At 53.2% G+C, this 115,343-nt stretch carries 90 protein-coding genes (1 of these 90 running past the window's edge); 51 read left to right on the top strand and 39 right to left on the bottom strand.

The features are described from left to right. Positions 1-1,673 carry the final stretch of a hypothetical protein gene (locus tag B036_RS0102085; protein ID WP_026231595.1) on the top strand. It extends 1,876 nt beyond the left edge of the window, so the window shows 1,673 of its 3,549 coding nt (coding positions 1,877-3,549); its start codon lies beyond the left edge, outside the window; its stop codon occupies positions 1,671-1,673. 359 nt (positions 1,674-2,032) lie between these two features. Here the strand turns inward: B036_RS0102085 and B036_RS0102080 are convergent, their stop codons facing one another. Beyond that, on the bottom strand, positions 2,033-3,100 hold the full coding sequence (locus B036_RS0102080; protein WP_020567027.1) for a lysylphosphatidylglycerol synthase transmembrane domain-containing protein: 1,068 nt from the start codon (positions 3,098-3,100) through the stop codon (positions 2,033-2,035). 226 nt (positions 3,101-3,326) lie between these two features. Between B036_RS0102080 and B036_RS27700 the strand changes: the two genes are divergently transcribed. From B036_RS27700 to B036_RS0102045, 6 genes are all read left to right on the top strand, one after another. Beyond that, on the top strand, positions 3,327-6,185 hold the full coding sequence (locus B036_RS27700) for a DEAD/DEAH box helicase family protein (protein WP_020567025.1): 2,859 nt from the start codon (positions 3,327-3,329) through the stop codon (positions 6,183-6,185). Between the two features lie 107 nt (positions 6,186-6,292). Then, positions 6,293-6,823 (top strand): hypothetical protein, encoded by a 531-nt coding sequence (locus B036_RS0102065; protein WP_020567024.1) that lies wholly within the window; start codon positions 6,293-6,295, stop codon positions 6,821-6,823. Positions 6,824-6,825: 2 nt separating this feature from the next. After that, positions 6,826-7,434, top strand: a complete 609-nt coding sequence (locus B036_RS0102060) for a DUF3592 domain-containing protein (protein WP_020567023.1) — start codon at positions 6,826-6,828, stop codon at positions 7,432-7,434. Positions 7,435-7,441: 7 nt separating this feature from the next. Next, positions 7,442-8,113 (top strand): hypothetical protein, encoded by a 672-nt coding sequence (locus B036_RS0102055; RefSeq protein ID WP_020567022.1) that lies wholly within the window; start codon positions 7,442-7,444, stop codon positions 8,111-8,113. A 416-nt stretch (positions 8,114-8,529) separates the two neighbouring features. Further along, positions 8,530-10,854, top strand: coding sequence for an acyl-CoA dehydrogenase family protein (locus B036_RS0102050; RefSeq protein WP_044101585.1), 2,325 nt, complete (start codon positions 8,530-8,532; stop codon positions 10,852-10,854). 213 nt (positions 10,855-11,067) lie between these two features. Further along, positions 11,068-11,808, top strand: coding sequence for a LytR/AlgR family response regulator transcription factor (locus B036_RS0102045; RefSeq protein WP_044101625.1), 741 nt, complete (start codon positions 11,068-11,070; stop codon positions 11,806-11,808). Positions 11,809-11,813: 5 nt separating this feature from the next. Here B036_RS0102045 and B036_RS0102040 read toward each other — a convergent pair whose 3' ends face one another. Next, entirely contained in the window at positions 11,814-12,170 is a 357-nt protein-coding gene (locus tag B036_RS0102040) for a hypothetical protein (protein WP_020567019.1), read from the bottom strand. Between the two features lie 53 nt (positions 12,171-12,223). After that, positions 12,224-12,796, bottom strand: a complete 573-nt coding sequence (locus tag B036_RS0102035; protein WP_020567018.1) for a class I SAM-dependent methyltransferase — start codon at positions 12,794-12,796, stop codon at positions 12,224-12,226. 347 nt (positions 12,797-13,143) lie between these two features. Between B036_RS0102035 and B036_RS0102030 the strand changes: the two genes are divergently transcribed. Next, a complete protein-coding gene (locus B036_RS0102030; protein ID WP_020567017.1) occupies positions 13,144-13,812 on the top strand; it encodes a hypothetical protein in 669 nt (222 codons plus the stop codon). 101 nt (positions 13,813-13,913) lie between these two features. Here B036_RS0102030 and B036_RS0102025 read toward each other — a convergent pair whose 3' ends face one another. Next, on the bottom strand, positions 13,914-14,510 hold the full coding sequence (locus B036_RS0102025) for a YdeI/OmpD-associated family protein (RefSeq protein ID WP_020567016.1): 597 nt from the start codon (positions 14,508-14,510) through the stop codon (positions 13,914-13,916). Between the two features lie 219 nt (positions 14,511-14,729). Between B036_RS0102025 and B036_RS0102020 the strand changes: the two genes are divergently transcribed. Next, the gene (locus B036_RS0102020) at positions 14,730-15,425 is read left to right on the top strand and encodes a sulfotransferase (RefSeq protein ID WP_020567015.1); all 696 of its coding nucleotides are present in this window, start codon (positions 14,730-14,732) and stop codon (positions 15,423-15,425) included. Between the two features lie 287 nt (positions 15,426-15,712). On the opposite strand, the gene icd is transcribed toward B036_RS0102020, so the two are convergent. Further along, positions 15,713-16,942 carry an NADP-dependent isocitrate dehydrogenase gene (icd, locus tag B036_RS0102015; protein ID WP_020567014.1) on the bottom strand — a complete coding sequence of 410 codons (1,230 nt, stop codon included), beginning with the start codon at positions 16,940-16,942 and terminating at the stop codon, positions 15,713-15,715. Positions 16,943-17,270: 328 nt separating this feature from the next. On the opposite strand from icd, the gene B036_RS0102010 reads away from it, so the two are divergent. The 3 genes from B036_RS0102010 (at position 17,271) to B036_RS0102000 (ending at position 20,525) form a co-directional block, all read left to right on the top strand. Further along, positions 17,271-17,864: a hypothetical protein gene (locus B036_RS0102010; protein WP_026231592.1), complete on the top strand. Its 594-nt coding sequence runs from the start codon at positions 17,271-17,273 to the stop codon at positions 17,862-17,864. Between the two features lie 130 nt (positions 17,865-17,994). Beyond that, a complete protein-coding gene (locus B036_RS0102005; protein WP_020567012.1) occupies positions 17,995-19,026 on the top strand; it encodes an AI-2E family transporter in 1,032 nt (343 codons plus the stop codon). Between the two features lie 314 nt (positions 19,027-19,340). Further along, on the top strand, positions 19,341-20,525 hold the full coding sequence (locus tag B036_RS0102000; RefSeq protein ID WP_026231591.1) for a sensor histidine kinase: 1,185 nt from the start codon (positions 19,341-19,343) through the stop codon (positions 20,523-20,525). An 826-nt stretch (positions 20,526-21,351) separates the two neighbouring features. On the opposite strand, the gene B036_RS0101995 is transcribed toward B036_RS0102000, so the two are convergent. The 6 genes from B036_RS0101995 to B036_RS0101970 all read right to left on the bottom strand — a co-directional run bounded on the left by B036_RS0101995 (position 21,352) and on the right by B036_RS0101970 (position 28,020). Beyond that, positions 21,352-21,801, bottom strand: a complete 450-nt coding sequence (locus B036_RS0101995; RefSeq protein WP_020567010.1) for a nucleoside deaminase — start codon at positions 21,799-21,801, stop codon at positions 21,352-21,354. Beyond that, a complete protein-coding gene (locus B036_RS0101990) occupies positions 21,794-22,750 on the bottom strand; it encodes a glycosyltransferase family 2 protein (RefSeq protein ID WP_020567009.1) in 957 nt (318 codons plus the stop codon). The genes B036_RS0101995 and B036_RS0101990 overlap by 8 nt, the downstream gene beginning before the upstream one ends. A gap of 60 nt (positions 22,751-22,810) precedes the next feature. Beyond that, the gene (locus B036_RS0101985) at positions 22,811-24,076 is read right to left on the bottom strand and encodes a dihydroorotase (RefSeq protein ID WP_020567008.1); all 1,266 of its coding nucleotides are present in this window, start codon (positions 24,074-24,076) and stop codon (positions 22,811-22,813) included. A 364-nt stretch (positions 24,077-24,440) separates the two neighbouring features. Further along, entirely contained in the window at positions 24,441-25,958 is a 1,518-nt protein-coding gene (locus tag B036_RS0101980) for a S8 family serine peptidase (RefSeq protein WP_020567007.1), read from the bottom strand. 606 nt (positions 25,959-26,564) lie between these two features. Further along, positions 26,565-27,152 (bottom strand): guanylate kinase, encoded by a 588-nt coding sequence (gmk, locus tag B036_RS0101975; protein WP_020567006.1) that lies wholly within the window; start codon positions 27,150-27,152, stop codon positions 26,565-26,567. Further along, positions 27,142-28,020, bottom strand: coding sequence for a YicC/YloC family endoribonuclease (locus tag B036_RS0101970; protein ID WP_020567005.1), 879 nt, complete (start codon positions 28,018-28,020; stop codon positions 27,142-27,144). Before B036_RS0101970 ends, gmk begins: the two co-directional genes overlap by 11 nt. Positions 28,021-28,516: 496 nt before the next feature. On the opposite strand from B036_RS0101970, the gene B036_RS0101965 reads away from it, so the two are divergent. The 3 genes from B036_RS0101965 to B036_RS0101950 all read left to right on the top strand — a co-directional run bounded on the left by B036_RS0101965 (position 28,517) and on the right by B036_RS0101950 (position 31,903). Then, on the top strand, positions 28,517-28,828 hold the full coding sequence (locus tag B036_RS0101965; protein WP_020567004.1) for an HU family DNA-binding protein: 312 nt from the start codon (positions 28,517-28,519) through the stop codon (positions 28,826-28,828). Continuing rightward, the gene (locus B036_RS0101960) at positions 28,828-29,613 is read left to right on the top strand and encodes a tetratricopeptide repeat protein (RefSeq protein WP_020567003.1); all 786 of its coding nucleotides are present in this window, start codon (positions 28,828-28,830) and stop codon (positions 29,611-29,613) included. Before B036_RS0101965 ends, B036_RS0101960 begins: the two co-directional genes overlap by 1 nt. Positions 29,614-30,355: 742 nt before the next feature. Next, on the top strand, positions 30,356-31,903 hold the full coding sequence (locus tag B036_RS0101950) for an Rne/Rng family ribonuclease (protein ID WP_020567001.1): 1,548 nt from the start codon (positions 30,356-30,358) through the stop codon (positions 31,901-31,903). Between the two features lie 284 nt (positions 31,904-32,187). On the opposite strand, the gene mscL is transcribed toward B036_RS0101950, so the two are convergent. From mscL to B036_RS0101925, 5 genes are all read right to left on the bottom strand, one after another. Continuing rightward, positions 32,188-32,598: a large conductance mechanosensitive channel protein MscL gene (mscL, locus tag B036_RS0101945; RefSeq protein WP_020567000.1), complete on the bottom strand. Its 411-nt coding sequence runs from the start codon at positions 32,596-32,598 to the stop codon at positions 32,188-32,190. Positions 32,599-32,734: 136 nt separating this feature from the next. Continuing rightward, complete coding sequence (locus B036_RS0101940) at positions 32,735-33,175, bottom strand: DUF4293 domain-containing protein (RefSeq protein WP_020566999.1); 441 nt, start codon at positions 33,173-33,175, stop codon at positions 32,735-32,737. Positions 33,176-33,265: 90 nt separating this feature from the next. Continuing rightward, the gene (locus tag B036_RS0101935; RefSeq protein ID WP_020566998.1) at positions 33,266-34,045 is read right to left on the bottom strand and encodes a hypothetical protein; all 780 of its coding nucleotides are present in this window, start codon (positions 34,043-34,045) and stop codon (positions 33,266-33,268) included. Positions 34,046-34,129: 84 nt separating this feature from the next. Beyond that, a complete protein-coding gene (locus B036_RS27695; RefSeq protein ID WP_052333901.1) occupies positions 34,130-35,068 on the bottom strand; it encodes an alpha-E domain-containing protein in 939 nt (312 codons plus the stop codon). Between the two features lie 105 nt (positions 35,069-35,173). Beyond that, the gene (locus B036_RS0101925) at positions 35,174-36,739 is read right to left on the bottom strand and encodes a circularly permuted type 2 ATP-grasp protein (RefSeq protein WP_020566996.1); all 1,566 of its coding nucleotides are present in this window, start codon (positions 36,737-36,739) and stop codon (positions 35,174-35,176) included. Between the two features lie 294 nt (positions 36,740-37,033). On the opposite strand from B036_RS0101925, the gene B036_RS0101920 reads away from it, so the two are divergent. Then, entirely contained in the window at positions 37,034-40,390 is a 3,357-nt protein-coding gene (locus tag B036_RS0101920; protein ID WP_157471997.1) for a transglutaminase family protein, read from the top strand. Between the two features lie 186 nt (positions 40,391-40,576). Then, on the top strand, positions 40,577-41,767 hold the full coding sequence (locus B036_RS0101915; RefSeq protein ID WP_020566994.1) for an acetyl-CoA C-acyltransferase: 1,191 nt from the start codon (positions 40,577-40,579) through the stop codon (positions 41,765-41,767). 99 nt (positions 41,768-41,866) lie between these two features. On the opposite strand, the gene B036_RS0101910 is transcribed toward B036_RS0101915, so the two are convergent. From B036_RS0101910 to aroQ, 5 genes are all read right to left on the bottom strand, one after another. Beyond that, positions 41,867-43,477 (bottom strand): cellulose synthase family protein, encoded by a 1,611-nt coding sequence (locus B036_RS0101910; RefSeq protein WP_020566993.1) that lies wholly within the window; start codon positions 43,475-43,477, stop codon positions 41,867-41,869. 4 nt (positions 43,478-43,481) lie between these two features. Next, positions 43,482-44,186, bottom strand: coding sequence for a glycosyltransferase family 2 protein (locus tag B036_RS0101905; protein ID WP_020566992.1), 705 nt, complete (start codon positions 44,184-44,186; stop codon positions 43,482-43,484). Between the two features lie 297 nt (positions 44,187-44,483). Continuing rightward, a complete protein-coding gene (gene fabG / locus B036_RS0101900; protein ID WP_020566991.1) occupies positions 44,484-45,221 on the bottom strand; it encodes a 3-oxoacyl-[acyl-carrier-protein] reductase in 738 nt (245 codons plus the stop codon). Between the two features lie 155 nt (positions 45,222-45,376). Further along, complete coding sequence (locus B036_RS0101895) at positions 45,377-46,150, bottom strand: Bax inhibitor-1/YccA family protein (RefSeq protein ID WP_020566990.1); 774 nt, start codon at positions 46,148-46,150, stop codon at positions 45,377-45,379. Between the two features lie 89 nt (positions 46,151-46,239). Beyond that, positions 46,240-46,662: a type II 3-dehydroquinate dehydratase gene (aroQ, locus tag B036_RS0101890; RefSeq protein ID WP_020566989.1), complete on the bottom strand. Its 423-nt coding sequence runs from the start codon at positions 46,660-46,662 to the stop codon at positions 46,240-46,242. A gap of 187 nt (positions 46,663-46,849) precedes the next feature. Here aroQ and B036_RS0101880 point away from each other — a divergent pair, with 187 nt between their 5' ends. The 3 genes from B036_RS0101880 (at position 46,850) to B036_RS0101870 (ending at position 50,469) form a co-directional block, all read left to right on the top strand. Beyond that, complete coding sequence (locus tag B036_RS0101880; protein ID WP_020566988.1) at positions 46,850-48,298, top strand: oligosaccharide flippase family protein; 1,449 nt, start codon at positions 46,850-46,852, stop codon at positions 48,296-48,298. A 178-nt stretch (positions 48,299-48,476) separates the two neighbouring features. Continuing rightward, a complete protein-coding gene (gene hemH, locus B036_RS0101875; RefSeq protein WP_020566987.1) occupies positions 48,477-49,616 on the top strand; it encodes a ferrochelatase in 1,140 nt (379 codons plus the stop codon). A 178-nt stretch (positions 49,617-49,794) separates the two neighbouring features. Then, complete coding sequence (locus B036_RS0101870) at positions 49,795-50,469, top strand: hypothetical protein (protein ID WP_026231589.1); 675 nt, start codon at positions 49,795-49,797, stop codon at positions 50,467-50,469. A 60-nt stretch (positions 50,470-50,529) separates the two neighbouring features. Here the strand turns inward: B036_RS0101870 and B036_RS0101865 are convergent, their stop codons facing one another. Continuing rightward, entirely contained in the window at positions 50,530-50,727 is a 198-nt protein-coding gene (locus B036_RS0101865) for a hypothetical protein (RefSeq protein ID WP_020566985.1), read from the bottom strand. A gap of 150 nt (positions 50,728-50,877) precedes the next feature. Between B036_RS0101865 and B036_RS0101860 the strand changes: the two genes are divergently transcribed. From B036_RS0101860 to B036_RS0101840, 5 genes are all read left to right on the top strand, one after another. Continuing rightward, positions 50,878-51,759, top strand: a complete 882-nt coding sequence (locus B036_RS0101860; protein WP_020566984.1) for a glycosyltransferase family 2 protein — start codon at positions 50,878-50,880, stop codon at positions 51,757-51,759. 25 nt (positions 51,760-51,784) lie between these two features. Beyond that, complete coding sequence (locus B036_RS0101855) at positions 51,785-53,236, top strand: hypothetical protein (protein ID WP_020566983.1); 1,452 nt, start codon at positions 51,785-51,787, stop codon at positions 53,234-53,236. Next, on the top strand, positions 53,236-54,633 hold the full coding sequence (locus tag B036_RS0101850) for an aromatic amino acid lyase (RefSeq protein ID WP_020566982.1): 1,398 nt from the start codon (positions 53,236-53,238) through the stop codon (positions 54,631-54,633). The genes B036_RS0101855 and B036_RS0101850 overlap by 1 nt, the downstream gene beginning before the upstream one ends. 116 nt (positions 54,634-54,749) lie before the next feature. After that, complete coding sequence (locus B036_RS0101845; RefSeq protein WP_020566981.1) at positions 54,750-55,397, top strand: hypothetical protein; 648 nt, start codon at positions 54,750-54,752, stop codon at positions 55,395-55,397. A gap of 45 nt (positions 55,398-55,442) precedes the next feature. Continuing rightward, complete coding sequence (locus B036_RS0101840) at positions 55,443-56,090, top strand: hypothetical protein (RefSeq protein ID WP_020566980.1); 648 nt, start codon at positions 55,443-55,445, stop codon at positions 56,088-56,090. Between the two features lie 60 nt (positions 56,091-56,150). Here B036_RS0101840 and ligA read toward each other — a convergent pair whose 3' ends face one another. The 4 genes from ligA to serS form a co-directional block, all read right to left on the bottom strand. Further along, positions 56,151-58,277, bottom strand: a complete 2,127-nt coding sequence (gene ligA, locus B036_RS0101835; RefSeq protein ID WP_020566979.1) for an NAD-dependent DNA ligase LigA — start codon at positions 58,275-58,277, stop codon at positions 56,151-56,153. Positions 58,278-58,299: 22 nt separating this feature from the next. Then, positions 58,300-58,863, bottom strand: a complete 564-nt coding sequence (gene frr / locus B036_RS0101830) for a ribosome recycling factor (RefSeq protein WP_020566978.1) — start codon at positions 58,861-58,863, stop codon at positions 58,300-58,302. Positions 58,864-59,028: 165 nt separating this feature from the next. Next, positions 59,029-59,727 carry a zinc metallopeptidase gene (locus tag B036_RS0101825; RefSeq protein WP_020566977.1) on the bottom strand — a complete coding sequence of 233 codons (699 nt, stop codon included), beginning with the start codon at positions 59,725-59,727 and terminating at the stop codon, positions 59,029-59,031. A 68-nt stretch (positions 59,728-59,795) separates the two neighbouring features. Then, positions 59,796-61,076 (bottom strand): serine--tRNA ligase, encoded by a 1,281-nt coding sequence (gene serS / locus B036_RS0101820; RefSeq protein ID WP_020566976.1) that lies wholly within the window; start codon positions 61,074-61,076, stop codon positions 59,796-59,798. A 779-nt stretch (positions 61,077-61,855) separates the two neighbouring features. Here serS and rho point away from each other — a divergent pair. The 7 genes from rho to B036_RS0101785 all read left to right on the top strand — a co-directional run bounded on the left by rho (position 61,856) and on the right by B036_RS0101785 (position 71,621). Beyond that, positions 61,856-64,021 (top strand): transcription termination factor Rho, encoded by a 2,166-nt coding sequence (gene rho, locus B036_RS0101815; protein ID WP_020566975.1) that lies wholly within the window; start codon positions 61,856-61,858, stop codon positions 64,019-64,021. 430 nt (positions 64,022-64,451) lie between these two features. Continuing rightward, positions 64,452-65,096 carry an MBL fold metallo-hydrolase gene (locus tag B036_RS0101810; RefSeq protein WP_020566974.1) on the top strand — a complete coding sequence of 215 codons (645 nt, stop codon included), beginning with the start codon at positions 64,452-64,454 and terminating at the stop codon, positions 65,094-65,096. A 110-nt stretch (positions 65,097-65,206) separates the two neighbouring features. Continuing rightward, entirely contained in the window at positions 65,207-66,451 is a 1,245-nt protein-coding gene (locus tag B036_RS0101805; protein WP_044101581.1) for an efflux RND transporter periplasmic adaptor subunit, read from the top strand. A 28-nt stretch (positions 66,452-66,479) separates the two neighbouring features. Further along, positions 66,480-67,166, top strand: coding sequence for an ABC transporter ATP-binding protein (locus B036_RS0101800; RefSeq protein WP_026231587.1), 687 nt, complete (start codon positions 66,480-66,482; stop codon positions 67,164-67,166). A gap of 101 nt (positions 67,167-67,267) precedes the next feature. Continuing rightward, complete coding sequence (locus tag B036_RS0101795) at positions 67,268-67,618, top strand: PadR family transcriptional regulator (RefSeq protein WP_020566971.1); 351 nt, start codon at positions 67,268-67,270, stop codon at positions 67,616-67,618. An 18-nt stretch (positions 67,619-67,636) separates the two neighbouring features. Continuing rightward, the gene (locus B036_RS0101790; protein ID WP_020566970.1) at positions 67,637-70,306 is read left to right on the top strand and encodes an FtsX-like permease family protein; all 2,670 of its coding nucleotides are present in this window, start codon (positions 67,637-67,639) and stop codon (positions 70,304-70,306) included. Between the two features lie 112 nt (positions 70,307-70,418). Then, positions 70,419-71,621: a murein hydrolase activator EnvC family protein gene (locus tag B036_RS0101785; protein WP_157471996.1), complete on the top strand. Its 1,203-nt coding sequence runs from the start codon at positions 70,419-70,421 to the stop codon at positions 71,619-71,621. A 19-nt stretch (positions 71,622-71,640) separates the two neighbouring features. Here B036_RS0101785 and B036_RS33365 read toward each other — a convergent pair whose 3' ends face one another. Continuing rightward, positions 71,641-71,886, bottom strand: coding sequence for a hypothetical protein (locus tag B036_RS33365; RefSeq protein WP_020566968.1), 246 nt, complete (start codon positions 71,884-71,886; stop codon positions 71,641-71,643). Between the two features lie 65 nt (positions 71,887-71,951). Further along, positions 71,952-72,626, bottom strand: coding sequence for a polysaccharide deacetylase family protein (locus tag B036_RS27690; protein WP_020566967.1), 675 nt, complete (start codon positions 72,624-72,626; stop codon positions 71,952-71,954). Between the two features lie 343 nt (positions 72,627-72,969). Between B036_RS27690 and gltX the strand changes: the two genes are divergently transcribed. Continuing rightward, positions 72,970-74,511 (top strand): glutamate--tRNA ligase, encoded by a 1,542-nt coding sequence (gene gltX / locus B036_RS0101770; protein ID WP_020566966.1) that lies wholly within the window; start codon positions 72,970-72,972, stop codon positions 74,509-74,511. Positions 74,512-74,656: 145 nt separating this feature from the next. On the opposite strand, the gene B036_RS27685 is transcribed toward gltX, so the two are convergent. Together B036_RS27685 and B036_RS33850 are read right to left on the bottom strand one after the other, a co-directional pair. Next, positions 74,657-77,020 carry a DUF5682 family protein gene (locus B036_RS27685; RefSeq protein ID WP_020566965.1) on the bottom strand — a complete coding sequence of 788 codons (2,364 nt, stop codon included), beginning with the start codon at positions 77,018-77,020 and terminating at the stop codon, positions 74,657-74,659. Positions 77,021-77,050: 30 nt separating this feature from the next. Continuing rightward, entirely contained in the window at positions 77,051-77,227 is a 177-nt protein-coding gene (locus B036_RS33850; RefSeq protein ID WP_020566964.1) for a hypothetical protein, read from the bottom strand. 230 nt (positions 77,228-77,457) lie between these two features. Here B036_RS33850 and B036_RS0101760 point away from each other — a divergent pair, with 230 nt between their 5' ends. Continuing rightward, a complete protein-coding gene (locus B036_RS0101760; RefSeq protein WP_020566963.1) occupies positions 77,458-77,964 on the top strand; it encodes an isopentenyl transferase family protein in 507 nt (168 codons plus the stop codon). Between the two features lie 182 nt (positions 77,965-78,146). On the opposite strand, the gene B036_RS0101755 is transcribed toward B036_RS0101760, so the two are convergent. Together B036_RS0101755 and B036_RS0101750 are read right to left on the bottom strand one after the other, a co-directional pair. Further along, a complete protein-coding gene (locus B036_RS0101755) occupies positions 78,147-79,493 on the bottom strand; it encodes a hydroxymethylglutaryl-CoA reductase (protein WP_020566962.1) in 1,347 nt (448 codons plus the stop codon). Next, the gene (locus B036_RS0101750; RefSeq protein WP_020566961.1) at positions 79,490-80,575 is read right to left on the bottom strand and encodes a beta/alpha barrel domain-containing protein; all 1,086 of its coding nucleotides are present in this window, start codon (positions 80,573-80,575) and stop codon (positions 79,490-79,492) included. Before B036_RS0101750 ends, B036_RS0101755 begins: the two co-directional genes overlap by 4 nt. A gap of 665 nt (positions 80,576-81,240) precedes the next feature. Between B036_RS0101750 and B036_RS0101745 the strand changes: the two genes are divergently transcribed. Beyond that, positions 81,241-81,879 (top strand): SPOR domain-containing protein, encoded by a 639-nt coding sequence (locus tag B036_RS0101745; RefSeq protein ID WP_020566960.1) that lies wholly within the window; start codon positions 81,241-81,243, stop codon positions 81,877-81,879. An 11-nt stretch (positions 81,880-81,890) separates the two neighbouring features. On the opposite strand, the gene B036_RS0101740 is transcribed toward B036_RS0101745, so the two are convergent. The 4 genes from B036_RS0101740 to B036_RS0101725 all read right to left on the bottom strand — a co-directional run bounded on the left by B036_RS0101740 (position 81,891) and on the right by B036_RS0101725 (position 90,254). Beyond that, positions 81,891-82,181: a rhodanese-like domain-containing protein gene (locus B036_RS0101740; protein ID WP_020566959.1), complete on the bottom strand. Its 291-nt coding sequence runs from the start codon at positions 82,179-82,181 to the stop codon at positions 81,891-81,893. Positions 82,182-82,327: 146 nt separating this feature from the next. Then, a complete protein-coding gene (locus tag B036_RS0101735) occupies positions 82,328-84,820 on the bottom strand; it encodes a T9SS type A sorting domain-containing protein (protein WP_020566958.1) in 2,493 nt (830 codons plus the stop codon). Positions 84,821-85,346: 526 nt separating this feature from the next. Next, on the bottom strand, positions 85,347-89,300 hold the full coding sequence (locus B036_RS27680) for a PASTA domain-containing protein (protein ID WP_020566957.1): 3,954 nt from the start codon (positions 89,298-89,300) through the stop codon (positions 85,347-85,349). Between the two features lie 507 nt (positions 89,301-89,807). Next, complete coding sequence (locus B036_RS0101725) at positions 89,808-90,254, bottom strand: DIP1984 family protein (RefSeq protein WP_020566956.1); 447 nt, start codon at positions 90,252-90,254, stop codon at positions 89,808-89,810. A 414-nt stretch (positions 90,255-90,668) separates the two neighbouring features. On the opposite strand from B036_RS0101725, the gene B036_RS0101720 reads away from it, so the two are divergent. Then, positions 90,669-91,331, top strand: a complete 663-nt coding sequence (locus B036_RS0101720) for a hypothetical protein (RefSeq protein WP_020566955.1) — start codon at positions 90,669-90,671, stop codon at positions 91,329-91,331. A gap of 48 nt (positions 91,332-91,379) precedes the next feature. Continuing rightward, on the top strand, positions 91,380-92,378 hold the full coding sequence (locus tag B036_RS31510; RefSeq protein ID WP_020566954.1) for a T9SS type A sorting domain-containing protein: 999 nt from the start codon (positions 91,380-91,382) through the stop codon (positions 92,376-92,378). A 5-nt stretch (positions 92,379-92,383) separates the two neighbouring features. On the opposite strand, the gene B036_RS0101710 is transcribed toward B036_RS31510, so the two are convergent. Then, positions 92,384-93,778, bottom strand: coding sequence for a sulfatase family protein (locus tag B036_RS0101710; protein WP_020566953.1), 1,395 nt, complete (start codon positions 93,776-93,778; stop codon positions 92,384-92,386). 357 nt (positions 93,779-94,135) lie between these two features. On the opposite strand from B036_RS0101710, the gene B036_RS0101705 reads away from it, so the two are divergent. The 11 genes from B036_RS0101705 (at position 94,136) to B036_RS0101650 (ending at position 106,443) form a co-directional block, all read left to right on the top strand. Next, on the top strand, positions 94,136-95,575 hold the full coding sequence (locus B036_RS0101705) for a DUF1800 domain-containing protein (RefSeq protein ID WP_020566952.1): 1,440 nt from the start codon (positions 94,136-94,138) through the stop codon (positions 95,573-95,575). A gap of 12 nt (positions 95,576-95,587) precedes the next feature. Further along, on the top strand, positions 95,588-97,225 hold the full coding sequence (locus tag B036_RS27670; RefSeq protein ID WP_020566951.1) for a DUF1501 domain-containing protein: 1,638 nt from the start codon (positions 95,588-95,590) through the stop codon (positions 97,223-97,225). Between the two features lie 135 nt (positions 97,226-97,360). Continuing rightward, a complete protein-coding gene (locus B036_RS0101695; RefSeq protein ID WP_211217359.1) occupies positions 97,361-98,038 on the top strand; it encodes a DNA-3-methyladenine glycosylase family protein in 678 nt (225 codons plus the stop codon). 578 nt (positions 98,039-98,616) lie between these two features. Next, a complete protein-coding gene (locus B036_RS0101685) occupies positions 98,617-99,297 on the top strand; it encodes a TlpA family protein disulfide reductase (protein ID WP_020566948.1) in 681 nt (226 codons plus the stop codon). Between the two features lie 15 nt (positions 99,298-99,312). Beyond that, positions 99,313-99,852 carry a hypothetical protein gene (locus B036_RS0101680; RefSeq protein ID WP_020566947.1) on the top strand — a complete coding sequence of 180 codons (540 nt, stop codon included), beginning with the start codon at positions 99,313-99,315 and terminating at the stop codon, positions 99,850-99,852. A gap of 203 nt (positions 99,853-100,055) precedes the next feature. After that, positions 100,056-100,922, top strand: coding sequence for a phosphatase PAP2 family protein (locus B036_RS31505; RefSeq protein WP_020566946.1), 867 nt, complete (start codon positions 100,056-100,058; stop codon positions 100,920-100,922). 289 nt (positions 100,923-101,211) lie between these two features. Then, positions 101,212-102,240, top strand: coding sequence for a hypothetical protein (locus B036_RS0101670; RefSeq protein WP_020566945.1), 1,029 nt, complete (start codon positions 101,212-101,214; stop codon positions 102,238-102,240). Positions 102,241-102,365: 125 nt separating this feature from the next. Beyond that, a complete protein-coding gene (cysS, locus tag B036_RS0101665) occupies positions 102,366-103,859 on the top strand; it encodes a cysteine--tRNA ligase (protein WP_020566944.1) in 1,494 nt (497 codons plus the stop codon). Between the two features lie 56 nt (positions 103,860-103,915). Then, positions 103,916-104,365, top strand: coding sequence for a hypothetical protein (locus B036_RS0101660; RefSeq protein WP_020566943.1), 450 nt, complete (start codon positions 103,916-103,918; stop codon positions 104,363-104,365). A gap of 285 nt (positions 104,366-104,650) precedes the next feature. Continuing rightward, positions 104,651-104,917: a hypothetical protein gene (locus B036_RS0101655; protein WP_020566942.1), complete on the top strand. Its 267-nt coding sequence runs from the start codon at positions 104,651-104,653 to the stop codon at positions 104,915-104,917. A gap of 92 nt (positions 104,918-105,009) precedes the next feature. Continuing rightward, positions 105,010-106,443: an NADP-dependent isocitrate dehydrogenase gene (locus B036_RS0101650; protein WP_020566941.1), complete on the top strand. Its 1,434-nt coding sequence runs from the start codon at positions 105,010-105,012 to the stop codon at positions 106,441-106,443. Positions 106,444-106,553: 110 nt separating this feature from the next. Here B036_RS0101650 and rsgA read toward each other — a convergent pair whose 3' ends face one another. Beyond that, positions 106,554-107,528 (bottom strand): ribosome small subunit-dependent GTPase A, encoded by a 975-nt coding sequence (gene rsgA / locus B036_RS0101645; RefSeq protein ID WP_020566940.1) that lies wholly within the window; start codon positions 107,526-107,528, stop codon positions 106,554-106,556. 446 nt (positions 107,529-107,974) lie between these two features. After that, a complete protein-coding gene (locus B036_RS0101640) occupies positions 107,975-111,406 on the bottom strand; it encodes a DUF7133 domain-containing protein (RefSeq protein WP_020566939.1) in 3,432 nt (1,143 codons plus the stop codon). A gap of 471 nt (positions 111,407-111,877) precedes the next feature. On the opposite strand from B036_RS0101640, the gene B036_RS0101635 reads away from it, so the two are divergent. The 3 genes from B036_RS0101635 (at position 111,878) to B036_RS0101620 (ending at position 115,063) form a co-directional block, all read left to right on the top strand. Then, on the top strand, positions 111,878-112,378 hold the full coding sequence (locus B036_RS0101635) for a hypothetical protein (protein ID WP_020566938.1): 501 nt from the start codon (positions 111,878-111,880) through the stop codon (positions 112,376-112,378). Between the two features lie 1,091 nt (positions 112,379-113,469). After that, complete coding sequence (locus B036_RS0101625; protein WP_026231579.1) at positions 113,470-114,456, top strand: YHYH protein; 987 nt, start codon at positions 113,470-113,472, stop codon at positions 114,454-114,456. Next, the gene (locus tag B036_RS0101620) at positions 114,449-115,063 is read left to right on the top strand and encodes a hypothetical protein (RefSeq protein WP_157471995.1); all 615 of its coding nucleotides are present in this window, start codon (positions 114,449-114,451) and stop codon (positions 115,061-115,063) included. Before B036_RS0101625 ends, B036_RS0101620 begins: the two co-directional genes overlap by 8 nt. Positions 115,064-115,343 lie beyond the last annotated feature (280 nt).

Below are 115,343 nucleotides of genomic sequence, written 5' to 3'. Positions count from 1 at the left end.
GAGGGTTTGTATTTTTCTTCATCTACGGAATGTTCTCGGGGAAGTTCCTGTCAAGCTCCTTTTTGCAAAACCTGAACCCGCTGAATATCTACTTGTTGCTGATCAACGGGTTCATCGCCATGCTACTAATCATAGGTCGGTTTATGCTGCTACGAGACCTCAGCATACAGCACGCCTTTTACAGCGAACCGGGGAATAAGGGGAAGAAGTACGACACCATCAGCGTGATGAATTTTTTCCGTGGCGTGGCTGTGGTTGCCCTCGTGCTGGCACTTGCCTACTACGGCAACAGCTACCACGAAGTCTCTTACCGGGCAGAAATGAAAGAGGATGGCAAAGTAAGCCTCGTCGATTACACCGCTGATTTCCTGGACAGGCTGGAGGCAAAGCCCGGTGACCGGGAACCCATCCTCCTCCTTGCCGCCGACGGCGGCGGCCTAAAAGCCTGTTACTGGACCATGCTCCAGCTGTACCAACTCGATTCCATGGGCTTGTTCGACGACAACGTCTACCTGCTCAGCGGAGCCAGCGGCGGCAACATGGGCCTGTCGATGTACACCTACCTGAAGGGACAGCAAAAGCCCCTTCCAGAGATTCGCGCGGCCATAGAAAAAATTGGTGCCACCAACTTTCTGAGTGGTGATTTTACCGGCCTGGTTGCCCGTTTCCCCGTCAATTTCGTCCCCAACTTGCCAGGGTGGGGAGCCAGGGATCTGGAAGACCGGGCCGAGGCAATGGCCCGCGCTTATTTTAACATTGTCGGGGGTAAAACCGGGCCTTATTCTTACGACGAAATCCGGGAGCAACCCTACGCCCACCTGTGGCAGAAGGTCAACTACCAGTTGCCGTTATTCATCAGTAATACCACCCGGGCCGAAGACGGGATGCGGGGTGTCATCCACCCCTTGTCCAACACCGACCTTATGCCGGGGATGGTGGACCTGACCGCCCGGGGAAATGAAGCCATCTCCTTCCCCGACGCGGCTTTCCTGGCCAACCGGTTCCCGATCATGAGCCCCGCCGGCCGGATCGAAGGGCGGGGCCATTTCGTCGATGCTGGTAATGCCGATAATTCGGGCATCAGCACCATCATGCATGTGCTGAATTATATGAAGGCAAATGCCATCTCTCCCGGCCAACCTGGAGACACCGTTTACCAACGCTTCTTCAACGACCACCCGGTCATCATGATCGGCGTCCGGAACGACATCGCCCGCTTCGTCCGGGACCAGTTCCTGACGCAGAAGGACGCGCTGAACCGGAATTTCTACCGTTCTGAATTAAGCGCGAACTCTAACGCCGCCATCAACTCCGGCGTTAGCGGTGTCCCGAACTCCTGGGATGATTACCTCCGCAGCGACGTACCGAAGAAGCTTGGTCTCGTGGAGGAGTATCACGTTATTGATCTGCCCTTCCGCCTCGATGAAACGAACGTTCACCTTGCGCTGGGCGGGGAACTCAATGACCGGGCGCTTAGCAGGAAAGTTGAGGCCATTAACCGGAAAGTCGAGGCTACCCTCGGGTGCGTGGAGGGCGAAGGTTGCTTCGCCGTAGCGCCGCCTTTAGGCCGGCTGATGGCCCGCCCCTCGGTGGAGTATATGCGGCTGATGGTTAAGTATCCGGATAATTGGAGGGTGTTTAAGGGGTTGGAGGAGAAGATTAATTTGAAATAAATGAATCCTGCACCGGGTTTCGTAAATCAAGGGGAAGCCTGTAGTGGCGGGNNTTNCCCCCGCCACTTTGGGCCGGTGAAATCCGCCGTTCGCGAAGCGAACGAATAAAGGGTTCTGCCGATACGAACGGGGGCAAGCCCCGTCCGTACGGAATAAGTCAGGACATTTCTGAAGAGATTCATTAGGTTGCTGCAATCTGCAAATTCATGAGTTACAGGTGCTGGTTAGCCCATACTCTGTTCCTTTTACCTTGCTCCGCACCCGCGTCCCCGCCCAAAAATGTAAAGCCGTTTGAAGAATATAGATGGTGACTACCTCCGAACGAAGTGAGCTCCCCCTCGCGGCAGCAACTCACCAACTCACTCCCTCTCCAAGTCACTAGGAGTATACCCCCGATTCAACCAAGGTAATAACAGCAAAGCCGCCGCCCCAATCAGCACATTACACCCAATGTTGATGGTGAAAAAGCCGATGTTGGCCCAGCTGAAGGCGTTCAGCGAAGAGATGCCGTAGAGCTGCAGGGCCTCGCCGGTCAGAAAGTGGTAGGTGCCCATGCCGCCCGGACTCGGGATGACGATTCCCCACCCGCCGGCGGTAAAGGTGACCAGGGCGGCCTCCAGGCTCAGGCCCGCCGTTGGGCTGAACGCCAGGATGATGAAGTAGGTCATCAGAATGTACATCGCCCAGATGTTGACGCTGTGAACGAGGAACATCGGCGTATTGTCTACTTTGAAAGCCGTCTGCATACCCTCACCGAATCCCTTCAGGACGCCGATCACTTTTTGCCCGATGGCGCTGCCCATAATGCGTGCGCGCTGCCACCATGCCAGGGTGATTACGGTGATGCCGGCCACTACGCCGATAATCGCCAGGGTTTGCAGGGTATCGACTTTGTCGCCAAGGTCCACCAATTCCAGTGCTTTATTCCACAGTTTTTCCCGGCCGAGAAGCAGGGCTATCCCCGTAATGATCATCAGCATGATGACGTCGATCGTTCGCCCCACCACGATGGTGCCGACCACCCGCTCGAGGCTGATTTTTTCGTAGCGCGACATCGTCGCCGCCCGGACTACTTCCCCGATGCGGGGAAAGCCAAGGTTAGCAAAGTAGGCCAGGTTAATGGTCAGAAAGGCGTTGATGAGGCGGGGGGTATTCCCGAAAGTCCGCAGCATCATGTTCCAGCGAATGGCCCGGCTGAGGTTGCTGATGGAGAAGGCCACCAGGGTCATCAGCAGCCAGAAGGGACTGGCGCTTTTGAAGTCCGCGACCAGTTTGTCCAGCAGGCTGCACTCATCCGCTGGCGTACCGTCCAACCGGCACTGCTCGAGGAAGGCTGCTTGCTGGCTGTTGTACAGCAGGTAGAGGATGCCAAAACCTACGCCGATGAAGACGATGAATTTTAAGGCGTTGGCGAGGTTCTTGTTCATGGGGCAAAGGTAAGGAGTGAAGGAGGGAATAATTTAATGGGAGAATGAAGAATGGGGCGCGGACGCGGGTGCAAAGGAAAGGATGGAAAAGCAAGGTGGTTACCGAGTGGATGCTTAATAAAATGGCGACACGAACGCTAGGGAGCATTCCCTCGCGGCAGCCAATCGCTTATCAAATTTTGCTTATCGCTTATCCCTTATCGCATGCCCTGCTTATCTTACTCCCATGAAACTAAGCACCCTGAAATTCCAATACCCTTGGCGCGCCTATCAAGCGCGCGTACTGGAAAATCTGGACCGCTACCGGGAAGACAAGCGCATCCACATTGTGGCTCCCCCCGGTGCGGGAAAAACTGTCCTCGGGCTGGAGATCACCCGGCAGATAGGTAAGCCCGCGCTCATCCTTTCGCCCAGCCTCACCATCCGCGCCCAATGGGCGCAGCGCTTCCGTGATGATTTCTGCGCCGACGAAAGCCTGATTTCCAACGACCTCTACAAGCCAGCCCAGCTAACCATTGTCACTTACCAGGCCATATTCGAATACTTCAAACGCAATGGCACCGAAGGGCTCGAATGGGTCGAGCTCCTCGTCGTTGATGAATGCCACCACCTTCGCAACGAATGGTGGAAAGTACTCGACGCCATAAGGGATACCTTCGAGCCCGAACTTGTGGCCCTGACCGCTACGCCGCCCTACGACGTTAGCGGCATCGAATGGCGGCGCTACCACGAATTCTGCGGCGAAATCGACGAAGAGATCAGCATCCCGGAACTCGTCAACTCCGGCGACCTCTGTCCGCACCAGGATTACCTCTACCCCGTACTGCCTCCTGCGGGAGAAGCGGCAGTAGTGGAGAAGTGGCAGGCGCAAAAAATGGAGCTGCTGACGGCAATGTGTGAGCGTTCCGGCCTGGCGCTTTTCCTACGTGATCACCCCTGGCTGAAAGACCCTGAGAAGCACTACACCGAGATCTTTGAACTGCCCGAATACTTCACCGCGCTGCTCAGTGTACTACGGGCCCAGGGCAGCGAACCGCCCGCAGCGGCTCTCGGTGTGCTGCACGGCGAGACGACGCTTGCCCCGGTGCTGACGGACCACTGGGCCGCCATTTTCCTCCAGCGGGCATTGCGCGAAGACCCTTATTTCGCTACCGACGACGGTAAAGCCCTGCTTCGCCCCTACCGCCGCATCATCACCACGATGGGCGCCTGGAGCCAGGGCAAACTCTACCTCGACAGCGACCTCCCCCCCGGTGCCGGTAAAACCACCGCCGAGCTGGAAAGCCCCAAAGCAAAACTCGATGCGCTGGTCGAAATCGCCCGCTTCGAAAGCGAAGACCTGGGCGCCGACCTCCGGATGGTGATGCTGACCGACCACATCTACCCCGAGCTGTTGCCGACCACGGAGCATGACCTGACGGAGCTGAATAAAGTCGGCACTATCCCCGTATTTGAGATCCTTCGCCGGCAGAAGCAGACCTTATACGAGGGCGACCTTGCGGTACTGACCGGCAGCCTCGTCATCATCCCGAAAACGGCAGAAAGCCGTTTGCTCGAGATCGCCTACGATGAACTCCCGACGGAAAGGGTAATCAAGACAAAGCCGCTGTTCCCGGACTCGAAGTACATAGTAGTTAACACCGGTGGTCTGGCAAATAAATATTCCGTTGGCTGGATCACTCAACTATTTACGGAGGGTAAGATTCGGATCATCGTCGGGACAAAGTCCCTGCTTGGAGAAGGCTGGGATGCTCCGGTGATCAACAGCCTGGTATTGGCGAATATGGTCGGCAGCTTTGTGCTGAGTAACCAGATGAGGGGCCGGGCCATCCGGACGGTACGTGGGCAGCCGAATAAAACGGCGAACATCTGGCACCCGGTCGTTGTCCATCCCGGCGTGCGTAAAGGCGGACCGGATGTAAATCGCCTGCGTCGTCGCTTGCGGGCCTTCGCCGGTCCCCGGCTCGACGGTAAACCGATCATCCAAAACGGAATGGCGCGTTTCGGGATTGATTGGGACAAGACGAGTAATCAGGCCATGGAATTCGTCCGCATGCAAACGCTGCAGGCTGCCGTAAAGCGCGAAGACCTGATCGCCAGCTGGCAAAAGGCGTTAGCTACGGGATCACAACTGGTGGAGGCCATCAAGCCGCCGGCAGAGCGATATTATGAGAAAAAGGACCCGCTGACCCTGCATTATAAGGAAAGCATTGACCGCTACTTCGAGCAGGACTATCGCCTTTTCCTGCTGGAGATCAAACGGGCAACCCTGGTGGCTTTTGCGGCTTCAGCGATTACTACGTTGTTGGCCTTTCTGTGGTGGGTAATGGTCCCATTGGCCATTTTTGCAGCGATTGGAGGGTACATAGTATTTAAGCGTTTCCGGGTGATGCACCGACGGGCAAAAGAGCTTCAGTTGGCCGAGCGCCACGAGGAGATCTACGCCCGGGAGTTGAGGCTTGCGCCTTACCTGTGGTTCCCGATTGTGCTATCGCTCCCTTCCGCAATTTTCAATCCTTTAGGGGTGGTAGTTTTCTGGATGATCGGCCTCTGCTGGCTGGCGATTTACCTGATGATGAACCCCGGCCGGAGTATGACGGAGGCTACCCGCCGTTTCGAGTTACTGTCGGATACAAAACACCGGTTGATGACCTACGGCCGTGCCCTGGCCGAAAGCATTACCGCGGCTGGCCTGTTTCATAAAGCAACGGCAGATCAACTGCGCCTGGAAGAGGACGGCGAAGAGATGTTCCTGTACCTCAGTGGTGCGGAGCACCACGATACCCACCTGTTTGCCGGTGCCCTGGCGGAGCTGATGAGCCCCGTTGATAACCCGCGCTACCTCCTGCGTCTCGCCCTGCCGGGCGACTGGACCAAAGGGGAGTACTTCCTGGCCGTCCCCGCCGCCCTGGGCAACAAAAAGATGACCGCTGATTTGGCTGGCCGTCTCGGCCAGGTCGTCGAGCAAGACTTTCATCCAATCTACACCCGTGAACCCTCGGGCCGCCTTCACCTGCTTACTGCGCGCTTGCAGGCGAGTGGTAAGGCGGATGCGGTGGCGGAGCGGGATATGTTGTGGCGGTAGTTCGTTGTCAGTATTCAGGGGGCAGAGTTTAGCATGTAACCTGAGTCCTGAACCCTGTGCCCTGAACCCTGATTACTAACCCCGCAGTCCTGAAAACTAAATCCTAAATGCTCCTCCTAGCCTGGCCCATATTTCTTTTCCTCCTGGTCGTCTTCCGCTTCCGGCGGCGCTTCAATGCGGAATTCGACCGGCAACGGCAGATTACCTGGCCGGCGGTACCGGCTTTTTTCGCAAAGGATACCCTGGAATTGGAAGTGACACCAGTAAATGAAGGCGCCCCCTATTACTCCTGCCTGAAATACGGGTATGAGTTTTACACGTACGGTCAAAAGTTTGTTGGCAGGCAGTTACTTCCTGAACAAGTGGGGCTAACCGAAGCGGCAGGTAAGAAGGTGCTTCAGCAGCTGAACGCCCAAAAAAGTGAGCTGCAGGTACGTTACGACCCTGCCGGCCCGGTTCGGAACTTCCTGGTGGTTGGGCACAGCGGCCTGAGCTGGTTCAAGGTATGCGTTTTTGCTTTTTTCGGGGTCGTATTGCCATTGTTCCTGCTCTATTCTACGTTGGCTTTGCTAACTGATCCGGCGGTTTGGTGGGATGCGGTCACCTTTGGCGAAAACCCTGGAACACAAATCAATTAGCCATGACGAATGAACGAATGGCTGGTCCACTTCTACGATCGGTCGGGGTACCGGTGGTATCGCTGTTTCTGATCTTCGGCTGCTACTGTCTTTTTATTTTTTGGGAGCAGGAGGGGATCGCCAAACAGCTGTATAGTTGGGAGCCGGTAATGACAATTGATTATGAGATAAAGAAGATTGGCCAACCTGACTGGCCAACAGATAAATCGTCTGAGTCTTCGGAGGAATTTGAAAAATGGGTGAAGGAACTAGGTACAATGCAAAATGCCATGCACTCCTCCAAATACAACGAATACACCATTAGCATCAGCTACCAGTATGAATACCAAGGGTATGCCGGAGACGGAAATACCTTAAGTCCGTTTTATGAACTCAATACGCAGGCGTTACAAGACCCACAGTTGCATCGATACTTATTGCGGGTGGATCATCCGCCGCTTACCGTTTATGTCGACCCAGACCGGCCGGCGCGTTCCGCACTCGTACGCGGATGGGCGCAGGGTGACCGGTGGGGGAGCTTAGTTTTGGGCGGGGTGCTGCTGCCACTGAGCCTGGCGCTGCTGTATGTTCTGGTACGACCCGTGGGTAAGGTAGAGGAACTGTTTAAATAGTAAAGCAATGGGGTTTATTATTGTTTGGCTGGTCTTCCTGGTTAGGTACCTGATGGTGCTTCGGAGACGGTTTAGAACAGAAAGAGAAAGACAACTGATCGTCACCCGGCCTCGGGTGAAGGCCCGGCTGGGTGGTAGTACCCTGGTTAGTCTCCCGGAAGCACACGTCAATAATGAAAAGACTTATTTGGCAAAATTGATCCACCCTTACCATTTTTACCAGCAAGCGAAAAAAATGCCAGGTGTCGGAGTAGCCCCCGGAGAAATGACCCTGGATCCAAAGCAGCGAAAAATGCTGGAAGCAGCGCTGGTAGAACATGAAGAGGTCTACACTTTCATAGATCCGGACGGGGTGGGAGAAGCTTTTCTTACTCCCGGACCGCAGTTGTTTAGTTGGGCTTATATCCTTAAAACTATCGGGGTGGTTTCTCTGACCACCGGCTTGTGTTTGTGGGCCAAACATGAGATTGCGATGCTGGTATTTTTGTACACGGGATTGGGCGTCCTTTATTATCAGCTCGGAGAAAGGTATACGGTTGATCTTGATGATTGGATTAAACCGGTCAAGGAGACAACCATGGCAGAGCAGGTGGCGCGGCCGCAGGTGCAGGAAGAGGTTGCAGAAGCAATGGAGCTACGGGAATTGGCGGATAATCCGCTAAAGCTGGAGGACTTATAAAGCGAATCAAGCGCTAAAATGAGCACTTATCTGTTGAAACAGTCGCGCTGACAATCAAATGATGAATAATGGAATGGCTACCGCAAGCACCGTTCACTGCGCTACGCTTGCTCACCATGGCGAACGACCGACGAAGGCAGCCACGAAGTGCACCGTAGCGAAGCGAGTGGTTAGTGCGGCAGCCTAACCTCTCCTTCAATTATTTGCTGAATCCCAAGCTAATTGTAAAGTAGAAAGATTCACTTTATCGCTTGATTTGCGTTTATAATCTGTGGATCTATAAAAGACCCCCCGCAGGAACCTCGCTCCTTAAAACCTTCCTCTGAACCTGCGGCCGCGCCCAAAAAAACGCGTCGTTCTAAAACGAACATTCCCCTGGCAACGTTATCATGGAGAATCCAAAATATATCCAATCCATGGGCGCAGATTTCCAAATTAACACGCAACTCACTCCGGGAATACAGGTGATGATTCCGATGCTTTATGCCGCATGGGCGGATCGCCACCTGGATCTGAAGGAAATCAACGCATTGCGTAAAAGGGCGGGTCATCTTCCGTTCCTGACGGACACTGATAAGGAAACGCTGCTGAACTGGTCGGACCCTGCTTATCCTCCGGAACGGGAAGTTTTTCAGCAGTGGCAAACTCTGGGGCGAAACGCAGCGGAGGCCCTGCCACAGGACCGCACCGCCAGCCTGGCGGAACTAGGGGTGATGCTGGGCTACGCCGCCGAAGGTAAGGACGCCGAACGCGCCACTTTCTGGCAAAGTCAGGTTGCCCCCCTACTGGAAATAGAACACGGTCTGGGTGGGGTAAAAGAAGATACTTACCGGGGGCTTTTTCCCGACTACGACCAACGGGCGAAACTGATAGAAGCCATAGAGAAAGCCAGTGTCGATCCTAAGGCCATCCAGGAAGTCCTCGATGGGAAATATGCCGGGACCATCGCCAGAGTCAAAAAAATCGTGCAACGGCCGAGCTTCGAACGAACGACGCTACGCATCAAGGAAGACTATCGAAATCAGGTACTGGCCTGGTGTAAGGAACTTGGGGAGGAAGGCATTGGCGCAATGGCATTCCCCGAGGAATACGGTGGCCAGGATGATATGGGGGCTTATGCTGCCGCCTTCGAAACGATGGCCTACCACGACCTGAGCATGACGATCAAATTCGGCGTCCAATTCGGTTTGTGGGGTGGGGCGGTGGCCAACCTGGGGACCAGGCGCCACCACGATAAGTACCTGCGCGCTACCGGTACCCTGGAGCTGCCTGGCTGCTTCGCCATGACGGAGACCGGGCACGGCTCCAATGTCCGTGGCCTGGAAACCACGGCAGTATACGACCACAAAACCCGCGAGCTGATCATCCACAGCCCCAGCATTGGCGCTGGAAAGGAGTACATCGGGAACGCGATGCACAGCAAAATGGCGGCGGTTTTCTGTCAGCTGATCGTGAACGGGGAGAGCCAGGGCGTCCACGCCGTGGTCGTCCCGATCCGGGACGAAGCACACAATACCCTGCCGGGTATCCGGGTGGAGGACAACGGCTACAAACTGGGCCTCAACGGCGTAGACAATGGCCGATTGTGGTTTACCCGCGTCCGAGTACCGGTGGATAACCTGTTGGATAAATTTGGTGGCATTACACCCGATGGAACGTACGAAAGTGAGATCGCTAACCCCAGCCGTCGATTCTTTACCATGCTGGGTACCCTGGTGGGCGGCCGCGTTTGTGTACCCCGGGCGGGGATGAGCGCCGCGAAATCTGCGCTGGCGATAGCCGTGCGCTACGGCTTGCGCCGCCGGCAATTCGCCGCAGATCCGCTTAAGGCAGAGACCATAATTATGGACTACCCGAACCAGCAGCGGCGGCTGATCCCCCTGGTAGCCAAAGCCTATGCCGTTCAGTTTGGGCTCGACTATTTGCTCGAACGCTACGTGCACCGCAGTGAAAAAGACATGCGGGAGATCGAAGCGATGGCCGCCGGTCTTAAGTCTTATGCCACGTGGTTTGCCACGGCTGCTATTCAGGAATGCCGGGAGGCTACCGGCGGGAAGGGCTACCTCTCCGAAAATCGTTTCGCGGACTTGAAAGCCGATACCGACATCTTCACCACCTTTGAAGGAGATAATAATGTGCTGATGCAGCTGGTGGCCAAAGCCATGCTCTCCGACTTCCAGAAATCCTTTAAGGAAGACGGCAACTTTGCCGTACTGAAATACATGGGCCGTCGAATGACAACGATCGTGACGGAGCAAAACCCGATCACCATCCGGCAAACGGACCGGGAGCACCTGACGTCGCGTGACTTCTACCGCTCCGCCTTTAGCTTCCGCTGCCGCCGCCTGACGAGTACCCTCGCCCAACGCCTGCGTGCCTACATCAAAGACGGGAAATCTGCCCATGAAGCTGGCCTGCTGTGCCAGACCCACATGATCGAAGCGGCGGAAGCTTACGTGGAAGAGCTTTGTCTGCTGCACAGCCTGAAACGTATTGATTCGCTGGCCGATGACCACCCTGCAAAAGCCATTCTGACCAAGACGATCCAGCTCTACGCCCTGCACACCATCGAAGGCCACCGGGGCTGGTACCTGGAGAGTGATTACATCGCCGGTCAGAAATCCAAGGCCATTCGTACGGCAGTGGATGTGCTTTGTGCCGAGCTGCGGTATGATGTTGGCGCCCTGGTCAACGGCTTTGGTATTCCGGATAAATTGCTCGGCGCACCGATTGCGTTATAGCGGGCCTACGGCCCGCATGTTGCAAGGGGTGTAGCGTACAGGGAAGTTTGAAAATTTTGTGCTCAGATTTTGGCGTTTAGCCTCGAAGAACGATCTTCCCTGCAACCCCTGCAACCCCTGCAACCCCTGCAACCCCTGCAACCCCTGCAACCCCTGCAACCCCTGCAACCCCTGCAACCCCTGCAACCCCTGCAACCCCTGCAACCCCTGCCCATGACCGCCATAATAATAGAAGACATGCCCCAGGCCCTGGCCGCCCTCCAGGCCGACCTGGCCAGCTTTTGCCCCGACGTCAGGATCATCGGTACAGCCGGCGGCGTAGTGGAAGCAGCGAAGTTGCTTCGCGATAAACAACCAGACCTTTTGTTTCTGGACATCATGCTGGGCGACGGCACGAGTTTCGATATCCTGGAGATCGTTCCGGACATTAAATCGGAGTTGATCTTCATCACGGCGTCGGATGAATTCGCCGTACGTGCCTTCCGCTTCGCAGCGGTGGATTACCTCCTCAAACCGGTTGACGGGGAACTGCTCAAGGCGGCAGTGGGCCGGGCGAAAGCCCGGCGTGGCACCCAGAACACCGCCAGCCTGGACCTGCTGAAGCAAACCATCCGCAAACCGGGAGAACTGCCTGACCGTATATCCTTGCATACCTCCGAGAATATTGTAGTGGCCCGGATCTCAGACATCATCCGTTGCGAGGCCGACAGCAATAACACGCGCTTTATCTTTGATGGCGGACAAAAGTCGGTCTTCGTCACCAAAACCCTGAAGCACTACGAGAAACTGTTGGACGGGCATGACTTCGTTCGGGTTCACCAAAGTCACCTGGTTAATTTTCGCCACGTTGTCGAGTTTAAAAAAATCGATTCAGGGTACCTGCGCCTGACTAATGGGGATGAGGTGCCGGTGGCCAGTCGGAAGCGGGGGGAGGTGGTGGAACTTTTACGTTGAACCCACTAGAACTGGCTCCGCAAAATCCAATGCCATAAAAAAGCGGCCCAAGCCCAAAGAATCGCCCCATAAATAAAGCGCAGCATCCAGACCGAAGAGATGGGACCATCCAGGTAATGCCAGACTACCCCTGCAATGATAAAGCCGAAGGACCAGCCCATTCCAATTAGAATTACCGCCGGCCATACCCAGTCTCCATGCAAATCATCTATCCAGGGATAAGACCTCAAGACTATCGATACCGGGTAGTAAAGCAGCGCCCCCAGCATACCCATGCTGACGAAGCCGACTACCAGGGTGACAACAAAGGCAATGGAGGAGAACTTGGTCGTGTAGCTTAGGTTATTCCAAAAATCAAGCATGTTGAGTCGGGTTACGGGTGTGCAGAAAGGTAAACCTTAATGCCTGAATGTTCTTAATGGTTCCGCCTAACCGTAACCATCTCATAGTCGGTCTCCGAAGAATGCCCGGAGGCCTTGTCTTCATATCGATAGACCAAATTTTTGCTGCTGACTTCTTCGACGGCCGCCTCCGATGAAATAATGTCGTTGAGAATGGCTACTTTTTTTCCGGTGTTCTGTAGGCAGATGGTAATGAGGGCCTCTGGAGCTGCTTCCCGGAATATGCGTTTCAAAAAGGCTACCTCCTGCTCGCGTTCTTTTTTAGCGAAATGGAACATGCTGTCCATCAGGATGTAGTTAAAGGCTTCAAAGCCGGTGTAGGCATAAAGGTCAGTGACGACTCCGGTTAAAGGAAGGCGCTCTTGCGCCGCAATTTTATTCAACTGGGCTATTCCAACGGCAGAGTTGTCAATCCCGGTTACTTCGAAACCTAACCTGGCCAATGCAATGGCATCCCGGCCTTGCCCGCAGCCGATGTCGAGGAGTTTTCCTTTATTCGGGAGGTTGTTATAGAAGTCAAGTAACTCCGGATAAGGCGCACCAAATAGGTTTTCGGTCTCGTAGTATTTATCGTAGGCAGGATTCATCTGGAGCTGTTATTTGGTGGGAAGTGGTAATTTAAGTACACTTTTCCTTGGAGCCTAAGATCCTCTCCCCCTTTGCTTCTTTCAACCATATCACTGTACCTGCGGCCCCGCCCCCAATCCCACATGCCTGGATATTATTAATGGTTACTCCGAAAATCCGTCCACTTAAACCGACCATTCGTCGAACCAAGCCAACCAAGGTGTCCCTTAAATTGTAATCATACTTACCTTCAGGTTCCGAAGTTGTCAGATCACCAGGACTATCCAATACCACAAGCTATCCCGATAGCTCGACAACCAGATAACTCGACAACCAGATAACTTGACAACCAGATAACTCGATATTCATGATCCCACTGCTCATCATCACCGTTGCCCTCCTCGTGGCCATCATGGTTTTCTTCAAGATGTGGGCTGCCAACCGGATGCCCGGCAAAAAACAACGTGGCCGCGTCGTGCGAGAGATGAAGGATGAAATGGAAGGGTGGAGCGCAGACCTCGTGCCGCTTAATAAGGAAGAACTCGACCTTTTCAGCCTGGCGCAAGACAAGCAGGTGGTAAAAACCGGTGCCGGTGCGTCCGCCAAAGGCACTTTTACCACCATTTTTCATGAGCCCGTAGTGAGCTACTCTTACCGCCGCTACCTCGGCAAGCAGGTTAATGAATTGCTGTACGCCCGTACGGCGGAACACGACTATGTGTACTGGACGGAGAACGGTAAAACTACCCTCGAAATTGACAGCCAACCCGTTGGTACCATCGACAAAGGAACCTTGTTCGGGAACAAAACGGGTAAGCAGATTGCCAGTATCGGCACTACTGCGCGCGAAAATTATCTGCCGGTCAGCGTAGGTAATCGCGAAGTTGGCGCCATCACCACGCTGCCGGTCGCCAAGAACGATGCGCTCAGCCAACGCGCCTTTCAGTTTATTCCAGACGACCTCAACGACAAGGAGGAGCAATTGCTGATGAGCCTGGCTACGCTGGAGTTGGTGAAGCGGAGCCTGCCGGCTTAAACGGCGCTCTTTTTTAGTTCAATAATCGATAATTCATAGTCCTGGAGAAGCACTTGCCTCGGTGATGTCTTTCTACCGTAAGATCCGCAGCGCTGCTTTCTTTACTTCCGATACTGATTAGCGCGCTCATTCCTGCTCGCCATATCGACAGTTTCTGCAATTCTCTTGGCCCGGGTTTCAGCCCGTTTACCGTTGAATATCCATTCCAAAATGCCCCGGCGAGTTGAGGGCGGAAAGTTGTCCCAGTGTTTACGGGCTGCTCCGGCTACGCGGTCGAACTCGACTTCCAGGTCGTCGGGTACCACTAGATTCTCGACGTCGTTTAGCGCGTCCCAGGTTCCTCGGGCCTTTGCGTCTTCAACCATTAAAATACCGGCCGGGGCTAATTTGCCAGCGGCGTCAAGTTCGGCAATGCGGTCTTTGTTTACGCGGCTCCAGTTGCTTTTGGGGCTGCGTTTGGCGAAGAACAGGTAATAGCTGTCGTCATCACGTTTATTAGGTTTTGAGTCGATCCAGCCGAAGCAGAGTGCTTCGTCGCGGGCTTCTTCGTAGGTCAGGCTGGGGGTGCCGGAATCTTTTTTGAAAATGATCAGCCAGGTGTTAACCAACTTTTCATGATTGACCGTCAGGTAGGTACGCCAGGCCTCGGCAGAAGAAGCGTAGAAGGCGGGGAAGCCATCGGGGCGGGAGGTTTCCATAGAAAGGAGAGAAGGGTAAAGAAGGGGAAGTTAAGAACGAGTTTTGATAAATTGGGGCTCCGTTCTTTTTCCTTATCTCCTTTTATCTCTTTTTTGGCGGGGCCGCAGGTGCAAAATAAGTTAAAGGGCAATGAAGAGGCGGATCAACCAGTAGAGGGGAAAAGAATGCGATCAGTTTTCAATTGTACCTTGTAAATTCAAAACTGTAAATCCTTCTGAATGACCGCCCCCATCTTCATTGCTGCCCCCGTCCGCCGTTCCGGAACGACCTTACTGCAACGCTTGTGTACGGGCTCCGGCGAAGCCCTCGTTTTCGGTGAATCCGCCGCCAACGATCTTTTCGTAGCCGCCGGGATGTTGCAGAACAAGCGGCAGATGATGAGTTATAACGCTGATTGGCGGGACAACCAACTGCGCGAAGTATTGGATGGGCAGGTTAATCAATGGATTCCGGACCTTTTACCGGATGTAAAGGACTACCTGGAGATTCATGAGGGCATGCTGCGAGAGTTGTGCGCAGGCTTCGCCCGCGCCGCTGCCAACCACGGCCGCCCCCGCTGGGGCGTCAAATTCCCGGAGTGGCCAACGGCCAGCCTTCACTTCCTGCAAGCCTTTTTCCCTGCGTCCAAAACGATTTACGTCGTTCGGGACTTTGAAGAATGTCTGGCCTCCGCCCGTAAAATGGAGATGGTCCGCAATGAACAAGACGCAGCTTTCTTCCGCAACAACTATGACAACAACCTGAATTCCGCCAGGGAGCACCTCAATCCGAACCAAACCTATTTCCTGGATTACGCCAACCTGACCGGAGCAGCGGGGTCGGCTGAACTCAAAAAGCTTGCCGATTTTCTGGAATTGAAAGAGCTGCCGGAGCGTGTGCTAAAGGTTAGGGTGGGGGACTATGCTGGTAGCTAGCAGGCTGTCGTCTATACAATGAAGAAGGGCCCTCGCAAAAAGCGAGCGCCCTTCAATAACCGTAAACCAGCTCAGGTTTTGGTCATTTGGTCATTTGGATTGTTGGGGCTTCCCAATAGTCCAAATAACCAATAGTCTAATAACGCGAATCAAGCGCTAAAATAAGTACTTATCTGTTGAAGCAGTCGCGTCAGCAATCAATTATTCTCTCCCTCAATTATTAGCTGAATCCCAAGCTAGTTGTAAAGTAAAAAGACTCACTTTAGCGCTTGACTCGCGTTAATAGACTACATATTAGCAATGATCTCGTCACCGAACTCGCTACACTTCAGCAGTGTGGCACCGTCCATGAGGCGTTCGAAATCATAGGTGACGCGCTTCTTGCCGATGGCACCATTGAGGCCTTTGATGATCAGATCAGCAGCTTTGCCCCAACCCATGTAGCGGAACATCATTTCTCCGGAGAGGATAACGGAGCTTGGGTTGACTTTGTCCTGGCCAGCGTACTTAGGTGCAGTACCGTGCGTTGCTTCAAAGATAGAGACGCCGGTGCTGTAGTTGATGTTGGCGCCGGGGGCGATACCGATTCCACCAACCTGTGCGGCCAGGGCGTCGGAGATGTAATCACCGTTGAGGTTCAACGTAGCAATTACACCGTACTCTTTCGGGCGGAGGATGATCTGCTGCAGCATGGCGTCAGCGATGACGTCCTTGATGGTGATCTTGCGGCCGTCCTCTAGGGTGATGACGTGCCATGGGCCACCGTCGAGTTCTTCGCCTCCGAATTCCTGAGCGGCACATTCGTACCCCCAGTCACGGAAGGCGCCTTCCGTAAACTTCATGATGTTACCCTTGTGGACGAGGGTAACGCTGTCTTTGTCGTTGTCGATGGCGTACTGGATTGCCGCCCTTACGAGACGGTGGGTGCCTTCCTGAGATACGGGCTTAATGCCGATGCCGGTAGTTGCGGGGAAACGGACTTTGGCGTAGCGCTCGGGGTAGTTCTCCTTGAGCCATTTGAGGAAAGCAGCGTTTTCGTCGGTGCCTTCGGCAAATTCGATACCGGCGTAGATGTCTTCAGTGTTTTCGCGGAAGATGATCATGTCCACTTCTTCGGGGTGCTTAACCGGGCTGGGGACGCCTTGGAAGTACTGCACGGGGCGTACACAGGCGTAGAGGTCGAGCTTCTGGCGCAGGGCTACGTTCAGTGAGCGAATACCTCCACCAACCGGAGTTGTGAGGGGGCCTTTGATGGACACGAGGTACTCGTCAATGGCGTCAAGGGTAGCCTGTGGCAACCACTCTCCGGTTTTATCCATTGCCTTCTGGCCAGCCAGTACTTCTTTCCAAACGATGGATTTCTCGCCGTTGTAGGCTTTAGTTACGGCCGCTTCCAATACGCGGCTGGCAGCCGCCCAAATATCGGGGCCGATGCCGTCTCCCTCGATGAAAGGAATGATGGGGTCGTTGGGTACATTTAGCTTGCCGTTGGCAAGGGTGATTTTAGTTCCGCTCATGGGGAGGTTTCTGTTTTAGTCAGTTAGGTGCGCAACCTTGCGCGCTGGGCGGGCAAAAATAAGAAAATTTTACCCGCCCGAAAAGGTTAACTGTCCGAAGGGAATAGTAGTTTGCCGGGTAAATGGATTCGCTTTGAACAAATACTTGATTTTTGCCTGCCTTTTTGTTGTTTTGTCGGCTGCCTGCGGCACCCCGCGACCAACACCTAAGGATTATCCGCCAGCCCGTCCGCCGGCATCATCACCCGATGTAACTGTTGTGCCAACAGGTGCCTCTCCAACTAGCTTACCGATTGAGGATCTGGACCCTAAACCTATAGGTGATGAAATGAATGGCCCGTTCTTGCCACCAGAGATTCCACCAACGGTATATGCTCCTTATTTGCGCCGTGCCTCGACGCCCGCTCCAAAATTACCTGTTCCTTCCAACGAATGTCATCTGGCAGTGGAAGTTCGGAATTATGACGGAGAAGACGGCTGTGGAATATTATTGGAAACCGACGACGGCAACCTGCTTCTGGTGGGCGTGCCACCCAGGGGAGAGCCGCTTGAACCCGGAACCCGCATCAGTATTGGCTACGAGCACATGAAAAATTATCAAGGTGCTAATTGTGCTAATGCCGATGTGGTTATTCGAATTACCTGTAAGCGGCTCCTTCGCGTGAGCTCAGGGTTACCTCGTCCCGTGGTCTGTGAGGCTTATGACAAGCCAAGCCAGTGGTTACATGACCTGGCCAAAAGCTACAGTGCCACCTATATTACCCGTTTTCCATGGGATGGTGGCAGATATATTTACCTCCTGGAGTCACCTAACGGACAATACCTTTACGACTGCCGGGGCTACCTCATTTGCAAGCCGAGAAAAAACTGTTTGGGTTTTGTGAAAGACTTTAGCAAAGGGGTCGTTATTTATGAAGGATAGGCTTCGCCTTGCAAGCGTCGCTACGCTCCTGTTGCAAGGGTTGCAGTTGTTGCAGACGATGCAGCTCGAGTTGTCTGCAACCTCTTGTAACAGGAGCGAAGCGACCCTGTAACAACTGCAACCACTGCTTATGACCATTACCCGCGTAGCCGCCTGGCTTGTTACTATCGCCCTCATACTCGTCTTGATTGTTGTGGGCAAAGCCTACCTGGAGCCCATCTTCATGGCTCTGGTGATCTGGTACCTGGTGAATGCCCTGGACAAACAGTTTCGGAAGCTTCCCTGGATTGGCCGGCACCTGCCCGGCGGGGTTACCCTGGGCATGTCTTTGGTATTTATCGGGCTTACGTTATACGGTGTTGGAGATACCATAGTCGCTACCGTTCAGGGCTTTGTTGTTGACAGCGCCAAGTACGCACCGAAGGTCGATGCTCAAATCGTCCGATTCTACACAATGTTGCACTTGGAAAATCCACCAACGCTGGAGAGTATCCAGCTTACGGACCAGTTGTGGGCTTACTCTACCGAACTGTTGAACGGCTTTACCAACTTTGCTAAAGGCTTGTTTTTGGTGCTGCTTTACGTACTGTTTTTTCTGATCGAGCAAGGGGCTTTTGGTAAGAAAATGACCGCCCTGGGTCTTGACCTCAAGGAATCCAATCGCCTTTCACGAGTACTCCGGGAAGTCAATGATGCCATGCGCACTTATCTGGGGGTCAAAACCTTTACCAGTATCCTGACGGCTATTCTGAGCTGGGTAGTTTTCTATTTCATCGATATTGATTTTGCCCTATTCTGGGCTTTTCTGATCTTCCTGTTCAATTACGTGCCGAGCATCGGCTCCATCACGGCAACGGCGTTGCCCGGGCTGCTCGCCCTGGTACAATTCGATACGCTGACGCCCTTCCTGGTGATTATTTTGGGTGTGTCCGGCATTCAACTCCTGGTGGGTAATATTCTGGAGCCCCGGCTCATGGGAGATACCCTGAACATCAGCCCGCTTGTAGTCGTACTTTCCCTAATTCTGTGGTCGATGCTCTGGGGAGTTGTAGGTATGCTGCTCAGCGTACCCATTACGGTGGCGATCATCATCATTTGTGCGCAATTTCCTACCACCCGTGCGGTGGCCATCCTGCTTAGTAAGAATGGGAAAATAGGGTAGGGGACTTCGCCCCTGTTGCAGGCTAGTCGCTTCGCTCCTTGGTGCAGAGGTCGCTTACGCTCCCGTTGCAGTGCACCTTCGGTGCGTTGCAGGTTGCAGCTACCACAAGAGGCGGCTCGGTTCACTCGTTAGATATGCGACATTTGATATGGGACTGGCTACCGCTCCCCTGCAACCATGCAACAGGAGCAAAGCGACCCCGCAACCCCTGCAACAGGAGCTAAGCGACTTCTGCAACCGCTGCCCAAAATTCCTTGATAACAGCATACACTTACCCAAATCCTAGTCGTTACCTTTGTACCCCTAGTCGATACATGAGTATACTCCCTACATCCTCTCGTTGGCCCTTATACCTGGCAATTACCGGACTGGTGATTGTTGTTGCATCCGTGTGGTACACCAACAACTTAGCGAGTAAACTGGCTAAAGTGGAGCAACATTTTGTTGATCTCTACAAGCAGTCCGTAAAAGACTTAGGTGAGATTACTTCGGAAGAAGAACTTGACAGGGATGTAACTTTTCAAGGAGAAATCATCCAGCAAATGGAATCTGTTCCACGTATCATTACCAATTTTGACGGTAAAGTAGTGGATTGGGCTGGCTTCGGTAGCCGAGATAATAGTGAAAGAGGAAATCGCTACGAAGATTCAATGTACATCCAAAGAGTTGTGGAAGAATGGATTGAAGAAGGCCAGGAACCAGCTAAGCTTTACGCTCAACTCCAATATTTTGGTGAGAGCCGCCTCCTCCGCCAACTCCGATACTTCCCCCTCATTCAGGCCATCTTAATCGGTACCTTCGTTTTTCTCGGCTACCTGGGCATCAACCAAACCAGAAAAGCTGAGCAGAACCGCGTTTGGGTGGGCATGGCCAAAGAAACTGCCCACCAGCTGGGCACGCCGATCAGCGCCATCATGGGATGGGTGGAACACCTGAAGCTGATGTACGCCGATGATGAGGATCTCATGGAAGTATCCGATGAACTTGGTCGTGACGTTGAACGACTATCGATGGTTGCTAACCGCTTCAGCAAGATCGGCGCAACGCCCGAATTGGAACCCGTCAATATCTTCGAAGAACTCAATAAGTGTCGGGAGTATATGGAAAAGCGGGCACCACGCAAAGTCTCCTTTAATTTCCCCGCCCCAAATAGTGGAGACATTAAGGCGGCCATTAACCCCCTTCTTTTCGACTGGGTCTTCGAAAACCTGCTCCGCAACGCACTCGATGCTATGGACGGAAAAGGCGTTATATCCGGCTCCATCCGGGAGCTGGAAGACAAGGTTTACATAGACATCACCGACACCGGAAAAGGCATCGCCCCCAAGAATGTCCGCAAAGTATTTAATCCAGGATTCACCACCAAAAAGCGCGGTTGGGGCCTCGGGCTAAGCCTCGTGAAGCGGATCGTGGAAGAATACCACAAGGGGAAAATTGTGGTCAGTCATTCTGAAGTTGGGAAGGGGACTACGTTTACGATCACGCTGCCGAGAGCTTAGGGTTCAGGCATCAGTATCCAGGGTTCAGTATTTAGTAGGCAGTTTTCAGGATTCACCATACAGGCTGAGCACCTTAACTGTAGTCTCTACAGTCTGTCAGCTTACACGCAGTGCAGTTTTAGGGAGGCCAGCTCATAGAGCTTTGTAGCACAAGTCTGAGTTTTAACCCAGATAAAACCACCCAAACCGTTACGGCAGAATACCTTCAGGTTAGCCCTCTATTCCTGAATCCCCTGTCCCCCTTCCCTTAGTGTAGCTCCTTACCTGAGGAGTACCTTAGTAGTTCCCGTTACTCTACCTCGCTTAATGCCTGAATGCCCTTAATGGTTCCCCCTTTCCTTAGTGTAGCTTCTTAGTGCCCTAAGTGTCTTAGTGGTTCCTGTTACTCTACTTCGCTTAATGCCTGAATGCCCTTAATGGTTCCACCTTCCCTTAGTATAGCTCCTTACCTGAGTACCTTAGTAGTTCCCGTTACTCTACCTCGCTTAATGCCAGAATGCCCTTAATGGTTCCCCCTTTCCTTAGTGTAGCTTCTTAGTGCCCTAAGTGTCTTAGTGGTTCCCGTTACTCTACCTCGCTTAATGCCTGAATGCCCTTAATGGTTCCCCCTTCCCTTAGTGCAGCTTCTTAGTGCCCTAAGTGTCTTAATGGTTCCTGTTACTCTACTTCGCTTAATGCCTGAATGCCCTTAATGGTTCCACCTTCCCTTAGTATAGCTCCTTACCTGAGTACCTTAGTAGTTCCCGTTACTCTACCTCGCTTAATGCCTGAATGCCCTTAATGGTTCCCCCTTCCCTTAGTGTAGCTTCTTAGTGCCCTAAGTGTCTTAGTGGTTCCTCTTCCCCCGAAAAAAAGACGTCATCAACTCCCCGCAAGCCTCGTGCATGATTCCAAACTCCAGCGTTGTCTTGGGGTGCAACAGCTCGCGCCCGAAACGCATAAACCCTCGTTTGTCATCACTGGCACCGTACACAATTCGGGAGACCTGGCTCCAGGCTAATGCGCCGGCACACATCGGGCAGGGCTCGAGGGTTACGTAAAGCGTACAGTCATGGAGGTATTTATCTCCCAGGTGATTGGCTGCCGCAGTCAGGGCAATGATCTCGGCATGGGCAGTTACATCGCTGAGGAGTTCCGTTTGGTTGTGGCCCCGGGCAATGATGCGCTCATTGGCGACCACGACGGCGCCTACGGGAATTTCTCCCGCTGCGGCTGCCAGCTTCGCTTGCTCAATGGCTTGCCGCATGAAGTAGTCGTCATCGTATACTTTAAGCATCGTTGAGGACTTTTTCCACCAGGTAATTATTACGATCTGAGCTGGAACGAGAAACCAGCTCCGCTAAAAATCCGGTATTGAACAGAATGGTGCCCAGCACCATGCAGGTCAGCGCGATGTAAAACCACGGATTTTCCGTCACTAATTGCTTAGGCATATCGTTGGCGACTGCGTAAAGTTTGGCTCCTCCGATGTAGAGTACGCTGCCGAGACCCAATAGAAACATTAAAGTGCCAAGGGTGCCAAACAGGTGCATGGGGCGTTTGCCGAATTTGCCCACGAACATCAATGACATAAGGTCCAGAAACCCGGTTACCAATCGTGATACGCCGAACTTGGAGTAGCCGTATTTACGCGCCCGGTGTTCTACCACTTTTTCACCAATATTTTTGAAGCCAGCCCATTTGGCCAGCAGGGGCATGTGGCGGTGCATGTCTCCGTAGACCTCAATAGATTTTACGACGTTGAGACGATAGGACTTAAGTCCACAGTTGAAATCGTGCAGATGAATACCGCTCACTTTGCGCGTAACGGCGTTGAAGAACTTAGAAGGCAACGTCTTTCCGATGGGATCGTGCCGCTTTTGCTTCCAGCCAGAGACGAGGTCGAAACCGTCTTCTTTGATCATGCGGTAAAGCTCCGGAATCTCATCGGGGCTGTCCTGTAAATCAGCGTCCATCGTGATGATTACGTCGCCGGAAACGTGCTTGAAACCAACAAAGAGTGCGGGGCTTTTGCCATAGTTTCGCTGAAATTTAATGCCTTTCAGGTTTGGGTTTTTAGCTCGTAGTTCCTCAACCACGGCCCAGCTGCCATCAGTGCTGCCATCATCGATCAGCCATACTTCATAGCTGAAGTTATGCTCTTTCATCACCCGGTCAATCCAGGCGGTGAGCTCGGGCAGACTTTCTTCTTCGTTAAACAGGGGTACGACAACACTGATGTCCATTGGGCAAAGTTACGTAAAGACGGCCGTTTGTTGGGCGGAAGCAAAATTCCCAAACAGCGTTTAATCGGCAGGGAAGAACTTGCCATAGTTTACCACACCCACAATACTTCCAGGTAGGGTTTTGCCAACTAGCGGACTGTTAACCGTCTTGCCTTTTAAATCGCTGGCGGTGAACTCGCTACTGCCTGTGGTGGTGAATAGGGTCATGCGGGCGGGGGCGCCGGGGCGCAGGTGCAAGGCAGGGGACCCCAGAAGCAGGGAGGGGGAGTGAGTGAATTTTCTTACTATTTTATCAACACCCATTTCATCTTGGAGTGCCGCCAGTGCCTGGCGGAAGGCCGTCTGTAGTCCCAATGCGCCAAAGTCAGCATAAGGAAATTCCAGTTCCTTCTCTTCGCCATGCCGGGCCACGTGGTTACTCACGATACAGTCAATCGTGCCATCTTTAAGGCCCTCAATCAATGCCTGGCGATCCGTCGCTTCCCGCAACGGAGGAAGCATCTTAAAGTTAGCATCAAAACCTTCCAGCTCATCTACCGTAAACTGCAGGTGGTGGGCGCTTACTGTAGCCGTTACGTTCATCCCCAGGTCTTTCGCCCGGCGAACCTCCGCCACCCCTCCTGCGGTACTCAACAGGTGGACCACCATCAGCCCGTCGGTGTAATTCAGTATTTCCATCGCCTGTTTAAGTGGGATGGTTTCACTCATGGTCGGAATACCCCTTAAGCCCATCCGTGTACTAACCGGCCCTTCGTGAATCTGTCCGTCAGGGACTAACTTCTCGTCGTACGGAGATACCATCACCACGAGGTCACGTACCAATGAGTACTCCAGCGAACGCTTTAATAGGCTGCTGCTTACACTTCGCTTGGGCCCATCGGTGAAAACGATGGAGCCAGCATCGCAGAGTTCCAGCATCGCGACCATGTCTTTGCCCTTCAGGTCTTTGCTCAGGGCAGCCATTGGATACAGGTCCACCGGGTGTGTACCGTTTTGACGCAACAGGTAGGCGATGTCAGCTACTGATTGCCGGACGGGATCCGTATTCGGCAAGGTGGCCACCTGAACGTAGCCCCCAGCCAGCGCTGCAGCCCGTAAGCTGGCGATGTCTTCCCGTTCTTCGTGGCCAGGGTCGCCCAGGTAAGCACCTATGTCAACGAAGCCAGGTGAACAATGCGCACCTTCAAGACTGATCACTTCTTCACCGTCCTCTGCCTCCAGCATTGGTGCCATTTCGGCAATCAGATCATCTTTAACCCTGATGTCCAGGGTTTGACCGTTCAGGGCATTGCCGACATCGGTTATTTTAAGGGAGCGGAGTAGCATGACGCAAATGTAGTCAGGTAGTCAAATAGTCAGGTAGTTAAATAGTCAGAAAGTCAAGGAGTTGAAAAGTCAAGCAGTCAGATAGTGCAAAGGAGTGCTCACTATCGCTCGTGCGGGATAGTAAGTTGGATGGCTTGATGAGCTGCAATAAGTAAATGCTCGCTCCACTCATACGAGCGAAGCGAGCATTTACTTGCGGTAGCTACTATTTGACTACTTACGCGAATCAAGCGCTAAAATAAGTACTTACCTGTTGAAACAGTCGCGTCAGCAATCAATTATTCTCTCACTCAATTATTAGCTGAATCCCAAGCTAGTTGTAAAGTAAAAAGACCCACTTTAGCTCTTGATTCGCGTTACTTGACTATTGCACCGCAGCGTTAGCATCAATGATGCCCCAGCCGAAGCTACCGCTCCGTCCTGGATAGATAGAAGCCGCCTGCTTCATACGGTTCAGCACCTGGCTGCGACTCTGACCTGGGTTCGTAGCCCAAACCAGGGCAGCGATGCCGGCGGTGGTGGCCGTTGCTGCGCTGGATCCACCTACGTAGCCGGCGTTGTCGTTATAACGGCTCAAGGTCAGGCTGGTCCGGTCGGTATTGCTGTTGCGTTGCATCACGGCAACAAAATCAACCGCGTTGCCGTCGTGGCAGGTGTTACAGCGCTGCATCGGGTTACTGTCCCGGATACCGGTAACGGCAGTCGTTTCACTCATGCTGGCTGGGAAGATGACTCCATACCAGCTTGTCCAACTAAGGGAGGTGCCAGCGGCACATAGGATCAGTTTTCCCCGGTTATTGGCGTAGCGGATACCGTCCTTTACCGTACCACTGCTGAACACATCACCAATACTCATGCTGATGATTTTTACGCCGGAACGATTACCTGCATCTACCAGGGAATTCTTTACGCCTTTTTTCTCCTTACTTCCGTTGATGATCACGTCAGAGGTGCCCCGGTAAGTGTAGAGATTCGCTTTATAAGCCACACCTACGGTGCTGCCATTGTTGGTACGTGGTGCACCTGCAAGCCCGGCCATTTGAGTGCCGTGCCCGCACCGGTCGTTTGGCCCGTCGCGGCTGCTTCTCCACCAGCTGGGCTCGTAGAAACCGTACTTGCTGATGGTCCGGCCGGTACTCCAGTCGCTACTGAACTCACCACCAAGCTTATTCTGCTCTGGGTAAACACCGGTGTCGATGATGGCGATGCCGATATTGTCCCCCTGGCTGGTGTTCCAGGCCTGCGGGATGTTCATGTACGCGTAGTTCCAGGGCATTTTTGCTCCCGGACTAATGGTGGTGTAATCCGAACCGTTCAGACTGCTGGAAGGAGCTTCGGAACAACCGCTGCCGGAGCGCAGATCGATCTCGCCGCCACTGTAATTGCTCGGTTCCAGGTAGCGGACGTCGGGCCGTGCCCGGAACTCTTCGACTACGCCGGGGTGCAGCACCTTAACGTCGAGAATAGGCAGTACGCCATCTTCCTCGAAAACGAAGAGGTCCTCTTCGCTGATCGATTCACCGGTGAGGCGTTTGGTGGCTTCCAGTAAATCGTTCACCAATTCGTCCCGGGTAGCCTTCCAGGCACCGGCGGTAACGTTAATTTCATGAATAGTACCATTCAGGTTCTCGTAGCCAGCGGGCTGGTAGCCAAGGGAAGCATGGTGCTGACTAAGGTCTAGCGCACTCCACACAACGTGGCTGCTGGCGTCGTTCCAGTCGAACACCTCATTGGTGGCAAACAGCTGTTCTTCGACTAGTTTGTTCAGCTCAGCCTTGGTTAGAGGCGTTTGTTGGTCTGTTGTAGTGGCGGTGGTAAGCGACTCTTGCTGACAAGAGAAGATAGTTAACGCCAGCGCGCAGCAAAGGAGAATACGATGCATAATAAGGAGAATGGTTTGGGAGTGTGTGGATATTGGATGAGAACGCAGATGTAGAGATGAAATAAAATTAGGCAGGCCCGATCGCCTCCTGCTTTAAATTCGGAATAATTGCGTACTTATACCTGAATAATCAGTGGTTTATGCCGCTAATGTAGTCAAAGTCGGAATATTAGCGAAATTTCGCTAATATTAAATTTCATTGCTTAGCATTATCCTACTCCGCGTCAGGTTTTGTCGCTGCCACAATAAAGGCCAGGCGTTCAAGTAACCGACCGTACCCCGGGCCAAACGGCGTGCCCGGATGGCTGCCGAATTGGGAGGTGTGAAAAAGAATGGGAGCAGCACCTTGATTCATCTTGCGTAGCGTCGCAACGGACTTAGCGACTTGCCAGTACGGCGTCTCGAAGTATTATCTGGGCGCGGGCGCTGGTGCAAAGGAAGGCCATTCAAAGCAGGGGAGTAAGGTGTGGTACTCAGTAAGAAGCTTCTTCATGGGCATAGTTAGGCCAAAACCTTTGCTGGCATTAACCCCGTATTCAGCACGTGGTATTTAACCATAAGTAACCCGAGGTTCGGGCTGAGTTCACAGAACGGAACGGTCTTAGGTTATTTTCCTATCTCCAGAACTTCCCGGGCAATCTCGTCCGCTTCTGCAAGTGCCGTCTTTAAGTCGTCGTTCACCAAGACCCGGTCGAAGGTGTTGACGTAGGCGAGTTCTTCTTCCGCCCGGGCGATGCGGACTTCAAGGTCTGCTTCAGACTCCGTATTCCTATCCCGCAACCGCTGGTACAGGATTTCGGGGCTGGGTGGGTTGACGAAGACCGCAGTACTCTGCTCCGGATAAAATTTCTTCAGGTTGGTGGCCCCTTTTACCTCGATGTCGAAAACGATCACCATGTTCTGGCTCCAAAGCCGGTGCAACTCCGAGTGCAGAGTGCCGTAAAAACGGCCGGGGTAAACCTCTTCGTATTCTACGAAGTCGCCGGCTTCGATTCTGGAACGGAACTCCTCATCCGTAAGGAAATAGTAGGCTACACCATCTTCCTCTCCTTCTCGCATTGGCCGGTTGGTGGCAGAGACGGAAAAAGCCAGTTTGCCGAAATGCTTCAGCAAATGCCGGACAATGGTTGTTTTTCCTGCCCCGGAGGGGGCCGTGAAAATGAGGAGTTTACCGGTAGGCGTATCAGGCAACATTGGCAAGTTGTTCTTTGATCATTTCCAGGTGTTCTTTCATGTTGACCACCAGCTTCTGGATGTCTGCCGAATAGGCCTTGGCACCAAGGGTGTTAACCTCCCGGCCAATTTCCTGACTGATGAAGTTGAGCTTGCGGCCTTTAATGCCATCCTCGTTATTAAGGATCTCCAGAAAATATTCACAGTTTTGCTTCAAACGGACCTTCTCTTCGTTGATGTCCATCTTCTCGAGGTAAAAAAGAACTTCCTGTTCGTAGCGGTTCTTATCCACATTGCCACGGCCAAGGTAGTCCTTTAGTTGTTTTTCCATCCGGTCTCGGACCGATTGCACCCGCTCCTCTTCGTACTGGCTTACTTCTTCCAGGAGGTCGGCAATGCCCTTGCAGCTTTCACTCAGGTCGTTAGCCAGCACATCCCCTTCTTGCAGGCGATATTCGTCGAGGTGCTTCAGGCAGGCTTCGGCGGTTGCTTCCAGGTGAGGCCAATCTTCGTCTGTCAGGCGGTTGCTTCCGGTCTCGACAATGCCGGGGATACGAAGGAGGGCGGCATACAAACCGTTGGAATGGGCGGAGGCAGGGGCATCCATGCCGAGGCTGACCTGACTGTATACCTTATTAAGGAGCGTAGTGTTGACTTTTAGCGCGTTTCCGCCGGTCTCGTCGGCAATGTCTACCGACACTTCGAGCTTGCCGCGTTTGGTCGTGTCGAGAATCAAACGACGGAGTTGCATCTCGTACTTGTGCAGCTGCTGAGAAGAGCGCATCCGCAGATCATTTTGCTTGCTGTTCAGGGACCGTATTTCCACGGTATAGGTTTTGCCAGAAATAGTCTGTGTCGCCCGGCCATAGCCAGTCATTGAAAGGAGCATAGTGCTGCGAGGTTTTGGGGAGCTGGCAAAGATAGGTTATGCAGGGCAAGTTGTCAGATAAGTAGTCTGAGCGGTGATCTCAACAGGATGATCAAGTGGAACGAGCGACAGGTTTCGTGACCTTTTGGCCAGCGCTGTCAGGTTTGGCGAGTAGGGGGCACAGGAGGCGCGGCCGCAGGTGCAAAGTGGGGTTAATGGCAAAGGGAGGTAGCCATCACCCCTTGCTTCTAAACTTCCGCTGCACCTGCGACCCCGCCCATATTCTGACGAAGGGCAACGGCAACAGCAAGCAGAGGCTAAAAGAGCATATTCGACTGGTTTAGTGGCTCGTTAGCTTCGAAAACCGGGACTTTAGTCCGCTTTCAGCGCAATGAAAATGACCGCTAAATGATTGATTTAAAAAGAAATAGTTCAGTTTATTAACTCGTAACCGCCTAAAAATGCGATATTTGCGTCGCTTTTGAAAATCCCCCGTCACGAACAATAAAAAACCGAAATGAGGAAAGCTGATTTAGTTACAAGCATCTCCGAAAAAACGGGCATCGCTAAGGTCGATGTTCTAGTATCACTGGAAAGTTTCTTTAAAGAAGTTAAGGGTAGCCTTGCTGAGGGGGAGAACGTTTACATCCGTGGATTTGGCTCTTTTGTCGTCAAGAAACGCGCCAAGAAGATTGGACGTCACATCAAAGAGAACAAGGCCATTGAAATTCCGGAACACTTCATTCCGGCCTTCAAGCCAGCAAAGGTTTTTGTTGAGCAAGTGAAGGATAAGGTTAAGGCACTGCCCAACGAAGAAAGCGCCGACTAATGGGGCGCTCCCAGTGGATCGCCGTAGCCGGAGTCGCCGTACTTTTACTACTTACCTACTGGGGTTGCCCGGTACGACCTCCGGAAATGGAGGAAGGCTTTGCTCGTGGCCCGTTGGAGACTACGGGGCTGGAGTCCCTGATTCGTGCCGCACGGGCTAATTTAAGTCCTGCCTCCATCGCTACCCTCGCTGATCTGGAAAGCCGCCTGGAGAAGGAACCTACTGCTTCGGAACGGGTTCCCATTCTGGAGCAGCTTGCCGGAGAGTGGTACCGCGCCGGCCAGCCCGCTATTTCTGGGATTTACGCTAAGAAAATTGCTGAAGAACAAAATACCGAGGAGGCCTGGAGTATAACTGCGACCACGTTCAATATCTGCCTGAAGAAGGAAGGTACGGACGAGAAGACCCGCCAGTTTTGCGCCAGCCAGGCCGAGCAGGCTTACCAGGCCGCCATCAGCCTTGACCCGGAAGATGCGGACAACCGGATTAACCTGGCGCTGAGCTACACGGACTACCCTCCCCGGGACAATCCCATGAAAGGTATTCTGTTGTTACGTGACCTGGAGAAAAAATATCCGGAGAATCCCAGGGTCTACATCACTTTGGGCCAGTTGGCCATTAAAACGAACCAACTGGAGAAAGCGGTCGAAAGGCTGGAGACTGCCAGAAGGCTGGATCCGGATAACCCGGAAGCTATTTGCCCGCTTGCAAGAGTTTATGAAAGCCTCGGAAAGCAAGATGAGGCGGCCATTTTAGGGGCTCGATGTCAAGAACTCGTTAAATAAAGGTTGCTGCCTTGGCAGCATCCAACTAAATACCCCGCGAATTGTACTATCTTTGCGGGTCCAAAATACTCGTAACCTCATTTACTAACCAAAATTGACTACTATGCCGTGTGGAAAAAAGCGGAAGCGTCATAAGATTGCTACCCACAAGCGGAAGAAGCGTCTGCGCAAGAACCGCCACAAGAAAAAGAACCGCTAGTTCTTTACAGAACTGCAACATACCATCTTCGGACGCTGCGCCTGAAAGCGCGGCGTCCGGAAACCGGTGGTAGCTGCAAGCCTGCTCGTTTATACTCCAAAAGAGTTTTGCTACCGATTCGAAGTGCCTACTACCCTTTGAGAATACTTGTTTTCGGACCATTTCAGGTCATTCTGACCAATTCCGGAATTTTCTCACCACTGTTTACAGACTTTCATTATACACCTCGTCGGCGTTCTGTTTTGCCGCGATCCAAGAGCTAGCCGCCACCTGCCGTTGAAATAGACGTGCGGCGGTAAAATTCCCAACCGTATTTCTTTTTTCAGTCTGTACACATTTTACCTCTTTGCCCCTTTAAGGGCGCATCGTGCTTTACTGAATACCTGGTAGTTGTTCCTTTTTGGGTGTCCCTGACCGGCAATGCTGGCGGTTGAATACTGGTATTGGTATGCCTTAATGGTATTGAATACACGCTTATCCCTCCCTCCCCGGATTTAATCCCGGCGGCGGGTTTCGTTGTATTCTACAACATCCAGCAAAAAAATGCAAAAAGAAATGATCGTCTCTTCTACGGGTAAAACCGTGGAAGTGGCGCTTCTGGAAGACAATAAGCTGGTGGAAATCCACCGCCAGCGCTCCACGGACCAATTTACCGTGGGTGATGTTTTTCTGGGAACCGTAAAGCGGGTAACCGCTCCCCTCAACGCAGCCTTCGTCGATATCGGCCATAAAAAGGATGCGTTTCTACATTACACCGACCTTGGACCGAAAGTCCGGTCATTACAGAAGTTTTACACGACTACCGCCAGCGGGAAGAACCCAACGGACCAGCTCGGCAAATTCCGGATGGAGAAGGAAATCGTGAAAACTGGCAAGATCGATGAGGTCTTCAAAAAGAAACAGGTAGTGCTTACGCAGGTGCTGAAAGAGCCGATCAGCACCAAAGGCCCCCGCCTGAGTTGTGAGATCACCATCCCTGGCCGTTACCTGGTTATTACTCCCTTCAGTGAAACTGTAGCGGTTTCGAAGAAAATCAGCACCAGCGAGGAGCGTAAGCGCTTGCAGCTGTTGGTGGAAAGCATTCGACCTGAGAACTTTGGCGTCATTGTCCGTACGGCCGCTGAGGGCAAGAATGTTGGTGAACTGCTCGAAGAGATTGAACTCCTGATTGCTAAGTGGAAAACGATCTACGAAGCAGCCAAAACAGCTAAGGCTCCGGCTAAGCTGTTGAGTGAGGCAGACAAGACCACCGGCCTGCTTCGTGACCTCTTTACACCTGACTTCAGTAAGATCGTTGTCGATGACAAGGAGCTTTATGACACCGTCCGTAACTACGTGGCAGGTATCGCCCCGGGTAAAGCCAACATCGTGCAGCTGCACAAGGCCAATCGCCCGATCTTTGATGCCCACGGTATCACAAAACAGATCAAGAGCAGCTTCGGCAAAACGGCAACCATGCCCAGTGGTGCTTACATCGTCATCGAACATACCGAAGCGATGCACACGATCGATGTGAACAGCGGCAATAAAATGCCGAGCCAAAACCAGCAGGAAGCAGTCCTCAAGATTAACCTGGAAAGTGCTGAAGAGGTCGCCCGGCAAATGCGTCTTCGGGACATTGGCGGCATCATTGTGATCGATTTTATCGATATGCGCGATGCTGAGCACCGTAAGAAGTTGGTGACTGCCATGCGCAAGGCCATGAAGAATGACCGTGCACAGCATACGGTGTTGCCTCTCTCCAAGTTTGGCCTGATGCAGATCACCCGCCAGCGGGTTCGCCCTGAGGTGAAGATCACCACGGCTGAAAAGTGCCCAACCTGTAATGGTACCGGGAAGGTGAACGCTACCATTCTGCTGACTGACGACATCGAACGCGACCTGAATTTTATCATGGAAGCCCGGCCGAAAGCGAAACTGAAACTTAAGGTACACCCCTTCATCGCCGCTTACCTCAAGCGGGGCATGCCGAGCACGCAGATGAAATGGTACCTGAAGCACTACCGCTGGTTACAGATACTTTCTGACAATGACTTCCCCATTACGACCTACAAATTCTTTGACGGGTCCGATGAAGAAATCAAGCTATAGAAAAAGCAATCGTTGATGAATTGCTGAACGCTCCGTCCCATTGTTTTGGGCGGAGCGTTTTTAGTGAATGGGAGAAGGGATGAAGGGGTTAATGGGCTACCGCAAGCACCGTTCGTTGCCCTTCGGGTGCTCTCATCCTGCAAGCAATCGTAGCGCCGCGAGTGGCAGCAGCGGTAGCTACTCACCCATTCACTCAATCTATAATTCACTTCAGCTGCCCCAAAAGCAAACGCCCCGCGATCAACCGATCGCGGGGCGTCAACCTTTAGGCAGGCAGGATGCGCTTATTTTTTCAGCGCATCGCGAATTTCCTTCAGCAGGTCAATCTCAGAAGGGCCGGGATCGGGCGCTGGAGCTTCCTCTACGGCTGGTTCCTCACTTGCTTTATTGTACGCCTTAACGATAAGGAAGAGGATGAAAGCAATGATGAGGAAGTTGATGACCATCTGGATGAAGTTGCCATAGCGAACGGCAGCACCTGCGGTTACTGTCCCGTCTGCCGCGATAACATCATCAGAGAGCATGTATTTAAGGTCAGAAAAGTCTACCCCTCCCATAGCCTGCCCGATAGGGGGGAGGATGATGTCGTTGGTGAAAGATGTAACAACCGCACCGAACGCCCCGGCAATGATCACCGCCACGGCTAGTTCGAGCACGTTGCCCTTCATAATAAAATCCTTAAACTCCTGAATCATCTTAAAGTAGGTTGAGTGAGGGCCAGAAACAGCCTTCACAGGTGATAATGTGTGCCTTAAGGTAGTACATTATGTATATGTATAACCATAAAAGGGTAAAATGGTGGGGAGTAGGAGAATGTATGCCACGAAATGCCTATCGGAGGCGATCAGCACTACGGACCAGCTTCTCGTCTTTTTTGATATACTTATTGGCAAGGGCACCAAAAACAATAATCAGGACGGGGAAGGCCAGGCCGAAATCCGGAGAAATGGCGTCGGGGATGCTGGCGGCAGTATCCGTAAAGTATTCAAATACACCCCAACCGATCCCGATCCCGGTAGCAAAAATTCCGGCGGTAGCCAACTTCATTTGCAACGGCCGGTTACGGAACAGAAAAATATTGGCCAGAAACAAAACCCCGGCTACTGCAAAGGCAGCAATAATTACCGGGTGGTCAAAGACATTGAAACTGCCATCAGAGAAAAGGTCGCTGTCCGTAAGTTTTACCTCACTGTCCGCCACGTCGGTACCAAACAAGCCGAAGCAGGAACCGGAAGCCAGCAGGAGGAAAATGGACTGTAGTCGTTGGATCATGGTATTGATTTTGGGCGAAGGTACGGGGGATCGTCAAAATACCCAGTTTGTTCTCCTTGCCGCTCTCTGATTACCTGACCCTTGACTCGACTATTGCTGCTGTTGCTCCTCCTGAACTTTCCGCTTCTGGGAACTCTTACCTTTCTCTTCGACCGTGCTGACCAGGTCGTTGATCCAGTCGTCAGGAATCGCCTTAATGGATTCCTTAAGTTTTTCACCCCAGAGCTGGGCGAAGTATCCCGTGTCACTTTCCTCAAACCGGGCTTCGTGCATAAATCCGGTGTCTTTATGGTAGATCACCATATCGATGGGGTAGCCTACGTCATTGGCACTTACGCGGGTGCTGTCGAAGGACAGGAATCCGGTTTTGATGGCAAAGTTGAGGGAGGATTCGTAGTTTAATGCCCGGTTCAGGATGGGCTTTCCGTAGCCGGAGTTACCGATTATGGTAAAGGGTGTGGCCTCTCCGATTTCGATCCAGTTCCCTTCAGGGTAAAGGAGGAAAAGCATGTGATCCCTGTCTTTCTCCAATTTACCGCCAACGATGGTAAAGAGGTTGAACGGTATGCCGGATTCTGCGAGAGATTCTTTGTCTTCCTTGGCCACTCGTCTTAACTGCTCTCCGAAAGCATTGACCGCTTTGTACATCTTGTCAAAGTGCTGACCTTGTTCCTCCAGTACTTCCTCAAAATAGGTGACCGCCTTGTCCCGTACAGACCGAAGTCCGCTGGTCATCAGAAAGATGTTGTTGTCTCCCTGTTTATGGATGGAAATTTTCTTGGCTGAGGTCGTTTCTGAACCTGAAGTGATGCGGGTATCTGCAATGGCAACAAGCCCTTTTTTAACTTTGATGCCGAGACAATAAGTCATGATATAAATTTAATGAGGGGGCAAGTTATGGCGCACTCAGAAACAAAAGGCAAAAAAAACGAATAGAGCTTGATAATGCCCAGCTTAAACTTCGCCGAAGTACTTGGCTTCAATCGCGCTGTGCAACGCATAAACCCGGTCAAGGGCAGCGCTGAGCGCACCGCCAACGTCGTCTGAAATCTCGTCGTACTCCAGGTAACGGAAATAGCTGTGTAGTTTTCCAGCCTTGAATAAGACGGGGTTTTTCTCGGGAGAGTTATGGTCCAGCCGTTCCAACAGCATCTTTACGGCATTCATGTTATAGGTCACTGAACGGGAAAACTGCGGGTGGCCAACCACAAAGTCAATCGTTGTTTTTGCGGTCAAAAGCTGGTGGTAGGCCTTGCGGTGCATGTCAAAGCCTTCCAGGATTTTAAGGATTACGGTACCCTGGTACTGCCGTAGCGGACCGTTGGCTCCACGATCGGTCATCACATCGATGTCCCGAAGTTTACTGATCAGGATGCGAATAACCTGTACCACCCGTTCAAGGTGGATGCCCAGCTTGATCAACACCCAGGTGTCGTCCTGCAATAAAGTGTCGTCGATACGGGAACGGATAATGGCACAGTGACGCCCGGCTTTGGTCGTATAGTCATGTAAGCCGTGGACAATGAAATACTCGGTGTCAAATCCATTGCTGTACAAATAGTAAGCGTTGATGGATTCCCACAACTCCGTTGAAATAACGTGGCGAAGGGCAACGGCGTTTTCGCGCGCCGATCGAATGGTAGAACGAACGGAGAGCGGCGTACCATAGTCCATTGCCACCTGCTGAAGGACACCAGCCTCCACAATCGGATCCTCTTCCGTCCATTTGACCCCGTACATGTTAAGGATACTTCTCAGCGTGAATTCCCGGCTTTGGCTCATCGGAGCGTCCTGCATAGAAAAGTACTGTACCCGGAGGTAGCGGGCAAGATGTTCGGAACGTTCTAGGTACCGTCCTGTCCAATATAATGAGCTGGCGATTCTGGCTAGCATGGAAGTAATTTATTTGTTCTCTTGAAGGTGTTGCCGATAGCGCACCGGCGAAAAAATGGGACTGACCACAGCGTTACGGAAGTACTTCCCTACGATTGACGAAGGTCATGCCTGCTGCTGAGTGGTCACGTGGGTTTCACCCTGAAAGTTGCGCTGCCCCTGGGAATTGAGGCCGGTTTGTTCCTGACGTTGTTCCTGATCTACTGGTTGATCAGAAGCGATGACCCAAGTGTCTTTGGAACCACCTCCCTGGCTGGAATTGACGATAAGGCTACCTTTTTTCAGCGCCACCCTCGTCAGCCCTCCCTTGAGGACTTGTTCGGTCCCCTTACCCAGCAGGGTAAATGTTCTCAGATCGATATGCCTCGGAACGAATCCGTTTTCTTCTTCGATGAAAGTACCGTGTGTACTCAACATTATTTTGGGCTGTGCAATAAAGTTTCGGGGGTCGGCTTTGATTTGGTCGGCCAGCTCCACCAGCTCTTTCTTGCTCAGGCGGTCACAGATCATGACGCCGTAGCCTCCCGACATATCTACCGGCTTGACGACCAGTTCTGCCAGGTGCTCAAGTACGTATTTAAGCTCCTTGGGGCGGCTGCAGATGAAAGTCTGCACGTTCTCAATGATCGGTTCCTGCTTGAGGTAATAACGGATCATATCCGGCACAAAGGCACAAATTGCCTTATCGTCAGCAATGCCGGTTCCCGGTGCATTCACGATGCTGACCTTCCCTTTGAGGTAGGCACGCATCACGCCGGGAACCCCGAGCATGCTGTCGGGGCGGAACATTTCGCTATCAAGATAGGCATCGTCAATACGTCGGTAAATCACGTCAACCCTTAGCGGACCGTACATGGTTTTCATGAAAACCGTATCGTTGTCAACATAGAGATCGGTACCCTGCACCAGGTCAATTCCCATCCGCTGGGCCAGCAGGCTATGCTCGTAATAGGCAGAGTTGTATTGCCCGGGGGTAAGGAGTACGCAACGCGGCTCCCCCTTTTGGGGAGAAACGGAGGCCAACGTCCGCCGAAGCATATTCGGGTAGTCGCTAACGTCCTCCACCTTGGTGTGGTTGAACATCTCGTAGAGCGTCCGCCGCATAGCCTGTCGGTTAGAGAGGACGTAGCTGACGCCAGAAGGGTTGCGGAGGTTGTCTTCTAAAACGTAAAAGTTACCGTCGGTATGACGCACCAGGTCAGTCCCGGAAATGTGGGTGTATATTTTCCCCACCGGCTTGAATCCTTCCATTGCCTTAACGTAATGAGCGGAGCTGTTCACTATGTCGGCCGGGACAACCTTATCCTTAAGGATTTTCTGGTCGGAATAAACGTCCTGAAGGAATAAATTGAGCGCTCGGTTACGCTGCAAAAGGCCTTCCTCCAGCCCGGTCCACTCCCGATTACTGATCACCCTGGGAAAAAGATCGAAAGGGAATACCTTTTCGGTACCACCACCCTCCTCTGAATAGACAGCGTAGGTAATCCCCTGATTAAGAAAGGAAAGTTTAGCACTTTCGCTCAATCGCTTGAAATCCTTCGGGCTGAGACCACCGAAGGCGGTGCGGACATATTCGTAGCCCTCGTAAGAAGAAGGGAAGTCCGAAAATGACTCGTCCAGAATACCTTCCGGTACGACGTAGTTGGCAAATAGCCCTGCAGATTGCTCCATGATATGAATAAGTGAAAGAATGAGTAAGCTGCTAATCGACCGTAATACAGTGGGAATTTAGGAAAAGTAGTTGACATCCGGCTCGAATAGTGAAAGTCTTCCGTAAAAAGGCTTCCTGAAACTCCGGGGAGTGTACTATTTAGGAAAATATTTCGAGAAACCTCTACCACGGTAAAAGGATAATCCTGGAAGAATGTTCGACTTACCGGCAGCGGACTAAACTTGTGTGACCAAGATAGGTTCAATATGATAGCAGCCACATTGTTGCTAACCTTGATCCAAGAAGACTTTTATATGCCTATCCGCGTTGCCATACGTCACCATACGAGTTATTCTTACGATCGGGAAGTGAAATTATCACCGCAGGTGATTCGCTTACGGCCTGCACCCCACGCGCGCAACCCGATTCACGGTTACAGCCTGAAGATCAGCCCGGCGGAACATTTCATCAACTGGCAACAGGACCCTTTCGGTAACTACCAGGCCAGAGTTGTCTTTCCGGAAAAGACGCGTGAACTTAGCATCGATGTTGAGGTGATCACGGATATGGTGACGGTCAACCCGTTTGACTTTTTCCTGGAAGATTATGCCGAAAACTTCCCCTTCAAATACGAGGATCAGTTACGGGCGGAATTGGCACCCTATCTAAAGATTACCGAGGAAGGGGGCTTGTTGAAGAATTTTGTGGCGGGGCCGCGGGTGCAAAGTTTGTTGAATCAACGCACCGTCGACTTCCTGGTAGGACTCATTACTGCACTATCTCAGGATATCCACTACAACATCCGGATGGAGCCAGGGGTCCAACTTTGCGAAACTACGTTGGAACGCAGGAACGGATCCTGCCGTGATACCGCCTGGTTACTCGTGCAAATCCTACGCCATCTCGGCCTGGCGGCACGCTTTGTGTCCGGCTACCTGGTGCAGCTGACGCCCGACGAAAAAGTCATTGATGGCCCCAACGGACCAGACGAAGACTTTACCGACCTCCACGCATGGGCCGAAGTGTACCTGCCCGGTGCTGGCTGGGTGGGTCTTGATGCCACCAGCGGACTGTTTGCCGGGGAAGGCCATATCCCCCTGGCCGCTACGCCGGAACCCGCCAGTGCGGCCCCTCTTTCCGGCTTCTCCGAGCCGGCGGAAGTAACCTTCGGCTTCGGCAACGTCGTTGAACGCATCCTGGAAACGCCCCGCGTCACTAAACCTTACACCGACAACCAGTTTGAGGAAATTCTCGTCCTGGGCGATGAGGTGGAAACGGCGCTTCAGGCTGGTGACGTTCGCCTTACCATGGGGGGTGAACCAACCTTCGTCTCCGAGGAAGATATGGAGTCTGAGCAGTGGAACGAAGCCGCCGACGGGCCCGAAAAACGCAAGTTGGCCTACGACCTTGCCGTCAAACTAATGGGTGATTTGGCACCCGCCGGGTTCATTCATCAGGGCCAGGGAAAATGGTACCCCGGCGAACCGATCCCCCGATGGCAATACGCCATTTACTGGCGAACCGACGGTAAACCCCTGTGGCTGAACCAGGCACTGCTTGCTGACCCGAACATTGATAACGGAGTGGATGCCGCAACCGCAGAAACCTTTGGACGCCGGCTCGCTCAGGAACTGGTCGTTCCCCCCGGAAACCTGATGCCCGCCTACGAAGACACCTTCTATTTCCTCTGGGAAACGGGTAACCTGCCCACCAACGTTGACCCCCGTACCTTAGATCCCGCCGATAAACTGGAACGACAAACGCTGGCTAAGCTGCTAGAGGTTGGGCTCGATACACCCAAAGGATACGTCCTCCCGCTGGAGTTTGACCACGACGAAAGCCGTTGGGCCAGCAGTCATTGGGACTTTAAGCGGGAACACCTCTTCCTCCTGCCGGGCAACTCCGGCCTCGGTCTTCGTCTACCGCTGGACCGGCTGCCGAAGGCGGACCCTAAAGAGGAGAAAGTCGTGGTTGAAAGCAGCCCTATGGAAGATTTGCCGGAGCTGCCGGATGTGACCGAACTTGCTCCTGTAACCTCCTCCGGCACCCGCGTCCGCGCCCTGAAAAATAAGGAGGAAAAACCCTCGCTGGTTCGCACTGCCCTTTGCCTCGAACCACGCGATGGCAACCTCTACGTTTTTCTGCCGCCGCCGCACGATAACGAAAGCTTTGTGCACCTGCTGGCCGCCGTCGAACGGACCGCCGCTGCCATGGACACACCGGTTATTATTGAGGGGTACCAACCCAAGCACGACGCCCGGCTAACTAAACTGGTGGTCACGCCTGACCCCGGAGTAGTGGAAATAAACGTGCATCCTGCCACCAATTGGCGAGACATCGTAAGTACCTATTCCACCCTTTTCGAACGGGCCAAAGAAAGCAAACTCGGAACCAATAAATTCATGCTCGACGGCCGGCATACCGGCACTGGAGGTGGTAACCACATTACTCTTGGCGGTACTACGCCAGCTGAAAGCCCCTTGCTCCGTCGGCCCGACCTGCTGCGCAGCTTCGTGAATTTCTGGCAGAACCATCCGGGCCTTTCCTACCTGTTTTCCTCACCCTTTATTGGTCCTACGAGTCAGGCACCCCGCGTGGATGAAGGTCGTCAGGATCAGCTTTATGAGTTAGAAATCGCCTTCGGTCAGCTGGACCGTCACCCCAATCCGCCGGCATGGCTGGTAGACCGTGTTTTCCGCAACCTCCTCATCGACGTTACGGGAAATACTCACCGTGCCGAGTTTTGTATCGATAAATTGTACAGCCCCGACAGCCCGACTGGCCGCCTCGGAATCCTCGAAATGCGCGGCTTTGATATGCCACCGCACCGGGATATGTGCCTGGCCCAGCTTCTGTTGATCCGTGCCCTGACCGCCGCCTTCTGGGCCAAGCCCTACCGCCGCCCGTTGGTGCGTTGGGGGACTGACCTGCACGACCGCTTTCTGCTGCACCACTACGTTCGCCAGGACCTGGCCGAAGTAGTTTTATACTTAAAGGAAGCAGGCTTTGATTTTAAGATGGAATGGTTGGAACCCTTCCTCGAATTCCGTTTTCCTGCACTGGGAGAAATTCGTCTGGAACAGACCGAACTGAAGATTCGTTCGGCCATCGAACCCTGGCACGTGCTGGGCGAAGAGCTCGGTAGTGGTGGTACGGCGCGCTACGTGGATTCCTCCGTGGAACGGATCCAGGTTCGTCTGCGCGGACTTAATCCTGACCGCTACGCACTGCTCTGTAATAAAGTTGAGGTCCCACTTGACGCTACCGGGAAAACGGGAGAATACGTAGCCGGCATCCGCTATAAAGCCTGGAATCCGCCTTCCGCCCTGCACCCGACCATCAAACCGGACGTGCCGCTGACGTTTGACTTATACGATAAATGGAACGAGCGCAGCATCGGCGGTTGTACTTACCACGTTACCCATCCCGGGGGACGCAGTTACGATACTTTTCCGGTCAATTCCCTGGAGGCGGAGAGTCGACGAGTGAACCGTTTCTGGGAATACAATCACTCCGCCCGTCAAACCGAACAGATCGTGGACCCCGTAGCAGTGGGCACCACCACCAGCCGATACCTGAATTCAGGCTACACGCCACCACCAGCCATTGAAGTTAAGCGGTTGACGGAAACGCGGGAATTTGGAAAAACGCTGGATTTACGCAGGGTGTAGCTTTAACCGAAAAGAAAACTTAGAACACCTAGGTAAGCTCGGCAACCTGCCGGAAGCCTTGCCTTTCCCTTACGCAACGCTCGTTGATTTTTCGAGGCAATAAGGGCTGTACCAGGCTGATCTGCTACTCCATACGCTACTATTTAATTAACTTTGTTGCTCTAACAACTAAATGAAACCAGGATAATGTCCACCACCACAAATACCGTATACATCTGCGCCGCCGTGCGTACCCCGATCGGCTCCTTTGGAGGCGTATTTTCTTCTTTATCTGCTCCCCAACTCGGGTCCGCAGCCATTAAAGGTGCGCTGGAAAAGGCTGGCGTTGCGCCGGATCAGGTCGGCGAAGTAATTATGGGTAATGTAGTTTCTGCAAATCTCGGCCAGGCTCCTGCCCGCCAGGCTGCCTTAGGTGCGGGAATTCCTAACACTGTTCCCTGTACACAGGTAAATAAAGTATGTAGCAGCGGAATGAAGTCGGTCATGTTTGGCGCTCAAAGCATCATGTTGGGCCACAACGACATCGTTGTTGCCGGAGGTATGGAGAGCATGAGTAACATCCCTTTCTACGTACCAGATGCGCGCTGGGGAGCCAAATTTGGCGACCGGAAGCTCGTCGACGGCCTGACCAAAGATGGCCTCACTGATGCCTACGACCAAAACGCTATGGGTGTTTGTGCCGATGCGACAGCTGTGAAGTATGACTTTAGCCGTGCCGAGCAGGACGCTTATGCCATCAACAGCTACCAGCGGGCTGCCGCCGCTACGGAAGATGGCACCTTTGCGCGGGAGATCGTTCCCGTATCCGTTCCCCAACGCCGGGGAGATGACCTGGTGATCACGGAAGACGAAGAGTACAAGAAGGTGAAGTTTGAGAAGATCCCGAGCTTACGCCCTGCCTTCAGTAAGGACGGAACGGTTACTGCCGCTAACGCGAGCACGATCAATGACGGTGCCGCGGCCCTGGTCCTGGTCAGTGAAGCCAAAATGAAAGAACTGGGCCTGAAGCCGATTGCCCGCATCGTCGGCTTCGCCGACGCAGCCCACGAACCACAGTGGTTCACTACGGCACCTACGCTGGCCGCTCCACTTGCAGTTAAACGTGCTGGTCTGGAAATGAAGGATATTGACTTCATGGAAGTCAACGAAGCTTTTGCTGTCGTACCTATGGCCTTTGCCAAGGAGCTGAAGCTCGATGGTGGGAACATGAACGTCAATGGTGGTGGTGTTTCCCTCGGTCATCCGCTGGGCACCTCCGGTGCGCGGATCATCGCCACCCTCATCAACGTACTGCACTCCAAGGGTGGTAAGTATGGGTTGGCTACGTTGTGCAACGGCGGTGGCGGTGCTTCTGCAATCGTTGTAGAGGCTGTCTAATCACCCAACACATTGATACTGACAATTAAGGGGCCACTAAGAGAAATCTTAGTGGCCCCTTAATTTCTTAGTGCCTTAATGGTTTTCTTCCCCATAAGGCTAGTTCGCCAGCGAAAGATGCTTCACGCTATAGTAAAAAATCGCCCCATACCCCAAAGCCAGTAAGCCGTGGAACACGATAAAAGTGGTGTTCTGCAGGTAAAATCCTCCCGCTACGGCAAAAAGGAAATAAAGGGAGAGCAGTCCTTCTCCCACCGTGATCAGGTTGAGTTTGCCACTGAGGTATTTCTTGGAAGTAAGCTTGTCCTTAATGGTGTTGATGTTGAATTTCGGCGTGCGAACGAAGGGGCTTTTCTTACCCCGGTAACCTTGTAATACCGCAACGGTATTGTGCAGCGATAGCCCCATACTGAGGGCAAGGAAGAGCGGAAAAAGCAGGATGAATTTCAGGACGGACTTCAGGAAACTCTCCTCTTTATTTGCCACACTCTGCACGTTGGCCGTGTAGTAGATACCGATGACGGAGAGCAGGCCGGCGAGGAAGACCGCGAAGAAATTCTTGCTGAAACCTAAGGCGGCCAGTTCCCCGAAGAGGAAGAGTAAGGGGACCGAGAAGACGCCACACAGGAATACGAAAAGGAAGATGGTACTGCCCAGCAGGTGAGCGGTAGCGTGGACTTTGTGGCCAAAGGCCAGGTCGCTTTTCCAGACGTCGGGGAGCATCTTTTTGGCAGTTTCGGCACCACCTTTCATCCACCGGTGTTGCTGGCTTTTGAAACTGTTCATTTCTATGGGCAGCTCGGCGGGACTACCGACTTCTTCAAGGAAGTGAATCTTGTAACCGGCCAATTGGCTGCGGATACTCAGGTCCAGGTCTTCGGTCAGGGTATCGGGCTGCCAACCGCCACCGGCTTCAATGGTCGCTGCGCGCCAGACACCGGCGGTGCCGTTAAACTGCAGGAGGTGGCCACCGTTCATTCGCCCAACCTGCTCTACGGTGAAGTGCACGTTCAGTTGCAGGGCTTGCAGGCGGGTGATGATGCTGTAGTTCTGATTGATGTGTTCCCAGCGAGTTTGGACGACGCCGACTTCCGGGTCGGCAAAATGGGGGATGGTTCGCTGCAAAAAGGCGGGATCAGGAACGAAGTCTGCGTCGAAAATGGCGATAAATTCTCCTTTGGCTACCGGCATGGCGTCGCGTAGTGCACCGGCCTTGAAGCCTTGTCGCTTGTCTCGAATGATCTGGGAGATGTTGAAGCCTTTAGCGCGGTATTCTTCTACTTTCTCGGCCACCAGTGCGACGGTTTCGTCGTTACTGTCGTCGAGTATGTGGATCTCGAAACGGTCCTTTGGGTAGTCGAACTCAGCTACCGCATCGATGAGGCGGGCAATGACGTAGAACTCGTTGAAAATCGGTAATTGTACCGTTACGAAGGGATAGTAGGCTTGTCCGGGCGCGGCCGCAGGTGCAATGGATTCGTTGTTAAAAGCAGTGCCGGATAGTTTGGCATCGCTGCCAACGCCAGCCAGAGCAGGCTCTTTGACTTCAACAACTCCTGGGGCCAGGTTAGCAAAAGATACCGGATGATCGGTTGGGTTGTTGCTTTGCTTGTAATGGTACAGCAAGTTGAACTGGAGCAGGCAATACACCGTAATGTAGAGCAACGAGATCGTGTAAACAGCCAGTACGAAAAGGGCTAGTCCGGTCATAACGTCAGATCAGTTTAAAGATGGTCCACAAAATCTTGTGTCCCGCCAAAATGGTACCGCGCAGGGTACCGGACACTTTGGATACGCCAATGCGGTTGCGGTAACGTACGGGGACTTCCACGCACCGGATTCCGGCCTTGGCGGCTTTGACCTGCATTTCTACCGTCCAGCCAAAGTCTGGATCATTCATCTCCAGGGCTAGCAGTTGATCGTACCGGATGGCCCGAAAAGGCCCCAGATCAGTAAATTCAGTGCGGTAGATCAGTTTGATCAGCGTAGTAGCCAGCCAGTTGCCAAATATTTGTTGGGGTTGCATGCTGCCGGGTTCGAGGTCGCCCAGGGCACGGGAGCCGATTACCATGTCTGCGCCATCGTTGAGGATAGGGTTTATCAGGTCGGGTAATTGCTCGGGATAGTCGCTGTGGTCACCGTCTACGAAAACCACGATATCGGGGTATTCTGCCAGGGGGCGAGCGGCAATGTATTCCATGCCCTTCAGGCAGGCAGAGCCATAACCGGGCCGGGGCTGGTCCACCACCACTGCACCTGCGTCCCGCGCCACCTGCGCCGTATTGTCCTTACTGTTGTTGTTGCAGACAATGATATCCCTCACCCAGGAGCGTGGAATTTCCTTCACCACAAGAGCAATACTTTCCTCCTCGTTGTAAGCAGGAATAATAACATCAATGACGGGAGTCGATTGGGGCAAAAAAATTAACAGTTGGTTAGGGCCACAAAGATACGACGGGTGGGGGGGATGGGGTGTCGGGAGAAGACTAGTATGGTAGTCAGATAGTCAAGTAGTCAAATAGTAGCTACGGCAAGTACGTGCTCCCTTCGCTCTTGGATAGACGGTCTTCGGCCTTGGTAGTGGGTAGTAAGTAGTGCTGCCGCATGGCTCTGCTCGTTACGCTCTGATGATCGAGAACCTTACGAGCGAAGCGAGCAGAGCCATGTGGCGGCTACTATTTGACTACTGAACTGTCAGACTACTTAGCGCTCCGCGCTAAGTCAACCCTCCGTCAACCCCAATAACCTGTCCATTAACGTAAGAACTAAGGTCAGAGCCCAGGAATACACACACCTTGGCGATCTCCTCGGGATCACCCAGGCGCTTCAGCGGGATATTGGAGAGGTAGGAAGCTTTCAGTTCCTCCGGGAGTTCATCGGTCATGTCGGTTTGGATGAAGCCGGGAGCAATGACGTTGCACCGCAGATTGCGAGAACCCATTTCTTTGGCCAGCGACTTGCTGAAGCCGATGATACCAGCTTTGGACGCGGCGTAATTTGCCTGACCAGCCTGGCCGGTTACCCCGACAATGCTGGACATGTTGATGACCGAGCCGTTACCGGATTTCATCAACGGCCGCAGGGCATGCTTGGTGAGGTTGAAGATGGACTTCAGGTTGTTGTCCATTACACTGTCCCACTGCTCTTCGCTCATGCGCAGCAGCAGGGTGTCGCGGGTGATGCCGGCATTGTTAATGAGGATGCTGATATTGCCGAAGTCAGCCGTTACGGCCTTGATCAGTTCGCCTGCGGCTTCGAAGCTGCTGGCGTCAGACTGGTACGCTTTGGCATTGTCTTCGCCAAGTTCGGCGACCAGGGCTTCCGCTGGTCCGGTAGACCGGGCGTAAGTGAAGGCTACTTTAGCGCCTTCGGCTACAAACATCCGTACAAGAGAAGCACCGATGCCGCGAGAGCCGCCGGTGATTAGGGCAATTTTTCCGTCTAGTAATCCCATGGGTGGTAGTTATTTCGGGCGAAGATAAAGATTAGGCGGCGAAGCCACTCAGTAATGGGTAGTCGGTAGCGGGTAGTGCTACCGCAAGGGCCCGTTCGCTTCACTCGCGAGTACTTGACCGAATCAGCAATTAAGAGTTGCCAATCAAGAATCATTTAGTCACTGCTGGAGAGTATGGCCAGTAAGCGCAGCACTTCAATGTATAGCCATACCAGGGTAATGATGAGGCCGGTGGCACAGTACCATTCGAAATATTTTGGTGCGCGCATAGCGGCTGCGCGTTCGAAAGAGTCGAAGTCGAGCAGAAGGTTCAGGGTGGCGATACCGATGATGAACAGGCTGATGCCGATGCCGAGCATGCCGCCTTCGTGGAGAAAGGGCATGTTGATGCCGAAGAAACTCAAGCCGATGTTGATCATATAGACCAGAAAGATGCCACCGGTGGCCATCATGATGCCGGTCCGGAATTTCTGCGTCACCTTAATGAGGCCTGCTCTGTAGACAAAGAGCATCATGAACAGGAGCGAAATGGTCAGCAACACGGCTTGAAAAACGATGCCGCCACCGAAACCAGCGGCGTACATGGCGGTTATTGAGCCTACAAAAAGCCCTTCGAGCAGCGCATATATCGGCGCAAGGGTAGGGGAGAGGTGTTTTTTGAAACTCATTATCACGACCAGGATCAAGCCTCCGATGGCACCACCCCACATAAACATCGGGCTGGGGCTGGTGTAGGAGTACAGGGCCGTGATTAACAACAAGGCGCCCATAATAAAGGACTTGTTGACGGCACCGCTGACGGTCATCGGGGCGGTTTCCGCCCTTTGAATGCCAGTATCATCAAGGACTTCGGTCCGGGTAGCCTTTTCAAGGGCTTCCTCTTTGAGGAAAGGGTTACTGGATTTAGAAAAACGATCTGAAAATGCCATGTTAAGTAGGATTGAATTGTACCCTAGTAAATGTTTGACGGGTGCAAGTGGTTGATTCGGTCGTCTAAAAAAAGAATGCTGTTACTCGCCTACAAAAAATACTGCACCGCCAGTTCATACCCCCGCAAACCAAACCCAACGATAACTCCCTCCGCCACCGGCGAAACGTAGCTGTGGTGGCGGAAGGCCTCCCGCTTATGGACGTTGCTGATGTGCACCTCCACTACTGGCGTTTTAATACCGGCAATAGCGTCGGCGATGGCAATACTGGTGTGGGTTAGCGCGCCGGCGTTGAGAATGATGCCGTCGTAGTCGAAACCGACGTCATGGAGTTTATCGAGGAGGTGCCCCTCGTGGTTGCTCTGGTAGTACTCCAGCGTGACATCGTCGTCCACGAATTTACCCTTGAGGTGAATCATGAAATCGTCGAAGGTATCTTCGCCGTAGATTTCCGGCTCGCGCCGGCCCAGGAGATTGAGGTTGGGACCGTTGATAATGATGATGCGGAGCATGGTTAGTCTATTGGTGTTATTGGTCTGTTGGTGCTGTTGGGCCGTTGGCGTTTAAATGTCGCTTTCATTGGAAACGAGGAAGTGAACTACCTTCGTAACCGCAGGGTGAAGATAATGGTAATTCTCCATCACTTGGCCTCGGTAGCCTAATAGACCAATACCACCAACAGACCAATAGCTCCAAACCATGGTTGGCCAGTTTTTTCGCAACGCTCTCCTTCAAGTCTCCCTGAACCTACTGGTGAAGGGCGTATATCTGTTTGCGGTAGAGCGGGTAGTGCAGAACATCCTGCCGGAGGGAGATTATGGCCTGTATTTCGCCTTGCTGGGGTTGGGGATGCTCCTGCAGGTGGTCGCCGACTTCGGTTTGCAGTTGTACAACAGCCGGGTACTGGCGGGGCACCGCCAGCTGTTAGCAAAGTATTTTCCCTACTTCATTGGCCTCAAGCTGATGCTGGGGACCGCCTTTTTTTTACTCCTTTTGCCAATAGGCTATTTGCTTGGTTATCGTGCTGCAGAAGTGCAGCTGCTACTCATCGCCGGAGCGGTTCAGTTTTTCAACAGCCTGGTGTTGTACCTGCGGTCCAACCTCTCCGGCCTGGGGAAATATGCGCTGGATGGTTGGTTCAGTATTCTGGACAAGAGCCTCATGATCCTCACCGTTGGTGGTATATTGTTATACGTACCAGAAGAGCTGACGATCCTCCGCTTTGCGGGCCTGCAACTCATGAGTTGGGCCGTAACTGCGGCATTGCTGGTGTTGGTCGTTCGTGATCGGCTACCGCGTAAACTCCCTAAGTTTTCCCGGGCCACTTTTATGGCGCTGCTCAAAGGCGGTGCGCCCTACGCGCTCGCCGTGTTCCTGGCCACGGCCTATACCCGCACCGATGCCATCATGATCGAACGGTTGCTGGCCGACGGGCCAGCGGCGGCCGACCACTACGCCGCCAGCTATCGCTTGCTCGATGCCCTCAACATGATCGGCTGGCTGCTGGCCGGCTTGCTGATCCCGATGTACGCCCGGCTTTATGCGCAAAAAGAAAGCTTACTGCCCTTGCTGAAATTCAGCGTGCAGCTTTTGTTGGCAGGCTCCGTTTGCGCAGCGATCCCGCTGGCGCTTTACTGCCAGGAAATAGTTGAGCTGCTCTACGACTTTGCCGAGCCCCGCACCGGCCAGATCCTCTTTTTTCTGGCCTTCAGTTTCGTAGCGCAGTGCCTCAACTATGCCTACGGTGCGCTGCTGAGCGCAACGGGCTTCATTGGCCGGATGAATAAAATTTATGCCGTAGGAATTGCCCTGAACCTCGGCGGAAACCTGCTAGTACTTCCATATTACGGTGCGCCCGGAGCTGCGGCTGTCACCCTGCTGACGCAAGGGTTCGTGGCGGTGACTCAAGCGGCGCTGGCCCACCGGTGGCTCAGCCTTCCGGCTAAGACCATTGCCTGGGGCCGGCTTTTGCTCTTTACTGCCCTGCTTGCATCCTGCGGCCTCGCCCTGAATCAACTTGTCGAGTTGTCCGTGTTGTCATGGTTGCCAGCCTGCCTACTCCTTGGTTTCTTTGGCTTAGCCCTAACCGCAGTGTTAAAATTAATCGATTTCCGGAAGCTACTCGAACTGGCCCCTGGTCAGCAGTAAATGCGTACGAACGGAAGAGAGCCATATAGCGCGGCAGCCAAGGTCCCTTATCCCTTATCAAAACGAGCGAAGCGGGCATCTCTTTGCGGCAGCACTACTAGACTACCGACTACAAGACGAATAAGGCGAGGCCGCGGGTGCAAGAAAACGGTAAAAAAAGCAAGGTTTCCTAACCCACATGAAAACCAATGAGCGCGCAGACCGTTACTTCCCCATGCACGTTCAGAAACACTTCGGTAAACAAGGTATCCTCCTCGTCAATCTCGGTACACCCGATGCGCCCACTCCCCGGGCCGTCAACCGGTACCTGAGTCAGTTCCTTACTGATCCACGGGTGATCGACAACCTTCCCGGCATCAGCCAACAGGTGCTCGTTCGCGGTATTATTGCCCCTATCCGTTCTGGCATCGTCAACCCGTTCAAGCCCGGTGGGTCCACTAAACTCTATCAGGAACTTTGGACCGAAAATGGCAGCCCTCTTAAGTACTATGGCGAGATTTTGACCGAAGCAGTAGCCGAAAAAATGGGAGACGACTACATCGTCCGCCTGGCCATGCGTTATCAAAACCCCAGTATTGAGGAAGCCATTAAAGAATTGTTGGCCGAGGAGGTAAGTTCTATCACCGTGTTTCCCCTCTTTCCGCATTATGCAAGTGCCTCCACTGGCAGTGTACACGAGGAAGTAATGCGCCTGCTCAGCAAAGAACAGGTGATTCCGAATTTGAACCTCATCAACAGCTTCTACGACCACCCGGACCTGATCAAAGTCTTCGCTGACAATGCCCGAGACCTCGGGGACCTGGATCAGTGGGACCACGTCCTCTTCAGCTACCACGGTCTACCCCAGCGCCACCTCAAGAAAGGAGACCGCAGCGGCTGTCATTGCTACGCCGATGGAACGAACAGCTGCTGCAGCAGTATCCAAAAGGTCAATCAATTCTGCTACAGCGCGCAGTGTCATGCCACTACTCGAGCCCTAGTGGCCGAATTAGGCCTCAAAGAAGGTACCTACTCTACGTCTTTCCAGAGCCGGCTCGGCTTTGACGAATGGGCCAAGCCCTATACCATTGAAACACTGGAAGACCTGGCAAAGAATAAAGGCGTGAAGCGAATGCTCTGTTTTAGTCCCGCTTTTGTCTCTGACTGCCTGGAAACCACCATCGAAATCAGCGTGGAGTACCAGGAGGAATTCATCGAATGGGGCGGGGAACACATCCAATTGGTACCTTCCCTCAACGATGATCCGCGGTGGATCAATGCTGTTGTGGAAATGCTGCGGACGGAAGTGGGGGAGCCGGCCGCTGCACAGCCTTTGTAGACGAAACTTCACTGCGTTCGGTTTCTTGGCAGACGGGCTTCGCCCTTGCAGTAAGTAGCAGGTAGGCTACCGCACGCGGCAGCTCGTTTCGCTCGTGTGTTATCCTTTTGTGCCTGTGACGTAGGAGCGCAGCGAGCGTCTCCTACGCGGTAGCCTACGCACTATCAACCTTCCCACTATGTCTCGCTTAACCTATTTCAAGCATCGAAGCCTCCTGCCTTTCCGGTTGGCGGGTCTTCGTTTTCGCCGATTGTGCGCGTTGGTGAATAAACCATTTTCCGGCCGTGGCCTGGTCGATATTTTGTTTGCCCTGGCGGATCTGCTCGGTTTTTTTGACCTGTACGAACTGCTCACCAGCGGCCTTTTTCCCAAAACCCGGCCACTCTCTCCTGCGGAATATAACCTGCTGTTTCCCATTTTTGGCGATAGTGTGCCCTACCACCTGATCCGCATCGATGAGCGGGCACTGATCGGGCCTTCCTGGGCGGGGTTTTTCTACGTCAGTTTTTACACCATCAATAGTTGGGGCCCGATGCTGCCGCCGACCCTGATCCACGAGGTAGTCCATATCTGGCAGTATACCCATCGGGGTGCGGCATACATCCCGAGGGCCCTGTATGCCCAAACCACGCCGGAGGGCTACAACTACGGAGGGTTGGAGCCTTTACAGCAACACTCGGAACTCGAAGACTTCAACTACGAGCAGCAGGCCGACATTATTGAAGATGCTTTCCGGTTGGCCAACGGCTACCAGGCGCAGTGGGTGCGGGGGCGTGGGGCTGAGGTGCTACCAGTGTATTATCCGTACTTGGAGTTAATACGCAGTAGGAATTACTCTAGTCTAATCAGGTAGTCATCGCCCTTTGGCGCTATTCGGAGTCGCTTGCCTTCAACTTTGATCGTATTGAACCAACTAAGGATTTTCTGCTGGTTCAGGCCCATTACGGTAAATTTGCTGCGTGATGCGGAGGTCTATGTCGTTGCAGATGGTATGGCCCGGGGTGTTGACCAAGGTCAGTTTACTTAGACTAGCTGGGGTGAAACGGCTACTAATTTCCGGGGATTCAACCTTTAGCCCTTTGAAATAGCCTGTTGCTTTGCGGGCTTTCATCTGTGTTCGTTTTATCATTAATTACCACTTTTGTTAAAACCTTACCCAGACTTCTGGTTCCCAGCTCCTAGTTCCTAATAAGGCGCGGCCGCAGGTGCAAAGAAAAGTTTCGGGAACAAGGTAAAGGAATGACTGCTGTACCTTTACCTAATGCTCTCCATCTGCATTCCTACATACCGGTACGATGTCCGCCCGCTGATACACGAGTTGCTGCGACAGTCGGCTGAACTGAAAGAGGTTGTCGAAATACTGGTATATGACGATGCCAGCCCCGACGATGGGGATTGGGGACGGGAAGAATTGCGACAACTGAAAGGTATCCGCTACGTCGAACTGGAAAAAAATCTTGGCCGGGCGGCCATTCGTAACCGGATGGCCAGAGAAGCCACCCAACCCTACTTGCTCTTACTTGATGCCGATGGCTGGCCCTCTCCTGATTTCCTTTTGACCTACTTCAATTTGCTTCGGCAACTGAAGGAGAAAGAATCATTCTCCATCGTTTGGGTAGGTGGGCGAATTTATGAGGAAACATCTCCCGGACCAGACCGGCGGTTACACTGGCACTATGGTCGTAGCCGTGAATCCAGCCCCGCTGAGCAACGACGCGAGCAACCATACCTGGGGTTTCAGTCCAATAATTTTGTGGCGGATAAAGAGGTGTTACTGCAGTTTCCATTCCCGGAAGATGTCGCGGGCTACGGACACGAAGACACGTTGTGGGGGCAAGAATTAAAAGACCGGGATGTATTGCTTTTGCATGTTGACAATCCGGTCATTCACCTTGGCCTGGAAACCAACGACGTATTCCTCCGCAAGCAACGCGAAGCCATCCGGAACCTTGCCCTGCTCCACCAACAATTTCCGCACCTGCGTACGCGCCTGATCGATATGGTTAAAAAATACCCCTTTGCGTTAATTGTGGCCAGGATGATCCCGGAGCGTTGGGGGAAGAAATTGCTGATCTCTAGTCCAACGCTTTTCCTTTATGTCCTGGACCTGCTGAAGTTGCGTTGGTGGGGAGAGGAGCATTAGGTAAGAATTGTTAAATTGCAGCTTTATGAACGAGATAAAGATTTACACCCATACTCCTTTTCGAACTAATCTCTCTTTAGTTGAGCACAATCAACGTTTAACCGCGAAAAAGCTGGAAGAACTGTTCATCAAAGCAGAGAAACATATTGAGAAAATAAAAACGGATGGTCATTCTAATCTCGAATTCAAACGGCTGAACGAAGAAGATAAAAAGCACAAGTCCGTAGTTTTTGAATACCTCGCAGAGGACTCAAAAAGAATAAAATCGGAGCTGTTTAAATTACGGCTTGACAAAAATGCTCCCGTCATTCAGCAGGCCCTTAAGGAGGGTATTCGTGCCGCTTGTGTAGAGTGCAACTTTTCTATCGAGAACGCCAGGATAATTGAGGGGACAACTAATATTCTGTTGTTTGACGATACGATAGGACAGTTCATGTTCGGCGTATCTCTTCAGTTGCCGAAGGACCCGGATGTGGACAAACTAGCGGCTTTTCTACAGCCGTTTACCAACAGAATTGCCCAAGTGGTTTTAGCTGAGGTTTACCAGACAATTATTTTCCCCACCTTAAAGATCATTCAGCGGGAGCAAAACCGTAAGGTGCCCCTTATCTCTCCGGTTTTTCATCACCTGGGATTTCCGGATATTCAGGATCCGAATAATAACCGGAAGGCGTATGGCCGCTGTATAACTTGCGGTATTCCTTTGTGGACAAGCCGAACGGTGGTCATTGAAAAAACAACTTCCTGGAGTGAAAAATTCGCGGACGCCTGGATCGTGACACGCAAAGACGATCAGCGAGACAATTCTTTACTTTTTTCCAGTCGTGAAAAGGCTTCGAAAAAAGAGAATATTTATCTGGGCTGGGGGCACAACCTCGTAGTTGATGATTTCGGATCGTCGGATTTTAATTTCGCGATGGATGCAATGACCTACGCCCAATATTATTATGCGTTGTTTGATGTCCTTAGCAACAACCTAACCTATTCAATTTCTTTGTCCCGTAACCTCAAGAAACTAACGAGGACCCGCTACATGCGTAAAACGTTGGACGAACTGGTGATGACCTTTAACATTACCAAGACAGAGTATAATGATCTGTTTTTCAACCTTCAGGCCACTCGCTCTTACTTTCTGGGGGATGTTATGGAGAAGTGGGGAACGCAGGAGTTACTGGAGAATATTGAAAATAAATCAACGGTTTGTGCCAGCATTATTAACCGGAGTTATCAAAAGAGTGTAAACCGTAGCCAAAAGATTGCAGAAACGTTGTTGTTATTGATCAGTGGGGTTGCAATTTTGGAGTACTTAAAGGGGTTGGCGGAATTTACCTGGGCGCGCAAACCAGCCGCTCATGATCCCTTCAGAGGGGTGTTGGATCTTGGCCAATACGACCCAAATTTGATGCAATGGATCGGAATTGGCGTGCTGCTGTTGCTGTCAATAATTTACCTGAGATCTTTGAAAAATCGTGCCTGATGGAGCAACCACTTTATGTACAGCTGATTAATCATGTCCTGGCAGGCACGGCTCCGGAATATTTTTATGAAGCCAGAAGCCGGATCAGAGCGGAACGCAGCCACTTAGGTCAGCTTATTGAGCAAGGAGAACGAATTTACGCGGTTAACTCACTTACGGGACACAAAGACGATGTAGTTCTCAGCCCTGAGGAAATGGAAGATTTTCAGGAGATCCTGATCAATAACCACCATCTCCCGTCAGTCTCCTTTTTTGACGGGTTCACCGGAAGGTGTATCGCCTACCTGAAAACTCATCAAGTAGCCCTTGGCTACACAGGAATAAGCGAAGAATTGTACGATGTGCTGTTGGGCGCTATTGCTGCGCCTGATTTTCAGCCGGCAATTCCCAAAGATGCGAGTTACTCCAGTGGAGACGTAATTCCAGGGGCTTACCTTGCTAAAGAATTATTGAACTTTGCCGAACGTGAAAAACTTGACTTCCGGCTCCGGCCTAAAGATGGCATCTCTCTCCTCAACGGTAATTTTGTCCACCTTGGTAGCGCACTTGCCCTGGTCCCTGAGCTCAAATCGCATTGGCTTTTAAGTATGGCGTCGGCCGTGTCGAACGCGAGCTTGTGCCAGGCCAATGACACTAACTACCTGTCTCCATTCAGTAAAGACGCTAATGACCCGATTTTAGCCGTAGCGACAGCCTTTAAACAGGAAGGTCGACGTCCCGTACAAGACCCCGTAAGTCTGCGCTGTATGCCCCAAAATCTAACGGCTTTTTATCGTGGCCTCGAACACTGGTACGGAGCCCTGGAAATGGAATTACACCGCTATTCGGACAATCCATTGATTGTGCCAGGGTTTGATTTTGCTATCTCGCAGGGAAGCTTTGTCGCAACGGACCTAAGCCTGGCAACTGGCCAAATCATCGAAAACTTACTTTTACTAGCCTGGCAAGTGTGTGAGCGAAACAAATACCTGCTTAGTGGGAAAGTCGCCGGTGTTCCGGAAGATGCAGCAATCGGAGCATCTGACCTCGGTCTGATACAGGTCCCCAAATTGATGCAAGCCACCTTAGAGAGTATGCGCATGCAACTTGGGCGTAGAACCTTTGCAAGTGGCTCTCAAACCTCGGGAGGAACCGAGGATTTCTGGAGCTATGGCACCCTGCTGAACCAGCAATTGACCGCTGGGTTAGAATTTTATCGTCGTATACTAAACCTGGAAGGGGCTACTCATCTTTACGTTGCGGCCAATTTAGGAAGGCCCGGATTCTACACTGCTGACCAGTTTAACCCCGGCGAGAAAATAACTTTCACTCAGGCATATGATCACTTTACGGGGTTAACCCAAAGCGAAATAAGTGACTGGCAGAAAAGTCATTGGCAGTTTCCTGAGCCTCAGTAGCTTAAAAGCTTGTAATTAGTGAATCAAGCGCTGCAGTTTATTCCTTTTTGAGCGTCGTACAGGGGGCGTTTTTGCATCCGCGCCCGGACCTGACTATCTTACCAAAAAACAAGCAAATGGAACCCAAAGCAATTGTTGGATTAACCATGGCCTTTGCTTTTACTGTATTGCCCTTACTGATTGTGTTGGTCATCTACCTGCGTAATAAAAAGGCGAATCGAGACTCTCAACGGGTGATCAGCGATCCCGATTTGCTCCGCCTGATTAATAATCAACCGGACCAGCTCATTTCTCCACACCTGTTGCGCGACCAAACGGAGTTGACCATCCACGAGGCAAGGTCCCGACTCAGTAACTTAATGATGTACGGTATATTGAACCGTAGTGTCGGTGGGTCCCGCTATTATTACAGCCTGAAGGAGTCGTTGCCGGAAGAGAAAAACTTGTCCCTTTCCCCGGACCCCTTCCTTACGGTCGAAGACTTACTTACAATTTTTGAAGTGCATAACTATCGTGTTTCTGCCCAGGACCTGATACTGACAACGGGTTTACCGTTGAATGTACTCAAGCGGGAAATGAAACATTTTCAAAAACGAGGAATTGTACAGAGTATGCGGGGTATGGTACCGCAAGGGGCCGTCAGTAATCGCTTCTTCACCCTGCAGGAGCCTTACCGGAGTAACCCGGAGCGATTTCGTGCGAGGGCTGGCCAATTAGACCTGGAGCTCAAGGAAATTCTGCTAAATGAGAACTTAATTGTTTAGTCCCTCGGGCTAAGGGTTCATTTGATAAGTTGAATATTAATAACTATGTCTAAAGACGAAATTGCCATCGCAGTATTGGTGGCATTGGTGATTTTTCTGATTTCCTTCGGAGTCATAGCGTACATCCGGCAACTCAAGACCAACCGGGAAACCCAGCGAACCCTCTCGGACCGGGATTTACTACAAATGGTTGCCAATGAACCAGACCAGTTATTATCTCCACATCAGCTACGGGATAAGACAGGTCTCTCGCTCAACGAAGCCCGAACGCGACTGAACAGCCTCTATACGTTCGGCGTATTTATCCGCAGTTCCAACCGGACTGGCCGGCATTTTTTCAGTTTGAAAGATCCCTTGCAGGACATTCCCAAGCTTGCGCTGTCCGCTGATCCTTTTTTGACGGTGGAGGATTTACTGGAGATCTTCGAGCATTATGATTACCGGGTCACTCCTCAAGAACTCCTCATGGCGACTGGCCTGCCCATGGATATCCTTAAGCGGGAGATGAAATACTTTGAAAGCGAAAAAATTGTGCAGCGCTTACAACGGATGGACTCCGCCGGGATGGTGACCCGTAAGTTCTACGTCTTACAGGATCCCTACCGCAGCGATCCCGACCGCTTCCGCGTACAGGCCAGTAAAATAGACCTGGAAATGCGGGAGATCCTGATGAATGATAACCTTATAGTTTAGTCTGTTGGTGCTGTTGGTCTATTGGTACTAATGGATCAATAGACCAACAGCACCAACAGACTAATTACCCATCTCCGTCAAGAACTCCTGCTCCGTCATCACCAGCACGGTACCCAGCGCCTGTGCTTTCTTAAGCTTCGATCCTGGCTTCTCACCTACCACCAAAATATCAAGCTTACTACTGACGGCCGATACGATGCGGGCACCGGCAGCCTTGGCTTTTTCTTGCGCTTCTTTACGGCTCAGCTGTTGTAGTGATCCGGTAAAAAGCATCGCTTTACCCAGGAACGGACCTTCGGTGACGGCTGCGGCAGGCCGGTCTTCTTCCGTAGGCCGAACGTTGACGCCCAGCGTTTCCAGCTCCCGGATCATGGCAACGTTTTCGGGGAGGCTAAACCATTCGGTGACATTTTTGGCCACCGTTGGGCCTATGTCTTTTATGTTAGTAAACTGTTCTTCCGTCCACTCGGCCAGATCGAGAGCATGCTCAATGTTCTGCGCCACTAACTGAGTGGCCTTTTTGCCGAAGTGGTGGATGCTGAAACCGTATAACAGGCGCCAGAGCGGTTGCTTTTTTGCTTTCTCAATGGCTGCCTCCAGGTTATTGGCGGATTTATGGCCAAAGCCGTCAAGCACTGAAATCCAATCGTAGGGCAACCGGTAGACATCCACGATGGTATCTAGCCAGCCTTTGGCGTGGAAGAGTTCGACATAGCGTTTGCCCATACCGTCAATGTCCATTGCCGCTTTTGACACATGGAAGATGATGCGCGCCAGGTCCTGTTTCCCGCACACACACGTTGGGCAGCGCCAGGCGGCTTCTCCATCTTCCCGGATCAGGGTGACGGGCGTATCTGTCGTATTGATGGGGCAAACGACGGGCCATACGATGGGGACTTCGCTACCGTCCCGAAGATCTTCCATCGGTTTTACGATGTAGGGAATGACGTCGCCGGCGCGTTCGAGTAATACCTTATCTCCAAGCCGCAGGTCTTTGTCCCGGATAAAATCCTCGTTGTGCAGGCTTACACTGGAAATCATTACCCCGGCCAGGGATACCGGAGTTGTCTTAGCCACTGGTGTAATGGTGCCAATTTTACCCACCTGATACTCTACGTTTTCCAACGTTGTCGTCGCCTGCTTCGCCGCAAATTTATAGGCAATGGCCCACCTTGGGTGGTGGCTGGTATAACCGGCGCGTTCCTGCAGCGCAAGATCATCGACCTTGACGACCATCCCGTCAATCTCGTAAGCATATTCCTCCCGCTGAGCCTGCCACTTGGCGCAGAAGTTGGCCACGCCAGTGATGTCATCGGTACTGGTACGTTCATAGCCGGTCGCCGGAACTTTGAAGCCCAGCTCCGTAAGTACGTCCATAGCCTTAGTATGCGTTCCCAGGGCCTGCACCGCGTCGTTGCCCTCGGCATCCACGCCATAGCCGAAGCTGTAGATGAAGGCTTCGAGGTTACGGTCGGCTACTTCTTTGGGACTTTTCATCCGCAGTCCGCCAGTGGCGGTGTTACGGGGATTGGCGAAGAGGGTCAGACCGTCTTGTTCGCGTTGGGCGTTCATCTCTTCAAAGCGGTCTTTACGGATGATGACCTCTCCCCGGACCTCCACCTTTTGCAGACCGTACTTGCTGAATTCGGCGTGGAGTGGGATGGACCGGATCACGCGGGCATTATGGGTCATTTCTTCACCCTGCACGCCGTTGCCCCGCGTTGCGGCACGTACCAGCTGATCATTTTCATAAACTAGTACGATGGTGCCTCCATCATATTTTGGTTCTACTGCGTAGGCGAGGGGTGCCTCTTCGTCCATGTTCAGCATCCGCTTTACCTGCTTGTCGAATTCTCCCAGGTCTTCAGCGTTGTAGCTGTTGCCGAGGGAAAGCATGGGGACCAGGTGGGGGACGCTTACGGAGTCGCCCGTCAGGTCAGAGCCGACGCGTTGCGTCGGGCTGTCGGGCGTCACCAGGCCAGGGTCAGCGGCTTCGAGGGCTTCGAGTTTTTTGTACAGGGTGTCGTACTCAAAATCACTCAGTACCGGGTCGTCCTGCACGTAGTAGCGCCACTCATGGTAGCGCAGGAGGTCCTGAAGTTCTGCGGCTTGTTGCTGCGGATCGGCAGTTACCTCGTTGGTCAGATAGGCTTTGGAGCGGGCGTAGTTTTCAGCGGGGGTGGGCATGGGGCGAAGGTAGGGTTTCCACCTAAAGCGTCATCACATCCTTCTCCTTATTCTCGACGATGGTATCTACTTTTTTGTTGTAGCCATTGACCCATCCCTGGATTTCGTCTTCCTTTCGCTTGCCGGCATCTTCGGGGTAGCCGTTCTTTACTTCGTCCTTGACGGCCTTCATGGCGTCCTGGCGGGCATTACGGATGGAGATTTTTGCGGTCTCGCCTTCGACTTTCACCTGCTTGGCGAGCTGCTGCCGGCGTTCGGTCGTCAGCGGTGGGATGTTGATGCGAATCATTTCGCCGTCGTTCATGGGGGTGACGCCGAGGTTGGCCTCAAAGATGGCGCGCTCAATGTCCCCCATAGCAGATTTATCGAAAGGCTTGATCGTAAGGGTGCGAGCGTCGGCAGTACCGATACTGGCCACTTGCTGGATCGGGCTTTTGGAGCCATAGTAGCTGACGAGTAAACCATTGAGCATGGCCGGACTGGCCGTTCCCGTACGGATCTTTAACAGTTCACGTTCGAGGTGCTCGATGGCTTCGTCCATCATCATTTTGGCTTCTTCTAGCTGTTCGCCTAGTAATTCGTCCATCTTTAGAGGTGTTGTTGGTTGTTTAATTGGTAGCTGTGGCAGGCCGGGGAAACATTGCTTTTATTGACCCGGTTTAGCACCTGCGACCGCGCCAAAAAAACTGGCGGGCAATGATTATAACGCAAGTGAGCGCCAAAAATAAAGATTTAATCGAAAAAAAATCGATTACCTGCGGTTACGAGACTGCAAGATCAACCAAATTAATACGGTAAGGGCTGAAAGTGCCGAAACGACGTAAGTCATCGCAGCCCACCAAAGTGCATCTTTTGCCCCTTCGTGCTGGACGCCAGTAGCTACACCTGTTTCATCAAGCCAGGCTAGTGCCCGCTTACTTGCATCAAACTCGACGGGCAAGGTGACCAAGGCAAAAAGGGTGGTGATTAAGAAAGCCGCCACGGTGATCTGAAACAGAATGCCGCCAAAACCGGAGGCAAGTCCACCAAAAGCAAACATGAGCAGAAAACCCTGGGCCCGGCCAGCCAACTGGACAACCGGCACCATCTTGCTTCGAAAGGCCAGCCAGGTATACGCCTCGGCATGCTGCACCACGTGGCCGCATTCGTGCGCAGCCACTGCCGCAGCTGATACGGTGCGACCCTGATAAACCTCGGGGCTGAGGCTTACCGTTTTGGTCTGTGGGTTATAGTGGTCTGACAAGAATCCTTTGCCCTGCACAATTTTCACGTCACTGATCCGATAATAAGCCAGCATTTTCTGCGCCACCTCAACACCGCTCATATTATTGGTCATCGGCACTTTTGAGTACTGTTTGAACTTACTTTTCAGGCGATTGCTGACCAGCATGCCGATACCACCAAAAACCATGGTGATGATGATGTAAATGGCGTAGGGACCAGAGAACATGTAGTTGGTTTTTTAAATCTGTTGGTTTTTGGACGTGCGGTTTTGTACTCAAGTCACATCTAAGTGTATTATTTACGTACAAGCTTGCTCATGCCAAGGTAATGGTGGAGAACCTTCGGCAAGATAACACCGTCCTCTGTCTGGTTGTTTTCCAATAGCGCAGCGATGATGCGCGGCAGGGCCAGGGCACTACCGTTGAGCGTGTGCGCCAGTTCAGTGCCTTTTTCTGCCCGGTACCGCAACTTGAGGCGGTTACTCTGGTAGGTCTCGAAGCAGCTGACACTGCTGACTTCCAACCAGCGTTCCTGCGCAGCGCTCCATACTTCGAAGTCGAAGGTCATCGCGCTGGTGAAACCGAGGTCGCCGCCACAAAGGCGCAGGATACGGAACGGCAAGCCAAGCTCATTAAGCAGGTCGCCAACGTGGGCCACCATTTCGTCCAGGATCGCATAGCTGTTGTCGGGGTGAGCAAACTGGACGATTTCCACCTTGTCGAACTGGTGCACCCGGTTGAGGCCACGCACGTGGGCGCCATAGCTTCCTGCTTCCCTGCGAAAGCAGGGGGTGTATCCCGTTAGTTTGATCGGGAAGTCGCTTTCGTCCAGGATAACGTCGCGGTAAAGGTTGGTTAAAGGGACCTCGGCCGTAGGGATCAGGTAAAAATCGTCCTCCGTGCAGTGATACATCTGACCTTCCTTATCGGGCAGCTGACCAGTGGCGCGGGCAGAGGCTTCGTTGACCAGCAGTGGTGGCTGGTACTCCGTGTAACCGGCTTCAGTATTGCGGTCGAGGAAATAATTTACCAGTCCCCGGGCCAGGCGGGCACCTTGTCCGGTAAAGACCGGAAAGCCTGCACCGGTAGTCTTTACGCCCAGTTCCAGGTCGAAAATACCGTACTCTTCGGCCAGTTCCCAGTGGGGCTTAGCGCCGGCTGGCAGGGTAGGGAGTTGGCCTGCAAAGGGCTTGAATAGCTCGTTGTCATCCTCGGTTACACCGGCGGGTACCAGCTGGTGCGGCACGTTGGGCAGACCGAGCAGTGCTTCCTCCAATTGGGCTTTCACGGCTTTCAATTCCTCCTCGCCGATGGCTGCTTCGTCTTTAATAGCGTTGACTTTGTCCCGCATGGCGTTCCCTTCCTCACGCTTGCCGGCTTTCATCAGTGCGCCGATTTTATCACTCAGATTATTACGTTCGGCCAGTAAACTATCGGTACTGGTTTGCAAAGCCTTGCGCTGGTCGTCGAGGGCAATTATCTGATCAACGGTTGCTTCAGCGTTGGCAACCTGGCGCTTGGCGAGACCAGCAAGGACACGGTCTTTTTCGGTGCGGAGGGTGTGGAGGAGTAACATATGTGTTAAGACTTTTAATTTATCAGTACCCAGACCAATTTGGGCGCGACCGCAGGTGCAGGGGAGAGGTCAGGGAGCAGTATTCAGTCTTTAGTAATCAGTGCTCAGTCTTTAGCGTTCAGGTCTCAGTTTTCACGCATTACTTGTGACTCCTGAATATTGAACACTGACTTCTGAATACTGAGACCTGAACCTTGCTCCATGTCCCCGTTTTTCTGCGGAAGTAACGGTGGTTCAGTGGCGAATAGTTGCCGCTTAACCTAAGTTGTCCGCAAAGGTAACAGTATAAGGAATAAGAGCATGTATGATTTAAGGTGGTTGAAGCATTACTTTTAGTTTTTTGAGGGGGCAGATCACCCGAAGTGCTTCATGGGTAGTGCTACCGTAAGATCAGAACAGCATCGTGAGCCCTCTCAAGTAGGGCCGCCGCGACCGGCGGAGCCAGCCGTGCAGGGCGGCGCACGATTGCAAGGAGGTTTCTTGCGATAATCATAGCGTGCCCCGTACTTTTTTTTCGCTACTTTAAAATAAAAGCCCTACTTTTGTCACGCTGGCAGTTCTGCTGGCCGATCAATCAGCCAATTTTTCTGTGGCTACGCTGATCAACTTCTTCATAAAGTTGCCATTTTACAAGGGGTCTTAACACACCTCAATACTGTTTCCTTTTACTGGAAGCTGAATAACCTCCAAAGTATACCGGCAATATTCCCCCACAGCGCGCACCTGAATTTCTGCGTACCAATTCCCCCCAATTCACCTTCCATAGTACCATATAATTAATGTTAAGCATAGCGCAATTAAAGGCCATGCTGGTCCCTGAACTAAAGGACCTGGCCGAAAACATGGGACTCAAGTCCTATCAGAAATTAAAGAAACAGGATCTTATCCTGGCGATTCTTGATCATCAGGCCGTGCAGGGAACTTCCTCTGCCGCCGAGCCACCCGCAGCATCAGATACTGATCGCGTTCCTAACCGCAGGGCTGCTGCTATAGCTTCTGCTGCTAAGCGCGGTGATGACAATAAAGACAGTGACAAGCCAAAGGGCCGCAGCTCGCGAGGTCGGGGTAAAGCCACCGATAAAGCTAAGGACCAGGACGAAAAGCCTACCCGTGGCGGCCGCTCAAGCCGTACCTCCAAGAGCTCCGACGACAAAGACACTGAAAAGCCTACCCGTGGCCGCCGCAGCCCTCGGGCAGCGAAGGCTGAAGATGGCGGAGACGACAAGCCAACACGCGGCCGTCGTACCGTCCGGGGTGCAGATAAGGACAAGGAGGAAAAGCCTGGCCGTTCGCGTAATACCGACAGCACCGAAGGCGACGATAACGACAAGGCAGAAGATAACGGCCGCTCCCGTGGCCGTGGTCGGAATGCCAACCAGGAGACTAGCAACGACGAAGAGAACAGCGGCCGTGGCCGTGGTCGTCGTCAATCCCGCTCCGACAACAACGAAGAAAGTGGCCGTGGCCGTGGCCGTACGCCACGCGAAGACCGTGACCAGCCCTCTGACGAACAGCAGGAGTTTGCCCGCGGCCGTGGCCGTACCGGTGATGGAAACCAGCAGCTGGAACGCTACGAACGCCGTCGGTATGATGATGATCGTGGAGGACGTACCCGCGGTGGAGATCGTCAGTCAAGCCAAACTCGTGGTGGAGACGATCGGAGCCAAAACAACGATCGCAGTTCAAATACTGAACGTAGTTCAAGTACCGACCGCAACCAAGGTAATGAGCGCAGCCAAAGCAACGAGCGCAGTAACCGCGGAAACGATCGGAGCCAAAACAACGATCGCAGCTCCCGCCAAACACGAACACCAGAGTACAAACTCGATGGCCTCGTTTCATCTTCCGGTATCCTGGAGATGATGCCTGATGGATATGGCTTCCTGCGTTCACCGGATTACAACTACCTCACCAGCCCGGACGATGTCTACGTCAGCCCACAACAGGTCAAACAATTTGGCCTGAGAACGGGGGATACCGTTAAAGGACCAGTTAAACCACCAAAGGAAGGGGAGAAGTATTTTGCACTACTCGAAGTAGAGCTCATCAACGGCATGGAGCCGAAACGGATGCGCGACCGCGTTCCCTTCGACTACCTCACCGCTCAATTTCCGACCGAGAAATTCACCCTCAGTGGTCGCCCCGACGGAAAAGATTATGGCATGCGCCTGATCGATCTGTTTACCCCCATCGGTAAAGGGCAGCGTGGCCTCATCGTCTCCCAGCCGAAATCCGGTAAGACTTTCCTGCTGAAGGACGTCGCCAATGCCATCGCCAAGAACCACCCTGACACCTACCTCATCGTGCTTCTTGTAGACGAACGCCCCGAGGAAGTAACGGACATGAAGCGCAGCGTTAAGGCCGAAGTGATCAGCTCAACCTTTGACGAGCCAGCCGAAAACCACGTCCGCGTAGCCAACGTCGTACTGGAAAAAGCCAAACGTATGGTTGAGTCCGGTCACGATGTTTGTATCCTGCTGGATTCTATCACCCGCCTGGCGCGGGCCTACAACACCGTTCAACCGAGCAGTGGTAAGGTGCTCTCCGGTGGTGTTGAAGCTAATGCACTTCAGAAGCCTAAGAAATTCTTCGGTGCCGCCCGTAACATTGATGGCGGCGGCTCACTGACCATCCTGGCTACGGCCCTGATCGATACAGGTTCCAAAATGGACCAGGTTATCTTTGAAGAATTCAAGGGTACCGGTAATATGGAACTTCAGCTCGATCGGTTCCTCGCCAATAAGCGGATGTATCCGAGTATCGACTTCACCAAGTCAAGCACGCGCCGCGACGACCTCCTGCTCGACCGCGACGTACTGCAACGCATGTTCGTTCTCCGCAATCACCTGGCCGACATGAAGCCCGAAGAAGCCTTCCTGTTCCTGATGCGGCACATGAAGAGCACGACTTCGAACGACGAGTTCATCGCTTCTATGAACTCGTAACGGAATTGACCTTAACATCGAAATAATCTTAATCCCCGGATCGACGCTCGTTGGTCCGGGGATTTTAGGTAAGTTATTCAACTTATCGAAAACCTGTTGGTAATCGTACAGTTTGACCAACAACATGAATCAAGAGCTAAAATGAGTATTTACCTGTTGAAACAGTCGCGACGGTAATCAAATGGTGAATAATTAAAGGAGAGAAGGAAAGAATAAGCTGCCGCAAGTACCGTACTGCGCTACGCTTGCTCACACTATGGCGAACAAAGCGTAGCGCAGTGAGTGGTACTTGCGGCAACCTATTCTCTCGTTAGCTGCGCTGCTGCCTGCGGCGGTCAATTATTCTCCAATTCAATTATTTGCTGAATCCCAAGCTACTTTTGAAGTAGAGTAACTCACTTTAGATCTTGACCCGCGTCAATAAACCAATATGACAACCGTACTAAGCCTAACCTTTAACCCCGTCTCCGAAAACACCTATCTCGTCTACGACGAAGATTCGCGGGAAACCATCATCTTCGATCCCGGCTGTCTTTCACCGGCAGAAGAACAAGCATTGGTAGCTGCCATCGAGGAGCTGAAGTTGAAACCAATAAAACTGATCAACACGCACTGCCACTTCGATCACGTATTTGGAAATGCTTTCGTCAAGAAAAAGTATGAGCTTGAATTAGGGATTCATGAACTCGAAGCGCCCTTGCTGGAGTCAGCACCAGTAGTAGTTAATATGTATGGCATGCCGCCAATGACCCCCTCGCCACCGGCAGACTATTTTATCCACGAAGGAGATACCGTCACCCTTGCGGATACTTCTTTGGAAGTTTTATTTTGTCCCGGCCATTCACCAGGAAGTATCTGTTTTTACAATAAAGCCGAGGGCTACATCATTGCCGGAGACGTGCTTTTTGATGGTTCTATCGGCCGGACGGATCTGCCAGGTGGAGACCATCAAACCCTGATCGGCTCTATCCTGACCAAGCTCATGCCGCTACCTGACGAAACTAAAGTCTACCCCGGTCACGGCGGGCCAACCACGATCGGAAAAGAACGAAACAGTAATCCGTTCTTAACCTGATCATCATTTCCAGGAAATCGGGTAAGAGAGCAGCCAGTTAAAAAAAGAGGCCCGCCTAAAACTTTTTATACCTAATGTCGTTAGGCAATTGTACCTAACAGTGACAGGTAATGGATAGTCCCCGAAAAAGGCCCGGTTATTGGCCAAAAATAGTAGGCTTTGTTGTTCCTTCTACACTTCTCCTGGTAGTGCTGGCTTGGTTTTATTGGCAACCAGCCGCTACCGTCAGGGTAGATGCCGAACGTGTCCGGATCACCACCGTTACTGAAGACCGGTTTTACGAATACATCAACCTCGACGGTCGGATCGAGCCAGCGGTGACTTACGTTATTGACAGCAAAATCTCCGGAAATGTGGAGCGCATATTCGTGGAGTCCGGCGAGAACGTCCGCCAGGGGGATACGCTGCTGCAGCTCTCCAATGCCGACCTGGAGCTGGAAGTGATGCAGCGCGAAAGTCAGCTCATCGAACAGCTCAATAATCAGCAGCAGACCCAACTGCTCATTAATCAGAACGACTTTAACCGTCGGGAACAATTGGTAGAGATAGACTTTCAGCTGGCCCTGCAGGAGAAGCAATTCCGAAGGGCAGAAGAGTTACTGGCCGGTGGTGTTATTGCCACCAGTGATTTTGAGCCAACGGCCAACCGCTACCGCTACTATCAGCGCCGACGGGGATTGCTAGCTGCCTCATTCCGGGCAGACAGCCTGGCCCGTCAGATCCAGTTGAAACAGCTGGGAGCCTCCGAAAACCGTATCCTGAACAACCTGGAGAAGGTGCGAAAAATTCTGGACCGGTTTTACCTGCTGGCGGCAACGGACGGTCGACTCAGCGATTTTACCGTGCAGACTGGTCAAGCCATCACCAGTGGCCAGCGTTTGGGCGAAATCTACAGTCTGGAGAACCCCCGGATCGTAGCCGAGATCGATGAATTTTACCTGAATAAAGTTAGCGTGGGCCAACGTGGCCTGCTTTCTGCTCGGGGAGATAGCCTCCTCCTTCTGGTGGACAAGATTTACCCCAACGTTAACGGTGGCCGTTTCCGGATCGAAGCAAGTATGGCAGATGCCCAGTCCGTATCCAGCGCATTCGTTAAGGGCCAATCTGTAAGGTTTCGCTTGCTTTTTGGCCCCGAAGACTCCAGTATTTTACTGGCCAATGGTGGCTTTTTCGGCTCCACAGGGGGGCGATGGGTTTACCGTCTCAATGACAAGGTAGCCGAACGAATCCCGGTTCGGTTAGGTCGGGCCAATCCTAATTTTTACGAAGTCCTGGAAGGTCTCCGTCCCGGCGACCGTGTCATCGTTTCAGCCTATGACAACTTCGATCAGTATCAAACCATAATGCTCAACTGATATGATTGCTTCTTCTAATACTCCACCGATTGTAAAAATGCGTGGTATCTACAAGTACCACTTTACCAGAGACGTGCAAACCGCTGCCCTGAACGGCCTGGACCTGACGATTCACCCTGGAGACTTTGTCGCCATCGCAGGCCCCTCCGGTAGCGGCAAATCGACCCTGTTGAATTTACTTGGGCTCATCGACGAGCCTTCCAGGGGCACTTACCATTTGCATGATCAGGAGATCGGTGCTCTTTCCCGGCGGGAGCGGTCCCGGCTGCGTAAAGAAAGTATGGGCTTCATCTTCCAGAGTTTTAACCTGATCGATGAGCTGTCCGCTGCAGAGAATGTTGAGCTTCCTCTCATCTATCTTAAGGTTCCATTGGCTGAGCGTCGCCGGCGCGTAGCGGAGGCGATGGCCGAATTAGAAATGAATCACCGGATGGACCATTACCCCCGTCAGCTCTCCGGCGGTCAACAACAAAGGGTTGCCATCGCCCGGGCCATCGTGACCCAGCCAACCCTCATCCTTGCGGATGAGCCTACGGGTAACCTTGATTCCGAGAACAGCCGGATAGTGATGGAAAAACTACGCCAGTTCCATCAGCAGGGTTCCACCATCATCATGGTTACCCACTCCGAAGAAGACGCAGCGTATGCCTCCCGTATCGTCCAGCTTTTTGACGGAACACAGCTCCTGTCCGAAAACGAGTTCATCCGGCAGTAGGCCGTAGTAAAGCGTAAAACCATTTTGCAGCCCCGCTTTTGGGATAGTCATCATGGCGCATCGCTCAACACTTTATCAAATTTTATAAAAAAATCACCGCCATGCCTTCCAAAGTACTCGTTGCTGCCTCCACCAAACCCCTGGTGCTCTCTGTTTTATCCCATGGAAAAAACTACGGATACCGCATTATAAAAGAGATTGAAGCCCTTTCCGGAGGAGCCTTGCAGTGGACAGACGCCATGCTCTATCCCGTGCTCAAGCGAATGGAAAAAGAGGCCTTGATCACTGCCCATTGGGTGGTAACGGAAAACGGCCGTAAGCGGAAATACTACGAGATCACTGAGGAGGGCAAAGCCCAGCTTCAACAAGATCGCCAGGAGTGGCTCAGTGTTAACCGGATTTTTGCTCAACTCTGGGCCCCCAATACCGACCTCTCCCTAATTAAGGACTAACGAAACAACGCTATTACAATGGACGATTTTAATCTGGATGCGGCCCTGGCCGACTGGCGCCGCTATGTAGTGGCGGAAGCAGCTCCCGAAACTGGCGACCTGGAAGAACTGGAAGCCGGTTTACTGGACCGCTATGATGAATTTCTCATTAAGGGCCATTCTCCTGCAGACGCCTTTGCCGAAGCCCGCCGCCTCGCTACGCCGCCCGCCCGCCCAACAGCGGTCAATACAAAGCTTGGGGCTGGTTGGTCCCTGCTGGCCAATTATTTGAAAGTCGGTGTCCGTAACCTCCGTAATCGTCGCTGGTATAACCTGACCAACTTCGTCTCCCTCACCATGGGCATCATCACGGCTGTTCTCGCTGTGTTATACCTGAACTACGAAACCAGCTACGATGCTTTCGTGCCACAGGCAGATCGGAAGTACCGGGTGGGGATGGACTTGCGCTCTCAGGGCTACAGCATGATCAGCTTTCCAGATTTTACCTCTACGGAATCTGTTGGGCAACGCCGCCAGATCGAAGCCTTTACCAGTATTCCGGGCGTAGAGCGGGCCGTGCAGTTTTCTACCTTTCCCGAACCCCAAAAGGTAACGATCAATGAGCGTGAAATAAGTTTAACCGATCAGTTGCAAACGAATACACCGCTGGATTTTCTGGCGTACTTCGATTGGAAATTATTGGCTGGCTCTCCGGGCGCTTTTGCAGCTACGCCCCTTACGGCCTTGCTGACCGAGCGGGAGGCGATCCGATTCTTCGGGGATGATTGGCAGGATCGGCAACCGGTCGGTCAAACCCTGCGCATCGACACAACGGATTATACCATTGCCGGGGTTCTCGCGAACGTCCCTCCCAACGCTCACTTCAACTTTTCATTGGCGCTGAATACGCCGAAGATCAACTATTGGGGTGCCCGGATCTACGTGGAGCTTACGGAAGGGGCGGACCCCGACGTCGTCCGACAAACAATCAACGAAAATTTCGGGACGATAAATTCCTCGCTGGCGGAAGATGTACTCTTTGGCGGAGTCATGCTGCAGCCGCTACTTTCTATTCACCTCAATTCTGATCTGCTGTACGAATTAAAGCCGCGCGGTAGCTTAGGGTACCTCTACATCATTGGCCTCATCGCACTGGTAATTTTGCTCATCACCATTAGTAACTATACCAATCTATCGGTCGTAATGAATGCCGGGCGGGCCAGAGAAATTGGTATGCGTAAGGTCTTTGGAGCAGCGGATGGCCAGGTAGCCGGCCAATTCGTTCTGGAAGCCGTTTTGCTGAGTTTGCTCACTTTGCCAGTGGTACTACTGGGCCTTTGGTGGCTCATTCCCCGGTTTAATCAGCTCATGGGCGTAGAGATTTCCCGGGCTTTCCTGGGAGGATCGGGCCTGTTGGCTCCGGTCCTTGGCATCGTCATTCTGGTAGGCTTATTGTCCAGTATTTATCCGGCGCTTTTTTTGGCGCGGACGCGGGTGCAAGGACTGTTTAAAGGCAGGCTGATTCAGGACGCTGGTGGTAAAGTAACTACCCGAAAGGTTGTCGTAACGCTCCAGTTTATCCTTTTGATCAGTTTGTGTAGCCTCACGCTTTTTATCAACAAACAGCTGGCCTATATCCAGGATAAAGACCTGGGTTACCGAAAAGAGGGTATTCTTTACGTCAATCTCAACGCGGACAGCAGCCGCTTCAGCACTTTCCGCAACGAGATGCTCCGGCTGCCGGAGGTTACCGCAGTCGGAACTGGTACCCCAATGGGACAATCGCCCTACAACCAGCTAACCTACCGACTTAACGGTACGGAGGAAGTGTTCGACGACGCCCACAACATTTATATGGATTACCAATCAATTGCCCAGATGGGCATACAAACGTCCATCCCGGAGTACATCGCAGATCCTGAAACGGCCCCAGCTCGACTGGTACTCATCAATAGCACATTGGCCGACAAACTCAAAAACCGCTTCGACCTTACCGATGCCGACTTAATCGGTAAAACCATTACCCAAGAGCCGGAATACGTTGACGAGGAAACTGGCGAAGTCGGCATTCCCTACCTCATTGCCGGCACCTTCCAGGATGTCCATATGTTCAGCCTTCGTGAACGGGTAGATCCCATGTTTCTGACCGTATACAAGCAGCCCCGTTACGTCTACTGGGCCTCCCTCAGCTATCAGGACGCCTCCCCCGCAGAAATATTGGATCGGGTGGAAGAACGTTACCAAACGTTGGGGGTGGACCAGGATTTCGTGCATGCCTTTCTGGACGAAAACCTCACGGAGCTCTACGTTGAGGAAACCCGCGTAGCCACTTTAATTAATTACTTGAGCCTCCTTGCCATCGCGATGGCCGTGATCGGACTGATTGCCCTGACCGCCTACCTCACCACCCTGAGGCGGAAGGAAATTGGTATTCGGAAAATTCTCGGGGCCAGTCATCTTGACATCCTTCGGAGGTTCAACCTCGAGTACCTGCCCCTGCTCGGCTTAGCCATGATGGTATCCGTACCACTTACCTGGTGGGGCGTGGCTTGGTGGCTAAAGGGTTTTGCCTACCGCATCAGTATCGGGCCCGAAGTTTTTCTGCTGGCTGGGCTGATTGTGCTGCTGATCACCGGGCTGGCCGTTAGCCTGGTCACCCTGCGGGCGGCAGGGGCAATTCCTGCCAGTGTACTGACGAGGAACGAATAATGCCAACTATGCTCTTTATCCCTTCTTTGCACCTGCGCACCGCCGCCCAAATCTACCTTAGGAAATAAACATGTTGCCAAAACCGCTACCTTAGCAAAGTATTTTATTTACTGTGCCAAATAAACATTCCCTTCTCAGCTGGATATTGCTGTTCTGCCTGCTCTTGTCTGGTGGGATGGAGTTGTGCGCCCAGTCGCCGGATATACTTAAGGCAAAGCGCCAGCGCCTGCAAAAAGAACTTCGACTGACAAACCAACGGCTGGCCGCTACCCGGGCCCGCAGGGGAGCCGCCGTTGGCCAGGCTGACCTGATCCGCCAGCAAATCGAACAGCGGACGGAACTACTGGAAACCTTACGGGAGGAAGTAGATCGAAACGGTCGCCGCCTTTATCGCGATTCCACCGTGGTTACCTCCCTTAACGATGACCTGGAACGTATGGGCAACGAATATGGCAGCGCCCTCCGTGCTGCTAACCGCGCACGCCTCAGCCAGGGATGGTTGACCTTCTTGTTAAGCGCCCGGGGCTTCAACGATGCCTTCCGCAGGGTGGTTTACCTCCGCCAGTACCGCGACTACCGCCGGCGGCAGGGCCGGCTCATCCGCCAAACCCGTGGAGCACTCAACGAGAGGATCGCTACGCTGGAAGTACAACGGATCGAACAAGACTCCTTGCTCTTCGCCGCTGAAGACCAGGATGCTACCCTACGCGAAGAACTGGCGATCCAGACGGCCATTGTTGATAAGCTGTCCTCCAGCGAAAAGAAACTCCTGGTCACCATCCGGCAGCAACAAAAACAGAACGAGCGCCTGAACCTGGAGATTCGCGCGGCGATCAGCAAGTCAATCGCCCGGGAAGAACAACGGATAACGGCAGATAAAAAAGCCGGCGTGGTTGCCTCCCGTACGGAGACGGTGGGCGCGGGAATATCCTCCCGACGAGGAAAGCTGGGATGGCCCGTCAAGGGCAAGGTGATTCGAAAGTTTGGTCGCCAATCTCACCCCGACGTACCCTCCGTGAAAATTGAAAACAGCGGTATTGATATCGATGCAGGTGCCAATGAAACCATCGAAGCTATTTTTGCCGGCGAGGTAATCAGCCTAAGAGAAATACCCGGACTACGCACGGTTATTATGATCCGGCACGGCGGATTTTATACCGTTTATTCTAACGTCGATAACGTACAAGTCAAATTGGGAGCCCGCGTACAGGCAGGCGATCAACTTGGCCTGACGAGTAGAGAAGGGGATGCGCTACACTTTGAACTCTGGAAGGGGAAAACGCCTTTGAATCCGGCTAGTTGGCTTGTGAAATAGGTGCAGCACTTCGTGCGCGTTACAGCCAGTCGCTACCGCTCCTTGTTGCAGAGGTCGCTTCGCTCCCGTTGCAGAACGCCTTCGGCGTGTTGCAGGTTGCAGCTACCGCATCAGGGAACCTGCTCCGCTTGTTTTTGACAAATTCTTTTGAAAAAAATGCTGAAACAATTTGCTTGAATTGCCTGAGGCAATTTTTTTCTGCAACCCCTGCAACCCCTGCAACCCCTGCAACCCCTGCAACCCCTGCAAAAAAAAGACCAGCCATGCCTCCCAGTGGAAAGCACGGCTGATACTAAAAATATTGAGTTATCAGGAAAAAGTATAGGTCGGTTACGCCGTCTGTAGTTGAGGCGTATTAGCGGTTATGCCATCTTTTTGCGCGAGCAGCTCGGGCGTAAGCGCTTCAAAGCGATAGCCGAGGTCTGCATAGTATTGTAGTAGGCGGGGAAGGATACTCCGTAATTTATCTTCTGCTTTCAGGCTGTCGTGGAAAACGACAATACTGCCTGGGCTGGCGTTACGGACGACGTTCTGGTAGCAGTCTTCTGCGGTCAGCTCGGGGTCAAAATCACCGGAAAGGACGTCCCACATCACTACTTCGTAATGACGGGTAAGGAACTGAGCCTGAGCTGGCTTCAACCGGCCATAGGGTGGGCGGAAAAGCGAACTTTTTACTTGTAGAGCACAATGACGTACGTCGTGGAAGTAAGGAACATTGTCAGATTTCCAGCCATCGAGGTGATGCATGGTGTGGTTGCCCACGGAATGACCGGCAGCTAATGTCTGGGTCAGTAGTTCAGGGTAACGACGGACGTTATTTCCAACACAAAAGAAAGTCGCCTTAGCATTGAAGTGAGCAAGCTGTTCCAGTACCCAAGGAGTTAACTGGGGGATGGGACCGTCGTCAAAGGTCAGGTAGATGACGGGATTATCCGTGGCTTCTACGCGCCAGTGAAAACTAGGGAATAGCTTTTGAATTACTCTTGGTGTTTTAATCAAATACATGTTCGGGACAATTTTTTGGGTTTAATTCATTGTTGGAACGCTATCAGCAGAAAAAGAAGTTGCCTCCCAATCCAGAGATTGCGTATCGATAGGTGCTTTGTATTTTGAATGTCTTGGTTTAAAAGCGTGTTACCGGCCCATGAAAAAAAACTTCCGGCAAAGTCAGCGCGTTAGCCGAGGCGAAGAGGGCATTTGGAAGCAGATTCTAGTGATTGCAAACCGAATCAGCTACCTTTGCGCGCTTTAGCGTTCGAACTGTCTAACGAAAAAACGTATTTACTGTTCATAATGCTGCTTGCCAAATATAATTTTATTATTCAGCCCTTTTCTTAATTACAATGCCATGAATCCCGTTCGTGTACGATTTGCCCCCTCGCCAACCGGTCCACTCCATATTGGTGGTCTTAGGACAGCCCTTTACAACTACCTTTTAGCGCGCAAAACTGGTGGCGTTTTTGTGCTACGCATTGAAGATACGGACCAAAAGCGCTACGTTGAAGGGGCAGAGGCTTATATTATGGAAGCCTTGGAGTGGTGTGGAATCTCACCTGATGAAAGTCCACAAAAAGGAGGTAATTACGGTCCCTACCGGCAAAGTGAGCGCCGGGAAGTTTATGCCGAGTACGTGAAAAAGCTGTTGGACAATGGCAGCGCATACTACGCTTTCGATACGGAAGCAGAACTCAACGACCGACGGGAAGCCGAAAAAGCTGCTGGAAACCACAACTTCCGGTACGACGCAAGCACCCGAATGAGCATGCGTAATAGCCTCAGTTTGCCAAAGGCAGAAACCAAAGCCCTGCTGGCCGAAGGAACCCAACAGGTGATCCGCTTTCGCATCGATTCGGGCAATACGGTTTCTTTTAAGGACAACGTGCGGGAGAACGTCAGTTTTCAGACCGAAGAACTCGGAGACCAGGTGCTCATGAAGGCCGATGGTTTGCCGACCTACCACCTGGCCAATATTGTAGATGATCACCTGATGGAGATCACCCACGTTATCCGTGGCGAAGAGTGGCTGCCCAGCACGGCACTGCATGTGCTCCTGTACCGCGCCTTTGGTTGGGAGGATACCATGCCGGCATTCGCTCACCTGCCGCTGCTGTTGAACCCCAACGGTAAGGGTAAACTGAGTAAGCGGGATGGGGCCAAATTCGGGTTCCCCGTCTTTCCACTGGTTTGGCACGATGAAGCGAAAGGTGAAACAGCCGCAGGCTTCCGGGAGGACGGATACCTGCCGCAGGCGTTGGTGAACTTCCTGGCTTTCCTGGGCTGGAACCCCGGTACCGAACAAGAGATCTTCTCGCTGAGCGAATTGGTCACTGCTTTCGACCTCGAACGGATCAATAAAAGCGGTGCCCGCTTTGACATCGAAAAGGGGAAGTGGTACAATCAACAGTACCTCATTGCCACCAGCGACGAGGACCTAGCTCCAATGGTCGCAGCCCAATTTGCCGCTGCGGGACACGAAATATCTCCGGCTAAAGCGACTAAAATTGCGGGCTTGCTGAAAGAGCGGGTGCAGCTGCTTCCCGATTTCTTCGAGAAGGGCCGCTTCTTCGTGGAACCGGTAACGGACTACGATGAAAAGACCATTCGCAAAAAGTGGAAACCGGATAATCGCGCCACCTTTGATCAATTAGCCGACCTGCTGGCCACACACGAAGACTGGACTGCCGCCGCCATCAAATCCGCCGTCGTCGCCTTTATGGATGCGAACGGACTGGGTTTCGGAGCCGTTTTGCCCATCCTCCGCGTAGCGCTCAGTGGCTCCGTGCAGGGCCCGGATGCGTTCGAAATGCTGGAAGCCGTTGGTCGCGAAGAAACCGTGGCGCGGTTGCGGAGTGGGTACGATGCTTTTGATGCCATTAAGGCAGGGGCTTAGGCGCGGCCGCAGGTGTAAGGGAAAGGGATTAAGGAGCAAGGCCTCGGTCGAGGACTTTCAGTCCGAGTGCGAACGAGGCCGCAGGCTCCCGGAGTGGGCAACAGCGGCAGCTATTCCCCCATTCTCTCATTCCATTATTCTCTTTTCACCCCATCCAGTCCAATAAAGCCTCTACGAGGTCCTTCGTGGGCGCAACGTCCGTCACTGCGTCCTTTGCTTTTTTACTTTTCTTTGCACCTGCGGCCGCGCCTGATGGTGCTTCAGAATTTTTCTCAGCACCTGCTGGATCCGCCAGCGTCTCCTCCTTACGTGCCAGCCGCAGTAACCGCTGCCGGTCAAATACGCTGAAGTCGGCAAAGGTGCGGCGGAGTAGTGGTAAAATCTCTTCGAAATCCGCCCACTCCAGCTCCGCGACCCAGTCGTTAACCAGCGCCCAGAGCGGCGGGTAATGAAAGAGTAATTGGCCGCTGCCGTGTAAGAAACCACTTAGCCACTGCGCAATGGGGTGAGCGCCGTTGGCAACGGACAGGGAGCGGGAAAAACGCCGGGCCGTCTCTTCGTTATCGATAATATTGTAGTCATACAAGAGTCGTACGGCATGCCCTTGAAGCAGTGGATGCACCCCTCCGGCCAGGGCCGTTCGCTGCAGACCGCCGGTCCAAATGTCCGTATGCTCTTCGTTTTCCAACTGCGCCAAGGCGTAGTTGGCGGAGGCTACATGCTTCAATAGTTCGCTGGCCTGCTCATCGTCGATGTTTGTAGCAGCGGCCGGCAGCCCGGCGGCTAGCCGGGGCAATAGTTCATCGATAACCAGCAACAACGCGGTAGTGTCGGTTTTGCGGGAATCGCCGTAACGGCTGGTGGAAACCAAGGTGGGTAGCGCCGCCAGCAACGACGCAATATCGGTCGTCTCCGCTGCCCGGTGCCGGAGCAGATCCATCAAGGCGGGGACAACCTCCGAAAGGTCGGCTCGTAAGCAATCAAGGGTAAGTTGGGCGAGGGGGCGAACGGTGCGCATATCTGCCGCCTTCTCGGTCGCGTACCTGCCAGCGGCGACGCCAACCGTATTGCCATAGCTGGCTCGTTCAATGAGGTAAAGACTGAATTCCGGTTGCCATTCTAACAACCAAATCTCCTTGAAACTGCTGAGGCTGTCGGGGCCACTTGGCTGTAGCTTTCCCCAGTTGATCTCCAGAATGTTGAGCCGGTGCAGCAGGTGGCTTTTGCGTAGGTCATTGGGTGCCCGCAGGTCGATGCCGCCCCTGGGATTGGTCTTGGTTGCCTTCAGGTATTGCTCGCCGGCAGTTTCCCAGAGCTTAGCCATTCGGGTGCTCTTCAGCTCCCGGTTCAGGTCTTCCAGCAGCGGAACGGTGGTGACGTCGGGCGGAACGAAGCCGACGGTCGTGCCGATGGTCAGTTTTTCGTGGATGACGGCCAACCGCTCCGGCCGGCCTGCGGCCAGCGTGCCGAGCAATGCCTGTTCCAATTCCTGGATACCGGGAAGCTCGTGGTTCCTCAGGGTCGCCAGCATCTGGGCCAAGGCAACGCCCTCGGTGGCCATGGCCGGGCTGGCGTCAAAGCCTTCCTCCCGGAGGAGTTTTGCAGCGGTGGCCATCCAGCGATTTACGGCCTGTTTGGGGTAGTCGTGGAGTAATTGGTACCAACTGGGGCTTTTAACGCCCGCACCGTAGCCGCCTGCCCGCGCCAGGCGCGGGTACGACCACGGAACCCAGGCTGCTGCGATCTTAACTTTAGGCAGGCCCTTTAGCCGGGCTTTGTCGGTCGCAGCTTTATGCTTAAGTACATCCGCCACGGCGGGGCCGTGCCAGGCACCGACGATGATGGCGATGCGCTCAGCTCCGGTTTTCATGGCTTTGCGGATTTCGCCGCGCATGAAGGCTTCCCGCCGCTCGTTCTCCTCGTCGGAGGCGGAGGGGAAAGTTTGCCGAAGCTCACCGACCATTTCAAGCAGGGCGGAGAAGACGGCCAGGGAGTCTTCGTGGCCCCGCTCCAGGGTGGCGTCCCACCAGTTTTCGCTGTCGTCGTAGCCCGCCAGTTCTGCCATCAGGCCCAGGGGGTCCCGCCGGAGTTGGGCACGGAGTTGTTTTTTCGTTTTTCCTGGGAATTCGGAGGGCTCGTCTTCCGTCGGCGCTTCGGTAGCGAAGAGGGTAGGGGGGACGTTCACGGCCCTTTCAGCGAGGTAATGGCGGGCGGGCAGGTCGATGGGCCATACGTCGACGGCGTGTTCCACTGCCCAGTCGATCGCCTGGTACTCGGGACTGAAGGAGGCGAAGGGATAGAAACTGGCCCGCTCAATGTCCTTGGCATCATACAGCACCAGCGCAACCGGCGGCCGCAGGCCGTTGCTGACGATCTCCCTAAGTACCTTATCCGCATCCGCCGGCATCTCGATCAGGATCAGATCGGGCTGGTACTCATCGAGCGCCGCGCGGAGGCGGCGGGCGGAACCGGGGCCGTGGTGGCGTATGCCGAAGGTTTGGGTTTGCATTGACGAAAGGCTAAAATTCAGGTTGTTGAATTATGGGGCTAATTTGACGCCACCATCAATCAAAATTTTTCTCAAAACTTTAGTCTCATCATCGTTTAAGCGCAATAAAAGTATTGTACTTAACTTCTCATCTGAGAGTGGAATTAACTCGCCGGACTGACCCAGCCCAAAGTGCGAGTCCCATTTGTCTGTTCTTGGATTGTACATTGACCGAGAGTTTTCCTTCTTTGCTGTGCAAAGCTAACTGTTCAAGACGCTGGTTTTCCTCTTCGGTCGTATGAATAGCAAGAATCTCTTCCGGGGAAGGTGCTTTTGCCAGAATATGGAAAACTCTGTCTAAGATGCTTTCTTGAGCGACCACGTGAATGATTTAATATTAAGGTAACGCTTTAACCATAAAACATAGTTTTGTACAACTGCATATTACCTTCGTCAGCATGAACCGCATCCTAATCATCGGCTGCTCCGGCTCCGGCAAAACTACCCTGACCAGTAAACTGGCAGTGCAGACCGGCCTGCCCGTCATCCACCTCGATCAGGAATACTTCTTCCCCGGTTGGAAAGAACCAAAACCTGATGATTGGGCCAAGACCGTGGAAGAGCTCGCCGCCCGCGACCGGTGGATCATGGATGGGAATTTCTCCGGTACTTTCAAGTACCGTATGCCCAGGGCGGATGCCGTCGTCTTCGTTGACCGCCCCACCTGGCTGTGTCTCTGGCGTGTACTCAAACGTACCTTGCAACATCACGGTAAAGTTCGCCCGGGCTCCGCCCCAGAATGCCCTGAGCGATTTGATGCACATTTTTTGCACTACGTAATGCGGTACAATATTACCCGCCGGCCAGGGATTTTGCGGGTGCTGGAAGAGCAACGGAAATTGGGAAAGGAGGTGTTTCGCTTAAGTTCTGTGGGAGACGTGAAGGCTTTTTTGAAGAGGTTCTAAACGTAGAATAGGTACCAAAACCATTTAGTTATGGCCCACTAGCCGACAGACAAACTTTTGTCCGGCTTTGCCGGGCCAAAAGAATTTGTCGGACGGCCGAGCCTCCCGTCCGACGGATGCTTTTCCGTTTGCGACGAAGGAGCTAAAACGGAAAAGTCCGTCTGACGGGTAGTAAGCATTTCCTACCCCCTAAGGTCCTCCAAATACCCCCGAACCCCATGGTGGCTCACCGTCTTTCCCGCAAAATGCGTTTCTGTTGAAGTCCGTTCTTCGGGCGTAGCACCGAAGGAAGACAGGATGTTTTGCAGATGCATCTTCATGTGGCCTTTCTGGATGCCGGTAGTAACCAGGCTGCGCAGCGCGGCAAAGTTCTGCGCAAGACCGGCGGCAGCCATTACGCCCATCAGTTCGTGAGCGCCGGGGCGGCCAAGGATATCAAGGGCAATATTGGCCAGCGGATGGAGTTTGGTCAGACCACCAACGGTACCCAGGGCAAGTGGAAGACTGACCTCAAAGTGGAACGTATCGTTGTCGATCCGACACTGACTCAGGCTGCGGTACTGGCCGCTTTGGGCGGCGAAGGCGTGGCAGGCCGCCTCGATGGCGCGAAAGTCATTGCCCGTAGCGAGCACGACGGCGTCGACGCCGTTCATAATACCCTTGTTGTGGGTAACGGCACGGTAAGGATCTTGCCGGGCAATGTCCACGGCATATTTGAAGCGGCGGGCAAAATCCGCTGCGTCTACTCCGCTGCCGGGCAGGTTCATGCTTTCGATGGGACAGCTGACCCAGGCACGGGCCACGCAGTTGGGCGTATGGTTGCTCAGGATGGCCATGATGACCTCCAGGTCCCGCTCGTCGTCGTTGAGTTCAGGGGAGTCGGTGGCCCACCGCCGGAGTTCCTGACCGTAGGCTTCAAGGACGGTATTGATGAAGTTAGCGCCCATGCTGTCGGCAGTGCCGAAGCTGACGAGCAACTGGTAGCAATCCGGGCTGACTTCGGGAAGGTGCTTCCAGCGGATACCACGGACGCCGCCGCCCCGGCTCTCCATTCTTTCGGTCAGGGGCAGGGTTTGGGCGCGGACGCGGGTACAAAGACCGGTTAAAAGCGCCGCTCTGCGCTCTGGTCTGCCACTCCAGCGGAAGTGCAGCTGACCGAGTTTCTCGGCGGCAACGACTTCGGCGTGGAAACCACCCCGGGTCATCCAGTACTTCGCAGCGGCGGAAGCCGCCGCCACTACACTGGATTCTTCGATCACCATGGGTACGGCATAAGTCGTGCCATTAACGACGAAGTTTGGCGCTACGCCGAACGGCAGCGGGAAATTGGCCACCGTATTTTCACTAAAGTTGTCGATGACCCCCTGTAGGGCTACGTCGGCAGTGTCAAAACGAAGGAACTCCCCTCCCTGGCCGGGCTGAAGGAAATTTTCGACCAGCCATGCCCGTCGTTCTGCTTTGGTCTTCTTACTGAAGCCGTTGATTTTTTTCTTGTCTGTATTCACTACTTGCAACGGGTTTTTCCTCATAAGCGGGGCCGAAGATAAGCTTCCGCCAGCTCCAGGCCTCTGATTTGAGTGTTTACATAGCGCTGAAGCGTCGGATAATCCTCCCGCGCGTAGCGCAAAAACGCCGACGCCTGTCCGTACACTGCGGGTAGCGACGACTTTTTGGTGAGGTAGTAGCCGTCCAGGAAGTTCTGTAGCCCCCCACTGATGATGAGGTGCTCGCAGCGGACCTTGAGCCCCTGCTCTTTCAATTTTCCCTGCACCTGCGGCCCCGCCACCAGGTCATTAATCATGGTCACCATCTCGTTAGCCGTATGGCCAACCCGAACAATGGGCCCGTAAGCCGCCCGACTCAGGTCATCTGCCCGATAAAGCTCCAGCTTACTGAAATTCGTGCCGCCGTTGGCTGCCGTATCGATGGCCAATAAAGGCAGCTCCAGCAAACCCGCTAAGCTGCGTGGGCCCATGCCCTGCCCAACTTCCTTAACAATGACGGCTAAGCCAGGCAAAGCCCGCAGGGTTTCCCGTACAGTCTCCAGCGGTGGGACCGTAAATTTATCCCCTTCCGGTTGCATCGCTTCCTGAAGTGGATTGATGTGCAGTATTAAGCCATCTACCCGAAGAAGATCACACATCTGGCGAATTTCTTCCATGCGTCCAGCATCGGCCATTTCTTGTACCTGTGCCACACCCAGGTTAGCAAACAAGGGTACATCATCTCCAGTGAGCGGACGAATATCGAAATCCTTCAGTCGCTCCTGACCATATAATAATGGCCGGCAGGAACCCAGTCCCATCCCTAATCCGAATTCTGCACAAGCCTGTGCAAGGTTTTGGTTGATGGTGTAGGCTTTTTCCGTTCCGCCCGTCATACTGCTAACCCACAGCGGCGCCTTCATCTTTTTATCCCCAAAGGAAACGGAGGGTAAAGATCCCGGATCGGGATGAGCGGCAAGCAACGGTTCATAGTCGAATCGACGATCTATTTCCATCGCCTCTACCTGAGAGCGAAAGGCCAGCTCGATGTGGTCTTCTTTGCGGCTTTCACCGGTCGGGTCCTCGGGCGAAGAATGATGCATGGAGGTAGGAAGTGTCGTTGGCATTATTGCCGAACGTGAGACGAAGGTAATGGTTTAAAGTCGCTGCGCTCTGGTTGCAAGATCGCTTCGCTCTTGTTGCAGGGGTTGCAGGGTCGCTTCGCTCCGGTTGCAAGATCGCTTTGCTCTTGTTGCAGGGGTTGCAGGGTCGCTTCGCTCTGGTTGCAAGATCGCTTCGCTCTTGTTGCAGGGGTTGCAGGGTCGCTTCGCTCTGGTTGCAAGATCGCTTTGCTCTTGTTGCAGGGGGTGCAGGGTCGCTGCGCTCTGGTTGCAAGATCGCTTCGCTCTTGTTGCAGGGGTTGCAGGGTCGCTTCGCTCCGGTTGCAGGNGTTGCAGGGTCGCTTCGCTCTTGTTGCAGGGGTTGCAGGGTCGCTTCGCTCCGGTTGCGGCGCTCGGATATCGCCTCTGCAACTTCTGCAACCCCTGCAACGCGAGCGAAGCGACCAAAAAAAGAGGGCACCCTAACCGGGTGCCCTCGAAAATGGTCTTTCCAAAAAGCAAACACTTGAACAATTCTTTACGGTAATTCGTGCTATCGAAAAGTTGTTGTGTACTTTCGATGTACGAATCGCGCTGTAGCGTGTTTAACCGTGATATAGCAAAAATGCACTTTACTAGCCTGGTATTGCCTCCTGGGCCATGATTTTTGGGATTTTAACAGATACATTACCATGAAAAACACGTCAATTCTAATACCGATCATCCTAATTAGCTGTCTTTTGGCACTAGGTTTTCTGTTCTACAAAGCCTTACAAACGGTAGAACAAGACAACCTTAGGGGTAATAATCCCATCGTGCTTAACGAAGCAGATTATGCGGATGAGCCTACGCCTACAGACATTGGGGCTACTACGGATTATGACGCTGCCGCTCAATCAGAAACACCAGTTGAGCCCACGAGCACTACCCCTACAAATGCGCTGGATGAAATGACGGACGCTGAAAAGCGGGCTGCAGAGTTAGAGGAACTCCAGGAAGCTGCCCGTAAAGCCCGTGCGGCAGAAGCCCGGGCGGCGGCGGAGGCAGACGAAGACGAAATCGATACAACTACGCCAAATACCGTAGGTGAACCTAACGGCACTGGCCGCTACCTCGTCATTGCCGGCAGTTTCCGGCAGCGGGCGGGCGCAGAGCAGCGGGTTGCCCGACTAAAAAAGGCCGGCTTTAACGATAGCTCCGTCGAAAAATTTAATCGGGGTACTTACGCCGTAGCGCTCGCCGGACAATCCAACCGGTTTTCAGAAGCTAAACAACTGGCCGATAAGATCGTGAAGGCTGGCTTTGAGGCGCAGGTTATGCGACGGAGATAGCAGCGGAGCTGCTACTGCCAGGCCATCATCCCCCCTTCCAGGTTCCGAACATTCGAAAACCCGGACTGCTGTAGCAGGTGCTGGGCCATTGCTGAGCGCTTTCCACTGCGGCAGTAAACCACAATTTCTTCGTCTTTATGGGATGCCAGCTTTTCGAATGAAGCAGTTATTTCGCCGAGCGGAATATGCATGCCACCAATGTTGAATTCGTCGCGTTCGTAGCTTTCACGTACGTCGAGGAGTATATAGTCCTTTTTGCCGGCGGCTTCGCGCTCTTTGATTTCCTGAACTGTTGCGTCCATAATACTAGCTGTTTAGTTGGGAATAACAACGTAATTGGTGAAATGGATGAAGAAACCTCTGTCACCCGATGAATTCTTTTGCCTGGCCAGGTCGGCAAAAGTTAGTCTGGCGACTAAAGCAGCGGGCGGTATCGGTTCATGATTTGCTATTGCCGCACAATCTTATGCCGGCTCCCTGTCGTCCCGTTACTGACCTCTAAAATATAAATACCGGCGGGCAGGTGGCCCAGCTCGATTTGATCGTTGACCCGGTCTTGAGTGAGCAAGGCCCCGGTGATGGAGTAAAGGCGATAATTTAACGGACCGGTTCCGGCAATTTGGCGCGGCCGCAGGTGCAAGGTGCCGTTGGTCGGATTCGGGAATACGTCCACGAGGTCTTCTGCGGAAGTCTGCGCGGAGGTGCTTGTTGGAAAGCCTTCAAAACCAGCAAGCAGTGGGCGGATCATGATGGCCCCGGTGGTGGTGCCGGTGATTGGCGTCCAACCGTTGCCATTATTGAAGAACTGTACGCCATCTGGTCTACTATTGCGATCAAAACCGATACCGATGTTGGCATCTGAGCGCAGCTGTTCCCAGCCAACGAAGTAAGTTCCGACTTCCAGCGGAAGCGCTTCGGGCAAGAGGTAGGTGGTGTAACCCTGGAGGCTGTCCAAGTGAAAATCCTCCGCGTAAACGATCGGGAAATCATAAGTCCCTACGAGTATTTCCGGCACATCGGTGCCAGTGTAGACGACCAGTCTTAGGGCCTGACTGCCCAAAGACCGCAGCCCCCGTGGAATCCGTACCCGGATGCCCTTCAGGGAATCTTCCACAAAAGCATCGTAGCGTTGCAGGATGGTCGTACCGTTGTTGCCTTCGAGGGTGACCTCGGCGGTGCCGTCGTCGTAGGCCATGTATTCGCTGAAGGTGGTGGTTTGAACCACCGTATCATTCCGGACAAGTCCTCCGTTTGCAAATCCATTGTCCTGGTTATTTACCGACATGCCATACAGCGTCAGTAGATTGAACGGTTCGTCAGGGTTAGCGATAGTGTTGAGATAAGTGGAAATGTCGGCTACCACACCAGGTACACTACCGATGTCTCCCGTTCGGATTTCTAACGAACCTCCGGGGATTGCATTATTGTTGCCGGGGAAGAAGATGGTCAGGTCAGGGCTGGTTACCGCCGGGCTGTTTGGGACTTCGGTCAGGATATTGAAGGAGCCAGAGGAGACGTTCAGCACGTCATTGTTTAAGTTTCGGATGGCCACATTATAATCCCGACGCAGTAACTCGTCATTCGTAGCCCGGTAATGTCGGAGCGGTATACCGGAATAGTTGTTGAGGAGGTACTCGGGCAGTTCAACGAAAGCCAGGTCAGGTACGACCAAAGAAGTACGCGATTCGCTCAGTTTTACGTAGTCCAGATGCCACATGTCCACTGCGCCCTGTTCACTGCTTTTACCTGCGAAGCGGAACTGGAAACCGAAGTACTGGTACTCGGCGGGGATGTTTAGGATGGTCCCGATAAACGGCCGGTCGCTGTTATTCGGCTCCGTCGTTCGCAGGCCGGCCTGGGAGAAAACGGTGTTCCAGTTACCACTTTGATCAAGAAATTGGACGAGAAAACTGTCCTGCGTTTCCGGGCGGTTACCCAGCCCGCGGGGCTGGAGGTAGAAAGACAGGGTGGTCCCTGATGCTCCCTGTAGGTTTACGGGCACGGAGGTGAGGTAATCCCGGATGGTCGTGGTTGCACCACCACTTCCCGGAGGGTAGGGCTGCCCGCTGAAATCAACGGCATCAAACGTCGCTACGCCGATGGAGGGTGGGCTGTCGGCAAAGTTGCGGTTGATCAGCACGTCGTCGTCCTGCCAAAGGTCAGGCCGGGGCCGGTTGCTATTGTAGGCAAAATCATCGAAGAAGGGAAGGTTGGCCGTTATCCCGTCGATATCAAAAGTAGTACGATAAGTATCACAGATGCCGAATTCATTGCAAATGGTAACGCAGACGGCGTCGGTACCCCGGTACCCGGCGGCGACGTACCGGAAATCATTGCCGTCTTCCAGACCGGTCAGGAAACTGAACCGTTGCCCCCGGCCGGGGTAATCCGGTGCGCAATTTTCAATGCTTCGGCAGAAGGTGCCGCCCGGGAGCCCACCATCAGGGACGACAACTTCGATTACGCCACGCGGATCGATGTCCTGGTTGCCAAGGTCAATGTCCTGGTTTGCTCTGCGAACAAGGACGATGATTCTTTTGGTTGGCCCACATTCGCCTGCACCGTTGCAGGCAGCTATACGAAAGGTGTCCAACCCCATTTCTGCACCTGCGTCCGCGCCGTAGAATAACGTGTCGCTGGTTACGGTTGCCGTGCCGAAAGCTGCCGTTGCACAGCCGTCACACTGGTAAGTGATGGCTCCGCCGCCCAGCCCCGTAGTATCCGTTCCAACGCGTATGCCCCGGCTTTCGCCCGGGCCGAACAGCCGGAATGCACTTAGGTCAAATTCGCCACAATCCACCTTGTTTTGGAGGGGCAGAGACACCTCCTCAGAACGTCCCCGCAGGGTCTCGTAGCCAGCTAATGGGCGGAAGGTTTGGGCAAAAACAGGAGAAAAAACGAGCCCGAGGAAGAGGGCCGATAGTAGTAGTCTTACATTCATGGTTATCACTTGGAGTAAGAGAACGATTTAATGGACTGGAAAGTGCGTAGCGCCGCAGGCGCTAGCGCTTCGCGCTTGTTGGAAGGTCGCTTTGCTCCGGTTGCAGGGGTTGCAGAGTCGCTTCGCTCTTGTTGCAGGGGTTGCGGGGTCGCTTTGCTCCGGTTGCAGGGGTTGCAGAGTCGCTTCGCTCTTGTTGCAGGGGTTGCGGGGTCGCTTCGCTCCGGTTGCAGGGGGTGCAGGGTCGCTTCGCTCTTGTTGCAGGGGTTGCAGAGTCGCTTCGCTCTTGCAGGGGTTGCAGGGGCGCTTCGCGCTTGTTGCAGGGGTTGCAGGGTTGCTTCGCTCTTGTTGCAGGGGTTGCAGGGTCGCTTCGCTCCGGTTGCAGTTGTTGCAGGGTCGCTTCGTGCTGGTTGCGTTTTGCAGGCCTGTTTGCGGGCTGCAACCCCTGCAACGCGAGCGTAAGCGAGTTTCTGCAACAAGGCGCGCAGCGCCCCTGCAACAAGCGCGAAGCGCCAGCGCCGCAGGCGCGCTACTCACACCCATCCGGCTTCCGTTCTGCCAGATAAATATCAAACTTAGAGCCCACGGGCACCATCTTCCCTCCGGGTGGTTCGGTCCGGATCACATAAGCTTCGCTACGGTCAGAGACATCGCCGTAGACTTTACCGACGAGCAGGTCAGAACCATCGAGAAGGAATTCAACGACGCCAAACCTCTTACACTTAATGTTGGGGACGGAAACCTCCCCGGTTTGCCTTACGGTGACCACGAATTCAAGTTCAGAGCCCTGAGGGACCTTCACCCCGGCACGCAGGTCGGCGTCGGTGATCTTCTGGTCGCCGTAAAAGAAGTGGAGAATAGTGTTCTCTTCTTGCTTGGGGTCATAGACTTGCTCCCGAATCTTTGATTTAATGTCGGCCGACTTTTCCAGTCGGTTAGTATACTGCGTGTAGTCGTAGTTGCCAACCAGGCCAGGAAGTTGAATCATCGGTGCATCCTCGCTCAGGATAGTAAGGTAAATGGACCTGTTCTTCTTTACGCCTGCACCCGCAGGAGGGTGCTGTAAGACGACCATGCCAGCGGGCCGGTTGGGGTCAAACGCGCCCTTTTCGAACTTCAGCGTGAGGCCAAGATCGTCCGCCACTTCCTCCGCTTCAGGGCGGAGCATATCTACAAAGTTGGGCAATTCGGTACTGCTGCCGTGGGAGGTATAGAGGCCCAGAGCGGTGCGTAATACGAAGAAGCAGACGACGAAGAAGAGCAGGGCGGCAAGGGCGTTTTTCCAGAAATAACCGGAGGTGAGCATGCGGCCAAGGCTCTTGAAGGTGCCGAGGATGCGGTTCTTGATGTTCGGCCCGTCTTCCATCACGGAAGTATAGGACGGGGTTGGTTCTTGTTCAGGTTCTTGATAATTCATAGGCTTGGGAGCAGGATCGAATGCCATTGATTTCCTGGGCGGGGCCGCAGGTGCAAAGTAAGGGGTTTGAGGAGCAGGGTCCGAAAACCCGACCGGTGTCTCCACTGGTTGGATATTGGCCTCGGTGACCACCGGAGTCGCAAGGGTAGTCGCTTTCTCCGTCGGTTGTTCCTCGACGGGAGCCGTGGTGCCACGGTCTCGCCGGGCCTTGCCAAAGGCCAGGATCCGGCTGATGAATTCGGCCGGCTGGTAGCCGGCAATGGCGGCCTGGTGGAAGATGGCCGTGGCGGGCGTCATGCCCGGCAAACTGTTGATTTCGATGGGGATGGTTTCGACCCGCCCGTCAGCGAATACCCGGACGAAAGCGTCGATGCGGCAGTAGCCCTGGACGTTGAGGGCGCGCGCAGCGCGCTCCAGGTCCACTTTTACCTGACCTGCGACATAGTCGTAGCTGTAATCCGTCGTCGCCATCCGGGCGGGTGTCAGGTTTTGCCCTTCGCCGGCGAGGAATTTTTCTTCGAGGCTGAGGACTTCCCCTCCGGCCAGCGTTTCGCTGGGCTCGAAGAGTTCGTAGCGCACCGCGCCGTCAACGCCGTAATGCGTGAGCATGCCGCCGGTGATCTCCAGGAATTTTTCCGCTCCGGCGGCCACGATGGCCTGCTCAAAGAGGATGTTTGGTTTGTTGCTTGGCCATTCGTCCTTGGCCGTCAACTTCATCTCCCGGCGGGAGTGGTTCTCGTCTAGGGTGGATGGCCGGAAGGTGAGATGGCAGTAGGCGTGCAGCTCGTCGCGCTGCTTGATCAGCTTTACGGCGGAGCTGCAACCATCGTCGACCGGCTTGGCAATGAGGGGATAACCGAACAGGCGTTCGACCTTGTCGTAGAAGGCGTATTCGTCTTCAATGAATTCATCGGCCGTTGCCAGCCACTGCTCCGTTACGGGGAGGCCGGCTTCCCGCAGGGCCAGCAGGGTGTCGTGTTTGTTGATTGTTACCTGACTGCTGGCAATTCCGGAGCCATTGTAGTAGAGGCCGAGAGGTTCGAGCTTTGCCTGCACCTGCCCGTCTTCGCCGGGCCGGCCGTGCAGGGCGATGAAGACACCGTCGGCGACTTCGGGGAGTTCTTCCCAGCTTAGTTGGCGGGGATGGAAGACGACGTCGGGGTCGGCGAAGCGGGCGGTGATGCCGGCGCAGGCTTTTCGGATGTCGGCGACCACGGGGTGCTCCTCGGTTTTGACGAGTTTGTCGCGGATGTCGTCGGCGTTGTCTTTTAGGAGGAGGTTTACTGGGAGTTGGTAGAGGGCGTAGGCTCCAGAGGATGGAGCGGACCCGGACTCTGCGGGGCGCTGCGCTGCCTCGCTCCCCCCGGACTCTGCGGGGTGCTGCGCTGCCTCGCTCCCCCCGGACTCTGCGGGGTGCTGCGCTCCCTCGCTCCGTCCGGGGTTAAAGCGATTTGATCCCTCCGGGATCTTGGGGGTGGAAGCGGAAGTGAGGAATACCGGGACGGGTCGGTAGCCTTCGCTGGAGCTCAGCTTCTCATAAATGTTTCGTCCCGACTCCACGCTGATGTGGCGTTCGAAGCTCGTTCCGCCCAGGATGACGGCGATGCGTTCTTTGTTGGTGGCCCCGGCGCGCTGGGCGTCGATGGCGTCGTCGAGCTGGGTGCCAAGGAGGTCGGCTACCTCCATGGCTCCTTCGTCCTTCCATTGCATCCCGCGTTCGCGCAAAGAAATGCGAATGATGAAGGTCAGGAACTGGCTGGGGTTGAGCCCGATTTCGGCTGCCTGGTGAAAGAAGAAGCTGCTGGGCATCATGCCCGAGGTCGTGTTCGGGTCGTTGAGGAATATCTCGCCGCCGGGCGTGTGGAAGCCGTCAATGCGTGCGTACACCTCGAAACCTAATTCTGTGAACAGCCGCTCACATTCGTTGCGGATGGCCTGAATGCGATCCGTCGGAAGCTCAATCGGAGTGATCTTCCGGCTGCGACCGGGCATGTATTTGCTGCGGTAATCGAAGAGCTCGCTGCTGGGCTTGACGATCTCGGTGGGCGGCAGGGCAACTACCTGACCGTCTTCCGTACGCACCACGATGGTGCTGAATTCTTTGCCATTGATGAAGCCTTCGACGATGACGCGTTGCTCGGTTTGATGACCGGTGAAGACGACGAGCGGATGCCCGGAACCGGCGACGGCGGCTTCGAGGTACTCGTGCAACTCGTCGGGCGTATATAAGGTCAGCTCGTGGTCGCCGCGGAGGGCGTCCATGGGGAAGGCGATGCCGTCGCGGAGGTCAGAAAGGTGGCGGACATATTCTAGGCGTTCGTATTCATCGCGGGCTTTGTATTCACTGAGGGGCAGCAGTTCGCGGAAGAAGGCAGCGTTGACGGCGCGTTCGAAGCTTTCCAGTCCTTCAGTTTCCTGGATGATGGCGACGCCGATGGAACTGCCCTGGCGGGCGGGGCGGATGACCATTGGCCAGCCGATTTCTTTTTCGCAGGTAGCGAAGTGTTCCTGTACGCGCTTGCCGTCGAAGTCTCCTTTTTCGATGACCAGCAACGCCGGGGAGGCGAAGCCTTTAGCCGACATAAGTTCTTTCTGGATGGCTTTGTCCATCCCGATTTCGCTGGCCTCCACCCCGGAGCCGGTGTAGGGGATGCCGGCGTACTCCAACTCTCGTTGCAGCTGGCCGTCTTCGCCGTACTCGCCGTGGAGGGCGAGGAAAGCGAGGTCGATCAGCTCCGGCAGCTCGTCGCGCCGGATGCGCCGACCGACCTTGCGCCCCATGGCCTCGAGGCTAAGTTCGTCAAGCGGACCGAGGCTTTCCTGGTATACCTGGAAGCCGTGTTGCGACTTCGGCGCCAGGGCAATGGGCGGGAAAAAATCGCGGATGGTCCCCCGATAGAGGTACTGCCAGTCGAGCAGGTGCCACTTCCGAAAGCTGTCCACAAAGATGGGGACGGGCTCGAAGAGTTCTTTGTCGAGATTGTCGTAGACGGTCCGGCCGCCGGCGAAGGAGATTTCGCGCTCGCGGCTGGGGCCGCCGAAGAAGATTCCTACTTTGATCCGCATACGTTGGTTTATCCGTAAAAACTGGGTCACTTGCTGACCGAATGCGAAGGTAGGGAGATTGGGGAGAATTAGCGGGGAGAACTAGTATTCGCGGGTGGGGAGATGATAAGCGATAACGAGTAAGCGATAAGTGATAAGCGATTTGGCTACCGCAAGGGAGGAGATAGTCGATATGGGATTGGCGATAGTTGATACTTGATTGGCTACCGCACGTGGGGGCTCACTTCGTTCGTTTATTCTCGATTTGCGATTGGTGAAAGTACTATGCTTTTCAAGTCGGGTGCTAACGGACCTGGGTAGCAAGACTATAAGTAAAAAGGCGACCAGTCTGTACCTGGATGTAAAAAGTAAAAAGTACCTTTCTGAGTAGTGACTGGTGATGGGTCCTGAACGGTAAGTTCTTGCCGCGACCCTAGCAGCCCAGAAAAGGAGGAAGATTTTGCATTTGCCCCGAAAACCTTCCCAATAAAAGGGGCTGGTACACGCCCTGGCCGCCCCGGCTTTCGCCTATTCTAGTAGCTCTGTGGTCCAGTTGAGGCCTTGGATCTGGCTGTCGATCTCACGGAAACTTCTGCCGGTCTGTTCGATCTCGATTTGCAGGTTCTTGATGCTGACCGTCGTTTCCATGTCGGAATACGAACTGCCGTGGATGGTCGCTGCTTGCCGGATGGTGCGTAGGTGCGTCTGCAATGTTTTGAGGGCATCACGTTGTGCGAGTCCTTCCATCAGTGTACGTCCATCGGCCAGTTGGGTCGCCACGTTTGTCCGGTTGATCTTCACGATGATCCCCTGTAGCTTGGTCACGGATTCCCGCAGCTGGGCCAGCAGCTTAATCGGATCTTCCTGCGGCTTGTTGTTGCGGCGGACGATCAGCACGGGGGTGATCCGGCTGGTCAGTTGCGTAATCTTACGCTGTAGATCGGCGCGAAGTAGCAAGGCTTCGGCTAGTTTCATGGTGCAAAGTTTTAGGCTTCGGGGCTTAAATGTAATTAGAATGGTGGTTAGTTGCGGGGTGTTCGGATTTAGGGCGGGGGCGCAGGTGCAGGAAAAAGGATGAAGGAGCAGAGATCGAGGCCGTGAGATTCCTCTCCATCTGCGTTAATCTGTGCAATCCGTCAAAATCTGCGATTTGGAAAATTGGGATAACGAAAACATGGGGTTGCACCCCATGCTACAAGAGACGGTCCTCCGAACCTGTGGCCTTGAGAGGCTACCAATTCTTTTTTCACTTAAGTAGTTGGTGAAATACAGCTATGCCCTTACTCTGTCTAGGCCTATATTGAGTTCTCGAGAGCTGCGCTTTTTTTATGCCTCCATGTAACACTAACCCACCAACCAGCATAAAGAGACAAACAAAAGTCCCTAATTATGCGCGCGCTTACCCTTTTCCTCCTCCTCTTAACGGGCAGTTTCCTCCAGGCTCAGGTCGGGGTAGGCACCAACGCCCCCACCCAGGAACTTGACGTTAACGGAAAGCTCAAAATTTCAAACGATGGCCGGACCCCTACCGCCGGCACCCTTCGCTACACCACGGTCTCAGATGACTTTGAGGGGTACGACGGGAGGGAGTGGAAATCGCTGACGGAACAGAAAAGCACTGGTACGCCTAGTAATCCGGTACCTTATGTTGGGCGCTCCGGTCCGATATCCGTTGGCAACCAACTTGCCAGTCCCGGCCTGGTAAACCTCCAGTCGTGGGAGGATAGTGCTACCAGCTTCAACAGGGTGCCCAGTGGCATGTTTTTCCTGGTGACTCGCATACAGGCACAAGACAATAACCTGACTTCAACATTTGAACGCATTGATTGTGGGGTTTACGCGCAGGCCGCAAACAACACCGTTAGAAGTAACTCTCTGGTGCGCATGGTGGGCTCTAACCGGGAACTGGTCACCCTAGCGGGTGATCAATCAAACCCGCTCATGATCCTCCGGCCAAATGACCGGATTGTAATTTTCAATAATAACCTGGCCTCTCAAACGACCATCAATGTGCTCATCCACGGCTTCCTGGTCGATGCATTGGATTTTTAGTCCGGTGCCTGACACGCTCCACTCCAACGATAAATTAAAAGCTGCACCATGAAGGTCTTAACTTCGCTAACCCTGCTCGTTCTACTCGTCACCACGCCGGTTACCGCCCAATTATACATACAAAATGGTGGTAGCGTCACCCTCAGTAAGAAAGACAGTTATTTGTACCTGGATGATGGTCTGAGCATCGAGCCTGGTGGAACACTCACCGTACGCGGAACAATTGAGTGGGTCAACCAGGCTACTAATCTGGGGACACTTGTTTTTCAGATTGGCGACGCACCTGCCTCCGGAGATTATGGTAAAATGGTCGCCACTCAAGGCGACGACATCGAATTTGTAAATGATGTCATCAGGACAGAACTGGTTGACGGTTATGACCCCCAGGAAAGCGTAAGTTACGAATTGATTACCGCCGGTTCGCTGGACCGTTTGCCCGAAACTCAGGAGCTGCCCGGCCTTTTTTGGAGCTACCGCTTTACGGACGCAGAGGTATTTGCTGAGTTCGACGCTACCGTCTTTCCAGTGGAATGGCTTGGGTTCACGGGCCGCTGGGCCGGTAAATCTGCCCGGTTAGACTGGCAAACGGCGACGGAAGTCGATTCCGATCAATTTATTGTAGAACGTCAAAATACTGCTGGCAACTGGTTAGCAATCGGCAGCGTTATTGCAGCCGGTACGTCTAACACCCCGAGTAGCTATAATTTCCTCGACGCCGAACCGGGGCCAACCAACCCGGTGCTGTACCGCCTTCGGCAAATCGACTTTGACGGGGACTTTACCTATTCCAACATCGTAGCTCTGGCGCAGGCCGCTGGCGAACCGACTTTGAACCTCTTCCCCAATCCGGCACAAGACCATATTTTCGTAGAAGGGCTGGATAGCGGAAACTTTACCATTACCGATGCCGCCGGGCGACAAGTAGCTCGAGGGATTATAAATGACGCCCGGCGTTTCCGGATCGACCTGCCGGTCGGTTTGCCGATGGGTACTTATTTTCTGTATCCCGAGCAAGGTGCCGCTCAGCGGTTTACCGTTGCCCGTTAGGTCTATCACCGCCGATCCATCTCCGCCTCCACCCGCACCACCGTGCGCGAGTGATTGTCCACCATTTCCTGTATTTCGGCCAGGACTTCGGGATGTTCTACCGCTTTATCGTAGACCTCACTTGGGTCGTGATGGAGGTGATAGAGTAAGGGCGTGGCGTGGACTTCCCGCATATTATCGGGCCGGTAACAGGTTGCGGTGATGAAGTGGGCTTTGTAGTCGCCCCGGCGGGCGGCGAAGAGTTCGTCTTTGCGGTAGAAGAGCATGTGATCGCGTGGGCTGGGCGCCCGCTCGCGGAGGACGGCCGAGAGGTCGAAACCGTCCAGTATCCGGTCAGTAGGAGCCTGGGCGCCCGTCCATGCGGCAAGGGTAGGCAACAGATCAAGGGTGGACCCCATATCGGTAATGGTTCCTGGAGCGACGGAACCCGGTTGGTAGAAGATGCCGGGCACGCGCATGCCGCCTTCCCAGGTCGTTCCCTTGCCGTCTTTCAGCAGTCCGGCGGAGCCGCCGTGCTCCCGCATGCTGAGCCAGGGGCCGTTGTCGGAACTGAAAATTATGAGGGTGTTTTCCGCCAATCCGAGCTCTTCCAGGGCTTTTGTTATTTCACCGACGGACCAATCGACCTCCGCCATTGCATCGCCGAAACGCCCCCGTGGGCTTTTGCCCTGGAAGGCCTCCGAGGCGAAGAGCGGCGTATGCACCATTGAGTGGGGCAGGTAGAGAAAGAAGGGGCTGTCCCGTTGCCCGGTGATGAATTCGACAGCCTTTTCCGTGTAGCGTTTGGTGATGGTAAACTGGTTGGCTGGCCGTTGGATCTCCGTTTCGTTCTCCAGCAGAGGGACTTTCCAAAGGCTAGTGTCCATTGGGCCAAGGAGGTAGTCCAGCCCCCACTTTATGCCGTCCATATCATTGCTGTAAGGAATGCCAAAGTAGTAATCGAAGCCCTGGCGGGTAGGCAGGTACTCCGGTAAATGCCCCAGGTGCCACTTCCCAATGCAGGCCGTTGCGTAGCCCTCTGATTGCAGCATTTCGGCGATGGTGATTTCTTCAGTTGGCAGCCCGCCTTTGGAGTCGGGGAAAAACACGCGTTTCTGCGGCCCGGCCAGTCCGATTCGGATCGGGTACCGCCCGGTCAGCAGCGCGCCACGGCTGGGGGAACAGACGGAACTGGCGGTGTAAAAGCTGGTCCACCGCTGCCCTTCCCGCGCCAGTCGGTCGACGTTCGGAGTTTGGATATTCGGGTGGCCGTAGCTGCTCAGGTCACCGAAGCCCATGTCGTCCATATAGATGATGACGACGTTCGGCGGTCCGGTCCGGGGCGCGGTCGGAGTGTTTTCCTGGGCGGGGCCGCAGGTGCAAAGTAGGAGGGGGAGGAGCAGGGGGAAGAGGCGGAGCATGGTGTTTTGGTCTGTTGGCTTGTTGGTCTATTGGTGCTTTGGTCTTGTGGTAATTTAGTCACCTTCAGGGACTTGAAGAGAAGAAATGTTACGGGTTTCAACCTGAATTCGGAGGTGTAGCCCGGGAGCTTGGTTATTCCCACCGCTCCTTCAAGCCTTCCTTGCACCCGCGCGCCCGCCCTGAAAAAATTAACCTGCCGTTAAAATCTCCCTAAACCGTTACCAGGCCTTGCGTGATGCCCCTTGCCCGACTAACTTCGTAGCACTACCTAAGTCCCACAACGAGTTGTAACAAAGAGAAGACGCCTCTTGCATCAAGCGTCTTCCGGATAAAACCGACAGCTAAAAACCAACGTCATGATGAACTGTGCTACGGCCGGATTAGTCCCTTACGTCCCCACGGCGGACCAACCATGGAATCGTCAACGGGCAGTGCACCTGCACCGCCGGGCCGGATTTGGCACCTCCATAACCACCGTTATGGCTGATCTGAACCGAAACCCGCTCGACGTGGTGGCTGACCTGATCTCCGCAGCAGAGGCGCTCCCACTTAGTCCTGAGCCGGCCTTCGCCAACAAAACCAGGGCTGAATACGGTTTGGCCTTATTAGAAAGTACGCTGGAGATCGGTGGTTGGAGCCGGCAGTGGATCATCGACCTGCAGCAAAATGGGCTGAGGGGCCGGATGGCATTTTTCTGGCACAACCACTTCGTCACTCGTTTTGACGTCTATGAGTCATCCGGATACACCTACCAATACCATAAGCTGCTGCAACAACATGCTTTGGGGAACTTCAGAGATTTTGTCCGGGCCATAGGGCTGACCCCCGCAATGCTGATTTTTCTGAATGGCGCGCAAAATGAAGCCGGGAGTCCAAACGAGAACTACGGCCGGGAATTGTACGAACTATTTACGCTGGGGGTGGATAACGGATATACGCAGCAGGACATCGAAGAAACAGCCCGTGCGCTTACCGGTTATACCAATATTACGGAAGCCTGGGGCCCAATCCTTTTTGACCCGGCTAAACACGATGACGGAGAGAAAACAATTTTTGGCCGTACGGGTAACTGGGGGTACGACGATGTAATCGACCTGTTGTTTGAAGAAAGGGCGGAGCGGGTCGCTGCGTATATCGCCGTTGAATTATACCGGAGGTTCGTTAACCCCGCAGTGGATGAGGTCATGGTGTCGCTGCTGGCAAGTACCCTCCGGGAAAATGATTGGGAACTTGCACCAACGCTCCGTATTCTCTTCAGTAGCAGTCATTTTTTTGACGAAAAGAATTTCGGCACCATAATTGAGGGACACATTGAGCATCAACTGATCCTCTTGAACGAAATCGGTACGACCCTTAACGGGCTTTCCGTTTTCACCGATTCGGCGGGGGCCACTGAACAGGGCCAGGTCCTTTTCAGCCCGGTAGACGTAGCCGGCTGGCCCGGCAACCGGGCCTGGATCAACACCACCAGCATCCGCTATCGATGGGATTACCAGGCCAGCCGGATTGGCGCAGCGTCGCTGTTCAATTTCGCCTATTTCCAGGAACTGGTCCGCAGCGCTACGGACGAGACGCTGGACGTGGAAATCATATGTCGGGACCTGGTCCATTACTTCCTGCCCCAGGGCTTACAGTTTGCGGAGGATTACGCCGCAGCGTTGGTCAGTTTTAAAGGAGAGATTCCGGAAAACTACTTCCAAAACGGTAACTGGACGGTCAACTACTGGGCCACGCCTTTCCAACTCGGAGGCTTGCTGAACTACCTCGGCCTACTGCCCGAATTTCAATTACGCTAAAAGCCTGAAGACATGAAAATCAACGCTAATCTTCGTCGTGGTACGAGCCTGGAGGACGATTCCGCGCATATTGCGGACCATCAGCAATATGGTCGCCGTAGCTTCCTTCGCACCCTGGGCCTGGGTAGTGCGGCCACTCTTGCCGCAGCCGGGCTTCCGGCCACTGGCCTGTATGGCTTCCCGCTGGCGGCGGCGCTGAACGAAAACTTCAGCGACCGCAAGCTCGTGCTGATCCGGCTGAAAGGGGGTAACGATGGGCTCAACACCATCGTACCGCTTTATGCTTTGGACCGGTACCGCAGCCTCCGACCTACCGTGGCCCATGCCGAAAGCAACCTGGTCGGGCTTAATAGTGATTTCGGGATTCCTGCCGCCATGCAACCCCTCAAAGGCCTGTGGGATGATGGGCGGATGCGCGTGGTCAACAGCGTAGGGTATGAAGACCACAACCTGAGCCATTTCACTGGTGCAGACATCATGGCAAGCGGTAACGCCAATCCGGACGAAAACGGGGACGGCTGGTTGGCGCGCTACTACGTGAATCAAAACCCCGATTACCGAACCGACCTGACCGGTGACCCACCGGCCATTAAAATTGGGGGTCCGACGAGTGTGCTGTTCAACGACAGCGATAAAATCGACATCTCCGCCAATTTTGCTAATGCTGACCGGCTGGAAGACCTCGCCCAGACCGGAGTATTGTACGACAACCTCAACGCGCCGGACGATTGCTACCACGGCGAGCAGGTCCTTTTTTTGCGGACCATCGCCAACGCCGCAACCTTGTACAGTACGGCCATTGCGGAAGCCTATCAAAACTCCATCACCGAGGCGGAGTACACCTCCAGCCTGGGCGAACAACTTCGCCTGGTGGCCAGACTGATCAAAGGCGGCCTGAAGACCCAGTTCTACCTCGTTACCCTGGACGGCTTTGACACCCACGTCGGTCAAAACGGATCCGCCAACCATCCGGGCCTCCTGAACAACCTGAGTACGGCTGTGGCCGCTTTCTATGAAGACCTAGCCGCAGGCGATAAGGAAGAGGAAGTGCTGGCCATGACCTATTCCGAGTTTGGCCGCAGGGTGCAGGAAAACGGAGTAAGCGGAACGGACCACGGCACGGCGCTTCCGGTGATGCTGTTCGGCCCTGCCCTCGGCGGCAGCGGAACCCATGGCCGCAACCCGGACCTGGATGACCTTGACGCAACGGGTAACCTTCGTTTCGGAACGGACTTCCGCTCCCTGTACGCCACCCTGCTGGAAAATTGGCTGTGCATTGACGCCGGCACCGTAAACGAGATTTTAGGAGGTGATTATGCGCGAGTGGGGGAACTGGGTTTAGCGTGTTCCCCGACCAGTTCGACCCTGTTTCCGGCGGTAGCTACGGGCCTGCAGCACCGGGTGATTACCCGCTCCGCCCTTGCCTATGAACTGGAACTTACCCTACCCCGGGCTACTCGCCTGGAAGTGGAGATCGTGGCATTCAGCGGTCAACGATTGCAGCGTCTTGGCGGTCGGTTATACCCTGCCGGTACGCATCGGCTGGCCTTCACCTTACCCCAGTTGCGCGGCCATGTGGCTGCGGTGGGGTACAGCATTCGGGCGAATGGGCAGCGGTACGGGGGCAAGTTTATTGCGGGGATGAGGTAGCCGGTTAGTGCCGAAATCCTTCCAGATTGTCCTACGGGTAGCTTTGGGCGCGGGCGCGGGTGCAGAGTGATGGATGAACAGCGCAGGGAAGGGGCTGAAAATTGCTCCTGCAATCGCCTCTTTTACGCCTGTTCTTTGACTACGCTCAGCATAAACGCCACCTACGATGGCCGCCCAGGCCCTTATCTTTCGCCCATGATCGACCCCGCCATCCGCCTCCACCTAAGCAAGGAACCCAACATCGCCCCCATCGTCGCTGCCCATACCATCCCGCCCCGGCCGGATCACGGTGGTGACGTCTATTACGGCCTGCTCCGCTCCATCGCCTATCAGCAACTTAGCGGAAAGGCGGCCGGCACCATCTTCGGCCGCTTTCTACAACTGTTCCCCGACGAGTACCCACACCCGGAGCGGTTGCTGGAAATGGACGACGACACCATCCGCGCCGCCGGCATGAGCCGGGGAAAAACCGCCTACATCAAAAACGTAGCCCAGTATTGGCTGGACCATAAACTGATCAACGCCGACTGGGAACAATGGACCGACGAGGAAATTATCGGCATGCTGACCACCATCAAGGGCGTAGGGCAATGGACGGTAGAAATGGTGCTGATGTTCGTCCTCCAACGACCGGACCTGCTGCCGCTCGATGACCTGATTGTAAAACGTAACATCATCCGTCTCTTCAATATCGACGAAACCCTGAAGGGCAAGAAAATGAATGCGGAAATCTTGCGGGTGACGGAGCCTTGGCGGCCGTATCGGAGTTATGCGTCGAGGTTTATGTGGGCGATTTATAATACGGAGGTGTAGGCGTGGTCTTTTGGTCAGTTGGTCCTTTGGGCGCAAGGGTAGGCCACTAAATTTTGGCGCAGCCTATCTAGTCAACACTATGCAAAAAGAGATGACTCCTTATTATAGGATTATGGTTGAGCAAATGGACGTCTATGACCTATGGACGTGCATCGTAGTGCTTGTAATAGCCATCGTATTTCGCATATTTCGTGTGCATGCTTGCCTTACGATTTCTCTTATTCTCTTATTTGTTGGCTTCGTTCTCCCTCTTGTTTCTTCGGGGCGAGAGGTCGGTCGCAACTTGGCAATCAACGGTCCGGCGATGGACAACTTTGAGTTACTATACGTTTATTTAGTATTTCCAATTTACTGGATATTGATGATACTCTCCTTGCTGGTTGTCTTTTTTTTGCGCGGCCGCGGGTACAAGGGAAATTCTTTTGAGAGCGAGGGTTAGCCAGCATAGGTTTATTCCGGTGACGTAGAAACCATCACTTCCAAAACGCTCCCTAAAGTGTTAAATTTCAACGAAAATTAAAGTTAGTTTCTAGCTTAATCGTTGAGTAAAAGTTTCTACACCTACTATATATCCAACCATGAAACACCTATTACTCCTCCTCCCTTTCATGTGGATTTTGTCCTCCTCGTTATCCGCTCAATTAACCACAAAGGCTGGCGACGAAGCTCCGAAGATTACTATCTCAGAATCCCTTCTTAATGGCATTAGTAAGTCAAAACTAAAGGACAAATTTTTAGTTTTTACTCTTTGCAAAAGCTGGGACCAGCCCTGTTTCAATAATTTGCCTTACCTCGACTCTTTACGTTCCGTTCTCTCCAACGATCAGGTAGTTTTTCTAATCTTGTTCCGGGGCAACCCGGAACCTGCACGAAAGGATGTTGAGGGCGATAATTTCAACATCTCGCTAGCTACCGACTTGTATGGAGCAACCCAGATACGCTACGGAGATGGAGAGACGGGGCTCGTCGGCTGGCCGTTGACCTTTCTGATTGATGATCAAAATGTAGTCCACTGGCAAGGAGGAGGTGGTGACCTAACTACGGAAGCGTTGGAAAGGTTTGTCAATGGTCAACATCCGGTGATCGACTTGAGTAGCAAATATGTGCCTCTTGAACCAGACGCCTATTTGTTTGAGCCAATGAGCCCAAAAGAACTATTCGATTACGCGGAAAGCGACTCCGTTAGTTCTTTTGTATTGGCGTGGGAAATCGATTATTCTTTTGGCGAGCTTCCTAGAGATTTTGCTAGCAGTACATGATCTAATAATCTGAGTATGGGCTTCCATGCCCCGAAGACCTTGGAAACTATTTTTCGTGATTTCTTCCCCAAGAAACGCTTAGTCATCCCCGATGAATTAATGGGCAAAGAGTACGTCGTTGCATTCATTCAAAACGAGATAGACAGAGGGACTGCCGACCGGGTAGCAAACGGCATCCTCGAAGAAATAGGACTAAAGTCTACCATAAGTAAAGTACCGGTTACTTACCATACACTTGAAATTGGAGACCAACTTAAATTAGATGCGCCACGAAAGGTGTCGATCAGAAACATACTTTCTGAAGACATGAAAGACCTCGGTGGCTATAGCGATAAAGACCTTCACAACTTCGAGGTAAGGAAGTATAATCTGGCCGGCTTAGCTCAGTTGTTAAATAAGTATTCTCCGGACCGCTGGAGTTATAAAGGCAATAGCCGTAAGAAATACAATTTCATCCTTGACCTGTCCTCCACCAAGGCGCTGCTGAAGAGCCTGGCCCGGCATGGCATAGAGGCCGAAGGCAAAGGCGGGGACGGTGGAGGAGATTGTCCTTGAGCGTGGCTGGTAGCGAGCCAGAAGGCGCGGCCGCAGGTGCGAAGAATCGTTTTTAAGAAGCAATGTTTGCCGGGGAGAGTCCCAAATCGATTGCTTCAACCGGCCATTTCCTGTGGATACACTTCCAATCGGTATAAGTAGGTTCTATTATCAAACATCTGCACCCACGGAGGGATTGTAGTAGGAACAATCTTATCATTTATATGACACGTTCAGATTTATTTCTCTTCATAACCCTCGTTCTCAGCTTTGGCATAAACGGGCTGCATGCGCAGCACAGCGGGCAGTACAACTACGACCCTGCCGTTGACAAGGTGTACGCCGTTAAGCCCTGGTTGGAGGGCGGTATGAGCCTTGCCGGAATTGCCGCGACTACTTATATGTTCCAACGGATCAATGATAAGGACGATTTTAGTATTATGGGGCTGGACCGCAGCGACGTCCCCGGCTTTGATCGGTGGGCTTTGCCAGACAACTCCTCAAAAAGCGACCAGGCAAAAAAGGACAGCGACCTGCTTTTTTACCCTTCAATGGCGTTGCCATTTACGCTCTTTTTCAACAATGATATCCGCAAGGACTGGGTCGACGTTACGATCATGTACCTGGAAGCGCAGGCCATCAACGGACTGATCTTTACTACTTCGCCGCTCGGGCCGAACTTCAATGATCGCAAGCGCCCCCAGGCGTACCTGGCCGATCTGGACGACGATACCCGGGGCGACGGTGGTAACCTCAACAGTTTCTTCAGTGGGCACGTCAGTACCACGGCGACGGGCACATTCTTTTTCGCCAAAGTGCTTTCTGACTACAACCCGCAATGGAATGGTAAGCAACGAGCACTGGCTTTCGGCCTGGCCAGCCTGCCGCCGATATACGTGGGAGTCCAGCGGGTACGGGGTCTGAGGCACTTTCCTTCAGATGTGGCCCTTGGTTTTGGTCTTGGTGCTTTTATTGGCGTTATGACCCCGGAAATTCACAAACGCTGGCAGCGCAACCACCGGTCTTCACTAACCATCAGCGGTGGTTATGGTGACGGTGCCGGAGGGGTGGGGGTTAGTCTGGTGTTCTAAAGAAATCCCATTGTTTTGTAAGCACCACCAGATGCCATCGTTTTATCTTACTGCTACTTGTGTGGCTTTTTTACCAGCCGTTTTGCCCTAATAGCCAGTGATAGGGGTCCATCTTAGCGACCGGAGCTGACTATCTCCTCAACAAAAAAAGACTAAAGGATAAATTTCTGGCACCGCCCCAATGCAAAAGCTGGTGCCAGCAGTGTTTAATGACTTGCCTCACCTTGATTTCTTACGTGCGGGTGCGTGCCGGGTGTTATCTTTTTCTTGGTATAACTTTGACTACCCTATGAAAATAGTATTACTCTTTCTGAGCTGTTTTTTCGGTTCGTTAACTGCCCGGGCTCAGGATACTACCTACGTTCCGGCAGAACCTCCTATAAGCGTAGCCCGCATGGCTATTTTTTATTATGACATTAACTGGACGGATGAGCAGTGGGCCGAGCTGGCTGGCCGCCAGGTAGAACTGATTTACCTGATCGATGAAGTGGGAGAACCGTTCCTGCAGGCGTCACGTGGCCTTCCGGATGATGCCGTGCGAGACAGCATGACAATTGCCACTAGTCGGCTGCCCTATTTCACGCCAGCTCGCAGGGGGGAGTTCTTTGAGGAAAGTGTGTACTCTGTCCAATTCTCTTTCCCCTCGTACCGGCCAGCGGCAGGCAATGACCTATTGCTTATGTCCAGGTTTCTCCTGCCGGTAAGCCGCGAGGTGCTGGCCGAAGAATACGTGAAGGATTATAACGCCGTTTTTATCGACTTTAACCTCAACTACCTCAGTCACCTGGGCACCCCGGGAAGCTACTTGAAGGGAGGTGGTGGCTTCGATATGTACATAGGAGGGATGTGGAAACCCCGGTGGGGTGCAGGACTGGCGATGGGAACTGAGTTCAACGGAAAAAAACGCTCTTTTCCCGATGATCCGATTCCGGGAAGAGAAGGTGCGGCGTCCGGTGTCTGGATCGGTGGCCTCCTTAACCATAACCTGAAAATGACTGACCGGGGCTTATTCTCTATCCGGGGGGAGTTAGCCTACGGTGTGCTGAACGCTGCTAACCGATTGGATCCCGACGAGGACGAGGGGTGGGTGCAATACCGGGGTGTTCACACCGGCATTCACGTCAACTATGCGCTGCGCTTCAGCCGCTTCACGCCCAACCCCGGCTTAGTGAATGGTCACGTAACTGCGCGCTATTCCGCCATTAATTTTACCGGTGGCCTCCGATACCGGCACTACGGTGATAAGGAAGGAACCGGTGCCCACTGGTTTCTGGGAATTGGCTACCGACTGGGGCGGGATGATTTTCGGAAGCGTTGATCGGAGTGCTCGCCCCTGGCTCCTTTACCTTTACCTGCACCCGCGGCCCCGCCCCGAAACTTTAACTTAACTCGCGACCTATTAAGTAAAGCCGTAAATTCGTGCCCTCATATACCCACCCCAAGATGTCCACCCCCCTTTCGTTCTACAACAGCCTTACCCGACAGAAGGAAGTCTTTACCCCCATTCACGAGGGCTACGTCGGCCTCTACGTTTGTGGCCCGACGGTCTACAGCGACGTTCACCTGGGGAATGTGCGGACATTTACCAGCTTCGACATCATCTACCGCTACCTGATGCATAAGGGCTACAAGGTGAGGTACGTGCGTAACATCACCGACGTTGGCCACCTGACCGACGAGGGGGAGGATAAGATGAGCAAGGGCGCGCGCATCGCTAAGCTGGAGCCCATGGAAGTAGCCCAAAAATACACGGTTGGGTTCCACGATATGATGCGGGAATTCAATAACCTGCCGCCCAACATCGAGCCACGGGCTACCGGGCACATCATCGAGCAAATTGAAATGGTGCAGCAAATACTGGCCAACGGACTGGCCTACGAAGCCAACGGTTCGGTCTATTTCGATGTGGCTGCTTACAATGAAAAACACGGTAATGCATATGGCACGCTCTCCGGCCGGAAGATCGACGAGTTGATGGCCGAAAGCCGGGAACTGAAGGCGCAGAGTGATAAGAAAAGCCCCTCCGATTTCGCGATCTGGATGAAGGCAACGGAGGATCACATCCTGCGCTGGAACAGCCCCTGGGGCGAGGGTTTTCCGGGCTGGCACCTGGAATGCTCAGCGATGAGCACGAAATACCTCGGCGAAGAATTTGATATTCATGGTGGCGGAAACGACCTTAAGTTCCCGCACCATGAAAACGAGATAGCCCAAAACGCGGGCAGCTGCGGTTGCGGCGGCGCACGGGCGTGGTTGCACACGAATATGCTGCTGATGAACGGCAAGAAGATGTCAAAATCTGACGGCAACACCATCACCCCGCAGCAACTCTTTACCGGTGACAGCCCCCACGTGACGGACAGCTTCAGCCCGATGAACCTCCGGTTTTTCATGCTGCAAACCCACTACCGCAGCCAGATGGACTTGACGGATGATGCGCTGCAGGCCGGTAAGAAAGGCTTCACCCGTCTGATGGAGGCCTGGTCTAACCTGCAGGGTTTGGAAGGCCTGGGCGGTGCGCAAAATGGCACCGTTGGCAAGGAGTTGACCGAGGGTTTGGCTGCCGCTTACGCCGAGATGGACGACGATTTTAATACCCCGAAGGCCCTGGCCAGGGTGTTCGAACTGGTGTCCCGCATCAATGCCCTGAAGGGAGGGCAGTTGAGCCTGAAGGAAGTGAGTAAGGAGATCCTGGAAGAATTCAAAAAGGGTCTTGGCACCCTCTTGTTCGACGTTTTCGGATTACGGGACGAGGGCGAGGCCGCAGGTGCAAGCGGAGAGACACTAAGCAAGGTAATGGACCTCGTTTTAGACCTGCGGGCACAAGCCCGCGCGGAGAAAAACTGGGGCATGTCTGATAAGCTCCGGGACGCCCTCAACGATGCCGGCATCGTGGTGAAGGACGGTAAGGATGGGGCGGAGTGGACGACAAGCTAGGTAGTAGGACTATTGGACCGTTGGTCCATTAGGACGTCCCTTCCTATCTTATCCCCATGAAATATCGGTTGCTGTTTTTCATGACGGAGATAACTTTGTTGATCACGGTGGGGCTTTCCACGATAAGGTCCTTGGAATGGTATGTTGAACTCTATGCCGAATCAGGAGACCTTATATGCCTAAATACCAATATTGGCCCATCGGTCTTCCTCGTCCTTATCGCGATGAACCTTCTCCTTGTCGGACTTTTCTTCTGGCCGGAAAATGATGTCCTTTGGTGGTTAAACTTCGTAGGGTTAGTCACCTTGGCAGCTAACGTGATTAACGATTTTTCTCCTGAGCTTGTATTAGTGGCACTTAGTATTGTGTTTGGCCTTGCCTATCGCCGGTTATTAGGCCTGAAGCATATTTGGCACTGGCGTGGTATGTTAATGGTTGGACTTGGCGTATTGGCCGGTCTGGCAATTACAGTCTTCGTAATTGGGAGTATCGAGATGTGGTTGTAACCAGCGCTGAAGTGTCGTAAATGAAAACTGCACCTGATCTGGATAGCTGGTTTTGGGCCGGTCTTGGGAATTTTTAGTGTCGGGTATCGCAAATAGTATTCATATGCGCTTGATTACTGGCCGTGTTGATGTTGTCGGTAGTACGTTGATTATCAGCGGGCTTAATGAACTTTTACAGCGTCCGTAGAATGCTGTCCATAAAAATAATTTATGGGTCTTATAAAAAGTATAAATGTTGATTTATAAATGTGCGCTCTAGATTTGCCCTTGTAAAACAGCAAGATCATGTCTTCCATCATCAGCAAAAGGCTCAGTAGGGCCATCAACGAATCGACCACTTCCTCTCCTGCTTTTGTGCTTCCGGCCGAGCTACGGGAACAAATTGCAGCCCTGGCACAGAAAGCGGTTCTACCGGCGGTCGTTACGGGTCTTATGAGCCTTCTTGCTTTCTCCGCCTTTAATGATAAACTGTTCTTTAATGAACTACTGGTAAGCTCGTTTATCATACTCATGCTGGTGTTTTTTAAGACGATCACACTCCCGAAAAAATAATTTTCTATCCGGCTTTTTAACCTCTAAAAGGAGTCGGTATTTCTATCCAAAATGCTTTCGTTTTGCGCGAGCAATCCTAACCAAGTTTAACCATGCAAAGAATCACAATAGCCAAAGGAGACGGAATCGGTCCCGAAATCATGGATGCGACCCTGCGGATCCTGAAGGCCGCTAACGCCCGCATCGAATGGGATGAGATCAATATTGGAGAAAAGCTCTACCTGACTGGAAATACCAGTGGCATTGATAAGCAGGCCTGGGAAAAGATTATCGGGAATAAGGTATTTCTGAAGGCCCCGATCACTACTCCTCAGGGTGGTGGCTACAAGAGCCTTAACGTCACCATGCGGAAAACGCTGGGCTTGTACGCCAACATCCGCCCCTGCAAGAGTTTTCATCCCTTCGTTGCTACAAAGCATCCGGAGATGGACGTAGTTATCATCCGGGAAAACGAAGAGGATCTCTATGCGGGCATCGAGCACCGGCAAACCGAAGAAGTGGTGCAGTGCCTCAAACTGATCTCCCGCCCCGGCTGTGAAAAGATCATCCGTTATGCCTTTGAGTACGCCAAACTCTATAAGCGCAAGAAGGTGAGCTGTTTTGTGAAAGACAACATCATGAAACTTACGGACGGCCTGTTCCATAAGATCTTCAAAGAAATCGCCGCTGAATATCCTGATATCGAGACCGATAACTGGATCATTGACATAGGTGCCGCTCGTTTGGCCGATACGCCGGAGATCTTCGACGTCATCGTAACCTCTAACCTGTACGGTGACGTGATTTCTGATATCGCTGCACAGATTACGGGCTCGGTTGGCCTGGCTGGTTCAGCGAATATTGGCCAGAAGTGTGCCATGTTCGAAGCCATCCATGGTTCAGCTCCTCCCATTGCCGGCCAAAATGTTGCCAACCCTTCCGGCCTGTTGCGCGCAGCCGTAATGATGCTGAGCCACATCGGCCAGCAGGACATAGCAGAAGTGGTAAAGAATGCCTGGGCATGTGCCATTGAGGAAGGCATCCATACGGCAGATATTTACAAAGAAGGTATCAGCAATCAATTAGTCGGTACGAAAGAATTTGCTCAGGCCGTGATTGATCGGATCGGTAAGCAACCCTCCATTATTCCCGTAGCGGACTACGAGAAAGATGTACAACTGTTGATTCCTACCTACACCCGAAAGAAAGCAGCGAAAAAAGTCCTCAAAGGAGTAGACATGTTTGTCGACTGGAAAGGGCTGGAAATCAATGAGCTGGCGGAGTCATTACAAAAGCTCAACAACGGTATTGAGTTGACCATGATCACTAACCGGGGCGTCAAAGTCTGGCCGAATGGTTTCGACGAAACCTTCTGTACCGATCACTGGCGCTGCCGCTACGAGGTTGCTGATGATAAAGCAGTCCCGAAAAGCTACATCCCCGAGTTACTCACCAGAGCGATTGGGGCAAAAATAGATGTCATCAAAACTGAGAATTTATATGAGTTTGATGGGGAGAAAGGTTTTTCTCTCGGTCAGGGGCAATAACCCTTCTTAGAGAAATACCCCCATTTTTCCTTTATGGTTTACACGGATCAGGCGAAAATGCATCATACTGGTGTATTCGTCTGGTCCTTTTTTGTTGTAGAGGGTTTGTCCTAGACCTTCTTACGTTCCCAGTAATTCTGTTCTTCCGTCTCAGCCAGCAAGGTGAGGTAAGAATTGTAGCGGATGTCTGTAACCCGGTCGTCTTCGGCTTCAACGGAGGCAATGACGGCACAGCCTGGTTCTGATTTGTGCAAGCAAGATCCGCCGAATTTGCATTCCGGACTAAGGGCGAATATTTCCCGGTAATAGTAGGCGATCTCAATGGGCTTGAGGTAGTTGAACGATAGGTTCTTGATGCCTGGTGGATCGATGATTTCGCCGCCGAAAGGCAGGTAAAACAACTCCGCAAAAGTGGTCGTGTGGGTGCCTTTACCTGTATGGTCGGATATCTCGCCCGTACGCAAGTCTAATTCGGGAGCAATGGCATTGACCAGGGTTGATTTTCCAACGCCGGATTGTCCACTCAATAAACTGCGCTTGTCCTTAAGTAACTCCTTAAACTGATCGAGGTTGGTGCCTTCTTCGGCAGAGACCAGTAAAACATCATAACCGATGTCCTCGTAAATGGAGGCAATAGCGGCATAAGTCTCCATGTCGTCTTCATCCAGTAAGTCAGATTTGTTGAAGACTATGGTGGTCGGAATACCGAATGGCTCCGTCATCAGCAAAAAGCGGTCAATAAAGCCGAGTTTGACGTCCGGGTAGACCAGGGTGACAATCAGGACGGCCTGGTCGATATTGCTGGCCAGCAGATGTAGCTCATGCTTTTTTCGCGGGCTTTGGCGGACAACGTAATTGTCCCGGTCATCAATTTCGCGGATGGCCCCCGTCTCTTCGTCTCCCGTCCCTTCAATGACCACAGACACCCGGTCACCCACGGCAATCGGGTTGGTCAGTTGCTTATCGTCCAGGCGGAAGCGGCCGGCTACGCGACAGCGTAGCTCGGTGATCCCTTCCGGGCTCTCTTCATCAAGCCGAACATTATACCAGCTGCCAGTGGATTTGGTGACGGTGCCTTTTTGCATGACCCAAAGGTAAAGTGCGCTAGGGCACTAATGCGGGAAAACTCTAATTAACGTGATTTATTCCGTACGGACGGGGCTTGCTCCTACGGACTGCACACATCTTTACACATTCGATGTAGGATGGTTAGGATTTCAAATCAGGAGGCTTTCGAGGAAGCGCTCGTCGGCCGAGCGGTCTATCCGTAAGCTCTCAAATTCTAACCAACCTACCTCCGATGTGTAAAACTGCGGGTCTGTAAACTTGTGTGCAGTCTGTAGGGCTTGCTCCCGTCCGTATCGGCACGCTGAAAACCCTTTATTCGTTCGCTAAGCGAACGGCGGCTGCCACCTAATCTGTAGGGGCAGGGGCAAGCCCTGCCCCTACAGATTACCTCTTGATTTACGAAACTGATGAAACGATCCACTACTGGTATTCAAGCCTGGAGGCACTCCACCCAATCTCCGATTTACTTTGATTCTTCCCCCTTTTGGCTAACGAGGAAAGCCACCAAATCCCGAATCTCCCGCCTACTCAAGTTGCCCTCCGCGGAAGGCATACTGGAAGGCACGGTTTCTTCTTCGGCAATGTCTGCGCGGGCAATGGTGCGAATCTCTGTTTTACCTACTTTCAACTTAAGATGCTCTGGGGTACGCTCCATCACGATTCCAGAAAATACGGATTCGTCTTTGAGGGTGACGATCACCGTTTCATGCCCGAGCGCCAGCGCGGCACTAGGCCGGATAATGGAGGTAAGGATTTCCCTTGGGGAGAGGCGATCCCCAACACCGGACAGGTTGGGCCCCACGTTTCCGCCATATTCGAAAATAGCGTGACAGCGGGTACATTGCCCGGCAGAGTTCCAGTAAAAGACGCCGCGGCCAGGGCCTTTTTTACCGCCCGCGAGCGCGGTGCTGAATAAGCCCAGATCATCCGTTTTCAGCAGCTCCTCTTCATAGGTCTCCAGTGCGGAAGTGAGGGCCTCATTTTCCCGGGCTTCGATGGCTTCGATCAGGTCCAGGCGAATGGGCGCGGGTAACTTGCCCGTCGTTAATTGGTCCAGTAGTGTGGTTAACAGTGCATCTGCGTCGGGAGATTCCAGTGCACTCAGGCCGGTCAGGGCAGCCTGGGCTTCCGGGGTGGATCCGGTCTTAATGATGTCGGCGTAGAGCTTGGTCGCTTCTGCCGGATCGACAGAAGATTCCGGAAGCAGGGAGAGCGCACGGGATCGTACGGAGTTGTCCCGGTCATTCAGGGCTTTACGGAGGTAAGTCTCCAGGCCGGGGGCACCAAGCTTATCGAGCGAGGTAAGGGCCGCAGCACGGATGTTCGGATCCCGATCGCCTCCCAGGAGGCTGGCCAGTTGGTCCGTTGCAGCCTCCATCCTAAGAGAGGCTACGGCTTTTATGGCGGTGGCGCGCATATCTCCGGTACCGCTCGCGATGAGACCTGGGATGACCGCCCCCAGCTTTTCCCTGACGTAGTCGTCGCTCTTATTGCGCTGGCCGCGGTAGCGGCCGTCAACACGGTCAAACATGGACGGTTTGGCCCAATGGGCCAGGGTGGCCAGGGCTTCGGCACGCATATTCTCTGGGTTTTCGGGATTGTTGAGGTAGGTGATCAGGTTGTCGACGGTACGGTCGTTGCCTACATTGAGGTTCGCGTTGATGATGCGACGGATGAGCGGCTCCTTAGTCCATGGCCTGGTATTCAAAATTTGAGCCAGGGGAGACATGGCTCCGGCAATCTGGTAGTCATCTGTTATGGCCCGGGCGGCCTCAGCGACTACGTATTCATCTTCATCAAAAAGGAAGGATTTGATCGCTGGAGATTCCATTCGGCGCAGGGCGACTACGGCGACGAGGCGAACGGTCTGGGATGGGTCCGCAGCCAATTGAGCCATCGCATCGGCATCGCCGATGCGGCCCAGGGCGATCATCCCGCCGTGGCGCAGCCACGTGTCTTTGCCATCGTCCTCGCGCAGCATGTTCACGATGGGGCGGACAGCAACCTTTACCTCTTTACGGCCAAGCGCCTCCATGGCGAAGAAACGTACCCGGATAGACGGGTGGTCCAGCAAGCCGATCAGCGTGGCGTCCCCACCTGCATGGCGCACATCGCCGATCAGCTTCGCAGCTTGGGCGATGACCTCTTCGTCGGCATCCAGCAAGAAGGGCTCCAGTTCGCTGCTTTTGGCAATGCCCTGACGGATCAGCTGAGAAATCCCCCACAGGGCGTGGATGCGGGCCAGTTGATTTGCCTCCTGATTGTTGGCTACCTCAATCAGCGACTTAAGGCCAGCGGCTTTCTTATCTACAAAGTGAAACTGTGCCTTCTGACGAAGACGTTGATCCTGATGGCCCAAAATATCCATGACTTCCCCTATAGGCATTTTGCTGAAATCTGCGGTCAGTAGTTCCTTTACCTTGCTTCTGAGTTCCATGTCTGCACCTGCGGCCGCGCCCAAATCGAGCTTCCAGATCCGACCCTCGTCTTTGGTATTCCAACCATTGATCCAGTCGCCAAAATAGAGTGCGCCATCGGGCCCGAAATCAAGACCGGTAGGCAATAAGCCTTTGACGATTTCCTCGCTTTTGTTGAGGGCAAAACCCGCACCGTCGGGCTTGAGTGTGAAGGCATGAATGGGAGAATTGTTGGGCGAGCCACGGAATTCAGAAATGAAAAAGTGGTCATAATATTTAGGACTCAGCGCCGTACCGGGATTGTAAACCATGCCCGTAGGGCCGTTGACAAAATTTTGAATGGTAGGCAGGAAGTAGGCCGCCTGTTCGTCGTGACGGGGCAGGTACATCCCTTCGTCCATCCATACTTTGTAGTTGTTGTTGGTTGGGTCAGTGTACTTGCCGAACTGCCAGTTAATACGCCAGCCAGTGTCGGAGCCGTCCAGCAGATAGACCAGTCTTTCACTTTCTCCGGAGTGGTCGCCATCGTTGTCGACGGAGATAAGGTTGCCATATTTATCAAAGGTGAATTCGTGGGTATTTCTCACGCCCATGGCAAACACTTCGAAGTTGGAACCGTCTTTTTCTGAGCGTACAACCACGCCCCGGTTGGGGTATTTCCAGTGCTTGCCTTCTTTGTCGACAACGTTCATACCGATGTCGCCGATGCCCCACCAGATTCGGCCCTGAGGGCCTACCTTAACGCCCGACATACCATGACCGCTAAAGCCCACGTGGACGGCAAAGCCGTGGCTAATTGATTCGGTTTCATCGGCGATACCGTCCTTGTTTTGGTCTTTAGTACGCCATAAATCAGGACCAACGGCGATGTATACCTCACCATCGTGGTATTCGATGCCGTTGGCAACGTCGGTAATTTCTTCGCCGAAGTCAGCCAGGTACCGCTGCGACAGATCGGCGACACCGTCCATGTTCTGATCGGTAACGAACCATACATTCTCTTTTTCAACCGTCAGGTCCTTCCAATCCAGCACTCCGTCTTCGTTCAGGTCTTTGAGGTGAGCTTCAGATTGCTCGCTATCGGCAGAGAAGGTTTTGCGGAGGAATTCGCGGCGGTCTTCAACGGTTTCGAAAGACAGCGAAGCGGTCATCCAGTCGTGATGACCACGGATATCGAATTCCGAGGAGGTTTGCCGGGTGGCCTGGGTGTAAAAGATGCGGCCATCGGGGGCAACGCTGATGGCGATCGGGTCCTGAATCAGGGAATCGGCCGCCCAAAGATCGAGTTCGAACTCATCCGCCAGCTCTACGTTGGCTTCCTTGCGAATTTTGGCGGCATCCTTTACCGCGCCCTCCGCATTGATACTGATCATCACGGGGTCGTATTTGTTGATGATCTCTGGAGCGGGGGTGCAGGCGTAGATTAGCGTAGCAACGGTAAGGATTGGTAGAATGAATCGGATGATAAACCTGGACATGATCTTTAGTTTTGAACGACCTAAATATAAGGCATTGCGCTATTTGAAAATTTCCGGGTTGGTGGGGCATGCACGCAAGGCTGAAATATTGGTTGCGTTAGTCGTTTGAATCGTGATGGCGTTACCGGAAAAGTAAAACGCAGGAGGTACGAATACGTCCGCGAAGAGTTGATCGGCAGGGCTGAAGCAGGTTCCTTTTCGTGGCTGCAGGTTTGGCTTTGCTGACGTAATTGGTACTAATGTTGGACTGTTTCAAAGCGGCGAAGGGGGGGCAGTCAACTTGTAAGCCTTGATCCGACCCTTTGCTCCGAATCTTTTATAATGTGTCAACTACTTTTCTGTTAAAAACGGCTAGGAGGTGCCTGACGGTTAAATGGTATCCCCATAATGATGCCTACTATTTAGTTACAGCGGGCGTTATTATTTTAAAGAGTCAGTAATATCACTTATATACACTTGCATATTTAAAATATGAAATTCAACAAGACGAATACAGAGAGGCTAACGAATCTGTTTCTACAAGAACAATTTCCAGTATTAAAACAAGAAATTTCTAAAGTTATAGAAATCTCTGTACTTCATGATACTGCTCAGGATCATCATTACGTCAGGTTTATATGCTACACCCTATTAGGATTAACTGCATTCGAAGAAAAGCTTTATGGTGATTCTTGTGAATATTTAACTAAATCTGCAATTGCCAAAAAATCTCCAGTTATAGCGTCTTTTGGCCCCAATATGCTTTTAGCACATCAACTTTCTCATAAAGGCTATACTAAAGAAGTAGCGGAATTTTTAGTTCATTTTGAGGACATATCTGCTAGCTCGCACTTTGCTACGTTCACTCCTTCCGCTTGGATTTCTTCGTTAAAAAGTGGCAAAAAACCCGACTTTGCGCAACATGTTTTTATGCACTTGGCTCCTAATAAGGGTTTAATTGAAAGTTTAAAGCATTATCTCAAGAGCACTTAATCCCCAACCGCTACATCGGTTTGGTGCAGCAGTAAGAGGTTAATTTTCCTGTTCTATGGCATAGAACCGGAAGCAACGGGCGGGATTTTACCGAAGATCTTGCCCGTTTTAAGGTCCTTTTGAGCTGTTCGGGTTCGTTTTCTTCCGACTTGTCTATTATCTCGGAAGGCTGAACACTATCAGCTAAACAGGTTCAAACTCCACCCCATTTTCGCCCTGATAGTCAATGATCCTATTTGGTAGAGTGCCGACAATCTGTTACTGTTGAAACAGTACATATGTAAAGGTTATCTCGCTATGGTAAATTTCAATTTTGACATCTTTGACGCGGAAGGCAACCGTAAATAACTTGCGCTGGAAGAACGAACGCTTTACTTGGGTTCGATTGACAAGGCTATTCCCTCCCCCCGCCAAAACGAAGCAAACGCCAAACAAGCCAAAGCACTCTGCCGGCAACGAGGGTGCTGACTTTGGCCCCACCGCGCTGCGCCCGCAGCGCATACTTCGGCGCAATAACACAGGCGATCGTGCGCGTATTCGCTTTGCTCTTCCAGTAGGGCTATGGCAATTTCCAGGGCCAGGATCGCATCAGGCAGTACCGCGTGACAGGGCTGAGCGTCGGTCGTGATTTCGTAACAGTGGCGGCAGATGCCGAGGCAGGCACGACATTGCTGGAGACTGATTTTTCCGGGAGCGGGAGCGGCTGCGGTCATTCGTTATTTTTAGCTAAAGGACTTTTATTGGCGGTCGGGAGTTGGTTGGGGCAGTCAAAATTTTTCAAGGAAGCGCTTAAGATTACTTCTCCGTGAATGGGTGCTTACCCCGGCCCTTGAAAACGTCCTGCGGCACCTGCGTCCCCGCCCTCTTGCTCCGTTATTCCGATTCAACAAAAAATCTTCTCTCCGGCGAAGGATTTCCAAAACACCCCGGTCCAAGAAGTAAATTATGACCTGTTCCCCCAGCGGGAATCTCCACTTTTCTTGCACCATTCCCGCTACTTGTGGGGGCTGTGCCAATGCTATCGCTGGCTTGCCGGGCTTACGCTCGCAAGCAGACTCGTAGCCCTTTATTTCCATCCTGAATTAGAACCAATGAAACATCTATCATACACCTTCGGGCTAATGCTGCTCGTTGCTTTCGCCATCACGTCCTGCGACGACGAAGACACCATCATCGAAATACCCGGAGACGAAGATTACCTGATTACCGAAAGCCTGTTTAACACCGGCTCCCTCGTATCTTTCGACCTGGTCATGTCTACGCTGGCGGACGGCACGTCGGCGGAATGTTTCCGGCTGACCTTCTCCAGCAACCCAGTCGCCAGCGGCCCCTTTTGCCCGGAAACGATCAATGAGATCGCCGGTATGGGCTTTTACGACGGGGCCACGAACCCAGGTCTGCGCGTGTTTGCCGAAGCGCTGCTGAACGACATCGAATCAGACGGCTACAATATGGTCAATGACGACGGTACGGTCAACGTCGATAATTTTGACGGCACGGCCAGCCGTGACGTGTCCAACTGTCTCCAGGCCGCACCCGATGATGGCCTGTTGCTGACCTTCACCATCCCCGCCAAGCCCGTGCTCTCCGGCACCACCGACCAGATCGGGGAAGTGGAACTCATCGGCCTGTCTCTGGACGGCGTACCGGTCAACGGCGACCCACCCTCGGCCATTAGCGGCCCGGCGATGGGAGGACCTGGCGGCGGCGGAGACGAGATCAATTTCCCTTCCCTCGACCCATGCGGCGGGCACCACGACCCGGCCGGTTACTACCACTGGCACTTCGTCCCGCAGGTAACCAACCAGGTACTGGTGGCTAACGGCATTACGGAGATCAGCTGCACCAACGTCACCCAGACCGCCAGTGTAGAGTTGTTCGGTTTCGCTAAAGATGGATTTCCCATCTACGCTTACGCAGCCGAGCCGTCGGACCTCGACGAGTGTGGCGGCAGAACGGCCGCGACGGACGAATATCCCGACGGCGTGTACCATTACGTAGCGAGCACCACCACTGCGGCCAACGTGCCCGTATGCCTGAAGGGCGTAGCGGCCAACAATCCATTCAGTTTTGAATAAGCTATTGATTCAGACCATCCTGGCTGGCTTGCTGTTGGTGGTCGGCACCTCAGCGGTCGCTGCCCACAATCCGCTATCGGCGCGCTACCATTTCGAAGCGGGTTCGCTCGTCAGCTCACTGACGATCAACCTCAGTCAGGCTGGCGTCGACCAGGCGTTGCTGCAAACCCATACCCGGCCGGAGCTGGAGGCATTGTCCCGCGGGCAATTCGAGGAACTGATTGTTGCTTACATAAAGGATAATTTCAGCCTCTACATCAATGGTCAGCCGGTCACTCTGGGCCAGGGCGGCGTCAAACTTGGTGACCACCAGACGGACCTGAAGTTCGTACTGCCGGCCTTCGGGGAGCCGATAGGTAAACTCGACGTTGACATTCCTGCTTTCCGGGGAAACGACCATCATCAGACCATTTTTTCCTACTTGGTTGACGGTGAGGCCGGTCATGTGATTCTTCGGGAAGACAATGGTTTTCGTGCTGCGGTTGCTTTTCAGTCGTCGGTACTTAGCACCGACTACTCCATGCTGGTAGTGCTTATTGGTGCGGTTTTAATGCTCGGGTTTCTTCTTTATTGGAGCAATATGAGGGCGCGGCCGCAGGTGCAATGAAGGTTGAGGAGGAGCAGTGGTAGGAACATGAGTCATCCCGAATTTTGGCGATGACAAAAAATTAGGCCTTTTGTGTATTTTCGAGGAGTTCTCACACTTCAAGAAAAACTCAAAAGGCCTATGTTTTTAAAGTTACTGCAAGATAAAGCAACTACTCCAATAAAGCGAAAAGCAGGTCCATTTCTCCTTCGTCAAGTAGATCGTTACACCCGTCAGATAAGGGTAGATTTGGATGCTGCTATTGATAAGCGACTGGTGGGGACTTTTTTCAACCTATTCG

It is taken from the genome of Neolewinella persica DSM 23188, assembly GCF_000373105.1.
In the GTDB taxonomy this organism is placed as follows: Bacteria; Bacteroidota; Bacteroidia; order Chitinophagales; family Saprospiraceae; genus Neolewinella; species Neolewinella persica.
The sequence above is the reverse complement of the archived record's forward strand: the minus strand, read 5'-3'. Positions and strand labels throughout refer to the sequence as shown.

Coding starts and splice junctions, on each gene's coding strand:
- B036_RS0102080 (WP_020567027.1), bottom strand. CDS start 3,100: ATGAACAAGAACCTCGCCAACGCCTTAAAATTCATCGTCTTCATCGGC.
- B036_RS27700 (WP_020567025.1), top strand. CDS start 3,327: ATGAAACTAAGCACCCTGAAATTCCAATACCCTTGGCGCGCCTATCAA.
- B036_RS0102065 (WP_020567024.1), top strand. CDS start 6,293: ATGCTCCTCCTAGCCTGGCCCATATTTCTTTTCCTCCTGGTCGTCTTC.
- B036_RS0102060 (WP_020567023.1), top strand. CDS start 6,826: ATGACGAATGAACGAATGGCTGGTCCACTTCTACGATCGGTCGGGGTA.
- B036_RS0102055 (WP_020567022.1), top strand. CDS start 7,442: ATGGGGTTTATTATTGTTTGGCTGGTCTTCCTGGTTAGGTACCTGATG.
- B036_RS0102050 (WP_044101585.1), top strand. CDS start 8,530: ATGGGCGCAGATTTCCAAATTAACACGCAACTCACTCCGGGAATACAG.
- B036_RS0102045 (WP_044101625.1), top strand. CDS start 11,068: ATGACCGCCATAATAATAGAAGACATGCCCCAGGCCCTGGCCGCCCTC.
- B036_RS0102040 (WP_020567019.1), bottom strand. CDS start 12,170: ATGCTTGATTTTTGGAATAACCTAAGCTACACGACCAAGTTCTCCTCC.
- B036_RS0102035 (WP_020567018.1), bottom strand. CDS start 12,796: ATGAATCCTGCCTACGATAAATACTACGAGACCGAAAACCTATTTGGT.
- B036_RS0102030 (WP_020567017.1), top strand. CDS start 13,144: ATGATCCCACTGCTCATCATCACCGTTGCCCTCCTCGTGGCCATCATG.
- B036_RS0102025 (WP_020567016.1), bottom strand. CDS start 14,510: ATGGAAACCTCCCGCCCCGATGGCTTCCCCGCCTTCTACGCTTCTTCT.
- B036_RS0102020 (WP_020567015.1), top strand. CDS start 14,730: ATGACCGCCCCCATCTTCATTGCTGCCCCCGTCCGCCGTTCCGGAACG.
- icd (WP_020567014.1), bottom strand. CDS start 16,942: ATGAGCGGAACTAAAATCACCCTTGCCAACGGCAAGCTAAATGTACCC.
- B036_RS0102010 (WP_026231592.1), top strand. CDS start 17,271: ATGAATGGCCCGTTCTTGCCACCAGAGATTCCACCAACGGTATATGCT.
- B036_RS0102005 (WP_020567012.1), top strand. CDS start 17,995: ATGACCATTACCCGCGTAGCCGCCTGGCTTGTTACTATCGCCCTCATA.
- B036_RS0102000 (WP_026231591.1), top strand. CDS start 19,341: ATGAGTATACTCCCTACATCCTCTCGTTGGCCCTTATACCTGGCAATT.
- B036_RS0101995 (WP_020567010.1), bottom strand. CDS start 21,801: ATGCTTAAAGTATACGATGACGACTACTTCATGCGGCAAGCCATTGAG.
- B036_RS0101990 (WP_020567009.1), bottom strand. CDS start 22,750: ATGGACATCAGTGTTGTCGTACCCCTGTTTAACGAAGAAGAAAGTCTG.
- B036_RS0101985 (WP_020567008.1), bottom strand. CDS start 24,076: ATGCTACTCCGCTCCCTTAAAATAACCGATGTCGGCAATGCCCTGAAC.
- B036_RS0101980 (WP_020567007.1), bottom strand. CDS start 25,958: ATGCATCGTATTCTCCTTTGCTGCGCGCTGGCGTTAACTATCTTCTCT.
- gmk (WP_020567006.1), bottom strand. CDS start 27,152: ATGTTGCCTGATACGCCTACCGGTAAACTCCTCATTTTCACGGCCCCC.
- B036_RS0101970 (WP_020567005.1), bottom strand. CDS start 28,020: ATGCTCCTTTCAATGACTGGCTATGGCCGGGCGACACAGACTATTTCT.
- B036_RS0101965 (WP_020567004.1), top strand. CDS start 28,517: ATGAGGAAAGCTGATTTAGTTACAAGCATCTCCGAAAAAACGGGCATC.
- B036_RS0101960 (WP_020567003.1), top strand. CDS start 28,828: ATGGGGCGCTCCCAGTGGATCGCCGTAGCCGGAGTCGCCGTACTTTTA.
- B036_RS0101950 (WP_020567001.1), top strand. CDS start 30,356: ATGCAAAAAGAAATGATCGTCTCTTCTACGGGTAAAACCGTGGAAGTG.
- mscL (WP_020567000.1), bottom strand. CDS start 32,598: ATGATTCAGGAGTTTAAGGATTTTATTATGAAGGGCAACGTGCTCGAA.
- B036_RS0101940 (WP_020566999.1), bottom strand. CDS start 33,175: ATGATCCAACGACTACAGTCCATTTTCCTCCTGCTGGCTTCCGGTTCC.
- B036_RS0101935 (WP_020566998.1), bottom strand. CDS start 34,045: ATGACTTATTGTCTCGGCATCAAAGTTAAAAAAGGGCTTGTTGCCATT.
- B036_RS27695 (WP_052333901.1), bottom strand. CDS start 35,068: ATGCTAGCCAGAATCGCCAGCTCATTATATTGGACAGGACGGTACCTA.
- B036_RS0101925 (WP_020566996.1), bottom strand. CDS start 36,739: ATGGAGCAATCTGCAGGGCTATTTGCCAACTACGTCGTACCGGAAGGT.
- B036_RS0101920 (WP_157471997.1), top strand. CDS start 37,034: ATGCCTATCCGCGTTGCCATACGTCACCATACGAGTTATTCTTACGAT.
- B036_RS0101915 (WP_020566994.1), top strand. CDS start 40,577: ATGTCCACCACCACAAATACCGTATACATCTGCGCCGCCGTGCGTACC.
- B036_RS0101910 (WP_020566993.1), bottom strand. CDS start 43,477: ATGACCGGACTAGCCCTTTTCGTACTGGCTGTTTACACGATCTCGTTG.
- fabG (WP_020566991.1), bottom strand. CDS start 45,221: ATGGGATTACTAGACGGAAAAATTGCCCTAATCACCGGCGGCTCTCGC.
- B036_RS0101895 (WP_020566990.1), bottom strand. CDS start 46,150: ATGGCATTTTCAGATCGTTTTTCTAAATCCAGTAACCCTTTCCTCAAA.
- aroQ (WP_020566989.1), bottom strand. CDS start 46,662: ATGCTCCGCATCATCATTATCAACGGTCCCAACCTCAATCTCCTGGGC.
- B036_RS0101880 (WP_020566988.1), top strand. CDS start 46,850: ATGGTTGGCCAGTTTTTTCGCAACGCTCTCCTTCAAGTCTCCCTGAAC.
- hemH (WP_020566987.1), top strand. CDS start 48,477: ATGAAAACCAATGAGCGCGCAGACCGTTACTTCCCCATGCACGTTCAG.
- B036_RS0101870 (WP_026231589.1), top strand. CDS start 49,795: ATGTCTCGCTTAACCTATTTCAAGCATCGAAGCCTCCTGCCTTTCCGG.
- B036_RS0101865 (WP_020566985.1), bottom strand. CDS start 50,727: ATGAAAGCCCGCAAAGCAACAGGCTATTTCAAAGGGCTAAAGGTTGAA.
- B036_RS0101860 (WP_020566984.1), top strand. CDS start 50,878: ATGCTCTCCATCTGCATTCCTACATACCGGTACGATGTCCGCCCGCTG.
- B036_RS0101855 (WP_020566983.1), top strand. CDS start 51,785: ATGAACGAGATAAAGATTTACACCCATACTCCTTTTCGAACTAATCTC.
- B036_RS0101850 (WP_020566982.1), top strand. CDS start 53,236: ATGGAGCAACCACTTTATGTACAGCTGATTAATCATGTCCTGGCAGGC.
- B036_RS0101845 (WP_020566981.1), top strand. CDS start 54,750: ATGGAACCCAAAGCAATTGTTGGATTAACCATGGCCTTTGCTTTTACT.
- B036_RS0101840 (WP_020566980.1), top strand. CDS start 55,443: ATGTCTAAAGACGAAATTGCCATCGCAGTATTGGTGGCATTGGTGATT.
- ligA (WP_020566979.1), bottom strand. CDS start 58,277: ATGCCCACCCCCGCTGAAAACTACGCCCGCTCCAAAGCCTATCTGACC.
- frr (WP_020566978.1), bottom strand. CDS start 58,863: ATGGACGAATTACTAGGCGAACAGCTAGAAGAAGCCAAAATGATGATG.
- B036_RS0101825 (WP_020566977.1), bottom strand. CDS start 59,727: ATGTTCTCTGGTCCCTACGCCATTTACATCATCATCACCATGGTTTTT.
- serS (WP_020566976.1), bottom strand. CDS start 61,076: ATGTTACTCCTCCACACCCTCCGCACCGAAAAAGACCGTGTCCTTGCT.
- rho (WP_020566975.1), top strand. CDS start 61,856: ATGTTAAGCATAGCGCAATTAAAGGCCATGCTGGTCCCTGAACTAAAG.
- B036_RS0101810 (WP_020566974.1), top strand. CDS start 64,452: ATGACAACCGTACTAAGCCTAACCTTTAACCCCGTCTCCGAAAACACC.
- B036_RS0101805 (WP_044101581.1), top strand. CDS start 65,207: ATGGATAGTCCCCGAAAAAGGCCCGGTTATTGGCCAAAAATAGTAGGC.
- B036_RS0101795 (WP_020566971.1), top strand. CDS start 67,268: ATGCCTTCCAAAGTACTCGTTGCTGCCTCCACCAAACCCCTGGTGCTC.
- B036_RS0101790 (WP_020566970.1), top strand. CDS start 67,637: ATGGACGATTTTAATCTGGATGCGGCCCTGGCCGACTGGCGCCGCTAT.
- B036_RS33365 (WP_020566968.1), bottom strand. CDS start 71,886: ATGGCTGGTCTTTTTTTTGCAGGGGTTGCAGGGGTTGCAGGGGTTGCA.
- B036_RS27690 (WP_020566967.1), bottom strand. CDS start 72,626: ATGTATTTGATTAAAACACCAAGAGTAATTCAAAAGCTATTCCCTAGT.
- gltX (WP_020566966.1), top strand. CDS start 72,970: ATGAATCCCGTTCGTGTACGATTTGCCCCCTCGCCAACCGGTCCACTC.
- B036_RS27685 (WP_020566965.1), bottom strand. CDS start 77,020: ATGCAAACCCAAACCTTCGGCATACGCCACCACGGCCCCGGTTCCGCC.
- B036_RS33850 (WP_020566964.1), bottom strand. CDS start 77,227: ATGTACAATCCAAGAACAGACAAATGGGACTCGCACTTTGGGCTGGGT.
- B036_RS0101760 (WP_020566963.1), top strand. CDS start 77,458: ATGAACCGCATCCTAATCATCGGCTGCTCCGGCTCCGGCAAAACTACC.
- B036_RS0101755 (WP_020566962.1), bottom strand. CDS start 79,493: ATGAGGAAAAACCCGTTGCAAGTAGTGAATACAGACAAGAAAAAAATC.
- B036_RS0101750 (WP_020566961.1), bottom strand. CDS start 80,575: ATGCCAACGACACTTCCTACCTCCATGCATCATTCTTCGCCCGAGGAC.
- B036_RS0101745 (WP_020566960.1), top strand. CDS start 81,241: ATGAAAAACACGTCAATTCTAATACCGATCATCCTAATTAGCTGTCTT.
- B036_RS0101740 (WP_020566959.1), bottom strand. CDS start 82,181: ATGGACGCAACAGTTCAGGAAATCAAAGAGCGCGAAGCCGCCGGCAAA.
- B036_RS0101735 (WP_020566958.1), bottom strand. CDS start 84,820: ATGAATGTAAGACTACTACTATCGGCCCTCTTCCTCGGGCTCGTTTTT.
- B036_RS27680 (WP_020566957.1), bottom strand. CDS start 89,300: ATGCGGATCAAAGTAGGAATCTTCTTCGGCGGCCCCAGCCGCGAGCGC.
- B036_RS0101725 (WP_020566956.1), bottom strand. CDS start 90,254: ATGAAACTAGCCGAAGCCTTGCTACTTCGCGCCGATCTACAGCGTAAG.
- B036_RS0101720 (WP_020566955.1), top strand. CDS start 90,669: ATGCGCGCGCTTACCCTTTTCCTCCTCCTCTTAACGGGCAGTTTCCTC.
- B036_RS31510 (WP_020566954.1), top strand. CDS start 91,380: ATGAAGGTCTTAACTTCGCTAACCCTGCTCGTTCTACTCGTCACCACG.
- B036_RS0101710 (WP_020566953.1), bottom strand. CDS start 93,778: ATGCTCCGCCTCTTCCCCCTGCTCCTCCCCCTCCTACTTTGCACCTGC.
- B036_RS0101705 (WP_020566952.1), top strand. CDS start 94,136: ATGATGAACTGTGCTACGGCCGGATTAGTCCCTTACGTCCCCACGGCG.
- B036_RS27670 (WP_020566951.1), top strand. CDS start 95,588: ATGAAAATCAACGCTAATCTTCGTCGTGGTACGAGCCTGGAGGACGAT.
- B036_RS0101685 (WP_020566948.1), top strand. CDS start 98,617: ATGAAACACCTATTACTCCTCCTCCCTTTCATGTGGATTTTGTCCTCC.
- B036_RS0101680 (WP_020566947.1), top strand. CDS start 99,313: ATGGGCTTCCATGCCCCGAAGACCTTGGAAACTATTTTTCGTGATTTC.
- B036_RS31505 (WP_020566946.1), top strand. CDS start 100,056: ATGACACGTTCAGATTTATTTCTCTTCATAACCCTCGTTCTCAGCTTT.
- B036_RS0101670 (WP_020566945.1), top strand. CDS start 101,212: ATGAAAATAGTATTACTCTTTCTGAGCTGTTTTTTCGGTTCGTTAACT.
- cysS (WP_020566944.1), top strand. CDS start 102,366: ATGTCCACCCCCCTTTCGTTCTACAACAGCCTTACCCGACAGAAGGAA.
- B036_RS0101660 (WP_020566943.1), top strand. CDS start 103,916: ATGAAATATCGGTTGCTGTTTTTCATGACGGAGATAACTTTGTTGATC.
- B036_RS0101655 (WP_020566942.1), top strand. CDS start 104,651: ATGTCTTCCATCATCAGCAAAAGGCTCAGTAGGGCCATCAACGAATCG.
- B036_RS0101650 (WP_020566941.1), top strand. CDS start 105,010: ATGCAAAGAATCACAATAGCCAAAGGAGACGGAATCGGTCCCGAAATC.
- rsgA (WP_020566940.1), bottom strand. CDS start 107,528: ATGCAAAAAGGCACCGTCACCAAATCCACTGGCAGCTGGTATAATGTT.
- B036_RS0101640 (WP_020566939.1), bottom strand. CDS start 111,406: ATGTCCAGGTTTATCATCCGATTCATTCTACCAATCCTTACCGTTGCT.
- B036_RS0101635 (WP_020566938.1), top strand. CDS start 111,878: ATGAAATTCAACAAGACGAATACAGAGAGGCTAACGAATCTGTTTCTA.
- B036_RS0101625 (WP_026231579.1), top strand. CDS start 113,470: ATGAAACATCTATCATACACCTTCGGGCTAATGCTGCTCGTTGCTTTC.